The organism is Myxococcales bacterium, assembly GCA_016720545.1.
Classification (GTDB): domain Bacteria; phylum Myxococcota_A; class Polyangia; order Polyangiales; family Polyangiaceae; genus JAAFHV01.
This window is the reverse complement of the sequence record JADKKK010000003.1, coordinates 403701-518094: the sequence shown is the minus strand read 5'-3', so window position 1 is coordinate 518094 and position 114394 is coordinate 403701. Positions and strand designations below refer to the sequence as shown.

99 protein-coding genes, 2 tRNA genes, 1 other RNA gene and 3 pseudogenes (2 of these 105 only partly in view) are annotated in these 114394 nt (G+C 71.7%); 59 read left to right on the top strand and 46 right to left on the bottom strand.

Translation table 11 applies throughout. The annotated features are described in order from the left end of the window. Positions 1 to 1315, top strand: the 3' portion of a protein-coding gene (locus tag IPQ09_09345; GenBank protein ID MBL0194404.1) for a right-handed parallel beta-helix repeat-containing protein. It extends 776 nt beyond the left edge of the window; only the last 1315 of its 2091 coding nucleotides appear in the window; the start codon falls outside the window, past its left edge; its stop codon occupies positions 1313 to 1315. A gap of 84 nt (positions 1316 to 1399) precedes the next feature. Here the strand turns inward: IPQ09_09345 and IPQ09_09340 are convergent, their stop codons facing one another. Continuing rightward, a complete protein-coding gene (locus IPQ09_09340) occupies positions 1400 to 2500 on the bottom strand; it encodes a trypsin-like serine protease (GenBank protein ID MBL0194403.1) in 1101 nt (366 codons plus the stop codon). 109 nt (positions 2501 to 2609) lie between these two features. On the opposite strand from IPQ09_09340, the gene IPQ09_09335 reads away from it, so the two are divergent. From IPQ09_09335 to IPQ09_09320, 4 genes are all read left to right on the top strand, one after another. Continuing rightward, positions 2610 to 3281, top strand: a complete 672-nt coding sequence (locus tag IPQ09_09335) for a hypothetical protein (GenBank protein ID MBL0194402.1) — start codon at positions 2610 to 2612, stop codon at positions 3279 to 3281. 112 nt (positions 3282 to 3393) lie between these two features. Then, positions 3394 to 4131, top strand: a complete 738-nt coding sequence (locus tag IPQ09_09330) for a class II glutamine amidotransferase (protein ID MBL0194401.1) — start codon at positions 3394 to 3396, stop codon at positions 4129 to 4131. Positions 4132 to 4175: 44 nt separating this feature from the next. Next, on the top strand, positions 4176 to 6011 hold the full coding sequence (locus IPQ09_09325) for a hypothetical protein (protein ID MBL0194400.1): 1836 nt from the start codon (positions 4176 to 4178) through the stop codon (positions 6009 to 6011). Then, complete coding sequence (locus IPQ09_09320) at positions 6008 to 7759, top strand: hypothetical protein (GenBank protein MBL0194399.1); 1752 nt, start codon at positions 6008 to 6010, stop codon at positions 7757 to 7759. Before IPQ09_09325 ends, IPQ09_09320 begins: the two co-directional genes overlap by 4 nt. Positions 7760 to 7803: 44 nt before the next feature. On the opposite strand, the gene IPQ09_09315 is transcribed toward IPQ09_09320, so the two are convergent. Next, positions 7804 to 9816 carry a molybdopterin-dependent oxidoreductase gene (locus IPQ09_09315; GenBank protein MBL0194398.1) on the bottom strand — a complete coding sequence of 671 codons (2013 nt, stop codon included), beginning with the start codon at positions 9814 to 9816 and terminating at the stop codon, positions 7804 to 7806. Between the two features lie 80 nt (positions 9817 to 9896). Here IPQ09_09315 and IPQ09_09310 point away from each other — a divergent pair, with 80 nt between their 5' ends. Then, on the top strand, positions 9897 to 10109 hold the full coding sequence (locus tag IPQ09_09310; protein ID MBL0194397.1) for a hypothetical protein: 213 nt from the start codon (positions 9897 to 9899) through the stop codon (positions 10107 to 10109). A gap of 1070 nt (positions 10110 to 11179) precedes the next feature. Here IPQ09_09310 and IPQ09_09305 read toward each other — a convergent pair. Continuing rightward, entirely contained in the window at positions 11180 to 12427 is a 1248-nt protein-coding gene (locus tag IPQ09_09305) for a metallophosphoesterase (protein MBL0194396.1), read from the bottom strand. Between the two features lie 107 nt (positions 12428 to 12534). Between IPQ09_09305 and IPQ09_09300 the strand changes: the two genes are divergently transcribed. Further along, on the top strand, positions 12535 to 13119 hold the full coding sequence (locus IPQ09_09300; GenBank protein MBL0194395.1) for a DUF3575 domain-containing protein: 585 nt from the start codon (positions 12535 to 12537) through the stop codon (positions 13117 to 13119). A 62-nt stretch (positions 13120 to 13181) separates the two neighbouring features. Here the strand turns inward: IPQ09_09300 and IPQ09_09295 are convergent, their stop codons facing one another. After that, positions 13182 to 13523, bottom strand: coding sequence for a DUF3473 domain-containing protein (locus IPQ09_09295; GenBank protein ID MBL0194394.1), 342 nt, complete (start codon positions 13521 to 13523; stop codon positions 13182 to 13184). Beyond that, positions 13411 to 13887: pseudogene (locus IPQ09_09290) on the bottom strand (polysaccharide deacetylase family protein). Before IPQ09_09290 ends, IPQ09_09295 begins: the two are co-directional and overlap by 113 nt. Before the next feature lie 149 nt (positions 13888 to 14036). Here IPQ09_09290 and IPQ09_09285 point away from each other — a divergent pair. Further along, on the top strand, positions 14037 to 15203 hold the full coding sequence (locus IPQ09_09285; protein ID MBL0194393.1) for a glycosyltransferase family 4 protein: 1167 nt from the start codon (positions 14037 to 14039) through the stop codon (positions 15201 to 15203). A gap of 33 nt (positions 15204 to 15236) precedes the next feature. Here the strand turns inward: IPQ09_09285 and IPQ09_09280 are convergent, their stop codons facing one another. After that, complete coding sequence (locus tag IPQ09_09280; GenBank protein MBL0194392.1) at positions 15237 to 15962, bottom strand: hypothetical protein; 726 nt, start codon at positions 15960 to 15962, stop codon at positions 15237 to 15239. An 86-nt stretch (positions 15963 to 16048) separates the two neighbouring features. Between IPQ09_09280 and IPQ09_09275 the strand changes: the two genes are divergently transcribed. After that, positions 16049 to 17233, top strand: coding sequence for a glycosyltransferase family 2 protein (locus IPQ09_09275; protein ID MBL0194391.1), 1185 nt, complete (start codon positions 16049 to 16051; stop codon positions 17231 to 17233). A 63-nt stretch (positions 17234 to 17296) separates the two neighbouring features. On the opposite strand, the gene IPQ09_09270 is transcribed toward IPQ09_09275, so the two are convergent. Further along, entirely contained in the window at positions 17297 to 17986 is a 690-nt protein-coding gene (locus tag IPQ09_09270) for a class I SAM-dependent methyltransferase (GenBank protein ID MBL0194390.1), read from the bottom strand. Positions 17987 to 18149: 163 nt separating this feature from the next. On the opposite strand from IPQ09_09270, the gene IPQ09_09265 reads away from it, so the two are divergent. After that, on the top strand, positions 18150 to 19265 hold the full coding sequence (locus IPQ09_09265) for a DegT/DnrJ/EryC1/StrS family aminotransferase (protein ID MBL0194389.1): 1116 nt from the start codon (positions 18150 to 18152) through the stop codon (positions 19263 to 19265). A 190-nt stretch (positions 19266 to 19455) separates the two neighbouring features. Continuing rightward, on the top strand, positions 19456 to 19956 hold the full coding sequence (locus IPQ09_09260; protein MBL0194388.1) for a cupin domain-containing protein: 501 nt from the start codon (positions 19456 to 19458) through the stop codon (positions 19954 to 19956). Here IPQ09_09260 and IPQ09_09255 read toward each other — a convergent pair. After that, positions 19946 to 20917 (bottom strand): GNAT family N-acetyltransferase, encoded by a 972-nt coding sequence (locus tag IPQ09_09255; GenBank protein ID MBL0194387.1) that lies wholly within the window; start codon positions 20915 to 20917, stop codon positions 19946 to 19948. The genes IPQ09_09260 and IPQ09_09255 overlap by 11 nt on opposite strands. 75 nt (positions 20918 to 20992) lie before the next feature. Between IPQ09_09255 and IPQ09_09250 the strand changes: the two genes are divergently transcribed. The 5 genes from IPQ09_09250 to IPQ09_09230 all read left to right on the top strand — a co-directional run bounded on the left by IPQ09_09250 (position 20993) and on the right by IPQ09_09230 (position 24541). Next, positions 20993 to 21574, top strand: coding sequence for a helix-turn-helix transcriptional regulator (locus IPQ09_09250; protein ID MBL0194386.1), 582 nt, complete (start codon positions 20993 to 20995; stop codon positions 21572 to 21574). 108 nt (positions 21575 to 21682) lie between these two features. Further along, positions 21683 to 22495: an SDR family NAD(P)-dependent oxidoreductase gene (locus IPQ09_09245; GenBank protein MBL0194385.1), complete on the top strand. Its 813-nt coding sequence runs from the start codon at positions 21683 to 21685 to the stop codon at positions 22493 to 22495. Positions 22496 to 22505: 10 nt separating this feature from the next. Continuing rightward, the gene (locus tag IPQ09_09240; GenBank protein ID MBL0194384.1) at positions 22506 to 23348 is read left to right on the top strand and encodes an aldo/keto reductase; all 843 of its coding nucleotides are present in this window, start codon (positions 22506 to 22508) and stop codon (positions 23346 to 23348) included. Between the two features lie 35 nt (positions 23349 to 23383). Next, on the top strand, positions 23384 to 24088 hold the full coding sequence (locus IPQ09_09235; GenBank protein ID MBL0194383.1) for a YebC/PmpR family DNA-binding transcriptional regulator: 705 nt from the start codon (positions 23384 to 23386) through the stop codon (positions 24086 to 24088). 207 nt (positions 24089 to 24295) lie between these two features. After that, positions 24296 to 24541, top strand: coding sequence for a transposase (locus IPQ09_09230; GenBank protein ID MBL0194382.1), 246 nt, complete (start codon positions 24296 to 24298; stop codon positions 24539 to 24541). Between the two features lie 859 nt (positions 24542 to 25400). On the opposite strand, the gene IPQ09_09225 is transcribed toward IPQ09_09230, so the two are convergent. The 3 genes from IPQ09_09225 to IPQ09_09215 form a co-directional block, all read right to left on the bottom strand. Beyond that, positions 25401 to 25991: a GTPase domain-containing protein gene (locus IPQ09_09225; protein ID MBL0194381.1), complete on the bottom strand. Its 591-nt coding sequence runs from the start codon at positions 25989 to 25991 to the stop codon at positions 25401 to 25403. 18 nt (positions 25992 to 26009) lie between these two features. Then, positions 26010 to 26492, bottom strand: coding sequence for a roadblock/LC7 domain-containing protein (locus IPQ09_09220; protein MBL0194380.1), 483 nt, complete (start codon positions 26490 to 26492; stop codon positions 26010 to 26012). Positions 26493 to 26629: 137 nt separating this feature from the next. Next, on the bottom strand, positions 26630 to 27997 hold the full coding sequence (locus IPQ09_09215) for a M20/M25/M40 family metallo-hydrolase (GenBank protein ID MBL0194379.1): 1368 nt from the start codon (positions 27995 to 27997) through the stop codon (positions 26630 to 26632). Positions 27998 to 28097: 100 nt separating this feature from the next. Here IPQ09_09215 and IPQ09_09210 point away from each other — a divergent pair, with 100 nt between their 5' ends. Both IPQ09_09210 and IPQ09_09205 read left to right on the top strand, forming a co-directional pair. Further along, positions 28098 to 29069, top strand: coding sequence for a hypothetical protein (locus IPQ09_09210; GenBank protein MBL0194378.1), 972 nt, complete (start codon positions 28098 to 28100; stop codon positions 29067 to 29069). A 240-nt stretch (positions 29070 to 29309) separates the two neighbouring features. Further along, a complete protein-coding gene (locus tag IPQ09_09205; protein ID MBL0194377.1) occupies positions 29310 to 29864 on the top strand; it encodes a hypothetical protein in 555 nt (184 codons plus the stop codon). 95 nt (positions 29865 to 29959) lie between these two features. Here IPQ09_09205 and IPQ09_09200 read toward each other — a convergent pair whose 3' ends face one another. Continuing rightward, positions 29960 to 30805 (bottom strand): alpha/beta hydrolase, encoded by an 846-nt coding sequence (locus tag IPQ09_09200; protein ID MBL0194376.1) that lies wholly within the window; start codon positions 30803 to 30805, stop codon positions 29960 to 29962. A 179-nt stretch (positions 30806 to 30984) separates the two neighbouring features. Beyond that, positions 30985 to 31587 (bottom strand): TetR/AcrR family transcriptional regulator, encoded by a 603-nt coding sequence (locus tag IPQ09_09195; protein MBL0194375.1) that lies wholly within the window; start codon positions 31585 to 31587, stop codon positions 30985 to 30987. A gap of 217 nt (positions 31588 to 31804) precedes the next feature. Between IPQ09_09195 and IPQ09_09190 the strand changes: the two genes are divergently transcribed. Next, positions 31805 to 33133 carry a hypothetical protein gene (locus IPQ09_09190; GenBank protein MBL0194374.1) on the top strand — a complete coding sequence of 443 codons (1329 nt, stop codon included), beginning with the start codon at positions 31805 to 31807 and terminating at the stop codon, positions 33131 to 33133. A 283-nt stretch (positions 33134 to 33416) separates the two neighbouring features. Here IPQ09_09190 and IPQ09_09185 read toward each other — a convergent pair whose 3' ends face one another. Further along, positions 33417 to 34517 carry a hypothetical protein gene (locus IPQ09_09185; protein MBL0194373.1) on the bottom strand — a complete coding sequence of 367 codons (1101 nt, stop codon included), beginning with the start codon at positions 34515 to 34517 and terminating at the stop codon, positions 33417 to 33419. Positions 34518 to 34522: 5 nt separating this feature from the next. Between IPQ09_09185 and IPQ09_09180 the strand changes: the two genes are divergently transcribed. Next, positions 34523 to 34831, top strand: a complete 309-nt coding sequence (locus IPQ09_09180; GenBank protein MBL0194372.1) for a PilZ domain-containing protein — start codon at positions 34523 to 34525, stop codon at positions 34829 to 34831. 115 nt (positions 34832 to 34946) lie between these two features. Here the strand turns inward: IPQ09_09180 and IPQ09_09175 are convergent, their stop codons facing one another. The 4 genes from IPQ09_09175 to IPQ09_09160 form a co-directional block, all read right to left on the bottom strand. Then, a complete protein-coding gene (locus IPQ09_09175) occupies positions 34947 to 36290 on the bottom strand; it encodes a hypothetical protein (protein ID MBL0194371.1) in 1344 nt (447 codons plus the stop codon). A gap of 61 nt (positions 36291 to 36351) precedes the next feature. Continuing rightward, positions 36352 to 37131, bottom strand: coding sequence for an RNA polymerase sigma factor (locus IPQ09_09170; protein ID MBL0194370.1), 780 nt, complete (start codon positions 37129 to 37131; stop codon positions 36352 to 36354). 346 nt (positions 37132 to 37477) lie between these two features. Next, entirely contained in the window at positions 37478 to 37807 is a 330-nt protein-coding gene (locus IPQ09_09165; protein MBL0194369.1) for a hypothetical protein, read from the bottom strand. Positions 37808 to 37965: 158 nt separating this feature from the next. Beyond that, the gene (locus tag IPQ09_09160) at positions 37966 to 38517 is read right to left on the bottom strand and encodes a hypothetical protein (GenBank protein MBL0194368.1); all 552 of its coding nucleotides are present in this window, start codon (positions 38515 to 38517) and stop codon (positions 37966 to 37968) included. Positions 38518 to 38726: 209 nt separating this feature from the next. On the opposite strand from IPQ09_09160, the gene IPQ09_09155 reads away from it, so the two are divergent. From IPQ09_09155 to IPQ09_09145, 3 genes are all read left to right on the top strand, one after another. Then, positions 38727 to 39911 carry a thiolase family protein gene (locus tag IPQ09_09155; GenBank protein MBL0194367.1) on the top strand — a complete coding sequence of 395 codons (1185 nt, stop codon included), beginning with the start codon at positions 38727 to 38729 and terminating at the stop codon, positions 39909 to 39911. A 44-nt stretch (positions 39912 to 39955) separates the two neighbouring features. Continuing rightward, positions 39956 to 40813 (top strand): MBL fold metallo-hydrolase, encoded by an 858-nt coding sequence (locus IPQ09_09150; GenBank protein MBL0194366.1) that lies wholly within the window; start codon positions 39956 to 39958, stop codon positions 40811 to 40813. Positions 40814 to 40933: 120 nt separating this feature from the next. Further along, entirely contained in the window at positions 40934 to 41575 is a 642-nt protein-coding gene (locus IPQ09_09145) for a hypothetical protein (protein MBL0194365.1), read from the top strand. A 33-nt stretch (positions 41576 to 41608) separates the two neighbouring features. On the opposite strand, the gene IPQ09_09140 is transcribed toward IPQ09_09145, so the two are convergent. Beyond that, positions 41609 to 42109: an SRPBCC domain-containing protein gene (locus IPQ09_09140; GenBank protein MBL0194364.1), complete on the bottom strand. Its 501-nt coding sequence runs from the start codon at positions 42107 to 42109 to the stop codon at positions 41609 to 41611. A 139-nt stretch (positions 42110 to 42248) separates the two neighbouring features. On the opposite strand from IPQ09_09140, the gene IPQ09_09135 reads away from it, so the two are divergent. Then, on the top strand, positions 42249 to 43712 hold the full coding sequence (locus IPQ09_09135) for a hypothetical protein (GenBank protein MBL0194363.1): 1464 nt from the start codon (positions 42249 to 42251) through the stop codon (positions 43710 to 43712). 105 nt (positions 43713 to 43817) lie between these two features. Here IPQ09_09135 and IPQ09_09130 read toward each other — a convergent pair whose 3' ends face one another. From IPQ09_09130 to IPQ09_09100, 7 genes are all read right to left on the bottom strand, one after another. After that, positions 43818 to 44189: a hypothetical protein gene (locus IPQ09_09130; GenBank protein ID MBL0194362.1), complete on the bottom strand. Its 372-nt coding sequence runs from the start codon at positions 44187 to 44189 to the stop codon at positions 43818 to 43820. Next, a complete protein-coding gene (locus IPQ09_09125; protein ID MBL0194361.1) occupies positions 44186 to 44740 on the bottom strand; it encodes a molybdenum cofactor guanylyltransferase in 555 nt (184 codons plus the stop codon). The genes IPQ09_09130 and IPQ09_09125 overlap by 4 nt, the downstream gene beginning before the upstream one ends. 95 nt (positions 44741 to 44835) lie before the next feature. Then, on the bottom strand, positions 44836 to 45132 hold the full coding sequence (locus tag IPQ09_09120) for a hypothetical protein (protein ID MBL0194360.1): 297 nt from the start codon (positions 45130 to 45132) through the stop codon (positions 44836 to 44838). Positions 45133 to 45214: 82 nt separating this feature from the next. After that, a complete protein-coding gene (locus tag IPQ09_09115; protein MBL0194359.1) occupies positions 45215 to 45589 on the bottom strand; it encodes a thiol reductase thioredoxin in 375 nt (124 codons plus the stop codon). A gap of 133 nt (positions 45590 to 45722) precedes the next feature. Beyond that, entirely contained in the window at positions 45723 to 46976 is a 1254-nt protein-coding gene (locus IPQ09_09110; protein MBL0194358.1) for a hypothetical protein, read from the bottom strand. Positions 46977 to 47037: 61 nt separating this feature from the next. After that, entirely contained in the window at positions 47038 to 48315 is a 1278-nt protein-coding gene (locus IPQ09_09105) for a hypothetical protein (GenBank protein ID MBL0194357.1), read from the bottom strand. Between the two features lie 54 nt (positions 48316 to 48369). Continuing rightward, entirely contained in the window at positions 48370 to 50238 is a 1869-nt protein-coding gene (locus IPQ09_09100) for a glycoside hydrolase family 31 protein (GenBank protein ID MBL0194356.1), read from the bottom strand. A gap of 135 nt (positions 50239 to 50373) precedes the next feature. Here IPQ09_09100 and IPQ09_09095 point away from each other — a divergent pair, with 135 nt between their 5' ends. Next, positions 50374 to 51855, top strand: coding sequence for a YdiU family protein (locus tag IPQ09_09095; protein ID MBL0194355.1), 1482 nt, complete (start codon positions 50374 to 50376; stop codon positions 51853 to 51855). Positions 51856 to 51857: 2 nt separating this feature from the next. Here IPQ09_09095 and IPQ09_09090 read toward each other — a convergent pair whose 3' ends face one another. Together IPQ09_09090 and IPQ09_09085 are read right to left on the bottom strand one after the other, a co-directional pair. Beyond that, positions 51858 to 52112 carry a hypothetical protein gene (locus IPQ09_09090; protein ID MBL0194354.1) on the bottom strand — a complete coding sequence of 85 codons (255 nt, stop codon included), beginning with the start codon at positions 52110 to 52112 and terminating at the stop codon, positions 51858 to 51860. Between the two features lie 165 nt (positions 52113 to 52277). Then, positions 52278 to 52958, bottom strand: coding sequence for a TetR/AcrR family transcriptional regulator (locus tag IPQ09_09085; GenBank protein ID MBL0194353.1), 681 nt, complete (start codon positions 52956 to 52958; stop codon positions 52278 to 52280). A gap of 188 nt (positions 52959 to 53146) precedes the next feature. Here IPQ09_09085 and IPQ09_09080 point away from each other — a divergent pair, with 188 nt between their 5' ends. From IPQ09_09080 to IPQ09_09070, 3 genes are all read left to right on the top strand, one after another. Continuing rightward, positions 53147 to 53827, top strand: coding sequence for a hypothetical protein (locus tag IPQ09_09080; GenBank protein ID MBL0194352.1), 681 nt, complete (start codon positions 53147 to 53149; stop codon positions 53825 to 53827). Between the two features lie 121 nt (positions 53828 to 53948). Then, the gene (locus IPQ09_09075) at positions 53949 to 55016 is read left to right on the top strand and encodes a hypothetical protein (GenBank protein ID MBL0194351.1); all 1068 of its coding nucleotides are present in this window, start codon (positions 53949 to 53951) and stop codon (positions 55014 to 55016) included. Positions 55017 to 55154: 138 nt separating this feature from the next. Next, positions 55155 to 55550: a nuclear transport factor 2 family protein gene (locus tag IPQ09_09070; protein ID MBL0194350.1), complete on the top strand. Its 396-nt coding sequence runs from the start codon at positions 55155 to 55157 to the stop codon at positions 55548 to 55550. A gap of 61 nt (positions 55551 to 55611) precedes the next feature. Here the strand turns inward: IPQ09_09070 and IPQ09_09065 are convergent, their stop codons facing one another. Further along, the gene (locus IPQ09_09065) at positions 55612 to 56613 is read right to left on the bottom strand and encodes a hypothetical protein (protein ID MBL0194349.1); all 1002 of its coding nucleotides are present in this window, start codon (positions 56611 to 56613) and stop codon (positions 55612 to 55614) included. A 456-nt stretch (positions 56614 to 57069) separates the two neighbouring features. Here IPQ09_09065 and IPQ09_09060 point away from each other — a divergent pair, with 456 nt between their 5' ends. Beyond that, the gene (locus tag IPQ09_09060; protein MBL0194348.1) at positions 57070 to 58752 is read left to right on the top strand and encodes a hypothetical protein; all 1683 of its coding nucleotides are present in this window, start codon (positions 57070 to 57072) and stop codon (positions 58750 to 58752) included. Between the two features lie 23 nt (positions 58753 to 58775). Beyond that, positions 58776 to 59912, top strand: coding sequence for a hypothetical protein (locus IPQ09_09055; GenBank protein MBL0194347.1), 1137 nt, complete (start codon positions 58776 to 58778; stop codon positions 59910 to 59912). 57 nt (positions 59913 to 59969) lie between these two features. Here IPQ09_09055 and IPQ09_09050 read toward each other — a convergent pair whose 3' ends face one another. After that, positions 59970 to 60968, bottom strand: a complete 999-nt coding sequence (locus IPQ09_09050) for an aspartate-semialdehyde dehydrogenase (GenBank protein MBL0194346.1) — start codon at positions 60966 to 60968, stop codon at positions 59970 to 59972. A gap of 149 nt (positions 60969 to 61117) precedes the next feature. Between IPQ09_09050 and IPQ09_09045 the strand changes: the two genes are divergently transcribed. From IPQ09_09045 to IPQ09_09000, 10 genes are all read left to right on the top strand, one after another. After that, the gene (locus IPQ09_09045) at positions 61118 to 64333 is read left to right on the top strand and encodes a hypothetical protein (protein ID MBL0194345.1); all 3216 of its coding nucleotides are present in this window, start codon (positions 61118 to 61120) and stop codon (positions 64331 to 64333) included. Positions 64334 to 64470: 137 nt separating this feature from the next. Beyond that, entirely contained in the window at positions 64471 to 67461 is a 2991-nt protein-coding gene (locus IPQ09_09040) for a hypothetical protein (GenBank protein ID MBL0194344.1), read from the top strand. A gap of 256 nt (positions 67462 to 67717) precedes the next feature. Further along, positions 67718 to 69607 (top strand): polysaccharide biosynthesis protein, encoded by a 1890-nt coding sequence (locus IPQ09_09035; GenBank protein MBL0194343.1) that lies wholly within the window; start codon positions 67718 to 67720, stop codon positions 69605 to 69607. A 123-nt stretch (positions 69608 to 69730) separates the two neighbouring features. Continuing rightward, positions 69731 to 70687, top strand: a complete 957-nt coding sequence (locus IPQ09_09030) for an NAD-dependent epimerase/dehydratase family protein (protein ID MBL0194342.1) — start codon at positions 69731 to 69733, stop codon at positions 70685 to 70687. After that, on the top strand, positions 70684 to 71244 hold the full coding sequence (locus IPQ09_09025) for a sugar transferase (protein MBL0194341.1): 561 nt from the start codon (positions 70684 to 70686) through the stop codon (positions 71242 to 71244). The genes IPQ09_09030 and IPQ09_09025 overlap by 4 nt, the downstream gene beginning before the upstream one ends. A gap of 130 nt (positions 71245 to 71374) precedes the next feature. Then, a complete protein-coding gene (locus IPQ09_09020) occupies positions 71375 to 71560 on the top strand; it encodes a hypothetical protein (GenBank protein MBL0194340.1) in 186 nt (61 codons plus the stop codon). A gap of 566 nt (positions 71561 to 72126) precedes the next feature. Next, positions 72127 to 72197: transfer RNA gene (locus tag IPQ09_09015), tRNA-His, on the top strand. A gap of 39 nt (positions 72198 to 72236) precedes the next feature. Beyond that, positions 72237 to 72307: transfer RNA gene (locus IPQ09_09010), tRNA-Ala, on the top strand. Positions 72308 to 72579: 272 nt separating this feature from the next. Beyond that, entirely contained in the window at positions 72580 to 74169 is a 1590-nt protein-coding gene (locus IPQ09_09005; GenBank protein ID MBL0194339.1) for a TROVE domain-containing protein, read from the top strand. A gap of 970 nt (positions 74170 to 75139) precedes the next feature. Further along, positions 75140 to 78004 carry a hypothetical protein gene (locus tag IPQ09_09000; protein MBL0194338.1) on the top strand — a complete coding sequence of 955 codons (2865 nt, stop codon included), beginning with the start codon at positions 75140 to 75142 and terminating at the stop codon, positions 78002 to 78004. Between the two features lie 21 nt (positions 78005 to 78025). Here IPQ09_09000 and ligA read toward each other — a convergent pair whose 3' ends face one another. From ligA to IPQ09_08980, 4 genes are all read right to left on the bottom strand, one after another. Further along, positions 78026 to 80086: an NAD-dependent DNA ligase LigA gene (gene ligA, locus IPQ09_08995; protein MBL0194337.1), complete on the bottom strand. Its 2061-nt coding sequence runs from the start codon at positions 80084 to 80086 to the stop codon at positions 78026 to 78028. Positions 80087 to 80160: 74 nt separating this feature from the next. Then, positions 80161 to 80664: a hypothetical protein gene (locus IPQ09_08990; protein ID MBL0194336.1), complete on the bottom strand. Its 504-nt coding sequence runs from the start codon at positions 80662 to 80664 to the stop codon at positions 80161 to 80163. A 70-nt stretch (positions 80665 to 80734) separates the two neighbouring features. Next, a complete protein-coding gene (locus IPQ09_08985; protein ID MBL0194335.1) occupies positions 80735 to 83851 on the bottom strand; it encodes a hypothetical protein in 3117 nt (1038 codons plus the stop codon). Between the two features lie 129 nt (positions 83852 to 83980). Then, the gene (locus tag IPQ09_08980) at positions 83981 to 84421 is read right to left on the bottom strand and encodes a hypothetical protein (protein ID MBL0194334.1); all 441 of its coding nucleotides are present in this window, start codon (positions 84419 to 84421) and stop codon (positions 83981 to 83983) included. 229 nt (positions 84422 to 84650) lie between these two features. Here IPQ09_08980 and IPQ09_08975 point away from each other — a divergent pair, with 229 nt between their 5' ends. Continuing rightward, on the top strand, positions 84651 to 85604 hold the full coding sequence (locus tag IPQ09_08975; GenBank protein MBL0194333.1) for a Gfo/Idh/MocA family oxidoreductase: 954 nt from the start codon (positions 84651 to 84653) through the stop codon (positions 85602 to 85604). A 34-nt stretch (positions 85605 to 85638) separates the two neighbouring features. Here IPQ09_08975 and IPQ09_08970 read toward each other — a convergent pair whose 3' ends face one another. Beyond that, positions 85639 to 85878, bottom strand: coding sequence for a hypothetical protein (locus tag IPQ09_08970; GenBank protein ID MBL0194332.1), 240 nt, complete (start codon positions 85876 to 85878; stop codon positions 85639 to 85641). 42 nt (positions 85879 to 85920) lie between these two features. After that, positions 85921 to 86214, bottom strand: a complete 294-nt coding sequence (locus IPQ09_08965; protein MBL0194331.1) for a DUF2277 domain-containing protein — start codon at positions 86212 to 86214, stop codon at positions 85921 to 85923. A gap of 127 nt (positions 86215 to 86341) precedes the next feature. Between IPQ09_08965 and IPQ09_08960 the strand changes: the two genes are divergently transcribed. Further along, a complete protein-coding gene (locus tag IPQ09_08960; GenBank protein MBL0194330.1) occupies positions 86342 to 87202 on the top strand; it encodes an SAM-dependent methyltransferase in 861 nt (286 codons plus the stop codon). Positions 87203 to 87421: 219 nt separating this feature from the next. Here IPQ09_08960 and IPQ09_08955 read toward each other — a convergent pair whose 3' ends face one another. After that, complete coding sequence (locus IPQ09_08955) at positions 87422 to 88687, bottom strand: tryptophan 7-halogenase (protein MBL0194329.1); 1266 nt, start codon at positions 88685 to 88687, stop codon at positions 87422 to 87424. A 116-nt stretch (positions 88688 to 88803) separates the two neighbouring features. Here IPQ09_08955 and IPQ09_08950 point away from each other — a divergent pair, with 116 nt between their 5' ends. Continuing rightward, positions 88804 to 90045 carry a hypothetical protein gene (locus IPQ09_08950; protein ID MBL0194328.1) on the top strand — a complete coding sequence of 414 codons (1242 nt, stop codon included), beginning with the start codon at positions 88804 to 88806 and terminating at the stop codon, positions 90043 to 90045. Positions 90046 to 90190: 145 nt separating this feature from the next. Next, positions 90191 to 91219 (top strand): alpha/beta fold hydrolase, encoded by a 1029-nt coding sequence (locus IPQ09_08945; GenBank protein MBL0194327.1) that lies wholly within the window; start codon positions 90191 to 90193, stop codon positions 91217 to 91219. A gap of 21 nt (positions 91220 to 91240) precedes the next feature. On the opposite strand, the gene IPQ09_08940 is transcribed toward IPQ09_08945, so the two are convergent. Then, positions 91241 to 91963 (bottom strand): hypothetical protein, encoded by a 723-nt coding sequence (locus tag IPQ09_08940; GenBank protein MBL0194326.1) that lies wholly within the window; start codon positions 91961 to 91963, stop codon positions 91241 to 91243. A 105-nt stretch (positions 91964 to 92068) separates the two neighbouring features. Here IPQ09_08940 and IPQ09_08935 point away from each other — a divergent pair, with 105 nt between their 5' ends. From IPQ09_08935 to IPQ09_08905, 7 genes and pseudogenes are all read left to right on the top strand, one after another. Then, positions 92069 to 93745, top strand: a complete 1677-nt coding sequence (locus tag IPQ09_08935; GenBank protein MBL0194325.1) for an FAD-dependent oxidoreductase — start codon at positions 92069 to 92071, stop codon at positions 93743 to 93745. A gap of 61 nt (positions 93746 to 93806) precedes the next feature. Beyond that, positions 93807 to 94868: a hypothetical protein gene (locus IPQ09_08930; GenBank protein MBL0194324.1), complete on the top strand. Its 1062-nt coding sequence runs from the start codon at positions 93807 to 93809 to the stop codon at positions 94866 to 94868. 13 nt (positions 94869 to 94881) lie between these two features. Continuing rightward, positions 94882 to 95403, top strand: coding sequence for an HIT domain-containing protein (locus IPQ09_08925; protein ID MBL0194323.1), 522 nt, complete (start codon positions 94882 to 94884; stop codon positions 95401 to 95403). Between the two features lie 100 nt (positions 95404 to 95503). Further along, positions 95504 to 95862, top strand: a transfer-messenger RNA (tmRNA) gene (gene ssrA, locus IPQ09_08920). Between the two features lie 133 nt (positions 95863 to 95995). After that, on the top strand, positions 95996 to 96181 hold the full coding sequence (locus tag IPQ09_08915; GenBank protein ID MBL0194322.1) for a hypothetical protein: 186 nt from the start codon (positions 95996 to 95998) through the stop codon (positions 96179 to 96181). Continuing rightward, positions 96160 to 96450 (top strand): hypothetical protein, encoded by a 291-nt coding sequence (locus IPQ09_08910; protein ID MBL0194321.1) that lies wholly within the window; start codon positions 96160 to 96162, stop codon positions 96448 to 96450. Before IPQ09_08915 ends, IPQ09_08910 begins: the two co-directional genes overlap by 22 nt. A 477-nt stretch (positions 96451 to 96927) precedes the next feature. Next, positions 96928 to 97391, top strand: a pseudogene (locus IPQ09_08905) (hypothetical protein). A 72-nt stretch (positions 97392 to 97463) separates the two neighbouring features. Here the strand turns inward: IPQ09_08905 and IPQ09_08900 are convergent. Further along, positions 97464 to 98063, bottom strand: a complete 600-nt coding sequence (locus IPQ09_08900; GenBank protein ID MBL0194320.1) for a YdeI/OmpD-associated family protein — start codon at positions 98061 to 98063, stop codon at positions 97464 to 97466. Between the two features lie 335 nt (positions 98064 to 98398). On the opposite strand from IPQ09_08900, the gene arr reads away from it, so the two are divergent. Beyond that, a complete protein-coding gene (arr, locus tag IPQ09_08895; protein ID MBL0194319.1) occupies positions 98399 to 98842 on the top strand; it encodes an NAD(+)--rifampin ADP-ribosyltransferase in 444 nt (147 codons plus the stop codon). Positions 98843 to 99434: 592 nt separating this feature from the next. Here the strand turns inward: arr and IPQ09_08890 are convergent. Then, positions 99435 to 99620, bottom strand: coding sequence for a hypothetical protein (locus tag IPQ09_08890; GenBank protein ID MBL0194318.1), 186 nt, complete (start codon positions 99618 to 99620; stop codon positions 99435 to 99437). Between the two features lie 21 nt (positions 99621 to 99641). Next, on the bottom strand, positions 99642 to 99959 hold the full coding sequence (locus IPQ09_08885; GenBank protein ID MBL0194317.1) for a hypothetical protein: 318 nt from the start codon (positions 99957 to 99959) through the stop codon (positions 99642 to 99644). Positions 99960 to 100066: 107 nt separating this feature from the next. On the opposite strand from IPQ09_08885, the gene IPQ09_08880 reads away from it, so the two are divergent. The 5 genes from IPQ09_08880 to IPQ09_08860 all read left to right on the top strand — a co-directional run bounded on the left by IPQ09_08880 (position 100067) and on the right by IPQ09_08860 (position 106388). After that, positions 100067 to 100390: a hypothetical protein gene (locus tag IPQ09_08880; protein ID MBL0194316.1), complete on the top strand. Its 324-nt coding sequence runs from the start codon at positions 100067 to 100069 to the stop codon at positions 100388 to 100390. A 93-nt stretch (positions 100391 to 100483) separates the two neighbouring features. Further along, positions 100484 to 103846 (top strand): hypothetical protein, encoded by a 3363-nt coding sequence (locus IPQ09_08875; protein ID MBL0194315.1) that lies wholly within the window; start codon positions 100484 to 100486, stop codon positions 103844 to 103846. A 91-nt stretch (positions 103847 to 103937) separates the two neighbouring features. After that, the gene (locus IPQ09_08870; GenBank protein ID MBL0194314.1) at positions 103938 to 104324 is read left to right on the top strand and encodes a BlaI/MecI/CopY family transcriptional regulator; all 387 of its coding nucleotides are present in this window, start codon (positions 103938 to 103940) and stop codon (positions 104322 to 104324) included. Next, on the top strand, positions 104314 to 105135 hold the full coding sequence (locus IPQ09_08865; GenBank protein ID MBL0194313.1) for a M56 family metallopeptidase: 822 nt from the start codon (positions 104314 to 104316) through the stop codon (positions 105133 to 105135). The genes IPQ09_08870 and IPQ09_08865 overlap by 11 nt, the downstream gene beginning before the upstream one ends. Further along, the gene (locus tag IPQ09_08860; GenBank protein ID MBL0194312.1) at positions 105132 to 106388 is read left to right on the top strand and encodes a hypothetical protein; all 1257 of its coding nucleotides are present in this window, start codon (positions 105132 to 105134) and stop codon (positions 106386 to 106388) included. Before IPQ09_08865 ends, IPQ09_08860 begins: the two co-directional genes overlap by 4 nt. Before the next feature lie 107 nt (positions 106389 to 106495). Here IPQ09_08860 and IPQ09_08855 read toward each other — a convergent pair whose 3' ends face one another. The 4 genes and pseudogenes from IPQ09_08855 to IPQ09_08840 form a co-directional block, all read right to left on the bottom strand. Next, a complete protein-coding gene (locus IPQ09_08855) occupies positions 106496 to 107938 on the bottom strand; it encodes a protein kinase (GenBank protein MBL0194311.1) in 1443 nt (480 codons plus the stop codon). Between the two features lie 166 nt (positions 107939 to 108104). After that, a pseudogene (locus IPQ09_08850) lies at positions 108105 to 109102 on the bottom strand (ABC transporter substrate-binding protein). A gap of 27 nt (positions 109103 to 109129) precedes the next feature. Next, complete coding sequence (locus tag IPQ09_08845; GenBank protein MBL0194310.1) at positions 109130 to 109903, bottom strand: ABC transporter permease; 774 nt, start codon at positions 109901 to 109903, stop codon at positions 109130 to 109132. Beyond that, entirely contained in the window at positions 109900 to 110625 is a 726-nt protein-coding gene (locus tag IPQ09_08840; protein ID MBL0194309.1) for an ABC transporter ATP-binding protein, read from the bottom strand. The genes IPQ09_08845 and IPQ09_08840 overlap by 4 nt, the downstream gene beginning before the upstream one ends. Before the next feature lie 218 nt (positions 110626 to 110843). On the opposite strand from IPQ09_08840, the gene IPQ09_08835 reads away from it, so the two are divergent. Next, a complete protein-coding gene (locus IPQ09_08835; GenBank protein MBL0194308.1) occupies positions 110844 to 111758 on the top strand; it encodes a hypothetical protein in 915 nt (304 codons plus the stop codon). Positions 111759 to 112267: 509 nt separating this feature from the next. On the opposite strand, the gene IPQ09_08830 is transcribed toward IPQ09_08835, so the two are convergent. Beyond that, the gene (locus tag IPQ09_08830) at positions 112268 to 112882 is read right to left on the bottom strand and encodes a hypothetical protein (GenBank protein MBL0194307.1); all 615 of its coding nucleotides are present in this window, start codon (positions 112880 to 112882) and stop codon (positions 112268 to 112270) included. Positions 112883 to 113089: 207 nt separating this feature from the next. Here IPQ09_08830 and IPQ09_08825 point away from each other — a divergent pair, with 207 nt between their 5' ends. Beyond that, positions 113090 to 114394 carry the 5' portion of a rhodanese-like domain-containing protein gene (locus IPQ09_08825; protein ID MBL0194306.1) on the top strand. 84 nt of this gene lie beyond the right edge of the window, so only the first 1305 of its 1389 coding nucleotides appear in the window; its start codon is at positions 113090 to 113092; its stop codon lies beyond the right edge, outside the window.

Genomic DNA, 114394 nt, shown 5'->3' with positions numbered 1-114394 from the left:
CGAGCCCGACACCCCCGAGAACGCGCGCAAGGGTCGCGGCGCGGGCAACGGCTCGTACGGCATGCTGCTGCAGGGCGGCGGCGACGTCGAGGTGGTGGAGAACGTCGTGAACGGCGGTTCGGGCACCGGCGCCGACGCGACCACCGCGATCTCGGTCGCCTCGGCGGGCAAGCGCGAGATACGCAACAACTTCATCACGTGGGACAAGCCTCGCATGGAGGCGAGCGGCTACAACGGCGGCATCGGCGTGGCGGCGGTCGGCGACACCGAGCTCAACATCGTGGGCAACGTCATCAAGGGGGGTATCGCCTCCTGCTTCGAGACCTGCCTCATCTGGGGCATCCTCGCGGCCGAGACCGCGCGGATCCACGTCGAAGGAAACCGGGTGTACGGCGGCGACGCCGTGATGGACCCGCCCGACCCCGAGACCAACATGGACCGCAGCTTCGTGTTCGTCCGTGGCATTCGCGTCGACCACGCGGAGGACGCGCTCGTGGTCAATAATATGGTGTTCTCGGGTGGCCTCTACTCCGACACGGTGTCGCCCGCCTCGATGGCGGGCTTCAACGTCGAGGGCAAGAAGGGCTTCTACAACGAGCGCAACGCGACCGCGCTCATGTTCGACGATCGCGGCCACGGCGGGCGCGCCATCCACAACACGCTGTTTACGGTCGCGGGCGATCCGGTGTCGCCCCCCACCGAGAACTCCCAGAAGGGCGGGAAGGGTTGGGACGTCGTCCGACCGTTCTATATGGCCATCGGCTACACCGGCGCCGTCGTCCAGAACAACCTCGCGCTCACGGTGGGCGGCGCGGGAGCGGGGGAGTTCGCGTTCACCCTGGTGGAGGCCGACGAGGCGCTCGGCCTCGTGGAGAACAACGCATTCGTGAACTTTCGCGGGCCGGCGGTGTTGATGATCCACACCAACGCGAAGGACGGCGCTCCGCGGCCGAACGACGTGTACAACACCCTCGAGGAGATGATAGCGGCCAACTGGTACAAGCCCGAGCAAATACGAAATAACGTATTCATCCAGGCCGACTGCAAGACGATCCCGGCGGCGCTGTGCGTGAAGGAGGCCTCGGCGAACGGCAGCTTCGGCGCGCTCCTCCCCTACATGGAAGGCGCCACCGAGGCGGACTTCGGCACGAAGCGACTCCTCGAGACGGGCTGGAAGCTGACCTCCGGCGCGAGCTGTCGAGTCCGCGGGGGCGCGGGGGCGCACAACGACGCCAAGACCGATCTCTTCGGCACCGCGCGCTCGGCGCCCGTCGCGTACGGAGCGCACGAGGTCGACTCCGCCGGGTGCCCGTAGCAGCCTGGGCAGGGCTCATCGGTTCGCGCCTCGGCGGGTCGGGCGCGGACGACGACAGGTCTCGGTCCGCAGATCAACGGGCTGCTAGCGCCGTCGCCTCCGCGCCGCGGCTACGCAAGCGAGGACCGCGACCAGCGTGGCGGGGGCGGCGCCCGAGGGGCCTCGACCCGCCGAGCCGGTCGCGCAGGCCGCTCCCGGTGGGCTCGCGGCCTCCACCGTGGGGGGAGCCGCGGGCCCGCCCTCGGCCCCCGCGTCGGCGCTGCCCGCCCCGCCTGCCCACACGGGCAGCGGATAGCCGCCCTGTTCCGCGGCCTCGGTCGCGGCCGCGACGAGCAGGCCTGCGAACGCGTCGGTGCGGGTGAACACGGCATCGATGCACTTGAAGCCGGTCTCGCTGGCTCGCGAGAGCACGCCGAACGTGACGGGGCGCCCGCGCGTGAAGCTCTCTTGGTCGAACGCGCTGCCGCCGGAGTCGCCCGAGCACAGGCCGTCGCCGGCGACGAACTCGGTGGGGGTGATGTCGAAGTCCGAGAGGCGGCAGCTCTTCTCGGGATCGCCCGGCGTGCACTGGATGGGGACGTCCTCACGCAGCCTCCGCGTGCCGTCGTCGGTCTTCTTGGGGCCCGAAATGCCGTAGCCCAGCGTCGCCACCGTGGTGCCGTAGAGGGGGTGCGAGGTCATCGGCGGGTCGAGCGCCGGGGTGGCCGGCGTCGCCTCCGAGGCAGGAACGTTGTCGGTGAGCTGCAGCAGGGCGATGTCGTTGCCGCAGAACTTGGACTCCGAGGGCACGACGATCTTCGCCACGCGGTATCGCGCCGTGCTGCCGCGAACGACCTTCGCGGTGGTCACGGAGAAGCGGCTCGCCGGCGCGGGCGCGGAGAACCGGTCGCGCGCGCAGTCGACCTCGTCGCTGTTGCCGCTGTCGGCGACGCAGTGGCGCGCGGTGAGCACCAGGTTCGGCGCGATGAGCGTCCCCGAGCAGGTGGACTCCGGCATGATCACGGCCACCGCGAAGGTGTGGACCTCGTCCTCGGTGCCTCCCTGGATCGCGCTCGAGCCCTCGCCCGTGCTCGTGTGCTTGCGCGGGCCACCACACGCGACGAGCGCGACGAGCGTGGCGAGCGCGACGGACGCGACGGACGCGACGGGCAGGGTGGCGCACGCGACCAGCTTGGTGGACCTCACCGGAGGTCAGATAGCACGGGGGCGGGCCAGCGCACGCGCGCCGACCCGCCCGATCAGAGCGAGCGGTCGCGCGAATGATCGCCGCGGCCCGCGCACCAGATCCCTCACGATGAAGACGAAGAGCCTCCTCCGCGGGGTGCTGGTCGCCGCCGTGCTCGTGGGACACGGGGCGCTGGCGCTCGCGTCTCCGCCCGCGTCCGCCGCGCACGTCGCCACCACGCCTGCCCAGCCTGCCCCGCCTGCCCCGCCTGCCCCGCCTGCCCCGCCAAGCCCCGCGCCGCCGGCCGAGCCGGCTGCCCGGCCCACACCGCCGGCCACCGTCGCACCTCGCGCGCAGGCCGGGGAGGCGCCACCCGCGGTCACGGCCACAGCCGAGGCGGCGGACAAGAAGACACGCCTCACGCCGGAGGAGCAGCTCACCGAGTCGCAGCGTCGCCTCGACCGCATGCGAGCTCAGTCGACGCTCGTCCGCAGGCGCCTCCAGCGCGCCCGCGACCTCGTGGTCACCGCGTGCCTCACCGAGAAGCTCACGCAGCTCAACGTGGCGATCCGCGCCGCCGATGCGCGGGCGCCCGCGATCCGCGACGCCCTCGCGCGGCGAGACGCCGAGGCGGCGGATCGAGAGTACACCGCCCTCGGGAAGCTCGCGGACCACGCCGAGGGGGTCGGCGTGGAGGCCAAGCAGTGTGCCTCGATCGATCTCGCGCTCGCCGACTCGACGGTGAAGGTCACCCTCGATCCTCGCCTCGCGCCCGCGGCTCCGAGCTACCCGGCGCACTGACCCTCGCGGGCGGCGCGGGCGGCGGCTCGCACCGGAAAACGGCGCCACTTTCGTGCCCCGTCGAGGGGCACGAGGTAAACTGAACCACACGACAATGTGCAGGTTTCTCGCCATGGTCGCCGCTCAAGCGGTCGAGCTTCGGGCCTGTCTCCAGGCGGGGCCGCGGAGCCTCGCCGAGCTCTCCCGCGAGCACCCGGACGGCTGGGGGGTCGCGCTCTTCGAGCCGCGCGGACGCGCCTGGGAGGTCCACCGTGGGGTCGAGCGGGCGCTCGATTGCGTGCGCTTTCGGGCGCTGGCGGCGGCCACCCGCGCGTCGGTGCTCATCGGGCACATTCGCCAGAAGACCGTGGGCCCGACGTCGCTCGAGAACACGCACCCTTTCGCCTGCGCCCAAGGCCGGTGGGTCTTCGCGCACAACGGCACGGTGACCGACGTGGCTTATCTACGCGCGCACACCGCGCCCGAGCGCGCCGACGAGGTCCGGGGCGACACCGACAGCGAGCGCTTGTTCGCCTTCCTCCTCACCCGCCTCGACGAGGTGGGCCTCACCGGCGCCCCGGCGAGCGCCGCCACCGATCGCCTCGTCGCCGAGACCTGCGCCGAGCTCCGCGCCCGCCCGGGGATGGGCGCCTTCAACTTTCTCCTGTCCGACGGCGAGAGCACCTACGCCCACCGCTTCGGACGGAGCATGTTCCTGCTCGAGCGCCCGAACGGTGAGGCCATCGTGGCCTCCGAACAGCTCACGAGCGAGCCCTGGGCGCTCGTCGAGGAAGGCGCGCTGATCCGCATGGACCGCGCCCCCGAAACAAAGATCGAGCACGCGCCGCGCCACCTCCGCCGCGTCGCGTGAGTCGGCCTACACACACACACGCGCGAGGTGATACACGGGTCGGGGTGGGCGCTCGGAACGTCAAGACGCCAGGGTTCGTGGGCGCGTTCTTCGCGCTCCTGCTCGTCGTCTATGTCGGCGTGTTCCCGTACATCGGGGTCATCAACAACCCGAACGAGAACGTGCGCACCTACATGACCATGGCCCTGGTCGAGGAGGGCACGTTCAAGATCGACGCGATGGTCGACCGCCACGGCTGGACCAACGACATGGCGCGGGCGCCCGACAAGAAGACCGGCGTGTTCCACCTTTACTCGGTGAAGGCGCCCGCGGTGAGCTACGCCGGAGTGCCGGTCTACTGGGCCTTCACGAAGGTGATGCCACGGCTCGGCCGCCCGGTACCCACGCTCCGCTCGCCGCCCGAAGCGCGCGCGCGCTGGCTCGCCGACGCCACGTGGGCGCTGCGTCTCTTCAGCGTGCAGCTCCCGTGCTTGGCGTTCCTCGTGTGGCTCGAGCGCTATCTGCGCGCGACGACCCGCGATCCGGTGCTCCGCCTGGCCGCCGTGGCCGCGCTGGGGCTCGGCACGAACTACCTCGCGTACGCCCTCATGTTCGCGAGCCACGCGCTCTTCGCCGTCGCCGCCTTCGTGTCGTTCGCCGTCACGGCGCGCGCCCGCACCACGCCGTCGCGAGACCGCACCGCGCGTGACGCGTTCGTCGCCGGCTTCTGCGCCGGGTGGGTCACGCTGCTCGAGTACCACGCGCTGCCGGTGTCGGTGGTGCTCGCGCTCTACGCCGCGGTCACCTTCAGGCCGCTCTTCCGCCCGAGCCGGCTCGGGCCGTTCGCCGCGCTCGCAGGCGGCGGACTCCTCCACGTCGCGCTCATGGCGTTCTTCCAGTGGCGCGCGTTCGGCAGCCCCCTCACGCCGGGCCACCGCATGAGCGAAAACGGCGAGTTCGCGCGGCTGCTCAACCAGGGCTATTTCGGTATCCAGACGCCCGATCTCGGGCACGCGGGCAGCCTCCTCTTCAACCGCGGCTACGGGCTCTTCGGCACGAGCCCCTATCTGTGGCTCGGCCTCCTCGTCGTGCCGTTCGGCGTGCTCTCGGGGTTCGGCGGTCCGCGGAGCCGCGGGGCTCGCCGCGGCGCCACGCTCGTGTGGCTCGCCGCCTGCGGTGTGCTCGTGCTCACCGTGAGCGCCGCCATCAACTGGCGTGGCGGGTGGACCGTGGGCCCGAGGTACCTCGGGGCGTGCCCCGCCTTCCTCGTGCTCGGCGCCGTGACCGCCCAAGAGCAGCTCGCGCGGGGGCGCCGCTCACGTCGAGTGTGGGTGAGGGCCCTCGCGGCTGGCGCCGCCCTCGCGAGCGCCGCGCAGACCGGCCTCGTGTCGGTGCTGTGCAACACGCTCCCCGAGACCGTGGGGCGGCCGCTCCCGGAGGTCGCGCTGCCGCTGCTGCGCGCGGGCTTTGTGCCTCGCCATCTCCTTGATCTCGCAGGGGTTTCCTCGCCGACTTTTGGCTACCTCGTGGTGCTCGCGGGCGCGCTCGCCTGCGGCTCGCTGCTGGTCTTCGCGCCGCCCCCGCGCGAGACCTGGGCGCGCCGCGTGGGGCGCGCGGCGGGCGGCCTGGTCGTCGCGGGCCTCGCCCTCGTCCCCGCGTTCAGCGAGCCGGCCCCCGAGGAGGGCACCGACGGCGGGGTGGCCACGCGCCGGTACTTCGCCGAGGTGTGGGAGCCCGCGGGCCGCGACCGCATCGCCAAGCTGCGCGAGCGGGTCGGCAAGACGCACGCGCCCTGCGGCTACCTCCGGCTCGCGGCGCTCGAGAAGAGCATGGCGCTGGACGCCGAGGCCGCCCGGCACGCGGCGCTCGCCGGCGCCGTCGCCCCGGAGACCTGCAAGTGAAGATCGCCGAGCCCTCGCCGTCGCCCTCGCCCGCGTTCGGCCGCGCGCCGCTCCGCCGCGCCGTCGGAGTCACCCTGGTGGGCCTCGTGCTCGCGGTCTTCGCGTGGTGGCCCATGTTGGCCGCGTACCCGAACACCCAAGGCGGCGACGGCCCGCCGTACCACAAGACCCTCGAGGCCGCGCGCGTCAGCCTCGTGCGGTATCACGAGCTGCCTCTCTGGAATCCCTACGAGTGCGGCGGGCTGCCCCTGTGGGACAACCCCCAGGCGCCCGTGGGCGCGCCGCTCGTGTGGCCCATGTTCCTCATCGGCACCACCGCCGCCATGGTGCTCTGGTACCTGCTCCACTCGGCGATGGGCTTCGCGTCGATGTGGTTCTTCGCCCGCGACGAGGTGAAGCTTTCGCGCGCCGGCACCCTGGTGGCGAGCGTGGGCTGGGCGTTCTCGGGCTTTCACCAGCAGCACTACTCGGGTGGGCATTTCACGTTCGTCCCCTTCCTGTATTTCCCGCTCGCGTTCCTCTTGTGGCGGCGCGCCGAGCGCGATCTCCGCCACGCCGTGGCCCTCGGCTGGCTGGTGGCGTGGATGATGTACGAGGGCGCCGTCTACCCGCTGCCGCACCTGCTCGTGCTGCTCTTCGTCGAGACCCTCACCCGGCTGAACAAGCGCTCTCTCGTGCCCATCGCGCGGGCCGCCGCGGTCGTGCTCGTCGTGGGCTTCACCGTGGGCGCGTCGCGCTTTCTGCCCGTGATGGACCAGCTCCGGAGCCACGTGCGCCCCATCGGCGTCGAGAACGACCACATCCAGTGGGAGACCCTCCGCGACATGTTCCTCTCGCGCACCCACGCGCGCGGCGTGCCGGGGCAGAGCTACGTGTGGCCCGAGTACGGCACGTACCTGGGGCCGTTCCTGTTCGCGCTGGCGTGCGTGGGCCTGCTCTTCGCCGCGTTCGAGGCGCCGTGGCTCGTGCTCCTCTTCGGCGTGGCCTTCGTGCTGATGATGGGGCACTTCTCGCCGCTCGCGCCGTGGGCCGTGCTCAAGGGCCACGTGTTCCCGTTCAAGGAAATGCGTGTGCCTTCCAGGTTTCGCTGCGAGGTGTCGCTCTTCCTCGCCCTGTTCGCCGGGCTCGCGGTCGACAGGCTCCCGAAGCTCGCGGCGCTCCTGCCCGGGCACCCCACGCGCGCGGTGCGCACGGTCGCCCTCGGCCTCGCGCTCGTCGGCGCGGGCGACATGATCGCCGTCGGGATCGACTGGTTTCAGGTGTGCTTCGGCAACGCGCCCGAGCAGCGCGTGGCGCCCTCGGCGCGGCTCTACGTTCACGGCCCGAACCTCGCCGGCATGATCGATCAGCCCCGGCAGAACCGCATGCGCCTCGCCTGCTGGGACGAGTGGGGCTTCGGCGCCGGCGCCCCGATGTGGGACGGTGACGTGCCTCAGGCGAGGCCCGCGCCCGGCGCGGCGGCGCGGGTGGAGACCGTCCGCCGCACGCAGAACACCTTCACCCTCGACGTGGTGGCCGACCAGCCCTCGCGCGTGCTCGTGAACGGCACCTACGATCGCGGCTGGCGCACCGACGTGGGGACGCTCGCCGACGAGGGCAAGCTCCTCGTTCTCGACCTCCCGGCCGGTCGGCACCACGTCACGCTGCGCTACTGGCCCCACGGGCTCACGCTCGGCTTCGTGCTCACGGCGCTCGGGCTCGTCGGCTCCGCCGTCGCGATGCGGCGTCTGGGAAAGCGCGCGGCCTGAGCGCCGCGGTCTGACCGCCGCGACGACTGCCGATCAGGTGCAGCTCACGACGGCCGCCGGAGCCGCACCGGCTCGTCGTGCAGCGCGCCGCCCTCGCCCAGATCGGTCGTCCGGGCGGGGATGAGCGCGTTCGCGCAGCGCCCGTCCCTCAGGTGGCCGCCCTTCGGAAGCAGCAGCACGTCGCGGCGCTGCCTCGCGTCGCAGCGCACGTGCACGCGGAGTGAGCCGAGGCCCCCCTCGACCACGGCCTCCTCGCCGTCGCACAGCCCGGCCTTCGCCGCGGCGTCGGGGTGCACCGTGGCGACCGCGAGGCGCTCCTCTGCGCTCGCGCCCTCGCGCGGGGTCGAGCGTCCGCGTGCCCACTGCGAGGACTGCGAGCGCTCGGTGGACAGCGCGGTGAGCAAGAGCGGGTGCTCTTCCGTCACGCGGGGCGCGCCTCGCGTCGGCATCTCGTAAATAAGGTTGACCTTTCCGCTCGGCGTCGGGAACACCCGCCCCTCGAAAAGAGCCTTCGGCGCGAGCGGGTTCGGCACCGCGCCCTGGGCGAGGCGCTCCGGCGTGACCCCGTAGGGGGCGACCTTCGCGAGCATGCGCTCCTTCCACGCGCGCGCGTCGCCGGCGAGATCGCTCGCGAGGCCCACGCGCTCGGCGAGGGCCTGCACGATCCCGAGATCGCTCTTCACGCCCTCCGGGGGCGGCACCACCGGCACGGCGGCGCCGATGAAGGCGTGCCCGTAGGAGCCCAGGAGATCGTCGGCCTCGAGCAGGGTGGTGGTGGGCAGCACGAGGTGCGCGCAGCGGGCCGTGTCGGTGAGGAACGCGTCGACCACCACGACGAGCTCGCGCGTGCGGAGCGCCCGCTCGATCGTGCGCGACTCCGGGAGCATGGCCACCGGGTTGCCCGCGGTGATCCACACCGCGCGAATGGGCGGGTCGCTCATGCCCAGCACCTCGGCGCCGAAGCGCGGCTCGCAGACCGTGCGCGGCGGCGCCGCCCGCCCGATGAACGACAGGTCGAACGCCCCGCGCCGCTTGAAGTAGAACGACGCGCCGCCCCCGGGCACGCCGAGGTTCCCGGTGATGGCCACGAGCGCGTCGAGCGCGCGCACGATGGCCCCGCCGTTTTGCCTCCGCCCCATGCCCCAGCCGATGAACACCGTGGTGGGGCCGTCGCCGAGGCGCCGCGCGAGCGCGTCGATGGCCTCGAGCGGCACGTCGGCCTCTTCCCGCCAGGCCTCCAGGCTCCGGGAGAAGCAGAGGGCGCGCAGCTCCGCCAGGTGGTCGCAGTAGGTGGCGGCCTCGGGGTCGGTGAGGCCGAGCTCGAAGAGCCGCCGCCCGACCGCCATGGCGAGCGCGAAATCACCGCCAGGGCGGGGCTGGGCGACCAGGTCGCAGATCGACGCGGTCTTGTGGTGGACGGGGTCGATGAGCGCGAGGGTCGTCCCGCGCCGCCGCGCCTCGTTCAAGAGCGGGATGAGGTGTGGGCTCGAGACGAAGACGTTCTTCCCCCACAGAAGGATGTGCTTTGCATCTTTCAGCTCGGACAGATCGCGGCTGTCCTCCTCGCCGAAATCGAGCAGCTGCGCCGCGTCGCCCGCGCCCGAGCAGATGTCGCCGCGCTTCTGCGTCACCGGGCCGAAGCGCTCGAAGAAGTAGTCCGAGAGGTGCTTCAAGAGCCCCAGGGAGCCGCCGCTTCGGTAATGAAAAATGGCCGCGGGGCCGGATTCGGCGCGTATCCGAAGGAGCGACTCGGCGGCGCGGGTGAGCGCCTCTTCCCACGAAATGGGCTGAAATTCGTCGTCGAGCCGCGCGCGCCACAGCGGCGTGGTGAGCCGCGCGGGGTCGTACTGCGTCTCCAAGAAATGGCTCGTGCGGTGGCACAAGAAGCCGCGCGTGATGGGGTGCTCGGGATCGCCCCGGAGGCGCGTCACGCGACCGCCCTCCACAGTCGCGACGATGCCGCACACGTCGGGACAGTCGCGGTTGCAGAGGGTCTTGTGGTGCTCGACTGCGCCGAGTCCGGGGTCGCGCGCGCCGCGCGGCGCCGAGGTTGCCATGATCGCCACCGTAGCGCATGGTTTGGGGGTGAGCGATCCCGTGCCCGTGTCCCCAAGGCGTCCGCGCCCCCGCCTCCCTCTTGCCTTCGCGCTCGCGCTCGCGCTCGCGGCCCACGCTCGCGGGCGGGTGCAACTCGGTGTGCACCGCGGCCTGCGACAAGCAGTACAACGACTGTGTGCGGAAGGCGCCGTCGGGCACGAACTACAACGACTGCGGCGAGCAGCAGCAGCAGTGCGTGGCCCGGTGCACCACCGGACGAACGGCGGACGACCCCGAGGGCCAGCCGAACTGAGGGGGGCCCATCCCGGTTAGCCGCCACCGGGCTGAAAGCCCGCAGGGAAATCCGGGGATCAACCCGCTCAAAGCCCGCGGGGCGGGCTCGCCGTCAAGGTCGCGACGAGAGCCGAAACAGCCCGCCGCTGCGGCGGGCTTCGCGCAACGCCACCCGGAGCTTTCCCTGCCCCGGGCTTTCACGCCGCCGAAAACGGGACACCCCCTCGCTCCCTTGTGGCGAAAGGCCGAGCCGCGCGACTTCTGGAAGGGATCACGCTTCCAGGAGACTAGCTAGTCCCCTGGAGTCGTGGTTCGTATCAGAAGTCGGGTCTTCGGTGTCATTCCGAGGAGCGAGGGGGTGCCCCGTTTTCGGCGGCGGCGGGCCCGTCCTCAACTCGGACGTCGTTCCGCGCGGTGGAGGCGGCGCTTGCGCTCAGGGGACAGTGGTTTCGGGTGTGACCGCGCGAACGCCGACCCTCGAACATCCCCCCCCCCCCGCCGGAAACGGGACACCCCTCGCTCCCTTTGTGGCGAAAGGCCGAGCCGCGCGACTTCTGGAAGGGATCACGCTTCCAGGAGACTAGTCCCTGGAGTCGTGGTTCGTATCAGAGTCCGGTCTTCGGTGTCATTCCGAGGAGCGAGGGGGTGCCCGTTTTCGGCGGCGGCGGGCCGTCTCAACTCGGACGTCGTTCCGCGCGGTGGAGGCGGCGCTTTGCGCTCAGGGGACAGTGGTTTCGGGTGTGACCGCGCGAGAACGCCGACCCTCGAACATGAGTATCCTCCCACCGCCGCCGAAAACGGGACACCCCCTCGCTCCCTTGTGGCGAAAGGCCGAGCCGCGCGACTTCTGGAAGGGATCACGCTTCCAGGGGACTAGCCGCTCGTCACGCGGGGAGGTCTAGCTAGCAGCCTGTGGATTTACGGACCGAGGCCCGGCGTCGTCCGCGCCCGGCCCGCCAAGGCGCGATCCGAGGAGCGCGCGGAGCGTGTTCCAGGTGGGCGTTTCTAGGTGAGCACGCACCGCAGGATCGCAACGACCGCGGTCGGGATGCGGCGGCGACGGGCCGACGGGAGTCAATCAACGGGCTGCTAGCCCGGCGTGCGCTCGGCCGGCTCCGCCAGCGGTCGCCCCGCCGCCTCCGAGGTCGCCTGCGCGAGCTGTTCGACCACGAAGCCCCCGGCCGAGCGGTAGAGGTACACCTGGTCGCCCGCGAGGCGCCCGCCCACGAGGTGTCCCGTGCTGCGATCGCGTAGCCCGATCGGCCCACTGCGCTCCGCGAGCGAGAGCCTCGTCAGGGCGCGCGCCTCGTCGCCGCCGTCGAGCCGCGCGCTCCCCTCCATAGTGAGCTCGTCGCCGCGCACCACCACGCGGGGCCCGCGCTCCAGGCGCCCGTACGAGTTGTCGGCGCACACGAGCTCGAAGCGCTCGGCCTCCGCGCGCAGCACCACGGGCACGTCGCCGGTCGGCGTGTGCCCCACCACGAGCCGAGAGACGCCGCTCCGCCGCAGCGCCGCGCGCACGTCCGCCGGCGGCAGCTCGGGGTTGTTGTGCGCGTCGGCGAGGCGGCCATACACGACGCTCGCTTGGTGCCGTCGCGTGCCGGGAACGGGCGCCTGGTACGCGACGATAGGCTCGTAGGCGCCGCTCTCGAGGTCGCGCGCGCCCGCGTAGGCGTCGAGCTGCTCGGCGTACCAGCGGTTCAGGGCCTCGAGCCATTCGTCGACGCTCTCGCGTGCGCGCGAGCTCGCGCTCGAACGAAGACCGGGGACGTGACCCAGGCTCTCGGAGGTGACGCCGCCGTGCACGAACAGGGTCTCGTCGAACCGAACGCCGAGCTGGCATTGCGCGAGGTAACGGGTCGTCAGACCGTCGCGACCCACGTCGTCGAGGAACGAGCCCACGACCGCGTCGTCGGCGCCGGCGCCGGTGACGTCGAGCTCGATCGCCCGGTTGTCGAACGCTTCGCGCGCGCCCATCGTGTTCGTGAAGAGCCACCGGAGGAGCTCGGCCCGCGGCCCCTGGCGCACCTCCGTAGGCGCGCGCTCGGGCGGCCTGCCGCAGAGCTCGACTCGCAGGCGCAGCTTGTTCAGATCGCGATTCCCCGCGAGGAGCGCCACGCGGCTTGGGTGACGCATCTTGGCGTCCAGCAGCGCCCGCATCACGCGCCGCCCCGCGCTCCCGCGATCGGTCGCGTCGCCCCCAAAGACGAGGGTCGCGTCCTCGGCGACCTCGATGTGGTCCCCGCGCAGGCTGACCCCCACGTGACCGCTCAGCGCGTCCGCGAGCTTGTCCCAGCGCCCCTCGACGTCGGTCAGGTACACGATCTCGGTGGTCACGCCGCGAGCATACGCGCTCGCCGGTCTCGCGGCGCCCCCGCGCCACGAACCGCCGCGCGAGGGCGAAATTGCACGTATTTCGGAAACAAGTGTGCGACGACGGAGAAATGCGAAAGCGCGCTCCTCTCTTCGCCCTCGGCGCCGTGCTCCTGCCCCTCTTGGGCCTCGCCGCCCCAGCCGCGGCCGAGGAGGAGAAGAAGGCAGCCGAGCACGAGCCGGAGGACGCCAAGCCCGCGCTCCCGTCGAAGAAGAACGTCGTGTTCGCCGACCTCGGCCTGCACGTCATCGGTCTCGGCTTCCAACGCACAGTGGCGCCTCACGTGGCCGTCGCGGTCTCGGGCGGGCTCTACGATCCGTGGACCGTGACCGAGAAGGTCGGCGATATTCGCGGGTGGATGATCCGCGCGCGCCCCTACTTCTACGCGACGGAAGAGGCCCCGCGCGGCCTCTGGATCTCGCCGTTCATTCAGGGCGGGTCGGTGCACGGAACCCAGAACGGCGTGGAGAAGTCCGGCGGGACCGGCGCCCTCGGCGCGTCGATCGGGTATGCGCTGCTGCTCGGCAACATCGTCCACCTCTCGCTCGGGCTCGGCGGGCAGCTCCACTTCGCCAAGCTCGAGGGCAGCGCGGCGCCGCCGAGCTTCTACACGGCGGGCCTCCACCTCGACGCCACCCTCGGCTTCGCGTTCTAGCACCCCTGTCGAATGACGGAGCGTCGGGCGAGGCGCGGCGCCCTTGGGTGGAGGGCTACGAGCTACGACACCGGGTGGTCGCGCAGATAGCCCTCGAAGCTCGTCGACGGAAAGTCGCGCAAGAGCTGTCGCACCTTCGGCTCGGTGGACGCGAGGTTCACGTAGGCGCTGAACTTCGCGAGGGGCTTCATCGGCGAGCGCGGGTGGTGCGGATCGATCTCGCGCGGGTGAATGTAATATACAACCGGTCGCTCCTCGTCGAGGACGCACCTCGAAGAACCACGGCGAGCGCTGGTCGACGGAGAAGCCTGGCGCCCGGTAGCCCTTGACCGCCTTGCCCGCCGCGTCCTCGAGGACCTTCTTCGACTCCGCGATGTCCTTACGGAAGGCCTCGCGGGTGAGATCGTAAATGCAGCTGTGGAAGAACCCGTGCGACGCGATCTCGTGGCCCCGCGCCGCGGTCTCCTTCACGAGGTCGGGGAAGCGCCGGCCGACGTAGCCGAGGAAGAAGCACGTGGTCTTCGTGCCCGTCTCGTCGAACAGGTCGAGGAACCTTCGCAGGTTCTTCTCCACGTGCGAGGGGATCGTGTCCCAGTCCGAGGGCTTGGGCTCGTTCCGCACCGTGTTGAACCAGTCCTCCACGTCGACGGAGAAGATGCTGCGGCGCGGGCGACGACGAAGGCATAGGGTCTCCCGTTCGTTGGGGGCGGGCGCGGGGCGCGGGGCGCGCGGCACGGCTCGCCCGACACTACCCGCTGCCCGCGGCAGGGCACCTCAAACCCGTGCCCGAAAGCGCTCGGATTTACATTTCTTTTGCGTAAGCACGCTGATATCCGCTCTGGCATGCAGCTCGACGCCTCGGACATGTCGGCCCGCGCACCCGCAGAGCGCCGCCGCCGGAGGCCTGCGTGAGCGCCATGCCGGCGCCGCTCCGGGACGGACGGAGGCCGCGCCTTCTCTTCCTCGTCGCCTCCGACTGGTACTTCCTGTGCCATCGGCTCTCGCTCGGCCTCGCAGCGCAGGCCGCCGGATACGACGTGACGGTCGTCACGCCCACGGGGCCGTACACGACCCAGATCGAGGCAGCCGGCCTCCGCCACGTGCCGGTGGTGATGGATCGTCAGGGCCGAAACCCCCTCTCCGACCTCAACACCACCCGCCGGCTCGTCGAGCTCTACCGGCGCGAGCGCCCCGACGTCGTGCACCACGTGGCGATCAAGCCGATGATCTACGGCACCGTGGCCGCCAAGGCGGCCCGCGTGCCCGCGATCGTCAACGCCATGCCCGGCATGGGCTATGTCTTCCTGAACAAGGACCCGCTGTCGCGCGCCATCCGCGTCATGGTCGAGACCGCGTACAAGGCGCTGCTTACGTCCCCAAACACGCGCACCATCCTCCAGAACCCCGACGACCTCGAGAAGTGGATCGCGTGGGGAGTCATGCGCCGCGATCGCGTCGTGCTCATCCGCGGCGCCGGCGTCGACACCGCCCGCTTCGCGCCCGCCCCGGAGCCGGAAGGGCCCTGTTTCGTCGTGCTCCCCGCGCGCCTCTTGAGGGACAAGGGGGTTCGGGAGTTCGTCGAGGCCGCCCGTGCGCTCCGCGCCGAAGGCCTGGCCGCGCGCTTCGGGCTGGTCGGCGAGCCCGACCCTGGCAACCCTGCCTCCATCACGTCGGACGAGGTGGCCGCGTGGGCGCGCGAGGGTCTCGTCGAGACCCTCGGGTGGCGCGACGACATGGAGCGCGTGCATCGCGAATCGCACGTGACGTGCCTGCCCTCCTACGGAGAGGGGCTCCCGAAGGCGCTGCTCGAGGCGGCGGCGTCGGGGCGCGCGATCGTGTCGACCGACGTGCCGGGCTGCCGAGAGGTGGCGCGCCACGACGAGAACGCGCTGCTGGTGCCGCCTCGCGACGCGCGCGCGCTGACCGCCGCGCTCCGGCGGGTCATCGTGGACAAGGAGCTGCGGCTTCGGCTGGGCGCCCGCGGTCGCGAGATAGCGCTCGCCGACTTCGACCAAAGTCACGTCGCCCGCGCCACCCTCGACGTCTACGCCGAGCTGCTCGCTCTAGTAGCAGCCCGTCGATAAACGGACCGAGTCCGCGCGGCATCGGGCAAGAGGTCAGGGCGGGCAGGCGATGGTGAGGTGATGGGCTGGGGTGGCCTTGCACGTGGCCCCGGGGCACGAGGGCACGAGCGGCGCGACGCAGCCACACGTCCAGCTGTCGGAGCAGGCCGCTGGGTAGTCGACGCAGGTGTGGACGGTGCCGCCGACGTCGTCGCGCTCGAGGCAATACTGGCTACCGAGGCAGCGCTGCGTGCCGCAGGGCGTGGCGGCGCAAAAGAGGCAGAGGATACCGGAGGGGTAGCGCTCCCACATCCCCGCCGTGCAGCGGAACTTGTCCCCGCCATTGCAGCAGATGTCGACCTCGCCGCACGCGGTGGCGCCCGGCCCGCAGGGTTGGCCGGCGACCGGGTTCCGCGTGCACGCCGGGGGCGCGGCGTCGGGGGTGGCGTCCGGCGCGGCGTCGGGGGTCGCGTCGGGGGTCGCGTCGGGGGTGGCGTCCGGCGCGGCGTCGGGGGTCGCGTCGGGGCCGGCGTCCGGCGGCGGCGGGAGCGTGTCGGAGGTCGCGTCCGGCGGCGGCGGGAGCGTGTCGGGCGCGCCGACGTCCGCCGTGGGGGTCGCGTCGGCCCCCGGGGGCGGGAGCTGCGCGTCGGCCCCGCCGCCCGCGTCGCTCGGGTCGTCGATCTTCACGAAGCCGTCGCACGCGCCGACGAGCATGGCGGTCGCCGCCGCGAGGGTTGACGTGATGAGCGCCGCGCGAGCTCTTGCGGAATCGGTTCTCATGCGCTCAGCCTACCGCCTGCGCGGCGGTTCTCAAGGAAACCCGCCCCGAATTCCCCAGACTTCGTGCTAGGACCCCACTCGCCTCGATGAAGCGACCGACCCTCAGCCTCGTGCTCCCGATCTTCAACGAGGCCGAGGTCCTCCCGGAGCTCCGCGCGCGTCTCACAGAGTTCATGGGGCAGCTGCCCGCCGACACCGAGGTCATCTTCGTCGACGACGGTTCGAAGGACGACTCGCTCCGGCTCCTGCGCGACATGGCGCGCGCGCAGCCTCGCTACAAAGTGCTGAGCTTTGCTCGCAATTTCGGCCACCAGGTCGCCATCACCGCCGGAATCGACTACGCGCGCGGCGAGGCTGTCGTGGTCATGGACGCCGACCTCCAGGACCCCCCCGAGGTCGTGGCCGAAATGGTCGCGAAGTGGCGCGAAGGCTACGACGTCGTCTACGGCAAGCGCCGCAGTCGCGCGGGCGAGACGTGGTTCAAGCTGCTCACCGCGCGCTGGTTCTATCGGCTCTTCGCGGCGATGATCCCCATCGAGGTGCCGCTCGACACCGGCGACTTCCGCCTCATGAGCCGCCGCGTGGTGGTGGCCCTCCGCGAGCTCCGCGAGGTGCACAGGTTCGTGCGCGGCATGGTCTCCTGGGTCGGCTTCAAGCAGACCGCGGTGCTCTACGACCGCGCGGGACGCTTCGCGGGCGAGACCAAATACCCGCTGCGAAAGATGCTCAAGTTCGCGGCTGACGGCATCACGAGCTTCAGCGTCCTGCCGCTGCGCCTCGCCACCTATGCGGGCGCGATCATCGCGGTCGGCGCCGTGGGCGTGGCCGCGTGGGCGGTCCTCGCGAAGTTCGTCTTCGACGCGACCGTCCCGGGCTGGACCGCCGTCACCGTGCTCGTGTCGCTGCTCGCTGCCGTGCAGCTGCTGATGATTGGCATTCTCGGCGAGTACGTGGGTCGCATCTACGAGCAGGTGAAGGCGCGCCCGCTCTACGTGCTCCGCGAGACGCAGAACATGCCGCTCTCGCCCGACACGAGCGAGCTCGACGTGGCGAGCTCGATGTACCCGCCCGCCACCCGGGTCGTCACCGACGACACGGCCGACGGTGAAGATCACACCTACCTCGGCGAGCAGTCCGTCGAGTCGATCGACGATCCCGAGCCCTCGAAGGCGCGCGTCGTGACCGACGCGAACGCCGACGCAGAAGCCAAGACCGTCATGGGCGTGCCCGCGCCGGCCGGCCTCGCCGACCTGGCCAAGAAGAACCGCTGAGCGCGCGCGGCTCGCAGCCGCCCGGGATCCGCGGGGTCGCTCGAAGGTCACGCCGCCGATTCTTCAGCGCCGCTCGGCCCACGCGCACACCTGCGCGCCAACGGGGACGCGCGCGAGGAAGGGCTCGAGCGGGCGAAGCCTCGCGAGCTGGCGCGGGAAGAAGACGATGAAGTCGAGCTTGCGCTTCGTCAGCCCGGCGCCGTCGAGCAGGCGTGTCACCTCCCACGGGAAGAGGAGCACGGCGTCAGCGTCGAACGCGCAGGCCTGCACGGCGTTCACCGTGACGGGGTTCAGAGGGTTGTGCTCGAAGATCACGAGGCGCCCGCCCGGGGCGAGGAGCTTCGCGAGCTCGCCCACGAGATCGGCGCGGTCCGACGGCCGCACGTGGTGGAGCACGTTGGCGAGCACGATGGTGCCGTAGGTGTCTCGAGGGAGGCCCGCCTTGTCGTCGAAGAAGGTGGCCCCAGGCGCGCGCTCGCGGGCCATCTCGACGCTCTTCTTGGAGGGATCGAAGCCGTGTACGACAGGGAACGAGCGCTCGAGCAGGTGCGTGAGGTTGCCAATGCCGCACCCGAAGTCGAGCACCGGCCGCGGATCGGCGCTAAACATGCGCTCAAGCCACTTCTGCTTGTACTCCGAGAAGTACGCAGGGTCCTCGCCGCTCGCCTTCACGCTTGAGGCGTGAAGCTCGGCGTAGGTGCCCGCGTGGGCGTCGAACTCGGCCTCGTTCTGCGGATCGTACGACTCGCCCATGGCGCGAACTCGTAGCATAAGACGCTCTTTCTTGTGGCGCCCCATGGAGCGCTCGAACGCCGGTGGCCCCGGGAGCAACGAAGCCGCCGACCCCACCCTTTTTCAATGAAGCCGTGGGCGGCCACCTCGCGCGCCGCCGCCGCCCCATGCTAAGGAGCGCCTCGTGCAAGTACCCTTCATCGACCTCTCCCGCGTTACCCAGAAAGTCTCCGCCGACGTCCACGCCGCCTGGAAGGGCTGCCTCGATCGCTGCGAGTTCGTCGGTGGCCCCGGCGTCGCGCGCGTGGAGCAGAACCTCTCCAAGATCCTGGCGGTGCCGCGGACCGTGTCGTGCGCCAACGGCACCGACGCGCTCATCGTCGGGCTCCAGGCGCTCGGCGTGAAGGCGGGCACGAAGGTCGCCGTCCCGAACCTCACGTTCTGGGCCACGTACGAGGCGGTCGCCGTGCTGGGCGCCATCCCGGTGCTGGTCGACATCGACCCCGACGATCTCCAGCTCAGCTTCGACGAGCTGAAGAAGGCCCACGAGGCGCACCGCTTCGAGGCCGTGGCGCTCGTGCACCTCTACGGCTGGGCTTCGGCCCGCCTCGCCGACATCCGCGCGTTCTGCGCGGAGCGCAACATCGGCCTCCTCGAGGACGGCGCGCAGTGCTTCGGTGTCGAGGTCGCGGGCGAGCCGGTGCTCTCCAAGGCCACGGTAGGCACGCTGTCGTTCTACCCGGCGAAGGTCATCGGCGGCGCGATGGACGGCGGCGCCATCACCCTCCAGACGGCCGAGCAGGAGAAGCTCGTGCGCTCGCTCTGCAACCACGGCCGCGCCGACCACTACGCCTACGCTCACGTGGGCTGGAACTCGCGCATGGGCGGCGTGCAGGCGGCGTTCTTGAACGCCGTGCTCGAGCTCGCCCCCGAGATCGTGTCCACGCGCCGCGCTGCCGCCGAGCGTTACCGCGAGCGCCTCTCGAGCCACGGCAAGCTGCGAGTGTACGGCCCCCCGGCGGGCGTGGTCGAGAACGGCTACCTCAACGTGTTCACGGTGCAGGGCCGCGGCGGCCAGGAGATCGTCGACGCGCTCAAGGCGAAGGGCATCGGCGCCGCCCGCACCTACCCCGAGCCCATGGACGCGCAGCCGCCCACGAAGGGCGTGGCCATCCCGTTCGGCACGCTCGAGCACTCGCGCGCCCTCTGCAAGAGCGTGGTCAACCTGCCGCTCTTCTACGGAATCCGCGACGAAGAGATCAACGCGTCGGTGCAGGCGCTGCTCGAGATCCTCGGCTGACCAAGGCCGCCCAACAGGGGGTGAGAGCGCCTTCCTGCTACCGTCACGATGAGATTCGTGCGCGCCACCCGCGTGATCCAACCGCGCTTCTAGGCGTGGGAGCGCTGCCGCTCCCCGGCCGCCTCGCGCTGCGCGTCGGCCCGCCCGCCGTGGCGTGACGCACGCCTGCGATTCCGTGTACTCTTCACGTATGCTCCCCGCCCACCTGCTCGTCTCCGAGCTCGAGCTCGCGCCGCACCCCGAGGGTGGCTTCTACCGCGAGGTCTACCGCGCGACCGAGGGCGTCGCGCAGGGCGCGCTCCCTGGCCGCTTCCCCGCCGCTCGCAGCTTCTCGACCGCGATCTACTTCATGGTGCCGCACGGCACGTTCTCGTCGCTCCACACCATCGCGAGCGACGAGTGCTGGCACCACTACGACGGCGGCGCCCTCCGCGTCGTCACGATCGACGCGGCCGGTGAGCGTCGGGATCTGCTGCTCGGCAAGGACTACGCGCGCGGCGAGCGGCCCTTCCACGTGGTGCCGCACGGGCGCGTGTTCGGCAGCTACCCCGAGGGCGACGCGCCCTACGCCCTCGTGGGCTGCACGGTGTCGCCGGGCTTCGAGTTCGCCGACTTCGTGATGGACGACCGCGCGGCCCTCCTCGCGCGGTTCCCTCAGCACGCCGACATCATCGGGAAGCTCACCCGCTGAGATCGCCGCCGCGCGCGGCGACCCCGGCCGCTTCGAAGGCCGCGAGGGCCTCCCGCTCTCCGGGCAGGTCCTCGTGTACGATGCGCGTCACGCGGCTCCCCGAGGGCCCGAGGGTCAGGTGCTGGTGGGACGTATGGCGGTGCTCGCGCCCGCCGAGCCCGAGCACGTCGACGAAGCGCACGAGCGCGCCGACCTCGGTGTCCTCGACCGCGCTCGCGTAGGTCACGTGGTCGAACCTGCGCCGCCCCGCCCGCGAGGCCGCCGCGTACGAGCGAAGGATCGCGTCGCGCCCGACGAGCGTCTCGCCGCGCACCTCGTACACACACTCGGGCGCCAAGAGCGGCCTCACGACCTCGAACGCGTCGGCGTCGAGCGCGGCGGCGAACCGCGCGGCGACACCCTTCGCGCTGCGGTCGGGCTCGCTCGGCGGGCGAGGCTGACGCGCGAGGCGATAGACCACGTGGCGCCGTAGCCTGTGGCCCGGCGCCACGCGCGGGTGGTCGAAGTCCGAGGCCTCGTCGCGTTCCATGCCGAGCGCCTCCATCACCCGCAGGGAGCGGCGGTTCATGGGGGTGGTGAAGGCCACGAGCTGCGCGGCGTCGAGCGTCTCGAACGCGAAGGTGATGGCCGCGCCGGCCGCCTCGCGCGCGTAGCCGCGGCCCCAGAAGGGCACGGCGAGCCGCCACGCGAGCTCTATCCCGGGGATGAACCCGGGCACAGAGAGGCCCACGAGCCCCGCGAACGGCGTGACCTCGGGCACGACCACGGCCCACACGCCGAACCCTCGTTCTGTCATGCCCGCCTGGATCCTCCCGAGCAGGGCATCGCTCTCCGTCCGCGTGAGCGTCGCCGGGAAGTGTTCCATCACCGCCGGGTCGGAGCACATGGAGAAGAAGGCGTCGGCGTCGCCGGCGTCGGGGGGCCGGAGGACGAGGCGCGGGGTCTGGAGCTCGGGGGCCATCGCCTGAGGCTACCCCCGGATCACCGACCCGGGCCGCCTTGACAGGACTGACTGGAGAACTATATCAGTCACTCGTTGGACGCCGCCAAGAAAGACTGCATTCTGCTCCAGGCCGCCCGCGCTTTCTCGCGCTTCGGGTTCAAGAAGGCGTCCATCGACGACATCGCGCGCGAGGCAGGCGTGGGCAAGGGCACCGTCTACCTCGCCGCCGACTCGAAGGAGGACCTCTTCTACCAGGTGCTCCACCGCGAGGTCCGCGCGTGGCAGTCGGAGTGCGCGCGCACCATCGACCCCCGGGTGCCCGCCGACCAGCTCCTGGGTACGCTCCTCACCACGGCGATGCAGCACGTCGAGCGGCACCCGCTGGTGCTCGATTTGCTGCTCGGCGAGACCCTGCGCGCCCTGCCCGACTGGTCCGAGCGCCTCGAAGGCCTCCGCGAGGTCGGTCGCGCGAACGTGGTCGAGGTGCTCCGCATCGGCGTCCGCCAGGAGCTCTTTCGGGCCGACCTCGAGATCGACACCGTCGCCAGCCTCCTCCAAGACTTCCAGCTCGCCGCCTACCGCGGCCTCGAGGGGAGCCCTTCGCGCGCCCGGGAGGTCGAGGCGCGCGTCCGCGTCGGGCTCGACCTCGTCCTCCACGGCCTCTGCGCGCGCTAAGCCCGTCTTCTTCGCGCCGCGCACTTCGACTTCATCATGCGTCGCGCTGACCAAAAAACCAAAACAGTCACAACGCTCGAACCACGCACCTCCACCTCGGAGCCTCACATGCACATCGCCATCACTGGAGCCTCGTCTGGCATCGGAGCCTCTCTCGCCCGCGAGCTCGCGAAGCACGGCCACTCCCTCACGCTCGTCGCGCGGCGGGAGGACCGCCTCCGCGCCCTCGCCGCCGAGCTGGCCCAGGCCACGCCTGCGGGGAGCGCAGGCGCGCGCGTGCACGTGGCGCCGTGGGATCTCTCGGACGCGAAGAACGCCGCGGGGTGGCTCCCCGCCGCGGAGGAGGCGCTCGGACCTGTCGACGTGCTCGTGAACAACGCGGGCGTGCAGATCGTGGCGCCTACCGCCACGGTCGATCCCGACGAGGCCGACGCGCTCCTGGCCGTCGATCTCCTCGTGCCCCTGCGCCTCACGCGGGCCGTGCTGCCCGCGATGTTGGCCCGCGGGAGCGGCACGATCGTCGACGTTGCGTCGATGGCCGCCCTCGCGCCCACCCCGGGGATGACCCACTACAACGCGGCCAAGGCTGGCCTCGCCGCCGCCTCGGAGTCGCTGCGCGGCGAGCTGCGCGGCACGGGCGTGCACGTGGTCACCGTGTACCCCGGCATCATCGCCTCCACCGAGATGGCGCAGGCGGCGATGAACAAGTTCGAGGAGTCGAAGCTGCTCTCGGCGTTCCCCACGGGCACCGAGGCCGAGCTCTCGCGCCTCGTTCGGCTGGCGATCGAGCGCAAGACCGCCCGCGTGATCTACCCGCGCTCGGGCGCGCTCAGCCGGTGGTTCCCCGGGACCACGCGCTGGGTCATGGACCGGTTCACTCCGGCCCTGAAGGCGCTCCCCGCCTCGGATCGGGCCTCGTGAGGAGCACGCCATGACCTTCGAACGAGTGCCCTTCGGGGCGGGCGGGCCGCTCGTGAGCCGCGTGGCGATCGCCTCGAGCTACGGCGTCGGCGGTGAAGATCTCGAGCGCGCGTACGAGCGCGGGGTGAACTTCTTCTTCTGGGGGCTGCGGCGGCGCCGGTCGTTCGGCGCGGGCCTGCGGCGCCTCGCGGCGCGCGACCGCGGCTCGGTCGTGCTCGCCATCCAGAGCTACACGCGCCTCGGCTTCCTCATGCGGCCCTCAGTCCTGCTGGCGCTGCGCGCGCTCCGCACCGACTACGTCGACGTGCTCAGCCTCGGCTGGTGGAACGAGCTGCCGCCGCGCCGCATCCTCGACGCCGCCTTGGCGCTGCGCGAGCGCGGAATGGTCAAGCAGATTGTCATCTCGTCGCACGAGCGCACGCTCCTGCCGCGCATGGCGCAGCTCGACGGGGTCGACGGGGTGATGGTGCGCTACAACGCCGCGCACCCCGGCGCCGAGCGCGAGGTCTTCCCGAACCTCGACGCGTCGCCCGGCGTGCTCGCGTTCACCGCGACGCGGTGGGGCTCGCTGCTCAACCCGCGGCTCGTCCCGCCGGGCGAGCGCGTCCCCAGCGCGAGCGACTGCTACCGGTTCGCGCTCACGAGCCCCCACGTGCACGCCACGCTGGCGGGCCCGAAGGACGGCCGCGAGCTCGACGCCGCGCTCGACGCGCTCGACCGCGGCCCGCTCGACCCCGAAGAGCTCGCGTGGATGCGGCGGGTCGGCCTCGCGGTGCGCGACGACACGAAGGCGCACGCGGCCATGGGCATGATCGACCGCGCGCGCGCGAGGCTCTTCGGCGCGACCGCTTAGCGCGGCGGCTCCCTCGATGTGCTAGACGGCGCTCCGTGGGCGCACAGTGGAAGCAGAAGCATCGCGAGGCAGCCGCCAACGCGAAGGGGAAGATCTTCACCAAGCTGGCGAAGGAGATCGCCATCGCCGCGCGCGGCGGCGCCGATCCCGCGGCGAACGCGAGCCTGCGCATGGCGGTGGAGGCCGCGCGTAAGCAGTCGATGACCCGCGACACCATCGAGCGCGCCATCAAGAAGGGCGCCGGGCTCCTCGACGGAGCGGCCGTCTACGAGAGCGTCACGTACGAGGGGTTCGCCCCACACCAGGTGCCGGTCATCGTCGAGTGCCTGACCGACAACAAAAATCGAACGTCGGCGAACGTGCGGATGTTGTTCAAGAAAGGCCAGCTGGCGGCCTCGGGCGCCGTCTCGTGGGACTTCGCGCGCGTGGGCCACGTCGAGGCCACAGCGCCCGCCGGCGCCGACCCGGAGGAGGCCGCGCTCGAGGCCGGCGCGGACGATCTCGAGCCCGCCGAAGACGGCGCGACGAGCTTCTACACGAGCCCGGCCGAGGTCGACGCCGTGGCGAAGGCCCTCGCCGAGCGGGGCTTCTCCGTCGCCAAGTTCTCCCTCGTGTGGCGGCCGAAGAACCCGGTGAGCGCCGCCACGCTCGACGACGCCGCGCGCGCCGAGGTCGAGGCGTTCCTCGCGGCGCTCGACGACGACGACGACGTGCAGAACCTGTTTGTGGGGCTCGCGTAGCGGGCTGGGGGCGCGGGGGTGCGGTGCGGGGGGAGGTGCGCGCGGTGCGCGGGGACGGGTGGGGGAGCGCGCGGTGCCACCCGCGTGGGTGGGGCCCTCGTCCGCGGGAGGGCCCCTTGTATCTCGGTCCGGAGCTATCTTTGAAGCGTTGGAGGGCAGACCTCGGCAGTCCGCTGGCCCCTTGGTCTGAACCGCGACAGTGGGACGATGCGCGGCAAGCGCACCATCTGGGGAGGCCGCGCCAGTGTGAGAGCCGTCCTCTACATGACCGCGACTGTGGCGGCGCAGCACAACCCCACGATCAAGGCCTTCTACGCTCGCCTCCTCGCCGTAGGAAAGCCGAAGAAGGTCGCCCTCACCGCCTGCATGCACAAGGTGCTCATCATGGTGAACGCGATCCTTCGAACGGGTCGCGGTTGGCAGCCGGGCCTCGCGCTCGCCCACGCCCCCTGAGGGCTGCGACGAAGGAACGAACGCAGGTTCCCTCTCGCCCTCGGGCTCGGGCGGCGGGGTCCCGGGTCCGCCCGCAGGGCACCCCGACGACGAGCAAGCAAGCCGCCTACGCGCCGCCCCGCGCGAAGTCGCCCGTCGGCGCGGTAGCCGTCCCACGCCCCAAATCGCCCCCCGAAAAAAATCGTTCACCCCCGGCAGAAAGACAGTTGCTCCGCAACTCGGCGTCGTTCCGCGCGATGAGCGGGGCGTGATCGCGGTCCGGGGCTGGGTGGTCCGTGTGGCCGCGCGAGAACGACGACCTCGGACAGGCGGATCCTCCCACCCGCGGCCGAGGGCCCCACCCACGCTCGGTGCTCCCGCGCGAGAGGGAGAGGGAGAGGGAGAGGGAGAGGGAGACGGAGAGGGAGAGGGGTGAGGGACTGGGGAGAGGGGGAGGGGAGACGAAAACAGGGCGCCCGCCGGAGAGCGAGCACCCTGAAGTTCGACGCGGCGCCTTTGGCGGCGCGGAAGGCTACTCGCCCTGGTAGATGCGCGCGCGACGCCCGCGATCCTTCGCCTTCAGCTTGGCGCGAAAGCGCTTCGTCTTGGTGCGGTTGGTCTTACGGGGCTTCTTCGAGAGGACGAGATACATGGCAGGCTCCAAGGAGGAGAGGAAAGGGGGAGCAGGGAATAGACCAACCGCGCTGCCCGCGCAAGCGCCGCGGTGATCGGCTACTTCTTCTTCCGCGAGAACAGCACGGAGGCCAGCGCGACGACGGCGCCCGCGGCGATGAGCAGCATGAGGCCCAGCAGCGCGAAAATGACGGGGCCACCTACGGTCTGCATGAGGGTCTCGCCGCGCGCCGCGTGGGCGGAGGGCTCAGGTGCCGCCCTTGCGCAGCTCGGTGAGGACGAGCTTCGCGACGGCTTTCAGCGTGTCGAACACGCCCACGCCGGTGCGCGCCACGGCCTCGAAATCCGGCACGTTGGTGGGGTTGATGAGCTCGCGGAGCTCCTCCACGGTGCCGACGTTGGGGAGGTCGCGTTTGTTGTATTGTACAACATACGGGAGCTTATCGAGCGAGTAGCCCTGCTCGGCGAGGTTGGTGCGAAGGTTCTCGACCGACTCGAGGTTCGCCTCCGTGCGCTCGATCTGCGAGTCGGCGACGAAGATCACGCCGTCGACCCCCTTCAAGATGAGCTTCCGCGAGGCGTCGTAGAAGACCTGCCCGGGCACCGTGTAGAGGTGGAAGCGCGTCTTGAACCCGCGGATTTCGCCCAGCGAAAGCGGCAGGAAGTCGAAGAAGAGCGTGCGCTCCGTCTCCGTCGCGAGGCTTATCATCTTGCCCTTCGCGTCGGGGTTGGTGCGCTCGTAGATGTACTGGAGGTTCGTGGTCTTTCCGCACAGGCCCGGGCCGTAGTAGACCAACTTGCAGTTGATCTCGCGCGCCATGTAGTTGATGAAGCTCATTGGTCCTCTCCTCCGCGATCAGTCGTTGAAGAGGTTGTCGATGTCTTCGTCGGTGATCTCCGCGAAGGGCGAGTCTGCCCCGGGCTCCGCCACCTTCTTGAGGAGCGCTTCGAAGATGTGGTTGAGCTCCTCGCTCGCCTTCTTCACGCGGAGACGCACGAGCCCGAGGCTCGACCGCGAGTCGAAGATGACCACCAGGATCACCCGGTTGCCCACGAGCTGGATGTGGATGTTGGCCTTCTCCCCCTCGTGAAACTGAGTGGCGAACTCGTTCTCCTTCAGGAGCTTGGCCATGCCGCCGGTCGCCGCGATGTTGCCCGCCGTGAGCGAGGCGAGGCTCGTGGTGTCGAGGTTGTCGACGTCGCCGCTCGCCGCGATGAGCTGCCCGTTCTTGTCGACGATGAAGACGACCTTGGCGTTCGCGTCCTTGACCAGACGGTCCACGACCGCTTGGATCTGATTGAACTCCTCCTCGTACATCACCATCTGGGGATTAGCCATCCGAGTCCTCCGCGGGCACGCGCACGCGCATATGACCTCGAGCCGGTTCGTGTTCCCGCCGTGGGAGAGCCCGAAACGCACCCGCTGAAACGTGAGGCTTCGGTTTTATCGGGTTCCCACCAGCACGGCAAGACACGTCAGCGGCGAGGCGCGCAGAAGTCGCGGACGGTCTCGTAGAGCACCTCGAGACCCCACGCGAGGCCGTCCACCGGCACGCGCTCGTCGTGGCCGTGGTACATCTTCTGGAAGCTGATCTCGTGCGTGGGGTCGAATTTTACGGGCGCGAACCCGTAGCAATGGGTGCCCAATCGGGCGTAGGCCTTCGCGTCGGTGAACCCCACCACCATGTAGGGAAGTGGCTCACCTAGCGGGTCATGCTTCCGGAGCATGCGCTCGAGGTGGCCGTAAAGCGGCGTCGTCGGATCGGTCTCCACGGCGGGGAGCGATCGGAGCACCTCGACCTCGGCGTCGGGCCCGAGCAGCTCGCGGAGCTCTGCCAGGAAGGCGAGCTCGGACTGGCCTGGCAGCGTGCGACCGTCGATCTCCACGCTCGCGCGGCCCGGGATCACGTTCACCTTGTGGCCGGCGCGCACCACCGTGGGCGACGCGGTGCTGGAGAGCATCGCGCCGAAGCTCCGCCGCTGGTCGGGATCCTTCACGAGGTAGTCGAGGATGAGCCCGGCGATCTGGGGTGTGGTGAGGCGCTTCAGCGCCTGGCTCTGCGGGAACGGCAGCGACGCGGCGAGCCGCGTGACGAAGTCGGTCACGACGGGCACGGGGTGCATGGGCAGGCGCGTGCGCCCAAGCCTCGCGATGGCCTCGGCGAGCCGCACGACCGCGCTGTTCGGGTCCGGCATGGAGCCGTGGCCCGGAGCGCCCGTGTACGTGGCGCGCAGCCACACGGCGCCCTTCTCCGCGACCTGCACGGGGTAGAAGACCTTGCCGAGCAGGTTCAGCGAGAACGCGCCCACCTCGCCGAGCATGTACTCTGCACGTACTTCGTCGGGGTGGTCGTCCACGAGGTACGTGCTGCCGAGGCCGCACCCCGCCTCCTCGTCGGCGACGGCGGCGAAGATGACGTCGCGCTCGAGCGGCACGCCCTCTTCCTTCAGCCGCGCGAGCACGCAGGCGCTCATCGCCGCCATGTGCTTCATGTCGATGGCCCCGCGACCCCAGAGGTACCCGTCGTGGATCTCTCCGCCGAAGGGCGGGTGAGTCCAGCGGGCGGCGTCGGCCTCGACGACGTCGGTGTGGGCGTTGAGGAGCAGCGGCGGCTTCGCGCCCGAGCCGCGGAGCCTCACCACCAGGTTGTCGCGGTTCTTCACCTTCGCGAACGTCTTGGGCTCGAGCCCGGCGTCGCGCGCGAAGTCCGCGAGGCGCGAGGCGCAGAGGTGCTCGTGACCGTCGTCCTCCCCGCCCGTGCCGCGGTTCACGGTGGGCTGCCGGATGAGGTCCTGGAGGAGCCGTACGCAGGTGTCGCCGGAGCTCGACGCGAGCTTGGTCATGCCCCATCTTCGCCCATCGGGCGGCCGGTCGCCACGCTCGCGCGCGCTGGCGGGCGCGTCCAAGGCGCGCGACGCGACGGCCGAGTGCTAGAGGTGCGGCGTGAACGCTCCCTCGCGCGACGACGCCCACGACCCCACGCCCCACGCGCCCTCGCCGGCCGCGGTCGCGGCGTTCTCCCAGCGCGCCCTCGACGACGCCTCGGCCTCGCCTCGCCTCCTGGTGGCGTGGCCCGCGCGCGAGGCCCTGCTCCTCGGCGCGTTTCAGCCCGCGCCTCCACCGATGCAGCGTGAAGATCTGGGGCCGCTCGCGAGCGTGCCACGCTTCCGTCGCGCATCGGGCGGCGCGTCGGCCCGCCTCGGCCCCGGCGTCCTCTACGTAGGGCTCTCGCTCCCGCACCCGGGCGCGCTCATGCCGGCGACGTGCGACCAGCTGCTGAACCGCGCGGTACGCCCGATCCTCCGCGCGCTGACCCGCGTGGCCGTGCCCACCCATTACTTCGGGCGCGACTGGCTCTCCGCCGACAAGCGCCCGGTCGGCCTCGTCGCGTTCGGGCATGACGCGGGCACGCGACGCACCGTCGTCGAGGCCTTCGTGTCCCTCGCGTCGAGCGCCCTCCCGGACGCCGCGCGCCTCTCCTACGGTGGGCGCGCCCCCGCGACCTTCGCCGAGCTTCGCGGTGACCGTGGCGCCGTCGATCCCGCGCGCGTCGAGGCCGCGCTCGCGGAGGCGTTCGGGCTGCCCGTGGAGCGGCTCCCGGCCGCCGACGCGCCGCCCGTCGTGGAGACTGCGCCGTCGCCGTTGGCGCGCGTCGAGGAGGCCATTGGACCCGTTTTCTCTTGGAGAGACGAGAGGTTGCGCGTGCGACTCGGTGGCGAGCTCATGGCCTCGCGCGATCGCGTCGCGTGGCTCGAGGCCCGCGTGAGCGAGGGGCCGGACGTCGACGACGCGACGCTCGGCGCGTGGATCGACGAGGCCTTTCGTCCGTCCGCGCCGTCCGTGGCGCTCTTCGGGGTGCGGAGCCTCGTGTCGATCCGGGACGCGCTGCGGGCTGCGCTCGCGTCGTCGGGCTAGAGCGCGCCCTTCAGTCGTCCCCAAGGTGACCTCGACCGGTTGCCCTGCGCCGCGCGGTGATGGCGGTCGCGGCGAAGGCAGCGAAGAGCGGGACGATCGGCAGCAGCGAGCGAAGGGCGCAGCCTGGGGCGCACCGCAGCCTCGCGAGCGCGCCGGCGACCGCGCTCGGCGGCGTTCTCAGCGGCCGGAGAACGCTGTACGTAGAGGGGGGCGCGCCGTCGCGTCGAGAAGGAGCTTCACGTGCAGCATCCGCAAGGCCACGGTCAGCCGGTTCAACCAAAGAAGGGGATGAGCGGGTGCCTGATCGCCGTGATGGTGCTCGCGGCGCTCGTGGTCGTCGGCGTGATCCTCGTGGCGATCGGCGCGTGGCGCGTGATGTCGTCACCCGAGGGCAAGAAGATCGCGCGGGTCATCGGGGAGGGGTCGAAGATGGCCGAAGAGGCGCGCACGGCGCCCGGCACGAAGGAGCTCCGCAAGGCCGGCTGCCAGGAGGCGATGGTGTTCGACCCCGCCCGTATGGGCGATCTCATCCGCGAGATCGCCGACGCGGGGCCGCCGAAGGGCGATCCCTCGAAGGAGCCCCGCATGATCGTGTGCCAGGTCGGCCCGCTCGGCACCCCACCCACCTGCGACAGGCTCGCGGCCACGTACGTGGGGGCGGCGCAGCCAACCACGCCGTTCCACGTCACCGTGCAGACGCAGGGCGGTTCGAAGCCGAGGTGCGCGCAGGCCTACACGGCGACCGGCGCGCGAGCCGCCACGCCGAGCGCCGGCGACGAGCCCGACGAGCCGTAGCGAGGCGGCTCCCGCGTCGATTCCCGGGAACCTTTCGCGGCGCGCCGTCCGCTTGACCGTTCAATCGCGCCGGCGCCTGACACGCCGTCGGGCGCTCAGTGCAGACCGTCCCAGCGGCGCTCGCGGTGGAAGAGCTCTCCCTCGAGCTCGGCCTGCGGCCCCTCTGGCGCTCGCCCGGAGAGGAAGGCCACGACCTCGTCGGCGAGGCGCGGGCTGCGGAGGATCCGGCGGTGCCCGAGACCTCGCGTCTCCACGAGCCGGCCGCCCCAGGCGGAGGCCACCTCGCGACCGAGCTCCACGGGCACCTCGCGGTCGGTGGCGTCGTGGACGACGAGCAGGTCGACGGCGCCGAGAGGCCGCAGCACGCGCGCGTCGATGGTCTCGACGGGCACGCCGAGGCGCTCCACGAGGCCACGCCGGAACGCGCGCTCCACGCGCTCGGGCAGGCCGACGCGCCTCGCGAATCCGTCGGCCCAAGGCGCCGCGGCGAGAGGTGGCGCGACGAACACGGCCTTCCGAGCCAGGTCGGCGCGGGCGAGCGCGACCATCGTGGCCGCCGCGCCCAGAGAGTGCGCGACGATCGCCTCGACGTCCGGCGTCTGCGTCGCGACGAGCGTGAGGGCGCGCGCGAGCTCGATGACCGACGCGGTGCGACCCGGGGCGTCGCCGTGGCCCGGCGCGTCGAACGCGACGACCGAGCGCCCCCCGGCGACGAGCGTGTCGACCACCGCGCCGAGCTGGCTGCCACGACCCTCCCAGCCGTGCACGAGCACCACGCTCGGCCCTGCGCCCCAGGTCCAGGTCGGCAGCGAGCCCTCCGGCGCGCGCACGGCGCCCCGCCGCCCACTCGCGAGGACGGCGGCCTCCCACGCGGGCCGCCGCCGGCGCGCCGGCGAGAAGAACCTCGCTGCCGCCCAGGAGCCCACGAGTTTGGGTGCCATGGCGTCGCCGAGCGCAAGCAGTTCTCGAGCGATCAGAGTCCGACCGTTCGTTCTATTTTGCAGGTGTGGATGGGTCGACATGGGGCTCCTCCAAGAGGGGGGCTAGGGATTGGGGCTAGAGACGTGGGACGCGGGGCCGACCGTGGCAGCCGCAAGGCTGGCTACGACGAGGCGTGCGGTCAGCTGCGGGGCCTGGCACGTGCGTCGCACATCAAGCGCTCGAAGGCGGTGCGGGCGCGCGACTCGGCGCGAGGGTCGCGCATGAGGCGCTCGAGCTGGTGGAAGCCCTGCGCCATGGCGTACATCTCGAAGGCGAGCTGCTCGACGTCGAGGTCGCGGCGGAAGTGCCCCTCCTCCACCGCGATGCGCGCCGCGTTCGCGAGCACGTCGAGCCAGTCGCGCTGTGACGCCACCAGGCGATCGCGCGCGTGGCCGGGGCGGTCGTCGAGCTCGACGGCCGCCGCGAGGAAGATGCACCCGCCCGGCTGGAAGGGTTGACGTGCCCAGAGCAGCCAACGCTCGAAGAGCGCGCGGAACCGCGGCTCGCCCCGGGGCTCCTTCAAGGCGGGGGCCATCACGAATTCGACGAAGCGGTCGACGGCCTCGGCAAGGACGGCGAGCTGGAGCTCGTCCTTCGAGCCGAAGTGGGCGAAGAGCCCGCTCTTCGACATGTTGGCGCGCCCGGCCAGGCCGCCGATGCTGAGGCCCTCGAGCCCGCGCTCGCTCGCGTCGGCGAGGGCCATCTCGAGGATCGTCGCTCGGGTCTTTTCCCCTTTGCCCACCCCCCATTAATAGAACGATCGTTCGCACTGTCAAGGCCCGACCGAGACGTGAGCGACCGCGTCGCCGGTGACGCGGGCACGCGGGCGCTCCGGCGGTCCGCGCGACGGCGGCGACGCGGCCGAACCAAGAAACCTGCGCAAACCTGGGCGCTGCGCGGCGAGGGCGGTGGCACGCAGCGTGCGAAAGGAGGGTCGACCCCTCACCCAAAGGAACCCGATGCGCCCCTTCAAGCTTGCTCCCCATCGCTCAACGTCCGTCGCGGGAACCTCGCACGCCCCGCGCGTCTCGCGAGTCTGGTCGCTCGCGCCGCTCGCCGCGCTCACCCTCGCGTCGGCGTGTTCGATTCGCGTCGGCGGAGAGGTGGAGGAGAGCGGCGCGGCGCAGGGCGTTGGGAAGAGCGGCGGGCTCTCGTACGCGGCCCCGCCGAGGCCACGCCCTCCCGCGCTCACGACCCACTGCAGCCCGGCGCCTGCGCTGTTCGCGCAGGCCGCGGTGTGCGTGTGCGGCGCGATGTCGCACGCCGGCAAGCTCACGACCATCGCCCGACCCGGCGAGACCGCGGATGTCGGCGTCGTCGGTCGCCTCTCGTTCGCGTCCGGCACCCGCATCGACGGCAGCCTGCGCTCGGGGGCGGACGTGTCCTTCGCCGGCGACCTCGACGTGCGAGATCACGCGCTCGCCGGGGGCGATCTGTCGGGCGCGGGCGATCTCACGGTCGGCGCGGACCTCGCCGTCGGTGGGCGGCTCTCGGGCGCGGGCTCCCTCCGCGTAGGCGGCACGCTCCGCACTCCCGAGCCCACGTCGTTCGCCGGGCGCCAGGTCGCCGGAGCCCGCGGCGCGTACGTCGATCCGGGGGCGCCGCCGTGCGCGTGCGATCCCGGCGCTCTCTACGACGTGGCCGGCGCGGTGCGAGCCGCCCGCGGCGCGAACGACAACGCGCGCGCGGGGCTCGGCACCGACGCGCGCATCGTGGCGAAGGGCGCGCCACTCACGCTGCGCGACGGCCGCTACTACTTCTCAGGTGCGGGCGAGCTGCGCGGCACGAGCTTGCGGATCGAAGGCGCGGTGCAGCTCTACCTGGAGGGCGACCTGACCACGATCGGCGAGGGCCAGATCGTGCTCGGCGCGGGGGCGACGCTGGACATGTTCGTGGACGGTACGCTGACGACGGTCGGGCGGGCGTCGTTCGGCGATCCCACGCGGCCCGAGGCGCTCCGCCTCTACGTGGGCGGCAAGAACGCGAAGCTCACGCTCGCCGGAAGGGAGGCGTTCCATGGGCTCGTGTACGCGCCCGAGGCCGAGGTGTCCTTTGCGGGCAACGCGACGATCGACGGCGCGCTCTTCGCGCGCCAACTCTCCTACGCGGGCAGCCTCACGGTGCGCGGGGCGAGGGTCTCGACCCAGCCCGCCGCGTGCGAAGAGCGAGCCCCCGCCGACCCCACCGCGGTGCCCGCGCCGGCGCCTGCACCCGCGCCCGCGCCCGCGCCCGCGCCTCCGTCCACGTCCACGTCCACGCCGCCGTGCGACCCCCCCGAGGGCTCGTGAGCCACCGCCCGTCCAGGCTTGAACGGCTGGACCGCGTAACTGGCGGAGCCCGCGCGGCCCTGGACGCCCTTCAAGGTCGGGTGGACGACGGCCTCTCGCTCGGAGGAGACGAGGCGACCCTTTCTAGAGCGCCGAACCGCTTGATGACCGAGGATTTTCGCCGAGTTGCGAGCCGTGCGGGGCGCGACGACGAGTCCTACTGCTGCTAGGCGAGGAGGAGCAACGAAGTACGGCGACGTAAATCGGCGAAAGGCCGACCGAATCAAGCGGTTCGGCGCTCTAGCTAGGGCGACGAGTCGGCCACGATCGCCGCCTTGAGGTGGTTCTGCGCGCGCAGCGCGAGGGGGCCGGTCGGGTGCTCGCGCAGCCAGTCACGGAAGGCCTCCGCCGAGGCCGCGTATTTCCGCTGGCGATAGAGGCCAATCCCCAGCGCGAAGCTCGTGGGGTAGTCGGGGTCGAGCGTGCCAAGCTTGCGCACCTTTTCGAGTCGCCACTCTTCCGTGGCCGCGATCTCCGCGAGCCTCGCCTCCTCGCAGGCGGCCGCGGGGGAGCTCGCGGCGTGCGCGGCGGCCCACGCCGCGGCGAGGCCGGTGCGGCGCGCGTCGGACGGGTGCGGGTGAAGGATGTAAAATGCATGCACCGCGCGCTGCTCGTCGAGTGAGAGGTCGAGGGTCGCGTCCGCTGTGAGGTTGAGCGTCGCGCCCCACATGAGCTTGTAGAGGGCGGCGCGTACGGCGGCGTCGGGAAGTACGGTGCGCTCCTTGATCCAACCGACCGCGCGCAGGCGCGACACGAACGTTCCGCCGAGAGCGATGAGCTCGTCGCCCTCGACCCCAGTCGCCTCGAAGTCGGCGACCGCCCGAAGGAACAGGGTCACCTGCGCGGCGCGGAGCAGCTTGAGCTCGGCCGGCGAGCGCTCGAGCACGGCGGCGATCGCGTGGTTCAGCGCCGCCCGGCCCGCGATCATGGCGCTCTCGTCGGCCGAGCTGGCTTGAAGGTTGTTGAAGGCCCGGAGCTTCGTCCCCAGCACACGGGTGTCGTCGGAGAGGCCCCGCTCGGCCAAGCGCGCGTAGTCCGCGTCCCGCTCGGCCGTGGCCTCGAGGGCGCGGACGTCCACGCGCGGCAGGGGGAGCTCCTGAGGCGGCACGGCGCGAGGAAAAAGCAGCGCCGCGAGCGTGAGCATCACGACCACGGGCACGAGCGCGAGCGCGCGCCCACCCGTCGCCGAAGGGCGCCCCGTCGCGTCGGTGGATTTCGCCGCCGAGAGGGCAGCCACCACGGCCGGAGGGAGCGGCGCCGCGTCGCGCGCCTTCGGCCCGCGGGAAGATGTCCCTCTCTCTCTCTTTCGCTCCTCGGCCTCCACGGCGCAAATGGTAGCATCCACGAACCGTGGCAGAACACCGTCAATTCGGGCGCTCGAACATCGATGTGCCGCTCACGTTCATGGTGAGAGGCAAGCCCGAGCTGCACGAAGGTCGCGGTCGAGACCTGAGCATCGGCGGCATGTTCATCGAGACCTCGACGCCGGCGCCGTTCAACAGCGACCTCGACATCATGGTGGTGCTGCCCGGCGCCGCGGAGACGTCCACTCTACCCGCGCGCGTCCGCTGGGAGCGCGACGGTGGGATGGGCGTCCAGTTCGGCCTGCTCGGCGCTCGAGAGACCCACCTCATCGCCAAGCTCGCTCGCCCGAAGTGAGTCGCATGCGGGCGACCGGCTGGCCAGAGTGCCAAAGATCTCGAACGGCGAACGAGCGTCGCTCGAGGCGAAACCCGCCGTGGTCCAGGGGCGCGACCCGCTGTGGCCCGGCGCTCTAGAACTCGAACTTCACCGGGACGATGAGGGTGCGTGGCCCCTCGATGCGTCGCGCGAAGATCGCGCCGGACGCGCACTCCTGGATCGCCGGGGCGAGCGGCGGCGTGAAGCGGGTCCCGGCGACCGTGCCGTCAGCGCGCACCTCGATCGACAGTTCGCTGTCGATCGAGACCCGCACCGCGCCAGGGACCGCCGCCTGGGCCACACAACGCTTGAGGTCCACCTGGATCGCCGCGAGGGCGCGCCCTTCGGTGAGGGCGACCGGAGCCGGGACGCCGGGGCCGGCAGGCCGGGGCGGGCCGGGTCTCGTGGTGGTGGCGTCGGGGATGGCGCTGGCGTCGGGGCCGAGGTCGACAGGCGTGGACGGGCTCGTGGGCCCCGCCGGGGGCTGGCCGGCCGCGACGAGATCGAGCGTCCACGCGGGGCGCACCTCACGCGTGACCTGCGCGGCCGAGGGCGCGGACCCAGCCTCGAGCTCGAGGTGCGCCGGGGCGCGCAGCTCGAGGCCCGTGGTGCGGCTCGGGCCCGCTGCGCCCACCACGACGACCCCCTCCGAGAGATCGATCGTCACGTGGTCGCCCTTCCGAGCCACACGCAGGTGGGTGCCGTGAACGGCGACGCGCGTCGTGCCGGCGCCACCGGTGACGTCGACGGCGAACGCCTCGCCGTCGCGCTCGGGGGTCACGTCGGCCTCGAGCGCGCCGCGCTCGAGCGCGACGACGAGGGACGTCGCCGTGGCCTTCGTGAGGACCGCCTTCGCGCTCCCCTCGCCGGCAGGATCGAGCGCCCAGATCGCCCGCCTCGGGGTGACGATCGCCGAGCCCACGCCCGGGACCTCGAACGCCAGAGGGCCGCCGGTGACCTCGACCGGATCGCCCTGAAAGAAGCTATCGCCGCCGCCAGGGAGCGGGGTCGACAGGGCTGCGCCGCGCGGGCCGCCCTTCACGACGCTCGCGAGCGTGGGCACAGGCTCGGAGGGCGGTAACGGATCGGCCGGACGAATGAGGAAGATCGCGCCAGCCGCGAGCGCGAGGCTCGACGCCACGCCGACGACGAGCTGCGTGCGCCTCGAGCGGCGCGCGAGGGCCCGCTCGGTGGCGAGGCGCAGGACCAAGCGCTCCTCCATCGCTGCCCACGCCGCGTCGTCGGGCTCGACGGGGAGGAAGGCGCCCTTCGCCTCCTCGGTGAGCGCCGTGAGGGCGGCGAACGGCGCCGGACCGTCGAGGGCGTCGAGCTCGTCGGGCGCGAGCGACTCGTCCTCCTCTTCCACGTCCGCGACCGGCGTCGCCGGCGGGTCCACTGCGGTCGGAGGGTCGGTCGTGGTGGGGTCTTTGGTCTTCATACCGTGCTCCGCTCGGTCGCGTGGCATCGACACGCTGCTCGCCGGCTGCTCGCTCGCACGTTCATGAGTCCTCCTCTGCCGAGGCACGCGAGAACCCCCCGTCGAGCCCTTTCAAGGAGGGCTCGTCCTGCCACATCGCCTCGAGCTCGCGACGCGCATAGAAGAGGCGCGTCCGCACGGTCAGGACCGGCGCGCCGACAATCTCCGCGATCTCGGCCGGGGCCTTCCCTTCGAGCTCGTGCAGCACGAAGACGATTCGCTTCTTGTCGGCCAGCCGGTCGAGCAGGCGGCCGAAGGCCCGCATCCGCTCGTGACGGGCCGCGGCCTCATCGGGGAGCACCTGCTTCGCGTCGTGCGCGAGGTCGTCAGGCGCCTCCTCCGCATAGGTCGGGCGGCTCCGCGCAGCGCGGCGGTGCATCAGCACGACGTTCACCGTGACCCGGTGCAACCATGTCGAGAACTTCGACTGGCCGCGGAAGTCACGCAGGCTGCGGTACACCTGGATGAACACCTCCTGGACGATGTCGTCCAGGTCGGGCCGCGCGCCCACCATTCGAAACACGAGGCGCTGCACGTCGACGCGGTGCCGCGCGAAGAGCACGCGGAACGCGGCGGCGTCACCGTTCGCCGCGCGCTGGAGGCTCGCGGCCTCGTCGTCGCTCAACCGTCCACCCGCCCCAACCGAGCCTTCGGACCAGGGCACCACGACGGCGAGCCAGCGGCGCGCACGCGGGCTCTCGAGGAGCCGCGGCGGCGCACCCCGGACGCGACGCGGAAAGCGCGTCGCGACGCGTCGGGTCCCCTCGGCGGGGGCGGGCGCGAACTGAAGGGCCTGGACCATTCCCTGGGTAGGGTGCGGAGCGGTCGAGAGGCATTCAGCATGCGGGGCTCCGTGGGGTCCTGGCGGGAAACGGGTACGTCACCCCTCGTCGCGCCGCAGGCGCTTGCGGTTCGCGAGGTCGTGCAGGTCGAATACGACCACAAAAACAACGAGCAGCAACGCAAAGACGGCCATACGTGCAACCTGCACCCAACGCGCCCGGGTGGCCCAATTTGCGGCGAAGAAATTTCCTTCGACGCCGTAGGCCTACGGACTTGTAAGCGTTGGGCCAGCGTTGGCCTCGAGCGCCCTGGCCGCGCGAGGCTCCGTCCTATCGCTAGGAGGGGCCTCGCGCCCGTCGCGAGTCCTAGAACAGCGTCTTCAACTCGACCTTCTCGGTCTTCTTCTGCTCGAGCAGGGCGTTGACGGCGCGGAGGATGCGCTGCTTCTGCGGGCCGGTGAGGGGCTTGCCAGCGAGCGCAGCGGCCATCGCGCGGGGCGTCACGGGGCGGCCGGAGCGCGGCTTCGGGAAGGTCTTCTTCTCCGAGGGGGTGTCGCCCTGCTTCGCGCGCCACTTCTCGAGGCGGATGAGGCGGTCTTCGGGCCGGAGCGACTCGATCGTGTGCGACGCCGACAGAATGCGCGCCTGGTTGAGCTTCTTCTCGGTGATGAACGCGGCGAACTTGGACTCGGACATGGGATTCCTCGGAATGACGGCAGGGGACCCGCCAGCGGTGCGCGCTGCGCCGTGCGCGGTGAGTGGATGGGAAGCGACGCGCGAACGAGCGAACGAGCGAACGAACGAAGCCGCGTTTCCTAGCCCACGGGACCGGGGCCGCGCAAGTCGCGCGCGGCTCAACCGTCGCTCGGGGAGTCGGCCGCCGCATCCACCTCGCCGTCACCGCCCGAGTCCGCGGCGGCCGCGTCGCCGGGTCCGGCCTCACATTCGATGGCTCTCGTCGCAAAACGACCGCCGAAACAGGTGGAGATCGCGGGGGGCACCTGTGCGTCTGCGCAGGTGGGATCGCCATATGCGCACACCCCTCCATCGACGAAGCAGGGGCCGCAGGGGCTGCCCTCGGGCGGAGGCGAGGTGGGGCACAGGCTCGCGCGCGGGCTCGTGGCCCGCACGAACGCGCCGCGGGTGCACCGGGCGAAAGCGCCGCAGGGCCCGTAGGCGCATGTGGTCCCTTCGGGCAGCGCGCACCACACGCCCACCTCGGGGAGGGCCTCGGGGCAAACCGCCGGGGCGGCGCGGGCCGCGTCGTCCGCTGCGCCCGCCTCGCGGTCTGCGGAGCCACCCCCCGCGGTGCCGCAGTGGGCCGTCGCCAGCCCCGCCGCAAGCGACGCGACGAGCACGATCGCCACGGCGACGCGCGGGGGCAGTGGACCGGGGGTTGTCGGCACGGCGCGTCGACTCTACCAGGCTCTCTCGCCCGAGGAAGCCACCCTTCGGCGGTGCGCCGCGCGGAGTGCGCCGCGGGCCGACGCGGGGTATAACGGCGCCCGTCGGGTCACGCAGCGCCTGCCGTCGCGCGTCTCGTCTCGCTCGCCACCGCGACGGTCACGTCACGACCGCGCCGCCTTCGCGCCCCGCGCGCCTCCGAGGAGTTGTCATGCCCAGCTTGCCCCCCGTCTACATCGTCTCTGCGACCCGCACCCCGATCGGAGCGTTCCAGGGCGCCCTCTCCTCGGTGTCTGCCCCGAAGCTGGGCGCCGCCGCCATCCAGGGCGCCCTCGCGCAGGCGAAGGTCGACGCCGGCCTCATCGGCGAAGTGTTCATGGGCAACGTGCTCTCCGCCGGGTTGGGGCAAGCGCCCGCGCGTCAGGCGCTGATCTACGGGGGCCTCCCGAACAGCGTGCCCGCCACGACCGTCAGCAAGGTGTGCGGCTCCGGGCTCCAGGCCGTGGTGCTCGGCACCAAGACGCTGGCGGTCGGCGACGCCGAGCTCGTGGTCGTCGGCGGCATGGAGTCGATGTCCAACGTGCCGTATTACCTCGACAAAGCGCGCAGCGGTTACCGCATGGGGAACGGCACGCTGGTCGACGGCATGATCTTCGACGGCCTCTGGGACCCGTACGGCAACGTGCACATGGGCAACTGTGGCGACCTGTGCGCGAAGGAGTTCAACTACACGCGCGAGGCGCAGGACGAGTACGCCCGCGAGAGCTTCCGCAAGGCGCTCGCCGCCCAGAAAGAGGGCCTCTTCGACGCGGAGATCACGCCGGTCTCCGTGCCGCAGAAGAAGGGCGACGCGCTCGTCGTGAAGACTGACGAAGGCCCCGGCAAGGGCGATCCGTCCAAGTTCGCGTCGCTCCGCGCGGCCTTCTCGAAGGACGGGACGATCACCGCGGCGAACGCGTCGTCCATCAACGACGGCGCGAGCGCCCTCGTGCTCGCGAGCGAGGAGGCCGTGAAGAAGCACGGCCTCACCCCGCTCGCCCGCATCGTCGGGTACGCCGGCGCGGCCCAGGCGCCCGAGTGGTTCACGACGGCGCCCGCGAAGGCCATGGACAACGCGGCGGCGAAGCTCGGCCTCAAGCTCGCCGACATCGACCTGTTCGAGATCAACGAGGCCTTCGCCGTCGTCTCGATGGTGTGCGCCGATCAGTGCAAGATCGACCGCGAGCGCGTGAACGTGCGCGGCGGGGCCGTGGCCCTCGGTCACCCGATCGGCGCGAGCGGCGCGCGCATCCTCACCACCCTGGTCCACAGCATGATCCAGCGCGACAAGAAGCGCGGCCTCGCGACCCTCTGTATCGGCGGCGGCGAAGCGCTCGCCGTCGTCGTCGAGCGCTGAGAGGCAGGCGCGCGAGGCGAGGGAGAACGGGAGAGGCAGCCGCCATGCTCGGACCCACGGACGTCGCTCCCGGCGTCGCGCGCGTGGCGGCGCGCACGCCCACGCTCCCGCCCGCGACCCACACGAACAGCTACGCGCTGGGTACGCGCGAGGTGCTCTTGGTCGAGCCCGCGACGCCCGACGACGACGAGCTCGCCGAGTGGCTCGCCTGGGCGCGCGGTCTCGTCAGCGCAGGCCGGACGCTCGTGGGGCTCCTCGCGACTCACCACCACGTCGACCACGTCGGGGGCCTCGACGTGCTGGCGCGGGAGCTCGGCCTCGCCCTCTTCGTGCACGCCGACACCGCAGCCCGCGTCGCCTTCCGCGGGCCCGTGCGCACCCTCGACGACGGCGACGTGCTCACGTTGGAGGGGCCTCACCGGATGACGCTGCGGGTGCTCCACACTCCCGGGCACGCGCCGGGGCACCTGTGCCTGTTCGACGAAGCCAGCGGGACCCTCGTCGTGGGCGACATGGTGGCGAGCGAGGGGACCATCCTGATCGCGCCCGCCTCCGGGGGCGGGGACATGGCCGCCTACCTGTGCCAGCTGAGGCGCCTCGGCGCCCTCGACGCGGCGACCGCGTTGCCCGCCCACGGCGACCCGATCCACGGGCCGCGCGCCCACTTCGAGCGGTACGTGGCCCACCGGCTCGCGCGGGAGGAGCGCGTGCGCCAGGCGACGCGCGCCGCGGGAGACACCCTCGACGCGCTGGTTCGAGTCGCGTACGGCGACACACCCGCCGCGCTCCACCCGATCGCGAAGCTCAGCCTGGAGGCGCACCTCGAGAAGCTCGTGGCGGAGGGTCACGTGAAGCGCGATGGCGACGTCTTCTTCTCCGCGGGGAGCACCGGCGGGAAATAGTTACCTACCTTGTGATCCATTTCCCGCGATGCCCCCACGTTCCAAACAGGGGCAAGCGAACATGCAAGCGAGCCTCCGGCGAGCGGCGTGCCTATGCCACGCGACCGAAGGGAGTAAGGCATGAACCCCCACGCGGAGGTCGAAATGGGCGCGGCACACAACGTCAGCGAGGAGTCGGGTGTCTATCGAGCGGTCGCCGCGCCGCGCGCGGGCGAGAGCCTCGAGCACAGGCGCCTGGCGGCGGGCGGGAGGCTGCCTGTCGACGAGGTGCTGCGGATCGCGGACGTGCTGCTCTTTCACGTCGAGCGCGCGCACGCTGCGGGCGTGCGGCTCGGTCACGTGAACACGGAGAGCGTCGACCTGCTGGACGATGGCGGCCTCTCGGTCGCGGGCGCGGGGTACTCCCACGCCGATTTGCCGGCGCCTCACAGCCTGCGCGGCGGTCGCGTCTCGGACGAGGTCGCGCGCGAGCAGGACGACGTGTTCGTCGTGGGCGCCTTGCTCTACGTTCTGCTCACGGGCGAGGAGCCGCGGCTCGGCCCGCACGGCCCGGTCGGCGCGCGAGCGCTGTTCTCCTCGCCGGTCCCGTCGAAGGTCTCGCGCGCGGTGGCGAGGGCGCTGCACCCGCGGAGGTCCGTGCGATGGCGCGACGTGGCCGACCTCCGCGAGGCGCTCTTCGCGACCGAGGGGGCTCTCCCTACCCTGCCCGAGAGCCAGCGCGCGCCGGAGTGGCCCATCGTGCTCGTGCGACGCGTGAGCTGAGGGCTGGTTAACGTAGCTGACTCAACCCACTAACTAACTAGAGCCGCGGCCGAAGTGCGCGCGCATCAGCGAGAAGTAGTGCTCCTCCCAGCCTCGCCGGTATTTCGCGCCCTGACCGCGCGGAATGCCCGTGTGCACGAGGGTGAGCTCCGTGCCGATCGCGCTCGGCCGAAAGGACAGCTCGATTCGCGAGTCGGGGGCGGCCGCGGGGAACTCGCTCGTGCGCCAGGTCTGGACGATGCGGTCCGGACGCGCGACCTCGACGGTCGTCCCCTCGATGTAGCCGTCCCACGCCGTGTGCCGGCCGCCGACCCGCGCCTCGACGGTCGCTCCCGCCCCGGTGAACGCGGCGTGCCCTTCCCCGCTCATCCACGCGTCGAAGACGCGCACCGGCGGCGCCGCGAGCTCTGCCGTGAGTCGGAGCGCGACCCCCGGGGGTGCGGCGGGGGAGACCTTCTCTTTCGCCCGCGCGGGGCTCGCCTTGGGCGCCCTCGTCGCGCGGGTCGCCTTCGACGCCTTCTTCTTCGTTGCCATCTCGCCTCCTGTCCGTGCCTATCGGTCCCGCGTCTCACGCCTCGTCGGATCGCGGCTGCGCCCCACAGACTACGGAGCGAACCGCGGCGGGGGAAGCGTGGGCGCGGCTCCCGCGGGCGCGTTACACTTCGCCGCGCATATGACCGCCTACCGCGACTTTCAGGGCGTCTCGCTCGTCGACTACCTCCGCGACGCGCTCCTCGGCCTCGCCGACATCGAGCTGTTCCCGCAGCCGCCCCGCCTGGCAGAGGTGGCTGTGCGCGTGCGCTGGCCCGACAACGAGCTGCCGCTCTTCGTCCTCGACGACACGAACGGCGACGCCGAGCGCGGGTTCCTCGTCACCTCGGAGGCGCTCTACGTGCTGAGCGACGGTCGACGGTGCGCCCTCTCCGCCGTACAAGCCCCTCCGCAGCACCCCCAGGGCGAGACGCTGCCCGGCTTCCTGCCGACGGCGCATGGCCCGTTCGCGATCCCCCCGCTCGTCTCTTCCCACCGCCGGGTCTCGTTCCGGGACGCGATGTCCGCGATCGTCCGCTACAACCAGGGCGACCGCGAGCTCTCTCTCCAGTCGTTCGCGAAGGAGGGGGCGATAAGCCAGCTCGTGGTCAATTGCCTACTGCCCTATCGTCAGGTGCGCGGCGCCTACCGGCTCTCCGAGATCAAGCTCGCGGCCGCCCGGAGGACCTACCTGATGGGCCTCGATCACCTGGGCGGCGAGCGGCTGCTGGCGCTCGTGGACGGGGTCCTCGCGGACACCGGCGGCGAGACCGGGATGATCTTCACCGATCGCAGGCTGCTCGTGAACTCGGGTGTCCGCGCAGACCTGCCCTATGCCGCGATCTCACACGCCACGCACGCGAGCGGGATGATCTCGAGCGACCTGATCGTCACCGCCTGGGACAGGCCTCACACCGTCGCGCTCGGCCCCATGGTCGAGTCGCTGCAGGGGCTCCTCGGCTTCTTCCATGGCCTCGCGAGCATCCTGCCGCACTCCCGCTACCAGGAGCCCATGGCCGCCAACGTCGAGCCTCGCACGACGGTCACGGCGCGCAACGCCCTCCTCGCGGCGAGCCGCAAGCGCCTCGTCTCCGAAGACACCGCCTCGGACCTTCGAATACGCCTCGACCTCGTCGAGCAGACCCTCCGCTTCGGGCGCGGCGCGCGCGATGGCTGGTACGAGAGCCCGCTCGGGAAGGCCGATCTGCGCTACGCGCTCGGGGTGCTCTTCGGCGCTCCGCAGAACGGCGGCTCGGACGGGCGCATGGAGACCTTCGACTACGTGTTCCGGGGCCGCTCGCACGCGCACCTCCCTGGCGTCGGCGTCGCGTGGATGCTGATGCCCATGAGCGCGCCCTTCCAGATCTTGCGCGCCCACATCGTCGACTTTCCAGGCGGCACAGGCTTCGCGCTGAACGGCATGCGCGGCCAGACCTCGAGCCCTATCGCCTCGACGGTGATGCTCCTCAACTATCGCCTCGCCGAGATCGAGCGCGATGTCCTCTACCGGCGCATCCTCTTCGGTCCCGAAGTGGAGGCGGCGCGGCTCGCCGCCATCCCGGCGCACGCCGTGGGTCAGCGCGCAGCCGAGCTGGCAGCCGGCTGACGCTCGCCCCACGCGCGATCCACTGGGGTGGCGCCCCAGGCCACCCGCGCGGTGACAGCGATCCGTGGTCGCCAAAGGCGCCTCAGCGGCGCCCCACGCGCTAAGCTAGCAGGTCTCGTGTGGGTGAGGGTAGGTGTCGACGTCTTCGTCGCCCTCTCGCTTCGTGAGGCAGGTCCAGTCCTTCTCGACGAGGATCTTCAGCGCGCGGTCGCCGTCGAGCGGTTGCGTGCCTTCGAATCCGACCTGCTCGCTGCCGGCCCACTCGCGCAGGACCGACGGCGGCGCCTCCACGCGCACGTGGGCGCCCTCCAGCGTGGCCCGCACCTGCGACACGTCCGCGCGTGCGATCGAATAGCTGAGCGCCGCGCCTGCGCCGAACTCGACGCGATCGGTGATCTCACCGCCCTCGGCGAGTCGCGCGACCTCAGAGCGGGTCAGCCGCAGGCGCAGTGAGTTTCCACGGGTTCGTAGCTTCATGGGGGCGACTCCCTTCCAGCGTGCGTGTCGGCGTGCGTGTCGGCGGCGACGTCCGCCGGTGTATCCCAGTCGCGAAGCCTACCACGCTCTTCATCGGTCAACGACAGCTCGACCGTACTGGCGAGCGCCAGCAACCCCTGAAGATCGTGGCGCCCCTCGGCGAGCCGCGAGGTGAGCAGGGGGCGCAGGCTCGCCACGTCGTAGCGCGCGAAGAACGGCTCCCAGCGCCCGTCTCGCCGTGCGGCGACCGCCGGCGCCGGGCCGCGCGCGAGGAGCCGCGCGAGCAGCGCCTCGTCGACATACGGCATGTCGCAGGCCACGGCGACGGCGGCGGTGAACCCGCGCGCCTCCGCGTGCTCCAGCAGCGCGGAGAGGCCGCCGAGCGGTCCCACCCCCGCGGGGCTGTCGGCTAGCGTCGTCGCGGGGAGGTGCGCATATTCGGGTCGCGCGCCCACCAAGACGTAGGGCACACCGAGGCGCTCCAGCACGGCGAGCCATCGCTCCACGAGCGGGCGTCCACCGAGGGTGAGCAGCCCCTTGGGGGAGCCCATCCGCCGTGAAGCGCCGCCCACGAACACGCCCGCGATCGTCGCGCTCGCAGGCGGGGAAGAGGGCGGGAAAGAGGGCGGGGAAGAGGGCACGCGGGCTACTCCGCCTGTTGCGGGGCGCCTTTGAGAGAGAGCGTGCACGCGACCTTCGCGCAGGTCTCCTCGAGCTCGCGGCCGGAGAACAGCACGGCCATGTGCACGGCCGAAGCGTAGGCCCCTACCTCGTGGCAGGCGGCGAGGGCCACCTGGGCGATTTCCATGTCCACGTGGAGCTTGCCGAGCTCCACGCCTCGCCGGATCTTGGTCAGCGATACGGGCTCGGGCGCCTGCCGACCGTCCTTCGCTCGCACCCTCCAGACTCGCGCGTTCCACTCGTCTTCGGCTCGCTGCGCCATGGCATCAGGAGACCACCGCCGCGCGCGGCGGCACAAGGGACAAGCGGGCCTGCGGGCCGCCCGCGCGGGGCGGGATGACTCGTCAGGCGACCCGTTCGGCCTCGGAGGCGGCGATCTTGCGGCGCACCTCCGCCATGTCCAGCGCGCGGACCTGCGCGACGAGATCGTCGAGCCCGGCGGCAGGCACGAGACCCGGCTGCGAGAACAGGAGGATGCCGTCGCGGAAGATCATGAGCGTGGGGATCGAGCGGATGCGGAGCGCCCCCGCGAGCTCCTGCTCGGCCTCGGTGTCGATCTTGCCCCAGGTGAGGTCGCCGTGGCGCTCGGAGGCGGCCTCGAAGATGGGTCCGAACGTGCGGCACGGACCGCACCAGGCCGCCCAGAAGTCGAGGACGACGATCCCTTCCTTCTCAAGCGTCGCGGCGAAGTTCTCGGAGGTGATGGCGATCGTCGACATGGGGTCCCTTCTGCTCGTAGAGGCGTCGGCCTCTCCTCTCTCTCTTCGAGCCTGTGGAGGGCTCGATGGGTTCGGTGGAGCGAGTGACCGCGCGGTCCGAGCGCACTTTTCTTCGGCCGGGCCCTATCTCTAGCTACGGAGCGGCGACGTGCAGCGGCCGATAGAGGTCGTGTTTGCCCGCGAGCAGGACGGCCTCGTCGCTTGTCATGTCTTTGAAATCGCTAGCTATTTCAGCGTCGCCGGGTTCGGGCGCGAACTTCTCCCACGGCGCGTTTCGCCACAAGGCGACGTAGCCGAAGGAGCGGGTCTTCAGCGGGGCGAGCAGCGAGCGGGTGAACCAGGTAGGCGACCGCGGCATCCCCACGAGATCGCGCCCGACCTCCGCGACCGCCGCCACCTTGCCATGCGCGCGGGCGAAACCACCGACCGCGTCGAGGTCGTCGGCGAAGCCGGCGGCAAAGCTGCTGCTGTGGTCGTAGCGATCGAACGACACGACGTCGACGAACGCGTCGCCGGGGTAGTAGCGCTCGTAGCCCCCGAGGTGGCGCTCCGTGGGCGCGGCCGGGCAGAAGACCCAGAGCACGTTGTGGAGCCCGCGCCCCTCGCGCAGGTACGTGACCATGTGGCGCCACACCGCCGCGTAGGTCTCGGGGGTGTTCGAGCGGCCCCACCAGAACCACTCCCCGGTGAACTCGTGGAAGGGGCGGAGCAACACGGGCGCGAGCGCGCCGCGGTCGTCCTTGAGAGACCAGAGGAGCTCGGCGAGCTCGTCGAGCATGCCCTTCCACTCGTCGAAGTGCGCCCCACGCGAGCCGTCGGGCTTGCGCTCGAGCAGCTCGGCCATGGTGTAGTCGGCGGGGCAGTCGGCGGGCGCGTATTTGTCCGGGAGGGTGCTCCGCGCCTTGGGGCAGCGGAGGTGCCAGACGAGGCTCGTGAGGATGCCGCGGCGTCGTTTGTCGAGGATGAGCTCGCGGAGCGCGGGTCGGCCCGCGGCGAACCCGGCCCTGTCGAACACCGACGTGCTGCCGGGGTACGCGCTCGAGAGCTCGTAGCTCACGAGGCCGGGCTGCTTGCCCGACACCTGCTCCACGTCGGACGCGACCTTCCCGAGGCCGTGGGCGGCGCGGTTGGACGTGTCGTATTCCTGCTGGCCGAAGAGGACGCGCCGGTCCCAGGCGTTCGAGCTCTTCAGGTCGAAAGAGCGCAGGTTCGCGAGCACGGCGCGGGTGGCGAGCGTGGCGCTCGGATCGGCGGCCGCGACGCCGGCGATGGCCGCCTCGTCGGCCTCGTCTTGGGCCTCTTCCGGCGAGGGCGCCTCCGCGCTGCACCCGACGCCGGCGAGCGCGAGCACACCCCACAGCACGATCCCAGAGAGCTTGTAGGCCACGGCGCGAGCGTAGCAGCCCGCGTGGCGCCGCGCCGCGCTTCGTGGGGCGCCGCGCCGAAGATCACCGCCGGGTCGAATGGGCGTCCATGGACGCGGTGACCGCGCGACGGCCTACGCTCCCTCTGCGCGGTTCGACCGCCTCGAGCGCGTCGAGGGCGTCGGTGAGCTCTCCGAGATCGCCCGTCGCGACCCGCAGGGCCCTCGCTCGGGGGGCGTTGGGCGCGGTGTTGGCCAGCTCCGCGACGCGAACGCGGACCTCCGGATCGACGCGCGCGAGCACGCGCGCCGCCGCGACGCGGAGCTCCACGTCGAGGTCGGGGTCGCCCACGGCCACCCGAAGATCGTCCGCCTCGACCGCGCCGCCGCGGTAGCCGCCGCCTACCGCGATCCCCTCGAGCCGGGCCAGCCATGCGCCGAGGGGTGCATCTCCGCGCTCGAGGACCCGCAGCCGCTCACGCACATCGACCGCGAGCGGCCCCTCGCCGAGCGCGCGTCGCTTGGCAGAAGTGAGATGGCTCGCGATGAGCTCGATCTCTGCGGCGGGCAGCGTGCGGCTCCGCACGAGCACGAACGGCTCGTCGCCGACCTGGCACACGAGCGCGCCGTCGGCGGGATCGACCCGCCCGAGCTTCTCGTACTCGGCGAAGCAGTGGCCGGTCGGCGTGGGCAAGTACGCACCCTCGGGCCGGAGGGCCACGCGCCGCCCCATGCCGGGCTTGATCGCGGGCGACGCCGCCCACGTGAGCACCAGGCCGAAGAGGCCCGCGACTACCGACAGCACCGTGAAGACGCCGCCGGTCTCCTCTCCGACGTGGGTCGCGAAGAGCGCACCCACCGCAAAGATCGCGGTGGTCGTCCACGCGAGCAGGGTCGCGGTGCCGTCCCACTCGGTGCGCCAGTAGGTCTCGCCGCGCCCGCCGTGGCCGAGGCCGAGCGCGGCCCTGACCTCCTCGGCCTCCGAGTCGTTGGCGAACACGAGGGTGACGGGCATCCCACGGCGCGTGGAGAGTGAGAGCGTCAGCGCGCACGCCGCGCCGTGCCGGCTCACGGTGGCGCCCGTGATTTCCGGCGCGCGGATGTGGAACGAGCGCAGGCCCGCGCGCACGTGGAGGTCTCCCGTGCGCACATCGAGCAGCACGTCGCGCGGGCCAAACCGGAGCGGCGGTACGCGCGTCAGTGGGAGGACCGCGAGCGCGAGCAACGCGGTGGTCGCCGCGAGCGGAGAAGGCGCGTCGCCGAAGACCCAGGGCAGGGTGATCGCGAGCACGCCCGCGGCCGCGGCGGCGACGCCCCGGGTGAGCGTGCGAGGCCCATTCCGATCGTGGAGTCGCGCCCGCATGGCTCGTCAGCGTAGCCCCGAGGGGCACCCGCGTCGAATGCCTCCGGGCGACGGCTACGGCGACAGCACGACCGCTCGCGAGCCGGACGCGGCGGGTATACGCACCCACACGTTCCGCGCCGCGGCGTCGACGAAATACTGCCCCTCGCCCGCGTTGAAGGCTGCGCGCGTCGCCGCTTGGGCGAGCGGGGCACCGTCGAGGCTCGCGCCGCTCGGGGGCATGTCCGCGCGGACGCGCAGGGTCACCGGCTTCGGGCTCCGCGAGAGCGTGACGCGCGCCCCCGCGGCCGTCGACTCCGCTTCGATCGTGGTCTTCTGGTCGTCGTCGTCGTGGAGCACGAACGCTTGCCGGGTCGGGCCGGGATACACCAGCACGGTGAGCCGCCCCTTCGACGCCGCGTCCCCCGCGCCGGTGAGCTCGTTCTCGACGTGCATCGGGATGATCGCGCCCTGTCGCACGTAAAGGGGTATCCGCGCGCGGTCGGTCGCGTCGACTCCGGTCAGCGTCCGCCCGCCGGGAATGGCGTCGTCTTGCGGTCGCCAGAAGTCGTAATACGTGTCGCCGGCAGGGAGAGGCACGTCGCGCCTCCCCGAGCCGTCCAGGATGGGCGCCACGAACAGCGCCTTCCCTACGCGGAAGCGGAAGTCGCCCGCCCACCCCGGATCGTCGCCAATCGGCTCGAGCACGTTGGGCCCGCCCGCATAGGCCTCTTCGGCCAGGCTGTAGAAGAACGGTACGAGCTCGTGGTGGAGCCACGACCAATAACGGTAGAGCGTCACCGTCTCCTCGGGGCGCACGCTCACCGTCCACGGCGCGAGGTTCGCGCGACCGTGGAGCTGCATGAACGGGGTCAAGGCGCCCACCGCCGTCCACCGCGCGAAGTTGTCTTGATCGAAGGGGATCTCCTTCGTGAGATCCTTGTCGTCCCTGTCGAGGTATCCGCCGATGTCCGAGCCCACCACCACATAGCCCTTTCGTGCCGAACGAAATATGCTGTCGAGCGCGTCGGCGAGGCCGACCCAGTCGCGCCGGTTGTCGCCCACCCACGCCACGGGGGCGTCTTCGGGGCGCGCGAAGTAGCGGCCCGCGAACTGGTACGAGGCGTCCCACGGGCGCACCATCGTGGTGAACTCGGGCCCGCGCGAGGCCACGCCGAAGGCCAGAAAGTCTTTGTAGTATTCCTCGGAGTACTCCTGAAGAGGGACCTCGCCCTTGGCCGACTTCATGGGCGCAGGCAGGATGTAGTTCTCTCCGAAATCGAGCTTCCAGCCGTCGATCTTCTGGAGGATGGGCTTCTGCAGGCCGTGCCACCACGCGAGGGCTTCCGGGTTGAAGAAGTCGACGCCTGCGCCCCGGCCCTTCCACCAGAACGAGGTCTCGCCGTCGTTGACGTAGTACTTGCAGAGAATGCCCCGTTCGAAGTCGGGCGCGGGACCCGTATAGAGGTCGCCGCCTTGCTCGAGATCGAGGGAGCTCTCGTTCATGTTCGAGGTCATCCAGAGCACGAGCTTGATGCCCTGTCCGTGGAGCTCGTCGGTGAGGCCGTCGAACCCGCCGTAGCGCTTCGGGTTCGGAACGAACGAGTGGTAGCTCGTCTCCCAGGGGCTATCGAGCACCACGACGCCCACGGGGATGTCGCGCGACTTGAACCCGGCCACGAAGGCGCGCGTGTCGTCTGAGGTCGAGATGTCCTTCGAGATCCACGGCTCGAAGGCCCAGCGAGGCGTCCGTCGCTTGGGGCGGGGAAGGGCGAGCCCGGTCCCCTCGGGGGGCGGACACGGCGCGGTCGCGTCGGCGCCAGGCGTCGGCGAGGGCGCCGCGGTCGACGAGCACGCCGCGTGGAGCGAGAGCGACGCGAGCGACGCGAGCGACGTCAGCGCGAGGGCGCGCGTTCGACTTGGGCGAGCGAAAACAGGCGACATTCCGACAAGGTAGCGCAACGCGACTGCTGCGGCTCACGCGTGCCGAATGGATGAGCTAGGTGGTTTGCTCGCGTCCGCGCGGCGGGACCCAGCTCGTGGTGGATGTCTCGCGCCGGCACGACTAGACCTTCGTCGATGAAGCTCGCGTTCGACAACAGCTACGCCCGGCTCTTCGAGCGCATGTACGCCCGCGTCTCGCCCACGCCCGTGCGATCGCCCACGCTCCTCCGCGTGAACCGCGCGCTCGCGGAGCGCCTCGGCGTCGACGCGGGCGCGCTCGCTTCGGCCGAAGGGATCGCGATGCTCGCGGGCAGCGCCGTGCCGGAGGGCGCCGAGCCGATCGCGCTCGCCTACGCCGGGCACCAGTTCGGTTCGTTCGTGCGGCAGCTCGGGGATGGCCGCGCGGTGCTCCTCGGCGAGCTCGTCGCGCCCGACGGAGCACGCCATGACCTCCAGCTGAAGGGCGCAGGCCGCACGCCGTTCTCACGCGGGGGCGATGGACGCGCAGCGCTCGGGCCGGTGCTCCGCGAGTACCTCGTGAGCGAGGCCATGGCGGCGCTCGGCATCCCCACCACGCGCGCGCTCGCCGCCGTCGCCACGGGCGAGCTCGTGCACCGCGAAGAGGCGCTGCCTGGCGCGGTGCTCGCGCGGGTCGCTGCCAGCCACCTGCGAGTCGGGACGTTCGAGTACTTCGCGGCGCGCGAAGACACCGAGGCGCTGCGGGCGCTCACGAGCCACGCCCTCGCGCGCCACTACCCGGGCGCGCGTCCGAGCGCCGAGCCAGGCGGTGAGGCGCTCGCCCTCCTCGAGCGGGTGATCGAGGCCCAAGCGCGGCTCGTGGCCCGGTGGATGGGGGTCGGCTTCGTCCACGGCGTGATGAACACCGACAACACGTCGATCGCCGGCGAGACCATCGACTACGGGCCGTGCGCGTTCCTCGACACCTACGATCCTTCCCGCACCTTCAGCTCGATCGACCGCGGCGGCCGCTACGCGTTCGGCAACCAGCCCCGCATCGCGCTGTGGAACCTCACGCGGCTCGCCGAGGCGCTGCTGCCGCTCCTCGCCGCGGACGAGCGCGACGCGGTCAGACTCGCGGAGGGCGCGCTCGAAGGCTACGTGCCGCGCTTCGAGGCCGCCTATGGCGAAGTCCTGCGAGCGAAGCTCGGGCTCTCGCAGGTCGGCGGCGACGACCTGCTCCTCGCGCGCGATCTGCTCCAGCGCATGGCCGCGGGTCATGTCGACCACACGCGGCTCTTTCGGCGACTATGCGAGTCGGCGCGCACTCCCGACGCCGACGCGGAGGCCGCGGCGCTCTTCGACGAGCCCGGCGCGTTCCTCTCGTGGGCCGAGGAGTGGCGCCGCCGCCTCGCCGAGGAGCCGGGCACCGCGGAGGCCCGCGCCGAGGCGATGAGCCGCGCGAACCCGGCGTTCATCCCGCGAAACCACCGCGTCGAGGAGGCGCTGCTCGCCGCGCGCGAGGGCGACCTCGAGCCCTTCGAAACCCTGCACGCGGTGCTCGCGCGCCCGTTCGACGACCAGCCCGAGCACGCGCACCTCGCCGCGCCGCCGGGAGCGGAGTTTCAGGAAGAATACCGAACGTTCTGCGGTACTTAGCACTACTGTCTCGGGGCGCCCCGCTGCGGAAACGAGAGCCCCGCGGCGCTCACCTCGGGCCCCGTCGCTACGAGCGTCTTCGCGCTGGGGGCCCCGTCGCTCGACGCCACGCACGGCCCGAGCCCGTGCCGCGCGCGCACGAGCGCCTCGAGGGCCACCTCGAGGCGCGTCTCGAGGACGCGCGGCGCGAACGTCAGGATCGCGGGGGGGTCTACCCTCTCGATCTCGCCCGCGTCGCGCGCGAGGTGGCTCTCCAAGCACCCGGCGCCGACGGTGCAGCGCGCCTCGACCAACGCGGCCCGTGGGGTGGGTCGACACGACCGCCTTTTCCGGCGCGATCCCCACCAAGTTCTGGAAGGACCACGGGAGGCCCGGCGACGCCTGGGCCCTCGACTTCTCGGCGGGCTCCCCGCGCTCGTGGCCTATCGCGACGCTCGCCCCGGCGCGCCTGCCAGATAGGCGACCAGCATCTTGCGGAGCTCCTGGAATACCGCCCGGCGGCGCTCCTTCGAGGGCCGGGTGAGGCGCATTCGCTGGAGCAGCGGCGGGATCGCGTGCGTGAGGAGGAACGTCGTGGCGGCGAGGTCGAGGTCGGGGAGGTCGGCGGCGCGGGCCCGCAGGAACGCGAGGAGCGGGACGGCCAGCTTCTCCTCGCTGTACGCGATGATCTGGCCCATTTCGCCCACGCGGGGCAGCTGGTTCATGAGCACGAACCCGAGCTCGGGATCGGAGTCCTGCTGGGCCGACAGGACGTCGAGCACGGCGTCGACCACGGCCGGGATTGGGGCGTCCGCGACGCCGAGCAGCGCGCGCTGGAACGCGGCGTGCTGGTGGTCGGCGTGGCGCAGCAGCAGCGCGATCACCAGGGCGTCTTTCCCTGGAAAATACTGGTAGAGCGAGCCCACGCTCACCCCCGCCGCGGCGGCCACCTTGTTCGTCGTGAGGCCGTCGTAGCCGCTCTGGCAGAGCACGCGCGCGGTCGCGTCGAGGAGGGCCTCGACGGTCACGCGGGCGCGCTCTTGCCGAGGCGCCTTGCGTGGGGCGATGGTCGCGTCCCGCGGCTTCGCCTTCGCGCTGGGCGTGGTCTTCGGCTTCGTGGGCATGCCTGGCTTGGCGGCGTCCGACGCGGCGGCGTCGCCCGCGTACGGTACCTCATCCCGCCGATCTCGGGCGGCCAGCCGCGCGAGCGTGAACACGAGCCAGCGGGGGCGAGATCGCCGTCGCGCCCCGGTTTTTCCAGCCCAAGGGATGCGAGTAGCAGATGCGAGCAAACGTTCACATATTGAGGCTCATGCAGCTCCTACGCCTCGCCAAGCCGCTCTATCACTTCTTCCGGCTCGCCCGCGATCCGAGCCAGCTCGATCGGGTCTTCCAGATGAGAGACTCGGCGAACGATCCCGTGATGACCCGCGCCATTTACGAGCGCCTCGCCCGCGAGCCCGAGGCGAAGGTCGCGGTCGAGCGTCGCCCTCGTCTCGGCGTGGTCACCGAGGCGCTGCTCGCCGGCTGCCCCGAGGGCTCGCTCGGCCGCGCCTACGGCGACTTCATGCGCCGCCACCACCTGCGCCCGGACGCCATCCCGAGCGTGGTCGACGACGTCGGCCCCGACTACATGCGCGCGCACCTCTACGAGACCCACGACCTGTGGCACGTGGTCACGGGGTTCGCGCCCGATCCCGCGGGCGAGGCGGGCCTCCAGGCGGTGTACGCCGCGCAGCTGCCAGGCATGTTGCCGGCCGCGCTCGTGTCGGCGCTGCTGCTGAACGCCGCGATCGAGCGATCGAGCCAGAAGACCAAGGAGCGCTTCGACGCGGTCGCCCGCGGGTGGGAGCTGGGCCAGCGCGCGAGGCTGCTCTTTGGGTACCCGTGGCGCGAGCGCTTCGAGGCGCCGCTCGCCGACGTGAGGCGCGAGCTCGGCGTCGACGCTTCCTTGTCCGAGCCGCGGCCCCTTCGCGGCGTGCTGCCGTCCTGAGCGCGCGCGCAGGCCACGCACGGGCGTGCTGCCGCGCGGCACGCCGCTCCGCGCAATGAAATAACGCGTTGCGTTGACGCGTCGCGTTGCGGTGCTACTGTCCAGGGGCTGGAGGTGCCCCGTGGCCATCGCATCCGTGCTCGTCGCCGTGCTACTCGCGCTGGCGGTCCAAGGTCTCGTCGTCTGGCTCGCAGGGCGGCCCGCACACCCACCCCGCGAGAAGGAGCTTGAGCCGCACCGCGGCCGGCTCGAGGCCTCGGTCGAAGCCGCGCCCGAGCCGGAGGCCTCGCCCGCGCCGCGGGCCTCCCCGCCGGTGGAGCCTGCCGAAGCCGCGCCGGACGCCGCGCACTGGCGTGCGTGGCCGGCGCCTCGCGCCGCTCGCGTGGGTGGCGTCGCCCGCGTCGCCCGCGTCGGCGCGGAGCCGGACCGCGTCGTGTTCCTCCACGGCTTCGCGGGCTTCGACGAGGTCGGGGTCGGTCCCGTGTCGTCCGCGTACTTCCGGGGCGTCGCGGAGCGCCTCCGCGCGCGCGGCGTCGCGGCGGCGTTCATCCGGGTCTCGCCGTTCGCCTCGATCGGGATCCGCGCCGCGGAGCTGACGGCCGCCGTCCGGGCGCTTGGCTCGGGCCGCACCCACCTCGTCGCGCACAGCATGGGCGGCCTCGACGCGCGCTTCGCAGTGACGCACCTCGGCCTCGACGCGCAGGTAGCCTCGCTCGTGACGATCGCCACCCCGCACCGGGGCACCCCCCTCGCGGACGCGGGCGCTCGGCTCGTGCGCGGCTCCCGCGTGCTCTCCGCGAGCCTCGGCTCGGTGCTCGACCTCACCACCGAGCGAATGCGCGTGTTCGAGGCCGAGACCCCCGATGTGTGCACTGTGCAATACGCCAGCATCGCGGTCTCTCCCGGCCGCGGCGCGCGCGGCGTGGGGCCGTGGCTCCTACCCACGTACCGCTGGCTGCGTCGCTCGGCGGGCGACAACGACGGCGTCGTGCCGCTGGCGTCGCAGCGTCGCGGCCGGGTGCTCGGCCACCTGGACGCCGACCACTGGAGCGCCGTCGGCTGGGGCCGCTTCGACGCGCCCTCCTTCTACGAGCGGCTGGCCCTCGAGCTCCTCGCGGGCCGAGGCCTCCCGGAAGGGCCGGTGGCGGGCGCGCATCCGCTCCTCCTGGGCGCCCCCGAGGCCGCGTGAGCACCACCCGCGCGACGAGAACGCGCGACGCCGGCGCTTCTCGGCTGCGCGCCGGCCGCCGCGGTGCGAGTCTTGCGGAGCGGCGCTTCGCCGCGACCCTCGCCGGCCGTACTAGAGGCCGACGGAAAGCGATTCCTCATGAGCGCGCCCGCGGAGACTGCCCACTTGCCGAGCGTGGCGGAGCACGCTGAGCGGGTGCTCGCGGCGTGGAACCGCCACGACGTGGAGGCGGTCCTCGCGTGCTACGTCGAAGACTGCCAGTACCGAGACCCCAACACCCGCGGCGCGATGGAGGGCCACGCGGGCGTCCGCGCCTACCTCGTGAGGCTCTTCGCGACGTGGCGCATGGACTGGCGCGTGAAGGAAGTGCACGCCTTCGAGGAGGGGGAGGGGGGCGCGTTCCTCTGGCTCGCCGACTTCACGCCCATCGCGGGGGGCGACAAGAAGCGCCTTCACGGGATGGCCCTGCTCGGCCTGCGCGGCGACAAGATCGCGCGCACCGAGGTCTACTTCGATCGCACCGCGCTGCTCTGAGGGCGCCCGTCACGGCCGCTTGCCGAGGTCGCGCAGCCTGCCTCACGGACGCTCGTGGATCTCAGGACGCGCGGGGATCCGCCCCGCACGCGATGGATCCGTCGGCGCTCGAGGCGCTGACGTAGTTGAGGCCGCGGTCTTCGTTGAGCCAGAACGACGCGCGAATGACCTTCTCGGGCACGCCCGGGAGCACCTCGCGCATCTGAACGAAGCGAATCGGCGACCCGCTCCTGTCGCCCTGCGCGATGACGTTGTCGTCGCGCTCGCCGTCGAGGTGGGTCACGAACGTGACGGTGCCGCCGCCGGGCGCCGGGAGATCCGTCGCGATCGTGAGCTTGCCAAACGAATAGGTCACCGTGCAGTTCTTCCCCGCCGAGGGGCCACCGGCAGCGCCGGCGAGCTTCAGCCCGACCATGGAGCCCTTCACGGCGTCGGCGCCGCAGGTGTCGGCGTACCAGCCTTCCTTGCTGGAGGTTGGGGTCGCGCACGCCGAGAAGTCGACCGTCAGGTTCGCGTTGCCGAGCCGCACGAAGAGCGCGTAGCTCGAGAAGTGCGCGAGGCTGGCCGAGACGGCCGTCCCGCTGAGCTTCGAGTCGGCGAGCGGCACCCACGTGCGGGTCTTCTCGTCGAGATTCGCCAACACGAGCGTCGCGCCGTCGACCCCGGGCGGCACGTCGACGCTGAGCGTGGCCGGCTTCGCGAACGTGAGCCCCGACGGGCCGAAGTCGTACCCCTTGCCGCGGAGCGAGTCGCCGCCAGGATAGCTCGTCGCCGCGTTCACCTTCGCGGTGATGGCCGTGTCGGCCGACAGTGCGCCGGCCGGGATCGCGAGGGTCGCGCCCTCGAGGCGGATCGTGCCGCCCGAAGCGGCCGAGATTTTGTCGGTGGGGCCCGGGCCCGGGCCGGGGCCAGGAGCGCCGTCGATCGCGCCGCCGTCGACGCCGGCCTCGGTGGGCACGGCCGTCGCTCCGCTGGAGCAGCCGACGCTCGCGGTGGCGAGCAGCGAGGCGAGCGAGGCGAGCGAGGCGAGCGAGGCGAGCGTAGCGAGGCGAGCGTGGATCATGCTTCGTTTCTCCCGTGCGCGAGGCGGCGCGAGCACCGTAGGCGTACCATATTCCCCGCGCGGGTCGAAAAACTGGCCGCGCGCGCGACCGAGGGCGCCGAGTCGGCCCCACGCGCGGACGGACGCCGCCTCACGCGCGCGGCCGCACCGCGTCTCGCGCCAACGCGCCCAGGAAGCGCTCGAGCTCGCGCGCGAAGTCGCGCCGGAGCGAGCAGAGCGCGGGATCGGCGAGCGCTCGCGCGGCCGCCGCGGAGGGGTGCTGAACCGCGGTCCAGCCGGGACCCGCGGCGCCGCGAGCCCGCGGGCTCGGTCCGTGTGTGACCGCCCGTCCACATCCGTCCACGCCGTGGACCGGGAGGTGCGCGTCGCGGCGCGGAAAGCGCGCGCGTCGGCCATTTGGGGGGTTGGCATGCCACCTGCTTATTGCTCGAGTGGTTCAACCATTCAAGGAGTAATATGGTCCGCTGCCCACCACACCCCCGGCTCTCCGCGCCGATCGTGACCGCGCTCGCCGCGCTCGTCGCGACGTCGCTCACGAGCGCCGGGCGCGCTGTCGCCCAGCCGGGGCACCCCCCGCCCCGGGGTGCCGCCGCGCCTGCCGCTGCCGCGCACGCTGCTGCCGCGCCCGCGCCCGTCGAGCCCGCCGGTACGATCGTCGCCATCGACGCGGGCGAGCTCGTGATCGACTTCGGCGCGCGGAAGGGCGCGCGCGATGGCGACATCGTCGAGCTCTGGCGCCCGCTCCGGCTCAAGCACCCTGTGTCCGGGAAGCCGCTGAACGAGCGCTTCCGTATCGGCGCGCTGCGGCTCGTGCAGGTGCGGGGCACGCTGTCGCTGGCCACGCTGGAGGGCACCGCCACCCGGGCGCCCGCCACCGGCGACGAGGTGCTCGTACCCGGCGCGCACCTCGCGCAGGCCCCGGTGGTCGCGCCCTCCGCGCCCGCCGCGAGCGCCGCGCCCGCGCCGACCGACCCCGCGTCGCCCGCGGCCCCCGCCGTCGAAGCGCGCCCCAGCGACCCGGACGCGGAGGCCGTCACGGCCCTGCTGAAGAGCCTCGAAGGGCGCGCCCCTGGCGAGCGCGCGATCGCCTACGGCAAGTTCGCCGCGGCGAATGGAGCGAGCCCCTATGCACGGGTGCTCGTCGAGGAGGCGCGGGCCCTGATGGCCGCCCAAGAGCCCCCCGCGCCGGTCTACGCCGTGGCCGAGGGGGGCCTCCGACGTGCACGTGTGGGGGTCGCCCAGCGCTACACCCTGGAGATCGACGCTCGCTTCGTGGGCGCCGTGCTCCACGCGCGCCGCAAGGGGACGCCCACATACCGCTCTATCCCCATGGGCTCCGTGGGCGCGCGGTACTGGTCGGCGGCGCTCCCGGGCGACGCGCTCGCCGAGCCGGGCCTCGAGTACTTCGTCGAGGGGGTGCTCCCCACCGGCGTCGCCGTCGCGCTCGTGGGCTCGGCCGAGTCGCCGCGTGGGGCCGAGGTGGAGACGCTCCCCACCCGCGTGCGTGAGCCAGGGCAGCTCGCCCAGGTCACGCTGCAGAGCGAGATCGCGTCGTTCAACGTGAAGAAGGCGAACGACTACGTGTTCCAGACGGAGGGCTCGGTCGGGTGGCGCCTCCAAGACGTCGGCATCCGCGCCGTGCGCTCCGGCTTCGGCGTGCTCCGCGGCAAGGGCGGGAGCCTGCGCGACCTCGACGAGCTCGGCCTCGAACCCACCAGCGTGGGCCTCACCTACGGATACGTCGAGACGGAGCTCGCGCCGGCGCCAAACCTCGCCTTCGTGCTCCGCCCCGTCATCGGGCTCCGCGACGGCGGCGTCACCGGCGGCGCGCAGGGCTTCCTCCGGATAGGCCACGATCTCCACACGAACCTGTCGCTCGGCGGCGAAATTCTCGGCACCGTCGGTCAGCGAGGGATCGTGCAGCTCGAGTGGCGAACCATCCCACGCGTGCCCATCCTCCTGCGCACCGAGGTCACCACTCAGCCGTCGAGCTCGAGTGACGTGGGCGCTCGCGTGATTGGGCAAGTTGGGTATCAGTTCGTGCGCGATCTCACGGTTTCGGCGCGTTTCTCGTACCAAGGCAGAACAATCAACCACGCCGGCCCTGGCGCCGGACTCGCCGCGAGCTACCAATGGTAAACGAAAAGCAGTTGAAGCGCGGTGTGACTGGCCTCGCCTGCGCCCTCGCGCTCTCCTCTCCCGCCGTGGCGAACGCCGAGCCCGAGTCCGCGCCCGTCGCGGGCGCGCCGTCGACGAGCGCCGCTGGCCCCAGCGCCGAGCCGCCCGCCGCCGCTGCCAGCGCCGCTCGCCCCGCGGTGCACCACTCGCCGTGCCTCACCGCCAGCGAGGCACGCGACATCACGATCGAGGCGACGCTCGAGCGCCCCGACCTGGTCAAGCGCGCCGTGCTCGTCTACCGGGGCGGAGGCACCCACGGGGAGGTCGAGCTCGCGAGGGGCTCGAGCTCGTACGCAGCGGTGATCCCCGCCGCGGCCGTGCGGGGCTCGCTCACGTATGCGATCGAGCTCGAGACCACGGCGGGCGAGCGTCTACCGGCGTTCGCGACCCGCGCGCTCCCGCACCCCGTTACAGTGCTCGACGACGTGGACGACCGCGCGTCGGCGGCCACCCTCGCGCGCCTCGGCGGGCGCCGCTCGGTCGTCGAGACGTCAGCGGAGTACGCGAGCTTCGGCGACCAGACGACCACCCTGCGGACCCGCGGCGCCCCGGTGCGCACGTTCGACACTCCGGACCACTTCTACCGCTTCGAGGGGGCGTACACCTACCGGCTCCTCGGGGTCGTCTCGGAGTTCGGTATCCGCGCCGGCGCCGTTCGTGGCGAGTCCGTGGTGGAGGGGGAGACCGACCCCTCCAAATACCAAGTTGGACTCAACTACGGCGCGCCGCGCGTCCGCCTGCGGGCGACCGACTGGCTGCACGTCGAAGCGGAGCTCCTCACCAGCGTGACTGAGGTGGGATTCTCGGTGGGCGGCGGGGGCGCCGTCCTCGTTGGGGACCCTTACGGGACCAAGATCGTGTTCGGGGCCGAGGGCATCCAGGTGTTCGGCGTGAGGGGATACACTCGCCTCGACCTCGTCGCGAATCGCCGCTTGATGGTGTCGCCGATCGTGGAAGTGACCGGCATGCCTCACGCCGAGAGCGCGGGCGTCCGACTACTGGGCGAGGCGCGCGTCGATCTAGGCAAAGGGTTCGGGCTCGTCGGGCGGGGCGGGTACCAGGCGCGCACGTTCAACCGTGGCGGCCCCACCCTGGGCGCGGGGCTCTCCTACTCGTTCTGACGACGCGGCGGGACGCGGCGGGATAGGCGTGCAGTATGCACGTGAATCCCGTCGCGCTCAGGCGAGGCGCTCGGCGATCTGGACGGCGTTCAGCGCCGCGCCCTTGCGCAGGTTGTCGCTCACCACCCAGAGCTGCAGCGCGCCCGGCGTCGCCAGGTCGTCGCGCACACGGCCTACGTACACGGGGTCGGTGCCGGCGGCCGCGGCGGGGGTAGGGTGGTTGCCGGGCGCGTAGTCCTCCTCGTGGAGCACGACGCCTGGCGCTCCGCGGAGCAGGTCGCGCGCCTCCGCGGCCCGCAGGGGCCGGTGGAAGGTCGCGTAGATCGACTCGGAGTGTCCGTTCACGACCGGGACCCGCACGGTGGTGGGCGAGACCCCGATCGTGTCGTCCTCCATGATCTTGCGGGTCTCGTTCACCATCTTGAGCTCCTCTTCGCTGTAGCCGCCCTCGCCGGCCTTCCAGTCGCAGAGCAGGTTGAAGGCGATCTGTCCCGGGAAGACCGTGGGCGCGGCGGGCGCGCCTGCCAGCACGTCCCGCGACTGCTGGAGCAGATCGACCACGGCGGCCTGCCCCTTCCCGCTGGTCGCCTGGTAGGTCGACACCACGATGTGCTTCAGCCCGGCCGCGTCGTGGAGGGGCTTCAGCGCGACCACCATTTGGATGGTCGAGCAGTTCGGGTTGGCGATGATCCCCTTGGGGCGGCGCGCGGCCGCCTGCATGTTCACCTCGGGCACCACGAGCGGCACGTCGGGGTCCATCCGCCACGCGCTCGAGTTGTCGATGACGATCGCCCCGGCCCGCGCGGCGATCGGCGCGTACTCGCGTGAAACGCTCGCGCCCGCGCTGAAGAGCGCGAAGCGCACGCCCTCGAACGAGCTCGGCCCGAGGGCCTCGGTCACCACTTCGCCGCCCCGAAAGGGGAGACGGAGCCCCGCGCTGCGCGGGCTCGCGAGCGCCACGAGGCGTGACACGGGGAAGCTCCGCCGCTCGAGCGTCGCGAGCATCTCTCGGCCGACGGCCCCCGTGGCTCCTACGACGGCGACAACATGCGACATGGTCGACTCCTTGGTGAGAAACATGCCGAACCTGGAAGGTCGATGGCGAGCCCGAGCCCACGGCGAGGTGTCGCCATGAACGACGGCACCGTAGCCGCTTTTAGCGCCGAACCGGAAAAAGTGGTCCTCGGGTGGTACGGTGGAACCCGATGGTGCTCGCCGCCCCTCGCCCGACCCTGCGAACGCGCGAGGCGCGAGCGCTCCGGCGCGTCGCCTCGCGGGGCCTCTCGGCGCTTCTGCTCCTCGCCCTCGCCTCGGGCGCGGGCTGCCAACGCCCGGCCCCCGCCGTCGCCGTCGGGGCGCCCGTCGGCGAAGCGGCCGCCCGCGTTCGGCACGCCGGCGTGGGCGCCTTCGAGGACCCCACGGTGGGCAACCCGCGCCTCGTCCCCGAGCACATCGATCCCGGGGCCCTCTCCGACGCCGCGCCCGACGGCGCGCTCCGCGGCGTCGTCGCGGGCTACCGCGTGCTCGTGGCCAGTGACGGCGCCGTGCGCGTCTCCGAAGACCGACTCAGCGCCGTGCCCGCGTCTTCCTTGGCGATCCCGGCGCGGCTTGGCGGCGGCCACCTCTTCGTCGTGGGCACGACCGTGCTCCGCGCCGACTCGTGGTTGTCGGAGGCGCGGCCCGTCTACGCCGCGCGCGCGCCCATCCAGCGGGTGTTCGCCGGGCTCGACCGCGTATACCTCCGCACCGCGCGCGGGCATGTGGCCATCGACGCCGCGACCGGCGCGACGCGCGACCTCGGGCCGTATCCGCCCGGGCCCGAGCTGTTTGCGTACGGGGCGACCGACGGCTGGCGGGCCGCCGCGCTGAGCGATCTCTCGGGCCTCGTGGCCACGGGCGATGCGGGCGCGACCTGGCGCCGGGTCGAGGCGGGCTTTCAGGTGCGAGACGTCACGCTCACCCCCCTCGGCAAGCTCGTGGTCACCGGTGTCGAGCGAGGCCGCGCGGTCGCGGCCGAGCTGCGCGAGCACGACGAGCTCGTGCGCGTCGCGCCGGACGCGCCGAGCGGCGCGGCGCTCCGTCGAGGTTCCGCGCGCAGCGACTCCGGGGGGGGCCGCCCGTCCGCCCGCCCCGAGGTCCGTGTGTTCGGCCCCCGGCCGCTGCTCGCCGCCATCGAGGACGGCTGGCCCCTCACGGACGGGGTGGCCCTCGTCGCTCGCGACGGCGCGCTCGGTCGGGTGCGCCTCTCGGACGGGGCGCTGGTCGAGGCCGTGCCCGATGCCTTCCCGCTCTCGCCCGCTCGGTGCCGCGGCGTCTCGCTCACCCGCCCAGCGGCGAAGGGCGCGTTTGGCTTCGTGTGCGGCGAGCCTCGGGGTCGCACCGACCTGTACGCGTACGATCCGCTCGCCGGCCGGCTCGTGCTCCTCCGCCGCTTCGACTCGCCCCGCGTCGTGCTCTCCTCCGGCAACGGCGCGCTCGCCGTGCGGGGCGCCTGCGGGGTCGACGTGGTCGACCCGCCAAAACAACAGACCTATTGCATCCTCGACCACGGCGACCGCTTCCGCGAGGTGCGCGTGCGCGGTGACGTCGGCTCCGAGCGCGTGGCCGTCCTGGCGAACCGCAGCGTGGCGATCCTCTCGCCGCCCGTCGCGTCGGTCGCGTCGGGCGGCGAGCTCGGCACCGCGCGGCTCACCCTCCTCGACGCCCGCGGCGAAGCGAAGACCGTCGCGCTCTCGTTCCCTCGCCTCGACGCGAACGTGGCGCGCGCCCTCCGCTTCGGTGTGTGGCTCGATCCGGTCGAAGAGCGGCGCCCGGGCGTGCTCGGCGCGTGGGTCGACGCGGGCGGATCGGTGGTGGGCCTGGAGATCGGCGTCGACGGCGCGGTGAAGGTTGGCCAGCACGTGCGCGAGGCCGGCTTTCCCACGGTCTCCGGCCGCTACGGCCTCGGCTACACGAACGCCCGCCGGCTCTACGAGACCAGCGACGGCGGCATGACCTGGCGCTCCGAGGAGGTGCCGGAGCCGCTCGTTCCGCTGGCGAAGGTCGCGAGCCGCGCGGTGGGGCCGATCGGCGCCGCGGCGGCCGGGTGGCTCCGCGTCGGCTGGGGCGTGGGGTCGAATGCGACCGGTGAGTCGAAGTCACCGCATGTCGAGGAGGTCCCTGCGCGCGCGACCTCGCCGCTCAGCCTCGAGTGCGACGCCCTCGCGCCCAGCCCGAGCCTCCCCGCGGCCTCGGGCGCGCCCAAGCCGCGCGTGCCGCCCGCGCACTCGGGGCCGATGGTCCGCCCGCAGCCCCTCCACGGGCTGCTCTCCTCGTCGTACGGCGGCTCCACCGCGGCGGTCCGGGAGCTCACGCCGTTCTTCGCGACCGCGCCCCCGAAGGTCCGCGAGGGCGAGCACGCCGCGCTGAACACCGCGGTGTTCGAGAGCCTGAGCCAGCTGCCGCGCTCGCGCGCCCTCGCGCACGTCTACGTGTGGGGCCCCCAGACGCCCACGCGAGAGCCCGACGCCACCACGCGTCTGCTGGTGCGCTGGCTGAGCCCCTTCGATGGCTACGCGGACGTCCACTCGACCGCGCCCACGCCCCTGCCTGCGTCGCTGCTCGAGGCGATGCGCGCGCCCACCCCGAGCTTCAGCCACGCGTACACCCACTACTCCACGCAATGGAAGGTCGCCGTGAGCGACGACGGTCGACACGCGCTGCTCGCGTCGCGCTTAGGCGGTGTGGGGCTCCGCCTCTGGGAGCTCGAGTCTGGGCGAGGCCCGATCGAGGTGCGGTCCGCCGACGGCGCCGATGTCCCCGAGCTCGAGTCCGTCGTGCGCGTCGAGGGGCGCTGGGTGATCGCCGTCGCGCGCTCCGGCACGGCGGTCGACCCGGACGCCGGCAGCGACCTGCTGGTGATCGACGGCGGCGTCGCGCGCCGGCTCGCGCGCGTCCCCCGCGCGGGGACCGGCGCGCGCCGTGTCGGCCGCCTCGCCCGCCGCACCGACGGGCGCGCCGTGGGCTATGTGCTCGAAGCCTCCGGCGCCGCGTCGCGAGGGAGCCCGGAGCGGTGGGTCGTCGCCGTCGATCTCGAGACCGGCGCCGTGGGGGGCCCGACGCTGCTTGGAGACCCCGAGTACGCGGACGTCGCGCTCGGCGCGTGCGTCGGGGACGAGCCCGGCTACGTGCTCGAGGTGCCGCTCTCGGCGGGGCTGAGGATCCGGCTCGGCGGCGGCCGGCTCGCCACGCTCTCGAACGCCCTCGGTCGCGTGCGCATCTCGCCGGGCCGCGCCTGCGTCGAAGCGGCGGCGGGCAACGTCGTCGGCGACGGCGCGTTCGTCGTGCGCAAGGGGCCCGCGGTCGCGAAGCGCGGCGGCCTCCCGGTCGGGGCCGTGTGGGGCAACCTCCGCTACCCCCTGGCGTGCAGCGTCGTTCAGTGATCTCCGCCTTCGCCGCGCGGCCCGCCACCTCGCCTCACGAGAATACGTAAGTTTTTTCACTACCTGCGCACACGCCCGGCTGCGCACGGCACGGATTCCTGGGTGGCGGTGCCCAGGGGGCGGGGTATGGTTCCCCGGTGAAGTACAGGCCTCTCTCTTCGCTTTCGTCCCGCGCCTCGCTCGGCTTGCTCGTGGCCCTCGCGGCCTGCACCAGCTCCGAGCCACCCGGGCCCACCGCGCCGCCGCCGGCCGGCCCCACGCCGCTCGCGAAGGGCGAGATCTGCGAGCCAGACAACTCCGCGCCCCTCAAGCTGCGCTTCGACCCGGCGCGCGTCATCGTCGCTCCCGGCGCGAGCCGGCCGGTCACGCTCACGGTCGACCCTGACCTGTGCTCGCCGGTGAAGGTCACGTTCAAGGTCAAGACCGAGGGCGTGCGCGCCCCCGAGACGGCGATCATCGACCTCCGTAAGCCCTCGGCGACCTTCGATCTCCAGGCCGTCTCGGCCGGCGCGACCGCGCTCACCGCGGTCGTCGAGCGACCCAGCCCGTCGAGCGCGGGCCAGGTGGAGACCGCCACCGCCGAGCTCCCGATCGACGTACGCGACGGCACGCCGCCCACTTGCGCCCCGGGCGAAGGCGCGGGCCAGGGCACCCTCAGCGGCGCGAGCCCCAAGGTGACCGGCGCCGGCGCGCTCGCGAGCGCGGCCCTCTCGTCGCCCGCCACGGCCTTCGCGCGCACCGACGAGTTTGCCCTGCCTTCGTTCGGCGCGACCGTGGCTTGCGCCAAGACGCCGGACCTCACCGCCGGCTCGACGTACGGCGCCCTCGGTCCCGCCGTGTCGTTCGAAGGCACCGCGCCCGTCACCTCGTCCAACGTGCTCCGCCGCGAGGTCGACTTCGCCCTCCCCATCAACCCGGCCGCGCTGCCCAGCCAAGCCCGCATGCGCCACGTCGAGGTGCTCTACCAGGGGCCCCGCGCCAAGACGCCGCGGGCCGTCCCCGTCGCGAATCCCCGCGTCGAGGCCGAGGGCGCCGGCTACGTGCTTCGGTTCTCTGCGCCGTGGCTCGGCACCTACCAGGTGGTCGCGCGGAAGGGCGCGGGCGAGGGGAAGGTGAAGCGCCGCCTCACCCACCGGGCGGTCCTCGGCTTCTCGATGGGCGCCGGCGGCTCCGCGAGCTTCGGCCTCCGCCACCACGACAAGTTCGACGCCGTGGCGCCGCTGGGCGGCCTCGCCGACTACACCTGGCTCACCTGGTTCATCGACGCGTACGCCCTCGGTGGCTTCTGCCCCACGTCGAACCCCAACTGCACGAAGTACGAGCCCGGGCGCTACCCGTTCCACGAGCCCTTCGCGCACTCGATGGACTACAACCACTTTTGGTACGAAGAGGGCAATGGCAATGGGGGCTCGTTCCCTCGCCACGAGTATGCCCAGATCTTCGGTGATCTCGCCCTCGCGTTCGGGAACCTCGCCAGCGAAAATAGGGATCCGGCGCTCTCTCACATGGTCGCCGGCCCCACCAAGAACGACCCCTGGATCAAGGGCGATCTGTCGGGGGTCGCCGGGGCCCCGGCGGGCCTCGACTGCTCGTTCTCCGTCTCGCCCGTGAAGGGCGACAAGGACAACGCCCTGCAGCGAACGATCGCGCAGGCATGCGCCAAGTTCCGGTGCGATCCAAAGAATCAGTGGAAGGCCCCCGCGAACTACTTCGACGACGAGTACAACCCCGACGGCACGAAGCCGGTGATCACCTTCTGCGACGGCGGCCAAGAGGGGGTAAGCCCGTACAAGAACACCTTCATGGATGTGCCATCCCAGCACACGGAGCCGGTTAATTTCGCCGTCGCCGTCGACCTGAACGGCAACGGCCTGCGCGATAAGGATGAGCCCGTCATTCGCTCGGGCCACGAGCCGTGGGACGACTGCGGCGCGGACGGACTCTGCGACAAGGACGAGCCTGGCTACGATCCGGTCCAGAACCCCGACCCGAACCAAGACGACTACGACTACATGCTGTCGCCGGGCGGTGCCGAGCTCAATCACCACTACGACAAGGGCGAGAAGTTCCGCGACGACGGCCTCGACGGAGTGCCGAACACCAAAGATCGGCACGTCGCGGGCGACCCCGGCGAGGGTGACGGCGTCTACTCCGAGGCGTCTGGGCACAAAAACGTGCGGCGCTTCGACGCGCACTCGATCGTGGCCCGGTGGACCTCCGAGATCCCCGGTGGCGAGCTCACCGATCCCGCGCTGAAGCGCCTCGACATCATCACCGACGGCGGCGTGCGCGACCTCTTCAACTTCGCGTCGGTCGGCAACCACCTCGCGGGCGCCGTGGGCTCACGCAAGGACGGCCAAGGCCGACAGCTCAAGTCGGTCGCCTTCTACAACGGGTACGAGTACCTGCCGGGCCAGGACCCCGCCCGCCCGATCGACTTCGCGCCTTCGGAGCTCCGCTGGGCCGACATCGTCGACATGCCCAACGTGCGGTACGGCGCGGTCGACGCCACAAAGGCGCAGATCCTCCTCGGCGACGGGCAGCACGTCGGCACGGCCGCGCAGCTCTTGAACCGGCTCCTCTTCGGCTTCTACTATGTCGCGCAGCGCTGGCCCGACGCCGATCGAACCCGGAGCGAGGTCACGATCGACAAGCCCTCGCCGGAGGCCGCGGGGCCCTTCAGCGCCGAGTGCCTCCAACAAGGCCGCTGCGAGCACTTCTTCACAGGCCCGAAGACGAAGCGCACCGGCCCCATCGCCGTCACCCTGCCGCCCGGCTACGCCCACGCCGACAACAAGGCGCGCGACGTGCGCTACCCGGTCGTCTACGTGCTCCACGGGTACGGCCAAGATCCCCGCGATCTCGAGGCGGTCGCGCTCGTGACCAACAACTTCATGAACGATGGCACGCGCTCGTCGGCCAACCGCCTGCCGAAGTTCATCGTCGTGTACGTCGACGGGAGGTGCCGCTCGCAGGACGGTCGCCCGGAGTGCATCCAGGGCTCGTTCTACGTCGACTCGTCGAGGCCGGGCGGCCCGCAGTTCGACGCGTGGTTCGACGAGGTGATCGACCTGGTGGACGCGAGCTTCCGCACGATGAAGCCCTCCGAGGTCGAGATCCCCGACTGAGGCCCAGCCCGTCGCCTCCGGGGACTGGACATACGCTCACCTACATCTCCCTCGTGGTAGGTGTTCGGCCTTGCTTCCTCGGGCGCGGCAAGTATACCGAGGCTCCGCGGGAGGCCTGCCGCGACCGTGACCAGCGCTCTTCGGAGATGAACGCAGCGCCCGGGCTTGGCACCACACAAGGCACCCCTCACCGTCCGGAACCCCCATGAACCTCCTCGAGACCCTCTGGATCCGACCGTGGCTCCGACGCATCGGAATCATCGCGCTCCACACGAGCCTGTGGGCCGCGGGCTTCGTGCTCGCGCTCGCGATCCGGTTCGACGGAGGGGGCATCGAGCCCGAGATCGCTCAGCGCGTGCCGACGGCGCTCGCCGTGCTCATCGTCACGCGCATCGTGGTCTTCTACTCGATGAGGCAGTTTCACGGCCTGTGGCAGTACGCGGGCATCCCCGAGCTGCGCAGCCTCGTCTCGGCGACCACGGTCGGCACGGCGGGCTTCGCGGTGATAGGGCTGATGGTCCAATCGACCCGCATGCCGCGCTCCATTTACGTGGGCGAGTGGCTGACGTCGCTCGCGCTCATTGGCGGGTTCCGCTTCCTCTTTCGTCTGCTCCGTGAGCGCGTGAGCGGCCCCAAGATCGACGGCACGCGCACCCTCATCATCGGCGCCGGCGACGCGGGCGAGAGCCTCCTCCGTGACGTGCAGCGCATGCGCGAGGCCAAGTGGAGCATCGTCGGCTTCCTCGACGACGACCCGCGGAAGGCCGGCGCGCTCATCCGCAGCGTGCGCGTGCTCGGGCCCGCCGACCGCGAGGCCCTCCGCCGTTACGTGGGCATGTATGACGTGAAGCTCGTCGTGCTGGCGATGGGCAGCGACTCGAAGCGGATGCGCGAGATCGTGGGGTACTGTCGCGAGCTGAACGTGCCCACCAAGACCCTCCCGTCGGTCTCCGACCGCATCGAGGACATGGGCTTCCGCAACGTGCGCGAGGTCGCCATCGAAGACCTCCTCCAGCGCGAGGCCGTGAAGCTCGACGTCGGTCAGGTGGAGGCTTTCCTCGAAGGCAAGACGGTCCTCATCACGGGCGCCGGTGGGAGCATCGGGACCGAGCTCGCGCGGCAGGCGCTGCGCTTCAACCCCGCCGTGGTGCTCCTGTTCGATCACGACGAGAACGCGCTGTTCCACATCGAGCGAGAGCTCCGCGCGCTGCACCCGGCCGAGAAGATCAAGGCGCTGATGGGTGACATCACCGATCAGGGGCGCGTCGAGTGGGTGTTCAAGCACTACCAGCCGAACATCGTGCTCCACGCCGCGGCCCACAAACACGTCCCCATGATGGAGGGCAATCCGTGCGAGGCGGTGAAGAACAACGTGTTCGGCACCATCCAGATCGCCCGCGCGGCGCACGAGCACAAGGCCGAGGCGTTCGTCCTCATCTCGACCGACAAGGCCGTGAACCCCACCAACGTCATGGGCGCCACGAAGCGCATCGCCGAGATGGTGACCCAGCTCCGCGCGCAGGGCAGCCAGACCCGATTCGCGGCCGTGCGCTTCGGCAACGTGCTCGGCAGCGCCGGATCGGTCGTCCCCATCTTCCGCGAGCAGATCGCCAAGGGCGGACCGGTGGTGGTCACCCACCCCGACGTCACGCGCTACTTCATGACGATCCCCGAGGCCACGCAGCTCGTGCTGCAGGCGGGCGCGCTCGGCGGTACGGGCGAGATCTTCATCCTCGACATGGGCGAGCCCGTGAAGATCGTGAACCTCGCGCGCGACCTCATCGAGCTCTCGGGTCTCACCCCGGACGTCGACATCCAGATCGAGTTCAGCGGGCTTCGCCCCGGCGAGAAGCTCTTCGAGGAGCTGCTCCACAACGCTGAGTCGTTCGCCAAGACGCCTCACCCGAAGATCCAGGTCGGCCGCTTCCGTCCCGTGGGCCGCGAGCTCCTCACCCGCGGCCTCGACAGCCTCGAGGCGGCAGCGCACGAGCCGGACGCGCTCAAGGTCCGCACCATCCTCGCCGAGCTCGTGCCGGAGGCGAAGCTCGCGGGCGTGCCCCGCAAGAGCGAGCCGCGTGGCGTCGCCCTGGTGGACGAGTCGAAGGACCGCGCGAGCGGCCCGCTCCTCGTCGCCGTCAGCGGGTGAGGCTCGTTCCGGCTCGTTCCGGCTCGTTCCGGCTCGTTCCGCTTTCGCGTGGCGGCGACACGTGCGATCTTCCTTGGGAATGTGCCACTCCTACCGGTCCGAGAAGTCCCCAGGTGAACGCGCATGAGCACGGTGCGGACCGCGCTCGTCACTGGCGCTGAGGGGTTCGTCGGCGCGCGGCTCGTGCCTACGCTCGTCGCGCGCGGGTGGAAGGTTCGCGCGGGCGTGTGGAAGCCGCTCCCCGCGTCGGCGCCCCCGTTCCCTCCAGGAGTCGAAGTGCTTGTCACGGGCGACCTCGCCACCGCCGATCTGCAGGACGCGCTCGGCGACGCCACCGCCGTGGTCCACCTCGCGGGCCGCGCGCACCGCATGAACGAGGGCGGCGAGGAGCATGCGGACGACTACGAGCGCGACAACGCCGAGGTCACGGAGCTGGTGGGCCTCGCCGCCCTAGCGGCCGGTGTGCGCTCCTTCGTGTACGTGAGCTCCGTGAAGGCGATGGGTGAGCGCACGCAGCCGGGCACGGCGTTTCGTCCGAGCACGGTGTGCCGACCCGAAGACCCCTATGGCCGGTCCAAGCTGCACGCGGAAGAGCGCCTCCGCGCGATCCCCGGCCTCGGCGCGGTCGTGCTGCGACCGCCGCTCATGTACGGCCCCGGCGTGAAGGGCAACCTCCGTCTGCTGTGGCGCCTCGTGCGCTCGGGGCTCCCCATTCCCGTGGGGAGCATCAAGAACCAACGGAGCCTGCTCTTCGTGGGGAACTTCGCCGACGCCATCGCGACCTGCCTCGAGTGCGAGGCGGCGCGCGGCCAGACGTTCGTCGTGCGCGACGGTGAAGATCTCTCCACGCCCGAGCTCGTGCGCCGCATCGCCCGCTCCGACGGGCGCCGCCCGCGCGTGGTGCCGATGCCGAAGAGGCTCCTCCGCGCGGTCGCGCGGCTCGCGGGCAAGGGCGACGCCGCGTCGCGCCTCATCGAGAACCTGTCGCTCGACGATGAAGATCTCCGCCGGATCACCGGCTGGGCGCCCCCGTTCTCCATCGAAGAGGGTTTGGCTGAGTCGTCTCGAGGTATCCCATGAAGCGAGCCCTGGATCTCTTGCTCTGCGCGATCATCACCCCCCCGCTCACGCCCGTGCTGCTCGGAGTGGCCGCGCTGGTGAAGCTCACCTCGAAGGGGCCCGTGCTGTATTGGTCCGACCGGGTCGGTCGAGAGAACACCATCTTTCGAATGCCCAAGTTCCGCACCATGCGCGTGGGCACGCCCGCCGTGGCGACACACTTGTTGAAGGACGCCAACAGCCACCTCACGCCGGTGGGCGCCTTCCTCCGCAAGTCGAGCCTCGACGAGCTCCCGCAGCTCTACAACATCGTCCGCGGCGAAATCAGCTTCGTCGGCCCGCGACCGGCTCTCTTCAACCAAGACGACCTCGTCGCCCTGCGGACCGACCGAGGCATTCATCGCTTGGTGCCCGGCCTCACCGGGTGGGCGCAGATCAACGGTCGCGACGAGCTGCCGATCCCCGTGAAGGTGGAGTTCGACGACCACTACCGCCGGCACAGGTCCACGCTCTTCGATCTCAAGATCCTCGGGCTCACGGCGCTGAAGGTCCTCCGCGCCGACGGCGTCTCGCACTGAGTCGAGGCGCATCCCCGGAAGTAGCGCATTTGTTTTTTTAGCGTTGCCGCATTTTCTTTCTTGACCGTCCCCGTCCCCGGGGCTACACAAGAGAGACCGGCCCACCTGCGGCGCCGGATGGAGAACGCCGATGGTCCCCTCGTACTCACGTTTCCCGCGCACCTTCGAGTCGTCGCCGACGACCGTGGCCGCGTGCGGGCGCGGGCTGCGCGGCGATCACGCAGGCCTCGCCTTCGCCTCCTCGTTCCGGCGCACGAGCTTCCCCGTCGGCGCGGCCTTCGCGGGGCGATTCGCGAACGCGGCGGGGCACTTCTAGGGCGGAATCCAGTCGTCTCACGAGACACTGCGAGGCCGCCCGGGGATCCCCCAGGCGGCCTCTTCGTCGTCCCCGCGGCGGTCCGCGCTCTCCGCCGAGGCGGCCTCCTGGGGGCCCGCCTCCCGACCCGCCGACCGCCCGCCTCGCCTCGCCAAACCCCCGCGCCTTTGGCGGCGCCCGCCTCCCGCCCGTTTCGGGGGCAGCCCAGGCTCGGCGCCCGCAAACACTCCGAGCACAATCGACAACTCATTTGAGATACGTGCGCGTAAACAAACGCGCAACTTGCCGCCTGGGCGCGTGCGCGCCGCTCACGGACCGTGAGCTAGTCCAGTGATAGCGCTTGCCTGAAGAGCAAGAGAACCTGAAGTGAGCCCCGAAGGGGCGAACCAAGGTCGATCGCGAGCCCGAGCCGAAGGCGAGGTCTCGCCGTGCACGTGGTGCGACCCCACGACGGTCCACTCGTACCTCGAGGGAGGGGCGCTCCCCAAAGACCGCTTCGCCCTCGAGGTACTCGTTTCCTCTCGTCTCGTGGCTCGCCGCGCGACGGTCTGTCTTCTTTCGACACGGTGACGGTACTCGTCTGGGACGAGGGCAGCCCGTGAAGCTGCGGAGGCGGGTTCGATCCCCGTCCGTCACCCCGGCGCGCACCCGCGCCTCGTCACGCTCATTCACCCTCGGGGTTGTAGCTCAACGGGAGAGCTTCCGGCTTGCACCCGGACGATGCGAGTTCGACCCTCGCCGACTCCACTCTTCGTCACCGTCACGCACTGAAAAAAACCACTCCTCCGCAGCCAACGCGCGCCCCAACCCAACCCAACCCAACCCAACCCAACTCTGGGCGTCCTTCAAAAATCTCTCTGTCCCGACGGAATCGGGCATCGGTCTACGAAGCCGATCGTCGAGGTTCGACTCCTCGCAGAGAGGCCGCGCGCGCGCTTTTGCGACACATCACTGGCCACGCGCGCGATCGAGCCGCGCGCGTCGCACTCGACATCACCGCTCGGAAAGGAGCAGCAGACATGGCCCTCAAGTCTCTATTCAAGTTCGCCGGCAAGGCGCCCGCCGCAGGCACGCAGAACGAGGCAGGCGGCCTCGCCTACGCGCTCTCGCCCGAGCACGCGCTCGCGCAGTACGCCGTCACCGGCACGCTGCACGGCACGTTCTACGCGTCCGCGGGCGATCAGCTCGCGAGCGTGCTCGCGCTCGCCGACAAGGTGCCGGCGGAGTTCGTGGCCAAGACGGCCATCTACTGCCGTGAGCGCGGCTTCATGAAGGACGTCCCGGCGTTGCTCGTGGCGTACCTCGCGAAGCGCGACGTGGCGCTCATGAAGCGGGTCTTCCCGCGCGTCATCGACAACGCGAAGATGCTCCGCAACTTCGTGCAGATCGTGCGCTCTGGGCAGGTCGGGCGCAAATCGCTCGGCACCGCCCCGAAGCGCGCCGCGCAGGCCTGGTTCCGCGCGCGCACGCCGGAGGTGCTGTTCCGGTCGTCGCTCGGCTCCGCGCCGAGCATGGCGGACGTCATCAAGCTCGTGCGGCCTGCGCCGCGCGGCGCAGACGGCGCGCCCGACGCCGTGCGCGAGGCCCTCTACGGGTACCTCATCGGCCGCGAGGTCGACGTCGAGTCTCTGCCGTCCGCCGTGCGGGCGTTCGAGGCTTGGAAGAGGGCTCCCGGCACGACCTCGCTGCCCGACGTCCCCTTCGAGATGCTCACGGGCCTCGAGCTCACGAAGGATCACTGGAAGGGCATCGTGCGTACGATGACCTGGACGCAGACGCGCATGAACTTGAACACGCTCCTCCGAAAGGGCGTGTTCGAGGACGAGCGGCTCACGCGGCTCGTGGCGGACAGGCTCCGCGACGAGGCGCAGGTCCGGAAGGCTCGCGCGTTCCCCTATCAGCTCCTCGCGGCCTTCAAGGCCGCGGGGGACGCGATGCCGCAGGCGGTCACGAGCGCGCTCCAGGACGCGCTCGAGGTCGCCACGGAGAACGTGCCCGCGATTGAGGGCACGCTCTACGTCTGCCCCGACGTCTCGGGCTCGATGCAGAGCCCGGCCACGGGACAGCGCGGCAGCGCGACGAGCGCGGTCCGCTGTGTGGACATCGCCGGCCTCGTCGCGGCGTCGCTCATGCGGCGCAACCCGAACGCCGACGTGCTCCCCTTCAGCGACGACGTCGTGGCGATGCCCCGTCGCCTCAACCCGCGCGACTCGGTGATGACCAACGCCCAGTACCTCGCGTCCCTGCCTAGCGGGGGCACGGCGTGCGTGGCGCCCCTCCGTCACCTGAACGAGCGGCGCGCGAAGGCGGACCTCGTGCTCTACGTGTCCGACAACCAGTCGTGGGCCGACTTCCGGCTCGCGGGTGGCTCGGCGACGCGGGGCACGGTGATGGCCGAGGAGTGGGAGCGCTTTCGGGCGCGAAACCCCGCGGCCAAGCTGGTGCTGCTCGACATCCAGCCGTACGGCCACACGCAGGTCCAGGAGCGCCCCGACGTGCTCAACGTCGGTGGCTTCTCCGACTCGGTCTTCGAGGTGATCTCTCTCTTCGCTCGCGGAGAGAGCGCGCACCTCGTCGACACCATCGCTCGCGTCACGATCGCGAACTGACGAAACCTCCCACCGGACCGCGCGCGCCACCTGCCGAACAGGCGCGCCGCGCGGTCCACTGCCCCTTCCCACGGCTGGAAGCGCCCGCCCTAGCAGCTAGCTAGCTAGCTAGCGGGCGCGGCTCGGTTCGACTCCGAGAGGGGGCTCCGTCGCCCGGGCTCGCCCGGGCGACGCGCGAGAGCGCGGCGAATGCCGTGAGGACTACACATTACCAATGTCGCTGTCGCGGGTTCGAATCCCGCCGACTCCACTCTACGGGGTCGTAGCTCAGGGGTAGAGCACGAATGTCCTCGCAAACCTCGTCGTCGCGCCCTCGTGTCTATTCTAGCAACCTCGCGATTCTGCTCCGCACAGCGCGGATCGCACTCCGTGCGCTGTCGTCGGGCCCGCAGGAGAGCCGACGAGCCATCACCTCGGCCAAATCAGAGGCTTGGCGTTGTCGGGGCTCATGCAGGAGGGGGCGCACCGGGTAGGCCGACCTTGCTGCACTCGAAGACACAGAGATTCTCGTGGCGGCCGCGTCGAGGTCGATGACGGTGGTGATGGACTGATCGCCAGGCTCGCGAGCCGATCGACTCCGCGGTGTCGAGCCTGAGGCGCGACCGACGTTTCCCCATGCAACGCTCACCGCGCGCGCGGTCGGTGATGGCACCGAGGACCGTGCCATGACACGGCCTGCGCGTTCCATCCCCATCCCCATCGCGTGCCCCCCAGCGCCATCCCGCTCGACTACCGTTGCCGCGACGCGCGGCAGCGCTTCCGTCAACCTGCAGGATGTCCCCGTCTGCCATCGCGCACAGGTCATCCGCGACCGTCAACACTTCTTCCTCCTCGCGAGGAGGCGCGTAAGCCAGCGCACGAAGCACGCAGGAAGACACCCGCCGAAGAGAAAAAGTAACAAAGACCCTGGTCGGGCTGACGGGGAAGCCCCACGCTCGACGGGGCCGGGGGCGCTCGATAGCCTCGCGGTGTGGAGGAGAGAACCATGGAGCGCACGAGCCGGAAGATTCCCGTCACCGAGAGGCAATTTCTGTGGGTGCAGGACGACGACAAGGGCGAGGTGACCCTGCACGTCGGCCCCACGATGGTCTCGCCCACCGCGGCCGACCGGGTCGTGATCGACGACGGCGACGGGGGCCTCCGCGAGGACGTGAGCGGCAAGCCGCAGAAGATCATCGAGCTCGGCGACAACCAGTACGCCATGCTCTTCAACCCATTGGTGGACACCGAGGCCGCGCCGAATGGCAAGTTCCGGCCCGGTCGCAACGAGCCGCGCCCCCTGCGCACGGGCACCCGCTCCATGATCCCCGGGCCGTGCAGCTTCTATCTGCGGCCCGGCCAGCGCGCCGACGTGCGCGACGCGCACGAGCTCGCCTCGAACCAATACCTCGTCGTGAAGGTGTATGGCGAGGTCGACAAGGCCGCTCCCTACTACGAGGTGACCGCCCGCTCGGCGGGGATCACGCGCGCCACGGCGGGGATGCTCGTGGCCGAGCGAGACGACGGTGATCTCGAGCACGTCGTCTTGCGCCGCGGTCAGCTCATCGTCATTCGTGGCCTCGACACCCAGTTCTACATCCCGCCGTCAGGCGTCGACATCGTGCCCGACACGTCGGTCGACGCCTCGGGCGCCGCCATCACCGCGGCGGCCGCGCGCCAGCTGCTGAGACTGCCCGAGCAGTTCCAGCCCGAGCCCGCCCCGGTCGACGCCCTCCGCGAGGAGGGCGCGGCGGAGCTCGATCTCGGCGCGTCCCTCGACGACGAGGCGGAGGCCAAGGGCGGCGCGCCGCGCCAGCAGGTCCCGAACGCGGTGATAAACCAGTCGGCCCGCTCACGGCATCGAAAGGCCAGCGCGGTGGCGGGCGGCGGCTTCAACATCCCGAGCCCCGCGCCTCAGCAGGCCGGCTCGCCGCTCGTCGATCTCCTCGGCTCCCCGGCGGTCCGGCGCGCGCTCGAGCGCGAGGCGCGGCAGACCCGCCTCATCCGCAGCGCCGTCGTGCTCGGCGAGAAGGAGTACTGCGTCATCGTCGACGCGGACGGCAAGCGCGAGATCAAGCTCGGGCCCGCGCGCGTGTTCCCGGGCCCCTACGACACCTTCATGACGGTGGGCTCGCGGGCGCGCGTATACGACGCGTACGAGCTCTTGCCGCAGCGCGCGCTGTGGCTCCGGGTCATCTCCTCGATAGGCAAGGAGGAGCTGCTGCGCAAGCTCCCGAGAGGCTTCGTGTTCGAGCACGACACCGTCAAGGAGCACTATTTCCCGGGCGACGAGATCTTGCTCTCTGGCGTGTCCACCTTCTTCTTCCCCTTCAACGAGATCGAGGTGCTCTCGCCGGAGACCGGCCAAGCGGTCGTGGGGAATGACCACGAGCGCGTGTTCATCGAGGCCATCGGGATCGACCAGAAGAGCGGCATTTACGTGCGCGACCTCGCCACCGGAGAGGTGCGCCTCGTGCGCGGCAAGCAGTCGTACCTGGTCGACCCGCGGAAAGAGGTGCAGATTACACGCACTGTCCCGCCGAGCGACTGGAACCTGTGGGTCGCCGCGAACGAGCCGCACAAGGCGACCGCCCAGCCCATCACCACGCCGTGGGCGATCTCGATCGTGGTGCCCAACAACACGGCGGTGATGATCACGATGGCGCAGTCGCGTCGCGTGGTGGAGGGGCCCTGCGTCACGCTCCTCGGCTACGAGGAGTCGCTCTGCGGCATGTCGCTCTCCACGGGCACCCCCAAGACCGACGCGAGCCCGCTGCGCACCTGCTTTCTGCGGACGGTGGGCAACCGCGTCTCCGACGTCGTCACCGTGGAGACCTCCGACTTCGTGCGGATCGCCGTCCACGTCTCCTACTCGGTCACCTTCGTGAGCGACGGCGAGAGCGGCCCTGGGGGGAAGGAGCGGTGGTTCAACCACGAGAACTACATCCAGGTCATGGTCGACCACCTGCGCTCGATCATCCGCGGTCGCTGCCGATCGATGTCGCTGTCGGCCATCTGGCCGCAGATCCACACGCTCGTGCGCGACACCGTGCTCGGCGAGCGGAAAGAGGGCGGGCGCCCGGGTCGGGCGTTCGCCGAGAACGGCACGGTGGTCACCGAGGTCGAGGTGCTCACGGCGAGCATCGAGGCGCGCGAGGTGGCCGAGCTCATGGAGCGCGTGCAGACCCAGTCGGTCACGCTCCAGATTGGCGATCGTCAGGCCCAGGAGTCGCTCGTCTCGGCGAAGCTGCGCGCCGAGATCGACGCCGACGGCCAGACCCTCGCGGAGGAGGCGCGGCGCCGCGCGGCCCGCCTCCAGGGGCTGACGCGCACGCTGGAGCACGAGCGCGCGCTCGCCGAGGTGAAAGAGCTCGAGATCGTGGCGCGCGAGCGGCAGACCCTCTCGGACGCGCGGCTCGACGCGGCGCAGAAGGCCGAGCTCGCGCGCGACTCGGAGGCGAAGGCGGCGGCGCTGAGGCTCCAGCTCGAGGACGCGAACACCCGCGCGGCGGCGACGCGCGCGCTGTCCATCGTGGAGCTCGAGACCCTCGTCGCCCGCCGGGAGCAAGAGCTTCGGCTCATCGCCGCGCAGTCGTCCGCGACTGTGGCCGAGCGGCAGGCGGTGCAGCAGGGGCTCGTCGAGGCGATGACGGCCCTCGGCGACAAGATCATGCTCGGCGAGGTCGCGAGCAACATGAACCTCGTGAGCCTCTTCAAGGGCAAAGACGTGGGCACCATCCTCGCCGAGGTGCTCGGGGGCACGCGCGTCGTGCCCACCCTGGACGCGCTGCGGGAGCGCTATGCCGTGGGCGCCGACGCGCCGGGCTCGTCGGAGCCCAGCGCGCAAGAGGGATAGCTCGCCGAGCCGCTGACTCAGCTACCCGTCCGCCGGGGCGAGGGGCTCTCCGCGCAGGAGGGCCTCGAGCTCCGGCTCGGTGATCACGCGAGTGCCGAATTTCTTCGCCTGGTCGCGCTTCGACTGACCGGTCTTGTCGCCGGCGACGAGGAACGTGGTGGTCTTCTTCACGCCGTCGTGGACCTCGCCGCCCGCCGCCCGGATGCTCGCGTGCACGTCGTCGCGCTTGCGTGAGAGCACGCCCGTGACGCAGAACGACTGCCCCGAGACCGGCCCTGTCGTGGCGACCGCTTCTTTCACCACCGGGCGCCCCACGCCGCGCGCGACGAGGCGCTCCATGAGCGCGCGCTCGCGCGGATCGCCGAGGTGCGCCACGACGCTCTCGACCATCTTCGGGCCGAACCCGCGGATCTGGCCTACGCGCTCGGCCAGGGCCTCGGGCGAGAGCGCGAGGAGGGCCTCCAGCGTGCCCACCTCCTCGGCGAGCTGCCGGGCGGCGACCTGGCCTATCTGGGGAATGCCAAGCCCGCAGAGGAGCCTGTCGAGGGGGCGCTCCTTCGAGGCGGTCACACCCGCGAGGACGTTCTGGGCGCTCTTCGTGCCCATGCGATCGAGGCGCGCGAGGGACTCCACGCTCACGCGCTCGGGGTCGTAGAGGTCGGCCACGTCACGCACGAGGCCCTCGCTCACGAGCTGCTCCACGAGCACCTCGCCCAGGTTCTCGAGGTCCATCGCGAAGCGTCGCGTGAAGTGATAGATCTGACCTTTGACCTGCGCCGGGCACCCGCGGTTCACGCAGCGGAGGGCGGCCTCTTGCCCGAGCTCGGGGCGGTCCTCCTCGCGGAGGCGGGAGGTGACCGCGGCGCCGCAGGCTGGGCAGGTCGTGGGCGGGGCGAACGGCTCGGCCGAGGCGGGGCGCGCCTCGAGCACGACCGACACCACCTGGGGGATGATCTCGCCGGCCTTCTCGATGAGCACGAGATCGCCGCGGCGCACGTCGAGCTTCGCGAGGTGCTCCGGGTTGTGGAGCGACGCGCGCGAGACCGTGGTGCCGGAGAGCTCGACGGGGTCGAGCTCGGCGACGGGCGTAAGCGCGCCGGTGCGCCCCACTTGAATCACGATGTCGCGCACGCGCGTGCTCGCGCGCTCGGCCGCGAACTTGTAGGCGACTGCCCATTTGGGAAACTTGCTCGTCGCGCCCAACATGTCTTGCTGTCGATAGGCGTCGACCTTCACCACCGCGCCGTCGGTCTCGAAGGGGTAGCTCGCGCGCGCGGCGTCGATCTCCGCGATCGCGTCTGCGATGCCGTCGGCGGAGACCCGCGCCTGCTTGCGGTGCGTCGGCAGCCCCAGCGCGGCGAGCCAGTCGAGGGTGTCGGCGTGGCTCGCGCGCTGCTCGGGGCCCTCGACGGCCTGGTAGAACACTGCGCGGAGCGGGCGCTTCGCGACCTCGCGAGGGTCGAGCATGCGGATCGCGCCCGCGGCGGCGTTGCGGGGGTTCGCGTAGGGCTCGAGCCCCTCGGCGAGGCGGGCCTCGTTCAGGAGGTCGAGGTCTTTGCGGTAAATCACGATCTCGCCGCGCAGCGTGAGCGTGCCGGGGTGCGCGATGCCGAGCGGGACGTTGCGCAGGGTGCGGAGGTTCGGGGTGATGTCCTCGCCGATCTCGCCGTCGCCGCGCGTGGTGGCCATCGCGAGCGCGCCGCCCTCGTACACGACCTCCACGCTCGCGCCGTCGAGCTTCGGCTCGACGGTGAACGTCGGCACTTGACCCTCCGGGAGGCCGTCGCGCACGCGCCGCAGGAACTCCCCCAGATCGGCCTGGGAGTACGCGTTGTCGAGCGAGAACATCTTGGTCTTGCGCTTGACCTTCGCCACCTGCGAGCGCGCCTCGCCGCCCACGCGCTGCGTGGGCGACGAAGGGCTCACGAGCTCGGGGTGCGCCGCCTCGAGCGCGCGCAGGTCGCGCAGCAGCGCGTCGAACGCGGCGTCGGTCACCGCGGGGTCGTCGAGCACGTAGTAGCGGTAGTTGTGCGCGGCGAGCTCGCGGACGAGCTTCGCGTGGGCGTCGCGTGCGGTGGACATGCGCGCGATGTTACCAGGGCGGGGCGCCGGCGAGGTCGCCGTGGGGGGCCGCTTTTGGACGCCGCGCCGGGGGATCAGCGGACCTTGCACCTCACGACGCGCTCCGCCCGGCGCTCGGTGCCGAGGCAGCGCGCCTCCCAGTTGAGGTCGGACCCGGGCACGGGCTCGAGCAGCCACCGCTCGACGCGGAGCGCGGGGTGCCGCGCGCGGACGGCCGCCGCGAAGTCCGCGGTGACGGCGCGGTGGGCCTCCTCCATGTTGGCCTCGTACCCGGGGTGGAAATGCCGGTAGGCGCCGCACTGGAGATGATCGACCACGACCACGGTGGTGATGCGGGTGTGCAGGCTGAGGGCGACGGCGACCTGATCCCAGAAGGCCTCGCCCCACGACGGTCGCTCGGTCTGCATGACGCCCATGCTCGCGCCGGGGAGCGCGATGAGATCGTAGCGATCCCAGGCGTTCTTTCGGTCGTCGATGATGTCTGGAATGACCGAGACGAGGTCGTCGGTGCAGCGGTGATCGATGCACGAGAGCACGAGGTGGGTCGCCTGAACCTGGTCGCTGCCGCCGGGGGCCATGAAACACTCCGTTCGTGGGGGTCGCTGCAGATCCGGGCAGCTGGGAGGCGCGACTGTACACGACTTTGGCCTACGGCCCTCCCGCGTCGCGGCAGCAGCGCACGCCGGTGGAGTAGTCGGCATAGCTCAGCGGGTGGGCTGACACCGTGGCCCCGCAGCCCGCACGCGTCGAGCGCGAGTAGAAGCCGCCGACGAAGGCGCCGCGCGGATCGGCGACCCACTCGTCCAGGTTCCCCACGAGATCGTACACCGCGTCGGCGCCCCACACGCTGCGGCACGCGGGGGTTCCACCGGTCTCGCGGAGCAGCGGATCACCCCCGGTCGCGAGGCGGTTCAGCCTCGGATCGAGGTGCCCTATCGACGCGTTCCCGTGCAGCCTCGCGGCCGGGTGCTCGGGGCGGAAGACGTTGCACGTGCCCGCCACGTAGTGAGCACCATAAGGGAAGTTCGAGTCGGCTTCGCCGCGGCACGCCACCCGGTGTTCTTCGCGGCTGCAGAGGCGCTTGCCCGCCGCGGCGCACGCCGCCGCGGCGACGTGGCCGCTCACGTACCCGCTCGGCCGCGAGCCGCGCTCGCTCCGCGCCAGCGGCTCGGCGCGCCCGCTCGCGTGGAGGGCGGGCAGGAAGGGGAGCGACAGGGCCTGCGCGTGCACGTCGCCCACACGTCGGCGCGCGGTCGTCCACTCGAGGGCCCGCGCGAGGTGCGCCGGCGAGAGGGGGTAGTCGGGGGAGAGCGGCGCGAGGGTGCGCGCGTCGACGAGGTGCGCCTCGAAGCGGTCGATGCAGAAGCGCTCGGCGATCGGGACCATGTCGCCCGGACACCGAGCGCGCGGAGGTGCGGGCGGCGCGTCGGGCGAAGGTGCGGGCGGTGCGTCGGGCGAAGGTGCGGGCGAGTGAGCTGCCGCCGCGGCGACCTCGTCCGGCAAGCGCGCCACGCCGAGCTCGGGGATCGCGTCGAGATCGCGCGTCGCGCTCCCGATCCAGCGGGCCACGTGGCCGCCCTCGGTCCATCCCACGTCCCCGACGACGCACGCGTCGGACGCGTCCAGCCCTGGAGGGAGCGCGAGCCTCCCTGGCGTCGGCGAGGGGACGCGCGCGACGCGCCGGCCGTCGAGGCAGGGAGCGTGCGCGGGCTCCCCGGCGATGGGAAGCTCAGCGTCGGCCTCGGGGCGTCCGTCGTCGTCGAGCCACATGACTCGCGCTGTCCCGCGCGCCGTCTCGCGTGCTGTCCCGCGCTCGGTCTCGCGCCGATCGCCTTCGAGAAACAGCCAGGCGCCGCCGCCGGGGCGCGGGGCGAGGTGCACGCGGAGGGCGCTCGCTCCCGGCGCGATGGGCAGCGCGGTCGCGCGCGAGCTTCTCCCGGCGGCGTCGACGGTGAACACGACGACGCGCGCGGGAGCGTGCGGGAGCTCGGCCGCGCTCACGCCCACCACCAGCGCCCCTCCCTGGCCGCGTTCACAGGCGTCGAAGCCCGCGCGCACCGCCGAGCGCCCCTCGCCGAGCGGCGCCACGACGCCCTCGGGGTCGAGCGTCGAGGCGCGGAGCAGCCCGCCGGAGAGCTCGAGGAGCAGGCCGCGCTCGCGTCCGCCGACGAGCGCGGACCCGTCGCGGATCGCGCGACCGCGGAGGTGGGGCGGAGAGCGAACGGTCGGGAGCAGCCGGAGCACGTCGCCGTCGGCGGTCCACCACGAGCCGCCAATGCGCGCTGCGCGTCGCCGGTTCGCGCCCACCTGCGGCGCCAGCGCCGTGATCGCGCTGCGCGTGACGTGCCCGTCGAGCGCCACGTGGACGAGGTGGTCGCCCGCGTACGCGAGGCCCTCGCCGTCGGACGCGAACGACGCCCACGCGACGCGCGCCCTCCGGCCCACGAGGGGCGCGGGCTCGTCGCGGCTCTCTCCGCGCCCACGGTCGGCGGAGCGGAGGCGCTGCCCGCCCGCCAGGTAGTACGCGCGGTCGCCCGCCCACGCCGCGAGGCCGAGGTCGGTCGCCGGCTGAGCCGGGGAGAGGCGCGGCGCCTCCGCGAGGATGCGCGCGATCGCGTCGGGCGTGGCGGCCCGGGACGACGCGGAGCCGGGCGGCGCGGAGCCCTCGCCGAGGTGGTCGGGGTCCACCGCGCAGGCCGCCCGCGAGGCCGTGAGTGACGTCGTGAGTGACGTCGTGAGTGACGTCGTGAGTGACGTCGCGGGGAGCGCTCGACTGGCCTCGCACGCCCCCTTCGCGTCGAGGCCCAGCGCCAGCGGGAGCGCGTCGCCCGCGAGGCGCACGTCGCGGTGGTCGCGCAGCCCCCCGTACGTGACCTCGCCCTCCAGGACTGTCGCGCGCGAGGTCGGAATGAACATTCCGGTTGGCGCCAGCGAACCGGCGACCAGCCGAGCCCACCCGAGCTTGCCCGGCTGCGCCGACGGGGGTGGCGGAGCCCGGTCGTACCAGAGCAGGTGTGCGCCTCCGGAGGTCGCCTGCGGCCTCGCGCCGACCAGCGTGAGCCCGGGGAGAGGCTCGTCGAGGACGAGGCCCGTCGCGAGCGCGCCCCCGTCGATCACGCGCGCCGTGGCCCAGCGGACGCGCACCTCGCGGGGCCGCGATCCTGGGACGAACCCCCGCGCCGAGGCCTCGGCAGGGGCCCCGAGCTCGAGCAGGGCGAGGCGCGCTCCGAGCCGCACCACGGCGTGCGGCGCGACCCGCGCGCACGCGCGCGTCGCCGGCGCCGACGGGGCGTCGAGGTCGCTGAACACGCAGAGGAGTCCCTCGGACGAGGTGACCCAGAGCGGCGCGTCCGCCGCGTCGTGGCCGTCGAAGACGCCCAGCAGCTCGGCCCCCTCGAGCGGAACGATCCTTCCGAGGCGCCCGGTCGCGCCGTCGAGCCGCCGCGCCCACCCGCCGCGCTCCCCCGCGTGCTTCGAGAGGAACACCACGGAGCGACCCCCGGGTGACGGCACGAGCTCGTACGGGAGCGCCACCTCGTCGACCTGGGCGAGCGGCGTGCGCCCCGCAGGTCCACCCGGGGCGCGGGGGTCCAGAGCGCCCGCGTCGGCCGCGCCCCCCGTGGTAGGCTGGGTGCCCGCGTCCACCGCGCTGCCGCGCGTGGGGATCGGGGTCGGCGGGGCCGCTGCGCACGCCCCGAGCAACCCGGCGAGCACGACCGCGCGACGCTGGCGCGGCGTGGACGAGCGGCGCCCCCCCGCGCTCACGTCACTGCGACTTCTTCAAGCGGTAAATGCCCACGCTCCGCGGCGCGCCGAAGGGGCCGTGGTCGTCGAAGTAGACGTAGTTGTCTGTCATCGCGAGGCTCCAGGCGCTCCTGTTCGCGACGAGCGAGGTCACAGCACCGCCGGGCGCCCAGCGAGCGAGGCCCTGGCCGTCCGGGAAGCCGAGGTGCCGTCGTAGGCCTTGGTGCCCCTCTGCTCGAGCCAGTAGAGATGGACCCCGTCGGTGGCGACGCCAAAGATGAACGGGCCCTCGCCGCCGTTGCCGGCGTCGCCCGAAGGCACGGTGTAGAGCTGCTCGACCTGGCACCCCGCGCAGGCGTCGGCGGTGCCTTTCAACCCGTGGTTGCAGGCGTCGGCGTCGGCGGCCGGCGCGTCGGTGGGCGCGGCCTCCGCGGGCGCGGCGTCCAACAGCGCGGCCCCGTCGCCGGGCTCCGAGGGCGCCGACGCGTCGTCTCCCACCCCGAACGATGTGCACGCGCTCGTGGCCGCCGCGGACACAGCCGCGGACACAGCCAGGCTCGCCCAGCGCCGCACCTCAAGCCCACGCAGCATGGCGGCAACCTACCACGCGGGAAGCCTGGCGCCACGGGTCGGCCTCGAATGGCGCGGAGCGTGCGCGCACCCCAGCTGAGCATGCCCCGCATGCCCCGCGCCACCGGAGCATGCGCCGCCGTCGACCCCTGGCGGCCCCCCTTTGTTCCACCCAGCCCCATCGATCTCTGCTAACCCGACCCGCCCACGCTGCTCCCACTCCGCTCCTAGAAGCACCGAGGAAATGAAGATGAAAGAGAATCTCAAGGTTGGTCTGCTCGGGCTCGGAAACATGGGCCGCAACCACCTGCGCGTCCTCTCGATGTTGAAGGGCGTCGACCTCGTTTCCATCTACGACGTCGACCAGGAGGCCACGAAGCGCCTCGCGCAAGCGAGCGGCGCCCGTGCCCTCACGAACGTGGAGGAGGGGCTTGGCGACGTGGACGCGGTCGTCATCGCGACGCCGACCTCTACCCATGCAGAGTACATGCTTCAGGTGGCCTCGAAGGTGAAGAACATCTTCGTCGAGAAGCCCATCGCGCAGAGCCTCGCCGAGGCCCAGCGGCTCGCGGACTTCGCCACCAAGGAGCAGCTCAACGTCCAGGTCGGCTTCATCGAGCGGTACAACCCCGCCGTGCAAGGCCTGAAGAACATCATCGACAAGTCGGCCGGGGTCATCAGCATCGACTTCACGCGCACGAACAAGCTCAGCGCGCGCATCACCGACGTCGACGTCGTGACCGATCTGATGATCCACGACATCGATCTCGCGCTCTACCTGAACGGGCCCGCGCGCCTCGTGTCGGCGCACGGCTACGGCACCGAGAAGATGATCGACTTCGCGTCCGCGCTCATCACCCACGAGAACGGCCGCTTCTCGCGCATCCAGGCGAGCCGCATCACCGAGAAGAAGATCCGCCTCATCGAGGCGACGTGCGTCGACATGTTCGTCGACTGCGAGCTCTTCCGTAAGGAGATCATCATCAGTCGCCAGTCCGAGATCGTGCAGGTGCCCGGCGAGGCCTACAAGATCGCGGGAATCCAGGAGAGCGTGGAGGTGCGTCCCCAGGAGGCCCTCCTCAGCGAGCTCCAGGCGTTCGTGGCGAGCTGCCACGGCGAGCGCGCCGCGTCGCACCCGGGCGTCGAGGCGGGCCTCGCCGCGATGCGCGTGTGCGACGAGATCCAGCGCGCCGTGAAGAAGTAGGGTTCGCGCCCTTCAGGGGCTCGCCCGAACGCGGCTACACCGCGCGGACGAGGTTCTTCCCGGCCTCGGTCACGAAGTTCTGGCGGGCCACGAGGCCCGCCGAGCTCTCCTCGCGCGGATCGCCGAGCTGCACGAACGTCACCTCCACGCGAGCGCGAAGCCCATAGGCGTCCGGATCGGCGTACCCGAGGAGATGCCCGCCCTGACGTACTCGACGCCCACGGGCTCCGCGCCGGGCGCAAGACATCGACGTGCTTGCCGTACGTCGCTTCATGCGCCGGAGAGGTTTCCTCGGCGCCTGGCGACGCGCCAACGCTCACGTCGCCGTGGCGCGGGCCCGCTTGCTCCAGCGCTCGCGCGCCTTCTCGCGCTCGCCTTCGCGGGTGCGCGGCGGCGAGCGGGTCGGGAGGGCGTCGAGGGCGTCGAGCAGCCGCTCCGTCGACGCGGCGATCTCGTCGACCGCCGCCGCGAACGCCACCTCGCCGCCTCGCTGGGGTGCGGGTCCGCTCGTGCCGCTCACCTTGCGCACGAACTGGAGCGCCGCCGCGCGGATCTCCTCGGGTGTCGAGGGGGGCGCCATGTGGTGGAGCACGCGGATGTTGCGGCACATCGGGCGAGGATACCTCGTCGCCCGACGCGAGCGCGGCGCGCCGCATATAACTCAGATCTATTCAAGTTGCTGCGGCTCGGCGCGACGTCGTGCGGCCGGAGGGTGGACGCGGTGGTATGGAGCGCGGATGCGGCCCGGGTTCCCCAGCGTCACCGCCACGCTCGTCGCGTTCGCGCGCGGCGCGGCCTCGAGCCCGGGCATGGGCTCGCCACCGTTTCACGACGACCACGCTCGCGCGCTGCTGCCTTTCCCCGTGGGCGCCCTCGTCCCGCGCGTGGGAGCGCTCGGCGCGCGGGTGGCGCAGGGGTTTCTGCGGGCCGCCTCCCTCGGCCTCGTCGATCACCTGGCCATGCGCTCGCACGCGATCGACGCGGAGATCGCCGAGGCCATCGACGCCGGCGCCGAGCAGCTCGTGCTGCTTGGTGCGGGGCTCGACGCCCGCGCGCACCGCCTCCACGCCGTCCGCGACGTGCGGGTCTTCGAGGTCGATCACCCGGCGTCGCAGGCGTACAAGCGGAGCCGCGCCGCGGGGCTTCCGGTGAACGCGCGCGACCTCGTCTACGTGCCGCAGGACTTCGCGACCGACACGCTCGAGGCTGCGCTTGGGGGCGCCGGGCACGATCGCGCGCGGGTGACTGCGTGGGTGTGCGAGGGCGTCACGATGTACCTCGCGCCGGCCGAGACCCGCGCGCTGCTCGCGGCCGTGCGCGACCTGTCCGCGCCCGGCAGCCGGCTCGCGCTCACGTACATGGAGTCGGACAAGCACCCGCTGCCTCGCCCGCTGCGGGGCCTGGTCGATCTCCCGCTAAGGGCCTTCGGAGAGCCGTTCCGCGGCACGTGGAGCCGCCCCGAGATCGCGGCGCTCGCGGCGCGCGAGGGCTTCCGCGCGCTCTCCGACACGAGCTCTTTGGAGTGGGCGCGGCGCTTCGAGGGGCGCTCGGCCGCGCTCTTGCGGAGCGAGCGCTTGCTGGTCGCCGAGCGGGCGTAGCGGCCGACGCTCTCACCCGCTGCGCCGGAGCGGCGAGGGGCCCGCTCGTTGCGCACCCGTGCCGCGCGCGGGTCACGTCGAACGGGATCACGTTGAGGACCCCAAGTGAGCACGCGCAAGAAGAAGTGAGCACGCGCGCAAGACGAAGAGCCCACGCCCCCGACTCTCCTCACGCATCGCACCGGCGTACCGCGGCCTCGGGCGCCGCCGCGCCCAAGCTCACGCCCCGCCCTGCTTTGCTCCGCCACCTCGCACGCGCGCGAGCAGCCGGTCGAGCTCCGCGCGCGTGTCGCCGCGGACCAGTGGATTGTGTGTATTTTGCACGTTCCCGCCCAGCACCGACGTGATGTTGCGCACGGCACTGTCGGGCTTCGGGTCGTGGAAGAACAGCTCGGCGAGCTCGCCCGCGTACCACGCGCCCACGAAGGTGCGGAACACGCCCACCGCGCGCTGGAGGGGCGCCTCGTACTCGCCGGGCCAGTCGACGCGCTCGCCCGCGAGCTCGCGCGCCGCGAGGGCGGCCGCGAGGCTGCCGGACTCCATGGCGAACATGACGCCGCTCGAGAACACCGGATCGAGGAAGTCGCCCGCGTTGCCGGCGATGGCGAACCCCCGCCCCGCCAGCCGTGTAGTCCGCCGCGACCAGCCGCGCAGCACTCGCGTGGGCATGGCGGGTCGCGCCTGGGCGAGCCGCCTCGCCGCCACGGGCTCGGTGGCGATGAGCGACCAGACCTTCGCCGAGTCGGTGTCGCCCGAGGTCGCGAAGAGAGACTCTTCGGCCACCACGCCCACCGACGTGCGCCCGTTGGAGAAGGGGATGACCCACAGCCACGCGCCGCTCGGGTGGATGGTCACCCAGATGTCGCCGGCGGCCTCGCCTTCGGGCCGCAGATCGCCCTCCACGTGGAGGTAGCGCGCCGTGCGCGTGGGCAGGTCGGCCGGGGCGTCGAGCGACAGCGCCTTCGCGAGCACGCGCCCAGGCCCGCTCGCGTCGAGGACGAAGCGCGCCCGCACCTCGAGCTCGCGGCCCGTGAGGGCGTCGTGGAGCGAGAGCCTGGAGCGCCCTCGATCGCCACCGAGCTCGACCCCGGTCACCGAGACGCCGAAGCGCACGTCGGCGCCGAGCGCGAGCGCGCCCGTCGCGAGGGTCTGGTCGAAGTCGTCGCGTGGCACCTGGTAGGCGAAGGCGTAGTCACCGGGCAAGCTGCGCTCGAACGCGAAGCGCTGCACTTCGCCCCGGCGGAAGAACGTCGCGCCGCGCTTCACCTCGTACCCGCGCGCCTCGACCCGCTCGAGCAGCCCCGCGTCGCGCAGCAAGTCGAGGCACCTCGGGAGGAGCGACTCGCCCACCACGTGGCGGGGGAATGTGGCCTGCTCGAGCATCAGCACGGAGTGGCCCTGGCGCGCGAGCCGCGCCGCGGCCAAGCTGCCGGCGGGTCCGGCGCCGATGATCACGACGTCGACCTCGGTGGGGTAGGGGAGCACGCGCCGAGTATGGTCGGGGTCGTCGGCCCTTTCCACTGGCATCGCCGCCGCATCGCCTCGCGCGTGTGTCGTGGGCCGTCGTTGACGATCGCGTCGCGCGGCGCGACGCTCGAGGTATGTCCCACGCGCGCTCCGCTCGCCCGTTCGCTCTCGTCGCCGCGCTCGCGTGCGGGCCGACCACGCCGCCCGCTGCATCGGTCGCGCCCGCGGCGCCTCCGACCGCGTCGCGAGCCCCGTCGCGCGCGCGTTTCGCAGATGACGTGGCGCTGCTCCAGCGCCACGGCGAGGTCGTCGTGCTCGAGAGCCCCTCCGGTGGGCGAGTCGCCGTGTCGCCCACCTACCAGGCGCGGGTGATGACGAGCGCCGTCGGGCCCGACGACGAGAGCCTCGGCTTCGTGCACCGCGCGTTCATCGAGGCGGGCAAGGCCGGGACACAGTTCGACAACTACGGCGGCGAGGACCGCTTCTGGCTCGGGCCCGAGGGGGGCCAGTACGCGCTCTACTTCGCAAAGGGCGCGCCCTTCGGGTTCGGCTCGTGGCAGACGCCCGCGGCCTTCCAAGAGGGCGCGTGGGCGGCGTCGAGCCGCACGCCGAGCTCGCTCACGTTCAACCGAAAATTCTCGGTAGAGAGCCGCCTGGGGACCCGCTTCGACCTCGACGTCGCGCGGGAGCTCCGCGTGCTCGCCGCGGCCGACGTACAGCGCCACCTCGGCGTCGCGCCGGCGCCCTCCGTGCGGTGGGTGGCGTTCGAGTCGCGCAACGCCGTGACCAACGCGGGGCGCGCCGCGTGGACCGAGGCGACCGGCCTGATAAGCGTGTGGATCTTAGGCATGTTCGCGCCCGCACACGACGCGAAGGTGATCGTGCCCTTCAACGCCGCCGCGCAGGGCCCCCTCGTCAACGACGCCTACTTCGGCAAGGTGCCGCCGGAGCGGCTCTCGGCGCGGGGCGCGGCGCTGGTCTTCACCTGCGATGGCGAGTACCGGAGCAAGATCGGCCTCGGGCCCGCCCGCGCGCGCAGCGTGGCGGGCAGCTACAGCCCCGGCGCTCGCCTGCTCACGATCGTGCACTACGACAAGCCCGAGGGCGAGAAGCGATACGTGAACAGCATGTGGGAGGAGCAGCGCGAGCCCTTCGCCGGCGATGTGCTGAACAGCTACAACGACGGCCCACCCGCGCCCGGAAAGCCCGCGCTCGGCGGCTTCTACGAGCTCGAGACCAGCTCGCCCGCGGCCGCCCTCCGGCCGGGCGAGACCCTCACCCACACGCACCGCACCTTCCACTTCGTGGGCGAGGCCGCCGACCTCGAACCGATCGCCAAGGCGGTGCTCGGGGTGTCGCTCGCGGAGGTCCGATGAGCGCGGCGCGGGCGCGCGGGATCGCGATCGCCGCAGCAGCCCTCGTCACGCTCGTGGTCGCGCTCGGGCTCGCCGCGTGCGCCTCGCCGCCCGTCGCGCCCGCCGCCCCCGTCGCGCCCGCCGCGCCCGCCGCGGCGCCGGGGCAGTGTGCGCGGTCGGCCTCCGACCCTCCGCAGCAAGCCACCTCCCCAAGGCCGCCGCCGCGGCGCCGCCCGGCCAACGCCTCGCGAACCTCGGCGCGTGCCGGCTCGAGAGCGGCGAGACCCTCCGTGATTGTGTCGTGGGCTATCGCACCTACGGCACGCTCGACGCCACGCGCTCCAACGTGATCGTGTGGCCTACGTGGTTCTCCGGGCGCTCGGCGGCCGTGGGCGCGTTCGCGCGGGACAAGCTCATCGATACGGGGAAATACCACCTCATCGTGGTCGACGCGCTCGCCGACGGCGTGTCCACCTCGCCGTCGAATAGCCCCTCTCAGGCGCGCCTATCGTATCCGAAGATCGGCATACGCGACATGGTGGAGAGCCAGCACCGCCTGCTCGTCGAGCACCTCGGAATACGGCACGTGCGGGCCGTGGCGGGCGTCTCGATGGGCGGGATGTTGGCCTTCCAGTGGGCGGTGTCGCACCCCGACTTCATGGACGCCATCGTGCCCATCGTGGGCAGTCCGCGGCTCACGTCGCACGACCTGCTCTTGTGGAGCGCAGAGCTCCACGCCCTCGAGGCCGACACCGCCTACGCCCAGGGAAACTACCCGGGAGCGCCCATTCTGCGCGCGGTGCTCGACATCCACCAGCTCGCCCTCACGACCCCGGCTTACCGCTCGCGCGAGACGAGCCGCGAGCGCTTCCCGGTGTGGCTCGCCGAGGCCGAGGCCGATCCCGGCTTCGACTGGAACGACTGGCGGCGGCAGCTCGAGGCGATGCTCGCGCACGACGTCACGGCGCCGCTCGGCGGCTCGATGGACGAGGTGGCCAAGCGCGTGCGCGCGCGCGCCCTCGTCGTCGTCGCGGAGAACGACCATGCGGTGAACCCGGGGCCGGCGCTCGAGCTCGCCGGAAAGCTCGGCGCCGCGACCTTCGTGCTGAAGAGCCCGTGCGCGCACCTCGCGCCGGGCTGCGAGGAGGCCCCGGCGCTCCGCGCGGCGATCGACGCGTTCCTCTCGGCGCGCTAACTTGACGCGAGCGTCCCGCGCTCACCGCAGGAAGCGTGGCGGCCCGAGGAGCGTGAGCGAGCCGCGCGCGAACCGCTCGGCGTAGGCCGCGATGCGCTCCTTCTGCGCTTCGCTGAGAAACACCGCGCCCGAGCCGCGGCTGTAGCTCATGAGGTTGTCCTGCTCGGTCGTGTGCGGGTTGCCGAAGAAGTGCCCGAGCTCGTGCGCGAGCACGCTGGGCTTCGCGATGGCCGAGAGCGCGATGTACCGCCGGCGCGTGACCCGGTGCGTCCAGCACACGCCCATACGCATACGCATACGCAAGCCGTTCACCCCGGGCGGCTCGTCCACGTCGCGCAGCGACGCGACCAGGAACACGTGGATGAGGCGGGGCTCGCCGGGCGCCTCCACGATCGCGTCGCCGAGCGCGTCGCGATCCTCGCGGGTCTCGAGCGCCTCCTGCGCGATCGGGCCGCGGCGCCGCTCGGTCCAGCGAAAGTGAACGCCGACCCCAGGTTGAAGCGCGCCGAAGAGGGCCTCCGCCGAGGCGATCTGGGCGTCGATCCACGCGTCGTCGCGCACCGGCTCGCCGTTCGGCTCGGCGACGTGGAGCGCGAGACCAAACGTGCGGTCCTCGGCCCGCGCCGGGGTCGCGCCGAGCGTGACCGCCGCGACCGCCGCGGCCGCCGTGACCGCGCGCGCGCGACGGAGCGCCGTCGCCGCTGTCCCCGCCGTACTCTGCCGGTCTGCGACGCCGCGCGACATTCCGGCAGCGTAGCACCCGTCGCCAAAGGCCCGCCGCCCGGGCGTCGCCCGGCGATCAGCACTTGTTCGCCCGCGCGCTTGGCACTATTCCCACAACGGGTCTTCATGCCGTCCCTTCGAAAGAGCAACTTCGCGCGCCTCGACGGCGAGGTCTTCGACGTGCTCGTGATCGGCGGCGGCATCAACGGCGCCGTGGCGGCCTCGTGCCTCACCGTGCGCGGCGCCGAGGTCGCGTTCATCGACCGCGGCGACTTCGCGGGCTTCACCAGCCAGCAGTCGTCGAACCTCGCGTGGGGTGGCATCAAGTACATGGAAACGTTCGAGTTTGGGCTCGTGCTCAAGCTCTGCGCTTCCCGCAACCAGCTCATCCGCGCCTACCCCTCGACGGTGCAGGAGATCCGCTTCTACACGACCCACAAGAAGGGCTTTCGTCACGGCCTGTGGAAGCTGGTCGCGGGCACGTGGCTCTACTGGCTCATCGGGCGGTTCTTCACGAAGACCCCGCGCCTGCTCTCGCGCGAGCGCATCGCCGCCGAGGAGCCCATCGTGAACCTCGACGGCACCGACGGCGGCTTCGAGTACTCCGACGCCTACCTGCACGACAACGACGCGCGCTTCGTGTGGAACTTCGTGCGCACCGCGCTCGATCACGGCTGCGCCGCGGCGAACTACGTCGAGGCCGTAGGGAGCGAGCGCGTGGGCGACCTGTGGGAGACCCGGGTGCGCGACCTCGAGACCGGCGCCGAGAAGGTCGTGCGCTCGCGGGTGGTGGTGAACGCGTGCGGCCCCTTCGTCGACGAGGTCAACGCGAAGAACGGCGTCACGACCGGGCACCGCCACGTGTTCTCGAAGGGCATCCACCTCATCGTGCGGAAGCTCACGCACGGGGGCCGCGTGCTCACGTTCTTCGCCGACGACGGGCGCCTCTTCTTCGTCATCCCCATGGGCGTGCGCACGTGCATCGGCACGACCGACACGCGCGTCACCTCGCCGCACGCCCACGTGACGGCGGAGGACCGCGCGTTCGTGCTCTCGAACATCAACAAGCGCCTGAACCTCCCTGAGCCGCTCACGGAGGCCGACATCGTGGCCGAGCGCTGCGGGGTGCGCCCGCTCGTGGTCGAGAGCGCCGGCGGCGACACCACAGACTGGCTCCAGCTCTCGCGCAAGCACGCGATCGAGATCGACAGCGCCAAGCGGCACATCTCGATCTACGGGGGCAAGCTCACCGACTGCTTGAACGTGGGCGAGGAAATCGCGGCCGCGTGCCAGCAGCTCGGCGTCACGCTCCGCTACCCCGAGCACGTCTGGTACGGCGAGCCCAGCGGTGAGGTGCGCGACACCTTCTTCCACCAGGCGGAGCTGATGGAGCTCGACGAGCTCACGTCGCCGTCGTCGTCCGAGAAGCTCACCACGCGCCTGTGGCGGCGCTACGGGGCCGCCGCGCTCCCCATGCTCGAGGACATTCGCCGCGATCCGCGCATGGCCGAGGTGCTCATCGAGAACGCCGAGTACCTCCGCTGCGAGATCGAGCACGCCGCGAGGCGCGAGATGATCGTGCGCCTCGAGGACTTCCTCCGGCGCCGCTCGAAGATCTCGCTCGTCGTCAGTCACGAGACCCTCCGCGAGGCCGCGGGCCTGAAGGAGGCGTGCGAGATCCTCTTCGGCGCCGCGGCGGGCGCGCGCATCGACGAGTATTTCGCGAGCGTCGAATCCACGAGAGCGCGCGACGAGGCCGAGGACTCCGCGCCCGCGCCCGCGCCCGCGAGCGCGCCCGCGTAACGTCAAGCAGGTTGACCAGCGGCCCCGTTGCGGCCCGGGGAGGGATCGCGCATCGTGGGGCATGCGCAGGATCGGCCGTCGCCCTTTTCTCCTCTCGGGGCTCGCCCTCGCGGCGTGCGGCGGGTCGGTCGCGAACACGCCCGACGCCTCGACCTTCGACGCCGGGGCGCCCGCGCCGCCACCCACGCCCTCCTCGCCGCCCAGCTTCCCGCCGAGCGGCCTCGACGCGGCCCCGCCGCCGCCGCCCGAGGAGTGCGGCGACAAGAACCCCTCGGCCGGCCTCGCGGCGCTCACCGGCCTCGCGCAGGCAGAGCCCACGCTCCCGCGCCTCTACTCGTTCACCACGAAGGCGCAGGCCGACGGGCTGCGGCGCGGCGATCCGTTGTTTTCGAAGACCACGACCGACTCGGGCCACCGCGGCTACTTGTTCGACGTGCTCGAGGCGCGCGCGAAGACCGGCGACTCGGTGGCCTCGCTGCTCGCGGGGCCGCGCTTCGAGACCGGGCGCTTCGCGTGGCCCTTCCTCGCGGGCACCCGCGTGTCGCCCGAGCGCTACGGCGACGAGATCGTCGCCTTCACGTTCAAGCCCGACGCCCTGTTCGTGACGGTGTCGGCCCAGCAGCGGGCCTATGCCTTCTATGACGCGCGCGGCGCGAGGGTGCCGGACGCCACGGCGCTCGCGGCGCCCGAGCGGCTCGCGGCGTTCCTGTTCATGAACGACTCGATGGCCGTCATGGACTCCGTCGGGAATCCGTTCAGCTGCGGCGGAACGATCGACGTGGGGCTCGTTTATCGCGAGTTTTACCTGGGAAACCTCGGGATGATCGCCGAGTGGAGCCTCGGCACGCAGGCCATCGTGGATCGCCTCGCGGCCGAGGTGAGCGATCTGCGGTCCCTCGCGCGGGATCTCGACTGCTCCAAGGGGGCACTCGGGCCGAGCTGCGTCACCGTGCTTCGGAAGTGGATGCGCGTCGGCACCACGCGCGCCGACAAGCTCATCGCGTCGATGGCCTTCGCCACGCCCTTCGGCCGCAGCGGCCTGCGCCCCGCCGACCTCACCCGGCTCGCCGACGATCTCGACAAGCTCCGCTTCCTCCCGAGCCCGCTCGTCGTCACTCCGTGAAGAGGACCCGGGCGTGAGGACCCTCACGAAGGACGAGGCGCTCGCGGCGCTCGCCGAGGGGCGCGCTACGCTGGCGGCGCGGTTCGGCGGGTGCGTGATGTGCGCCCTCGCGGCCCGCGCGCTCACCCCCGGCCTCTTCGTGCGCGAGAGCGAGCACGCGGTCTGCGTGCTCGACGCGTACGCCGCGCGCCCGCGCCACCTGCTCGTGGTGGCGAAGCGCCACCTGACGACCCTCCGCGAGGTGCCGTGGGAGGTGCACGCCGACCTGTCGCGCCTCGCGTGGGAGGGCGCGCGCGTGCTCGAGGCGCGGGGCGCCAAACGCGTGTACATTGCACAGTTGGGCTCGCCGGTGGATCTGCCCACGAGCTACGCGCACGCGCACGTCCACGTGGTGCCGGTCGACGAGGTCGACGAGCGCGCGCGGCCGGCTGTGGTGTTCTCGTGGTCCTCCGGCGTGGTCGTGTACGAGCCGGGGGAGGGCGAGCGCCTCGCGGCCGAGCTGGGCGCGGCGCTCGAGGCCGAGGCCGAACGCTGAGGTGCCGCACGCGGGAGCGCGAAGAGCCACCCGCTCGCCGCGGTCGTCCTTGCGGGCGAGGCCTCGGGGCCCTACACTCGTGGCTCACTTCAAGTTCGACGGGGGCGATCGGTTTCGACGGAGATGACGACTTCCTAGCTGCGTGCCGTGGGTCTCGTGAACCACGTAAATCCTCATGGGGACGTTAATTGCGAACGACAACGCAATCGCTCTCGCCGCCTAAAAAACGGTAGAGCCGTCCGACCCGAAGCCCGTCAGAGCTTCGGCGAGGGCGTCATCGATCTGACTAGCCAAAGCCCGGGTTGCCGGGGCCTACGGCGAAAATAAGCAGGCAAATTGGCTCGGAGAAAGGCTGCTGGCCGTCGCGCTCCGGGGTGAAATTAAACGACCAGATACGCACGTAGAAGCAGCAAGCGCGTGATTTTTCGGACCCGGGTTCGATTCCCGGCGCCTCCACAATGATTCCGGGCACTTGAGCCCCACTTGGGCCGGAAGGTGGCCAAGCGGGGCAATCTGCGACCTGGTTCCGCGCACTTGCGAGCGGTGCGGGAAGGCGCCCCTCGCGCCGGAGGCGCCCGCATGGCCTCGCGGTATGGGTCCCGCCCTCAAAGCCGCGCCGCTCGTCGCCTCACGTGAGACGGCCGAAGAGATCCGCGAAGACGAAGTGTCGGCACCGACCACGGCGGCGGCGGGCGTCGAGGCGGCGGGCATCGACGTGTCCGCGGAAGACCTTCGACGCTGGGCGGAGACCGGCGAATGGCCCGAATCGTTCGCCTGACGCTTCGCTTCCGGGAGCGAATGACGCCGTGCGGCGTCCGGTCCGGTTCGCCAGAGTCCGCGGCCATCGGCGCCACCCTCGCGCACCTCTCGGACGCGGCCACGCTCCCGGGCATGCTCGACGCGATCGCCGTCGTTCCGCCGACGGGTCAAGCGCTCGTGCGGCGCGTGCCCGGGCGGAACCTGTGGCCGTGGTTCCAGGTCGACGGCGACGACGAAGTGGTGCGCGTCGTCAATCTCACCCGGACGCCTCCGGTCCCGCGCGCGTAGGCCGGCCGGAGACGCGTCGAGGGAGACCGGGCGCCCAACCAACCCCAGGGGCACGCCAGCGGAGGCCCGTACGGGGCAACGTCGCGCGGTTCACTTGCCGCCCCGCTTCCCGATCGGCGTCACGTTGCCGCCGCTATCGCCCTGGGGGCTGGCGACGCTTGCGTCTTCCACGCGTGGTCGATCCACCGAGCCACGTATCGACGCACGCCACTACGACGCACGCTCGACTCTCTCTACGCGTTTGGCGGTCTGCCGATCCGGCACTGGACGGTGCCGAACGGGTGAGGTCGGAGGTCGGATTCCCGGCGCCTGGCCGCCTGAAGCTCAGGCCGTCCGACGAGGCGCGTCCCTCGTACTTGAGGACCAGCGTGTCCTCCGCGAGCTGCCGGCTGTCGCGCGCGAACGAGGTCGTCAGCGATTCGGGGTCAGGCCTGCTCGCCTTGGAGGCGCGCCAACGAGCGGGTGATCACGAGCGCCATCGCACCGAGGCTGCCGCATCATCGCCTGCTCGCCAGGTGGGCCGCAGCCTGCGCGGAGCACGTCCTCCCGCTCTTCGCCGCCAGGGCCCCGGACGACGACCGGCCCCGCCGCGCCATCGAGGTCGTCCGGGCGTGGGCGAGGGGCGAGGCCACGGTGGGCATGGCGCGGGAGGCTTCGCCGCACACGCAGCGGCCAGGAGCGCATCCGACGCCACCGCCCGCGAGGTGGCCCGCGCGGCAGGCCACGCCGCCGCCACGGCGCACATGGCGGATCACGAGCTGGGCGCTGCCCGCTTCGCCATCCTCGCGGTGCGCCTCGCGTCTCCCGCTCCGGAGGCCGCGGCGGCGGGCGTGCGCGAGTGCCAGTGGCAGCGCGCCAACCTCCCGGCCGAGATCCGGGAGCTGGTCCTCTCGGATCAGGGGCTTCGCGACAAGCGACTCGGCTCGGTCTTCACCGGCTGATCCGCGGTACGCGGCGCGGGGCTCTGCGTAGAGGACCCGGCGCGCCCTCGGAGGGCCGCCGACCTGAAGCGTCTACTGCGCCTTTTGCGGATAGATGGTCTCGCCGCGCGCCAGCATCGCCACGAAGGTTTGGATCTTCACGGCGCGCGCCGACGCGGTCTTCACGCTGCGCGTGCGATACGCGAGCGCGTACACGTTCTGCTTCGTGAGTTGCTCGAACGTCGCGAGCGCCTCCGGCACGGCCTTGATGGCCGCCGCGAGGTCCTCGGGGATGGTCATCTGACTGCTCGGGGCATAAGCCGAATCCCAGCGCCCGTCCGCCTTGGCGGCCTCGACGTGTCGCTGGCCGTGCTCCGTCATCCGCCCGGCGGTGATGAGGCGCGCGACGTGGGCGCGGTTGACTTGGCTCCACACGCTCCGCGGCTTGCGAGGGGTAAAGCGCTGCAGGAACGAGGCCTCGTCGAACGACTTCTTCAGGCCGTCGATCCAGCCCCAACACAGCGCGACGTCCAGCGCCTCCGCGTAGGTCACCGTGGGGAGCCCAGAGCCCTTCTTGTGGATCTTCAGCCACAGCTCGCGCTCGCTCGCGTGGTGCGTGGCGAGCCACGCCTCGAACGCGGGCCCGTCCTCGAAGCTGCGGACGCGTTGGGGATCGGGAATGACCGGCGCCATCGAAGCCCTTCTTACCATTCGCGAAGGTCGCGCGGGGGCTCGCGGCGCGCAGGGCTGTCGCCGCGCGCTCGGTGGGGCCGCCGGCGCTACCAGCGCGAGGACGCCGCGCCCCAGCCGCCGTGCGTGGTCACTCGACCCGCGATCCACGTGTAGACGGCGCCGTCCAGGCGCGCCCAGAAGTCCTTGTTGGTCGTCGGGTTGAAGCGCGTCTCGGTGCCCACGAGCTTGTGGGTCCCTTCGATGAAGAGCGGCCCGCCGGAGTCGCCGCCGTCGGTGACATGCTTGGTCTTGAGATCGAGCGCGCGGCCCCGGCGACTCGCGTAACGTCGCGGCCAATGACGACGCTGCCACCAGAGCCGTTCCAGGTGTGGACGGATAGCCTCGGCGCGCCGGGGTACCTCCACGGCACGAAGGCCGCCTTGACGCCGGGCGACCTGATCCGGCCCGGTCACGCCTCGAACTACGGCGAGAGGAAGAACGCGGCCTTCGTGTACCTGACCGCCACCCTGGACGCCGCGACGTGGGGCGCAGAGCTCGCCGTCGGAGGCGAACCGGGCCGGATCTACATCGTCGAGCCGACCGGGCCGATCGAGGACGATCCCAACCTCACGGACAGGAAGTTCCCAGGCAACCCGACGAGGTCGTACCGCACGCGGGCCCCGCTCCGAGTCATCGGCGAGCTCGCCGAGTGGAAGGGACACGCGCCCGCGCAGCTGCAGGCCATGAAGGACGGCCTGGCGCGTCTGGCGGAGCAGGGCATCGAAGCCATCGAGGAGTGAGCGACCCCGCGCGATGCGCGATGGCATGGCGCCTTGTCTCTGTCTCGCCCCCACGCTTCGCCGGTCGATAAGTCAGCTCGGCGAGCGGGTTCGCCGCGGCGCGTGATTCCGCGCGTGCCGGCAGATCCGAAGTGCCGCATACTGCGCGGATGCAAAGACGCGCGGTGTCGACGGTCATTCGTGGGGTGGCGCTGGCTGTCCTCGGCGCGGGGTGTGGGTCGGTCGGATCAACGTCCGACGGCGGCACCTCCGACGGCGGTACGTCCGAGGGCGGAACACCCGGCGGCCCCTGCCGGCCCCCCGCCACCTTCGAAGACGTGCGCCTCCCCGTCGCGGTCGACTACATCGGCGCGAGGAGGGAGGCCATTGACGCGACGACGCCCCAAGGCGACGGCGGCCCACTCCCGGACGCGGGCCTCGTGGCGCAATGGAAAGCGAGCCAGAGCGAGGGTGCGGGCACACCGTGCGGAACGGCGACGGACCCCGCGAAGTGCCAAGCCGCCCTCGCGGCGCTGCGCATCTTGCCCGAGCCCGCCGATCCCGCGTCGTGTCGCCAGAATCAGGCTGGGCCGCCGGAGGGGTGTCTGACGTCCTACATCGTGTTCACGCGGGGAGACACGGTCGGCAAGGCGTCGACGCTCGCCGAGGCGAAGGCGCTCTTTGGACCGATCGACACCCCGGGCGAGGCGTGGCTCATGTCTCGCTTCTTCGGAGGCGGCAGTCCGCTCTGCAGCACCAAGTACCCGAACCTCGTGCCGCGCGCGACCGCGACGGCCACGGGCTACGACCTGTCGTTCCCTTACGCGAACTGCTTCGTCGAGGAGGAGGTCTCGGTGAAGGTCGCCACGGACGGCACCGTGACCCCGGTCGCGCGAAAATCGCTGCCCGCGGATCCGTGCGCGATCGGCCGGCGCCCCGAGGGGCTCGTCGCCCAGCCGGACGCCGCGGGCGCGCCCTCCGTGGGGCGCTTCTTCGCGCGCGCGGCCGAGCTCGAGGGCGCGAGCGTCGTCTCCTTCCGGAGGCTCGCGGGGGAGCTCGCGCGCGCCGGGGCGCCGCAGCGCCTCGTTCGTCGCGCGAAGCGCGCCGCTCGGGACGAGGTGCGGCACGCACGCGTCACCGCGCGGCTCGCGCGCCGCCACGGGGTCTCGCCTCTCCGTCCCCGCGTCGAGGGCGTCGGGGCTCGCGGTCTCGAGGCCCTCGCGCGAGAACGCGGTCGAGGGGTGCGTGCGCGAGACCTACGGCGCCGTCGTCGCGCATGTGCAGGCGACGCGTGCGCAGGACCCCACGATCCGCGCCGCGATGTCCGCGATCGCCGCGGACGAGACCCGCCACGCGGAGCTGTCGTGGCGCCTGCACCGGTGGTCGCTCCGGAACCTCACCGGGACCCAGCGCGACGACGTCCGTCGGGCGATGACCGAGGCCGTGTCGGCGCTTCGGGCGGAGCTTCGTGTCGCGCCGGAGGCCGAGCTCGCGAAGCGAGCGGGGGTGCCGTCTCCCGCGCTCGCCGCGTCCCTCATGGACGAGCTCGAGCGCACGATCTGGGCCTAAGTTTGCGCGCGTCCAAGCGTTCGCCTCGGCTCGGCGGTGCGCGCCGCCGCGCCGCGAGCTGCGATGACTCGCGTCTTCGCGGTAGAGTGGGCCATGGTCGACACGCCTTCGGACGACGGCGCCGAGCGGCGAGGGGGGCCCACGCAGGCGGCTACGGCGCGGGCCGTCGTCGCGGACGCGAGGCTCGTGCGCCGCGTGGTGAAGCGCTATCGGGGAATCACGGGCATGGGCCTCCAGGTCCCGCACGGGCACGTGATCGTCCTGCCGCGCGCCGCCCTCGAGGGCCTCGTCCGTCTCGAGGACCTCGGCGTCGCCGAGCTCCCGGAGAGCGTGATCCTCGTCGCCCGGCCAGACCTCCCGGAGCTCGATCGAGCCCCTGCCGTTTGGCGGGCGGCGTTCCATGGCCACGTGCACGCCGAGCTCGAGAGCCGCGTGCGAAGCGGCGCGCTGGGGAGCGCGGAGCTCAAGGCGAAGATTGACCAAATCGGTCAGACCGAGTTCGACGAAATACGCGCCGTCCTCGAGGGCGAGCACCTCCTGTTTTCGCCAGGGGACGACGCGGAGGCCTATATCGAGTTTGCCGCCTTCTTCCTCGAGCTGCGGCACTTCGCGGCCCAAGACCTCGCGAAGTATTTCCCCACCCTCGAGGACACGGCGCGTGTCGAAGCTGCGCTCGCCCTCGAGCTCGACGCGGCCGCGCTGCTCGCCCGCTCGCGTCCCGCGGGGGCGCCGCCCGCACCGCGCGATGAGCGCGACGGCGAGCCTCGTCGGCAGAGCGGCCGGGTGCTCGCCGGGGACGCTCGCGCGGCGGCCCAAGCCGGGGCGCGCGTCGGGGTGCTCCGGGCGCTCGCCGAACGCGTCAGGAGCGACGGGAACCACGCACGCGCCGCGATCTTGCAGCTCCAGCTGGATACTCCCGAAGCGCGCGCGGGCGCGACCGCCGACCTCTCGACCCTCGCGGCTCGCCTCGTGGCCGCGCTCCGACCCGAGCACGACGACCCGGCGGAGCAGGCGGGCCCGGCGGGCCCCATAGCGGCGGAGTGGGAGCGCACCCTCGCGCCGCTCGCCGAGCGGGCGGCGGGCGCATGGTCACCGCGGTCGCTCGAGGCGAGGGTCCTCTTCGACCTCCAGAAGGCCTGCGTGGAGCATGAGCGCGAGCGCCGCGCGGTCGACGTGATCACCTGGGTGACGTCCGGCTTTCGACGCCGGATCGTGCGTCCGCTGCCGATGGCCACGCGCGTCAGGATCGCGCGCCGCCTCCATCACGCGTTCGTGACCTCGCACCGCGCCGAGATCGGGGCGGGCGACAGGCGCGACCTGGAGACGACCTTTCGCTCGGCCGTCTCCCGCGCTCGAACGAACGTGGAGCGCTCGGTCCTCCCTGTCCTCACAGCGGTGCTCGACGAGGTCGGCTTGCGCCCCTCCAACGTGCCGGAGGAGGTCGCGCGAGAGAAGCTCTGCGCGGAGATCTTGGACCAGATCTTGGAACGGGGATTCCTGGGGCTGTCAGAGCTTCGCGACGCGCTCTCTCGGAGCAACCTCAAGATGGGGAATCTCACCCTCGCCGCCTTGACCGGCGGGGACGCGCTGCTCCGCGCGGATCGGCAGCTGTCGCTTCGCCTCGATGGCGTGTACCGACCCGGCGAGGTCTATCTTCGGGGGCTGCAGAAGGCGAGCGGAGTGGCCTTTGGTACCTCTCTTGGCCGCAAGATCACGTTGCACGCCGTCATCCCCCTGCTCGCGGCGTTCGTCTTCCTCGAAGCTCTCCAGCACCTGGCCCACGGGATAGGCAAGAAAGTCGGTCATCCGCACGTTCCGATTCGCACCACCCTCTCAATGGCCGTGGTGGCGCTCATCGTCTATGGACTGCTTCACAGTCTCCCCTTTCGGCGGGCCGCGCTCGGCGCGCTGTCCTCTGCGGGCTCCGCGGTGCGGACCGTCTTCGTGGGCATTCCCTCGTGGGTCCTCAGCCGCCCCGTCGTGAAGGCCTTCCTTCGCAGCGCGCCCTTCGCGCTCTTCTCGCGGTTGGTGCTGAAGCCGCTCGTCCTCGGGGCGCCCGGTTTCCTGTTCGCCCGGCGTCACGGTCTCGCCGCTCCGGGCAGCGCGGCGGCGGCCGGTGGCGTCTTCGTCGTCGCGGCGCTCTTCTTCGGGACCCCGTTCGGCGCGCGGATGGAGGAGTCGGCGAGCGACCTCGTCCTGCGCGGCATTGGTAACCTTCGGCGCCACGTGATCCCAGGGCTCGTCGCGCTCGCGCTCGATGTCTCTCGGCGCGCCGTCGAGCGCGTGGAGCGGGGCATCTACACGGTCGACGAGTGGCTCACCTTCCGGGACGGGCAGGGCACCCTCGCCGTCGTCATGAAGGGCGCGTTCGGGCTCGTGTGGTTCTTCGTGACCTACCTCGTGCGTGTGTACGTGAACCTGCTCATCGAGCCGCAGGTGAACCCGATCAAACATTTTCCGGTCGTCACGGTCTCGCACAAGATCTTGCTCCCGATGGCCCCGACCCTCCTCGAGGCGATGCGGACGCCCCTCGTCCCTCTCGGGGCCGTCGTGGCGAACACCGTCGCGGGCACCACGGTGTTCCTGCTGCCCGGCGTCTTCGGCTTCTTGGTGTGGGAGCTCAAAGAGAACTGGAAGCTCTACGCACACAATCGCGCCGAGTCGCTCGAGCCTGTTCGGATTGGCCATCACGGCGAGACGATGAACGGCTTGCTCGTGGTCGGCTTTCACTCGGGCACGGTCCCGAAGCTCTTCGCGAAGCTGAGGCTCGCGGCGCGACGTGGGGCGCGCTCGGTGAACGCGCACCGAGAGGGAGTCCGCGAGGTCGAGCGCGGTCTCACGACGTTCGTCGAGCGTGAGCTCGCGGGGCTCCTGCGTCGTGTCCGGCGGTGGACCTCGGGCGAGGTCCTCGTGCACGCGGTGAGGGTCGGATCGAACCGAATCCGCGTCGGCCTCGAGCTGCGCGCGTCGCCCCATGAACAGGGTGAGCGGGAAGCCAGCGACGTGGCGTGGCTTCACTTCGAGGAGCAGTCGGGCTGGCTCGTCGCGAGCGTGGGCGAGCCGGGCTTCTTCGCGGTCCTTTCGCCCGAACAGCGGGCGATCATGGAGACGGTCTTGTCTGGGCTCTACAAGCTCGCGGCGGTCGATCTCGTGCGCGAGCAGATCGAGGCGCTCATCGGAGAGGGGGCCCGCTATGACATCGCGGACGAGGGGCTCATCGTCTGGCCCGAGGAGGGCTTTCGGACGGAGCTCGTCTACGATCTCCGTGGCACCGGCTCTCTCGCGCCGGTCGTGAGGGGGGGCCGCGCGGAGGGCGAGCACCCGAGCGTGACCGCGGAGGAGCTCGTCTTCGCACGCCAGCCCATTCGCTGGGAGGCCTGGGTGAGGGCGATCGAGGGAGACAGCGAGCGCGTGCTGCAGGGACCCTCCGTGCTCTCGGCCCGACCTCGAGCCTGAGCGGGCGATGGCCTGCGCGCTGGATGGCGCCCACCTTCTACACGTGTAGTTGACTCATTCTACAGATGTAGTAGTAGACGCTGAACCCAACATGACGTCGACGCTGGGTGAGCAAGAGCACGAGATCCTCTCCGCCGTTTGGCAGCTTGGCACGTGCACCGTGCGCGAGGTGCACGAGCGAGTCGGCGTGCCACGAGGGCTCGCCTACACGACCATCTCGACCGTCCTCGATCGGCTCCACAAGAAGGGGTTCGTGACCCGCGAGCGGGACGGCAGGGCGCTCGTGTTTCGACCTGCGAGGCCGGAACGCGCCGTGGAGCGCTCACGCGTTCGCGACCTGGTGAGCCGCATCTTCGGAGGCGATCCCGAGCCCGCGGTGGCCAGGCTCGTCGACGCGGTCGAGACGTACGATCCCGCCCTGCTCGACCGTCTCGCCGAGGAGATCGCCGCCCGCCGGAGGAGTCGTCGTGGATCGTGACGAAGTCGCGGAGCTGCTCATCGTCCTCCTGAGCGGCGCGCTCATATGGCTCTTCGGGGCGCTCGTGCCCACTCCGCCGGATGCGGGGGAGCGAGTCGCGTGGCGCCGTCTCTGGCTTCCAGCGCTGCCCGCGTCGCTGCCGTTGTTCGTCCTGCTCGGCTTTGCGGTCGCCGATCCCGAGGGCCCGCAGGGATTGAACGTCACGCGCCTCATCGCCGCGGTGCCTTTTGGACTCGTATGGCTACGCGCGGGCGTGCGGGCCGTCCTCGCGGTGTTCGCCGAGGTCGAGGGGCCGGCGCTGACCGTCGGTCTGTTCCGTCCCACGGTCAAGCTCAGCGCGGAGCTGCTCGCGATGCTGCGCCCCGGCGAGCTCCGTGCCGTGATGGCTCACGAGGAGGCGCACGTCCGTCACTGCGATCCGCGCTGGATCTGGATCGTGCAGCTCCTGACGGATCTCCAATGGCCCTTCTCTCGCCCACGACTCCGACAGCGCGCCTGGCTCGCGGCGCTCGAGCTCGCGCGCGATGACGAGGCCGTCCAGGACCCGAACGTCGACGCGGCCGACCTCGCGAGCGCCCTCGTCAAGGCGGCGAGCCTTGCCCAGGGGCGGACCAGGGCGGGGGCGGCCCTGGCAGACGACGCGACGCTCCTCGAGATCCGTGTCCGCCGGTTGCTCTCCCCACCGGCGCCGCACCCCGAGGGGCGCCGTTCGTTCCTGGCGCCCTTCGCGGTGAGCCTCGCGATCGCCGCGTTCGTCTTCGGGGTCGTCGCGTCCGCGCCGTACGTCGCGATCCTCGCGGGAAGCCCATGAAGCGTCCACTCCTCCTCGCGTGTGGACTCGCCTCGCTGATGTACGCGACCCCCGCGGGGGCTGACCTCGACCCGTCCGCCACCTACGCGATCGAGACCCTGCGGAGCGAAGGTCTGGAGAAGACCGAGCCAGAGACGATCAGCGAGCTGCTGCCGAGGCCGCTGCCTTCGTCGTTCACTGGCGCCGAGCTCGTCGAGCTGCGGCGACGTATCAAGAACCTCGCGCTCTTCGACCAGGTCGAGGTCGACCACACGGGCACGACGCTGCTCGTCCGCGTCCGCAGGAAGTTCACCCTCTCACCGATCTTCGATCTCTCCACGGGCAAGACGCTGGCCGACTCGAAGCTCACGCTCGGTGCGATTCAGCATGACGTGGACGGCCACGGGACGCGCCTGGGTGGAAAGGCGAGCTACAGTGAGCGAGGCCTCAACTTCATCCTCTGGCTCCACGAGCACCCGTACCGCCCGCGCAGCTGGGCGCGCGAGCAGGAGATCTACTACGCAGGCTCCGGCTTCCGTTTCGAGGGTGCGGACGCGCAACACACGTGGCAGCGAAACCGCCTGGGCGCGGAGGTGGAGTTTCTCTCGCCCTCGTTCTACACGACGAAGTGGCGATACGAGTTTCAGCTGAACGCCTATCAAGAGACCCTCACCGGCGCGTCCGGGCCCTCGCAGCCACGCGACGGCACCTACCTCGGTACGACGAGCGAGCTTGTCTATGACCGGTATACCTGGAACGACCTCACTCCCCGGGGCTTCCGCGCGGCGCTCGAGCTGCGGCCCGGCATCTTCGTCGGACCGGCCGAACCTCGGCATGAGCTCAGGGCCAAGGCGATCGCGGGGCTGCCGCTGGGGAACAAGACCGTTCTCATGCTCAATGCGAGCGCGAGCGCGGTGAACGGCGGGAACCCGAACCACAGCGCCCTGCTCGGCAGCCAGGCGGGCGTGCGAGGTCTGCCCGACTCGCTCTACCGGAATCGGTCGCAGGCGTATGCCAACCTGGAGGTTCGACACGCCATCGAGATCGCGCGCCGCTGGTACGTGCAAGGCGTGCTGTTTACGGACGCGGCGGTGTTCGAGCCGATGGACGCGCGCGGAGCCTCCACCCCGGCGATGACGGCGTGGTCGACCGGCGCCGGCCTGCGCCTCCTCCCGACAGCGCTCGTCGACACCCTGCTGCGCGTCGACGTCGCACGGATCCATCACCCGATCGCGACCTGGTTCGCGCAGTTCGGGATCACCCAGCACTTCTAACTAATTCAGTCTCATAGATGGGCGCGATAGGTCTTCACGACCGTCTCCGACGCTGAGCCGCGCCGATCTTCGCTCGGCGGGGCGCAACGGCGCCGTGACGGTGAGCTTCACTCGCCGTGGCGCGACAGCCCGGGCCCGCGCGGCGCGGAGGCCGAGGGGGCGGGCGCCGTAGGGCCGGGAGCGGAAGACGCCGCGTGGGGCGGCGCCGAAGCCGAGGGGGCCGGCTTCGCGGTCGTTGCGTGCGAGGGGACGAGCGCGCGCCCCGCGCTCCCCGGTGTTGTCGCGACGCTCACAGGCGCCGACGCGGTCGCCGGTGGCGGCGTGGCGGTCAGGGGCGCCAAGCTGGGTGGAGGGGACGGGAGGCTCACCGCCGCGGTCGCCGCGCCTGTCCCCGCGGCGTGCGGATCGGGGCCTGCGCCGCCGGGTGCCTGCCGCGACGAATGAAACGCCCAGGCCGAGAACGCCGCCGCGCCAAAGGAGACGACCAGCAGGCCAAGCGCGACCCGGCTCAAGGTCCGCCGAGAGGAGAACCCGGTGCTGCGTCCTGGCACGGAGCGCTCGGTCGCCGCTTCCCCGAGCGGGTCCACTTTCGCGAGGGAAACTTGGGCGAACAGCGCGCCCCCGGTCGTGCCGAGGATCTGCGCGACGGTCGCGGCGCGCGCTTCGGAGCCCGGGGGCCCGTAAGGGGCGAGCGCAGCCGCGAGGGCGCTCACGTCAGGCCATCGACGGCCGGGCTCCTTCTCGAAGCAGCGCGCGACGACGTCGGCGAGGCCGCGCGGGGCGTCGGGGCGGAGCGCCTGAAGGTCGTGGGGAGCGCCCGAGAGAATGAGCGACGCGACCTCGAAGACCGACGCGCTCTCGAAGGGCACGCGGCGTGTCAGGAGCTCGAAGAACACGACGCCGAGCGACCACACGTCGGAGCGGGGATCGACGTTCTTCGCCGCGCGCACCTGCTCCGGCGACATGTACTCGGGTGAGCCGAAGCTCTCGGCCGTCGCCGTCATCGGGCTCGCGCCGCCGATCTCCTTGGCGATCCCGAAATCGAGGACCTTGAGGCAGGGCGCGCCGTCGGCCTTCGTGGTGAGGAACAGGTTCGCGGGCTTCAGGTCGCGATGAACGATGCCCGCGGCGTGCGCGTGGGCGACACCCTCGCAGGCCTGGAGCAGCAGGTCGACCGCCGTCGGGATGTCGAGCGAGGTGCCGCGATGGAGGACCTCGTGCAGGCTCTTCCCCTGCAGGTACTCCATGACGAGGAACGGGAAGCCCGCGGGGTGGCGGCCCGCGTCGAAGACCCTCGCCACGTGCTCGCTCGTGAGGCGGGCGGTCGCCCTGCCTTCGCGCAGGAAGCGCTCCACGAGCCGCTCGTCCTCCGCGAGCTCGGGCAACATCACCTTCAGCGCGAACTGCTTCCCCAGCTGCGGGTGCTTCACGAGGATGACCGCGCCCATGCCTCCGCGCCCCAGCTCGCGCTCCACGATGTACCGATCGGCGAACGTCGACCCCGGCTCGATGAAGTCGCTGATCGACAGCTTCGAAAGCGCGGCAAGCATGACGGGGGGAAGGATGGCACGCGCGAGCCGGCACCGCCCAGGCTTTGTTGTGCCGCGCAGGCCCTCCACGGGGTCCGTTCGCTCACATTCGTCGCGCGCGCCGGCGCCACGTTTGCGCGCTCAGCGCGGTCGCACGACGCGCAGCGGCGTGCCTCTCGACGGGCTGCTACGGCGCGGCGACGATCGCGAAGTATTCGGCGGCCGGGAGCGCCTTCGGGACGACGCCGAGGTCGGCGAGCTGAGACGCGAGCGTGGCCCAGCGGGCCTCGGTCATGACGCCGAGGCCGGCCTTCGCGGTCTCCGCGGTCTCGATGAGCGGGCGCTGCGCGGCCGCGGCCGCGGCGAACGTCTCGGCGTCCATCGCGGTGTTCAGGCGCTGCATCACCGCGTTCGCCGGGGCCGGGTCCTTCAAGTAGGCGCGCCAGCCCTCGGCGGAGGCGGCGACGAAGGCCCGGACGAGCGGCAGCTTCTCCTTCAGCATCGCGCCCCGCGTGACGAGGATGTTCGTGTACGGGTTGAAGCCGGCGTCGGCTCCGAGGAACACCTGCGGGGTCTCGCCCTTCTTCTTCACCGCGAGCGGCTCCGAGGTCACGTAGCACTGCTGCGCATAGGTCGGATCAGCCAGGAACTTGGCGATGCCCCCGTCGTACGGCACGAGCTTCGCTCCGGCGAACCCGAACTTCTTCTTCAGGTACATCCCGAAGGGGAGCCCGGCTCGAGCACGAGGGTGCCGGACTTGAGGTCGGCCAGCGACGCGAGGTACTTGCCCGCGTGCACCATGATGCCCTGCGGCGAGGTCTGGAACGTGCCGAAGACGGCGACGAGGTCCGCGCCTCGCGAGCGCGCGAGGACCACGTCGTCGGCGCCCGCCACCGCGAAGTCGGCCTGGCCGCTCGCGACGAGCTGCACGACCGGCGAGCCAGGCCCGCCGCCGAGGATGTCGACGTCGAGTCCGGCACGCGCGTAGGCGCCGCTCTCTCTCGCGGCGTAGAGCCCACCGAATTCGGGCTCGGGGACCCAGTTCAGCTGGACCTTTACCCTCGTCACCCGCGCGGCGTCGGAGCCCGCGGCGTGTCCCTGAGGGTCCGGCTTCGAGCCGCCCTTGCAGCCGAGCAGGACGAGCGGCATGGCGGCGAGGAGCCCGAGGGCGAGGCGGCGGCGCATACCCACCTACATACCCGATCAGCGCGCTCAGCGCGCGGGCGCGCACCAGCGACGCAGGAGGCCATGCGACACCAGCGAGACCGCCCCGAGCATCGCCATGCCGAGCAGCGAGGAGCAGCCCACCGCCGCGAACAGGAGGTCGGTGCGGAGCTGTCGGTACGAGGTCATGACGAGGATGCCGAGCCCTGGGCTCCCCTCGGAGAAGCCGGCGACGAACTCGCCGACGATCGCGCCGATCACCGCGAGGCCGCACGCGACGCGGAGACCCGTGGCGATCTGTGGGGCTGCCCCGGGCAGCTCGAGCTTCACGAGCACTTGAAAGCGAGAGGCCCGATAGAGCGCGAACAGCGCGCGGAGCGAGGGGTCCACAGCTCGTACGCCTGCGAGCGAGCTCGTGATCACGGGGAAGACCGAGACGATGAACGCCGAGGCCGCGACGGCGCGCGAGCCCACGCCGCACCAGAGCACGAGCAGCGGGGCGATCGCGACGATCGGGACGGTCTGGAGGATCACGGCGTAGGGGTAGAGGCCGCGCTCGATCGTGCGCGAGGAGGCGAGGAGGAAGCCGAACGCGACGCCGAGCACGGCGCTCGCGACGAAGCCGGCCAGCGCGGCCGCCGCTGTGGTGGCCGTCGCCGCCGCGAGCACCGAGGCCTCGCTGACCAGCGCGCGCGCCACGGCGCTCGGCGGCGGGAGGAGGTACGCGGGGATCGCGAGCCCGCGCGCCGCGCCCTCCCACAGCGCGAGGCCCACCGCCGCGGCGAGGAGCGGTGGGAGCACGACGCGCGTCGCTCGCGTCACGCGCCCTCGTCGAGCGCGGCGAGGAGCCTCGCGGCCTCGCGCGCGAAGGCGGGCTCGCCGCGGAGGGCGGCCGTACGCTCTGGCGGTAGGTCGATCGCGGCGTCGTGGAGCACCCGCGCGGGTCGACCGGAGAGCACGACGGCGCGCTCCGCGAGGAACGTCGCCTCGAAGATCGCGTGCGTCACGAACAGGGCCGTGAAGCGGTGCTCGCGCCAGAGCGCGAGGAGGCGCTCGTCGAGGCGCTGGCGGGTGAGCTCATCGAGCGCCGCGAACGGCTCGTCCATGAGCAACAGGCGAGGCCGCGTGACGAGCGCCCGCGCGATCGACGCGCGCATGCGCATGCCGCCCGAGAGCGCGGCCGGGTAGCGCGTCGCCGCGTCCGCGAGCTCCACCTGCTCCAGCGCGGCTGCCACCGCCGCCTCGCGCTCGGAGCGCGGCACACCGCGCAGCTCGAGCGGCAGCCCCACGTTCTCGGCCACCGTGCGCCACGGCATGAGGTGCGCGTCCTGGAACACGTAGGCGATGGCGCGCGCGTGGTCCGGGTCGAGCCGTACGGTCCCTTCGTCGGGCGCGTCGAGCCCGGCGATGATGCGGAGCAAGGTCGACTTGCCGCAGCCGGAGGGGCCGATGAGCGCCACGAAGCTGCCCTCCTCGATGGCGAGGTCGACGCCGTCGAGAGCGGTGACCGTCGCGCGCGTGGCGAGAGTGCCCCCGCCCGTCACGAAGCGCCGGTGCACCCCGCGTATGTCGATGGCCGTGGGCAACCCCGGACCTCGTAGCGCCGCGCGAGGCGTGGCGCAATCTCCAAGCTCGCCGCGCCCGGCCCGCCTCGCATCGCTGCGTTCGCCGCTCCTCGCGGGCGCTCGATGTTCGGTTGCCTCTCCGCCTCGGCCGCGTATGCTTGTACCCACCTTCACTCGCCCCCCCCTAGCTAGGCCTCATGCACAACTTCACCCTGAAGCGTCCGCTGCTCGCCCTCCTCGCCGTCGGCGCGATCGCGCCCCTCGCGCCCCTCGGCGCCTGCAGCAGCGATCCGGCCGCGACCGACGCGGGCCCCGCGCCGACCACGACGACCACGACGACGGCGACGACGACGACCACCACGCCGACCCCCGACGCGTCAGCGACGGCGACGGACGCTGCCACGCCCGATGCACCCCCGCCAGTCGACGCCTCGCCCGACGCTCCTACGGAGGCCGGCGCGTGCACCGACAAGGGCGCGACCGATGTGAAGCTCAACCCCGCGAACAGCGGGACCGACCCCAGCGGCAAGACCTCGATCCAGCTCGTGGACGCGTGCCAGGGGACGAGCGCGCCCCTCCCCTACGCCGGCTCGCGCGTGCGCTTCACTCCGACCACTGGCGTGAACCACTACCTGCTCGTGACGTCCACGAACCCCGCGGATTTCTACAAGAGCGCGAGCGTCGTCTACAACTTCCCCCCCGGCGTGCGGACCGACACCGACGTCTCCGTGTTCGCGAAGACGACCATGGGGTCCTTCGACGCCACCTACAACGCCGCGAAGGCCCATTTCTACCTGGTGATCAACAGGGCCGAGCCCACCTGCGACGCGAGCGGCTTCGTCGTGACGATCCCGGGCCACCCGGAGGCCGTGGTTCAGTACGCCGACTCGGGCTCCTTCAACCCGAACCTCGCGCTCACCGCCAGCGCCGGCGATCGCGGCGCCAACGTGTTCATCTCCAATGTCACGCCCGGCACCGGGCTGGTAGAGTTCGCCGGCGCGAAGGCCGGCTGCAAGCTCACCGGGGTGGCGTTCCCGGTGCCCTTGAGCGCGAACAAGTACCCCCTCGTGGCCGACACCGTCACGCGCGCGGTGATGAACACGTCGCTCTAGCTAGGAGTGTGTCGGGAAAAGACCAACGCCACCCGACCGCGACCCCGACCCGCGACCCCCGACCGCGACCCCGACCCCCGACCGCGACCGCGACCCGAAGCCGCGGGCGGCGAGCGCGAACCCTCAGCGGCGGATGAGGCCCGTGAGGAGCGCCACCAACCGATCCCCGAGGACGACGCATCGGTCGGCCGCTTCTTGGGTGGCGTCCCCCGCGTGGGCGGCGATCTCCACCGCGGCGACCGCTTCAACCGCTTCACCACGGGCGATGGCGAACCTGGAAGTGAGGCCCGCCCGCGGAGGCCATCGCAAAGCGCGCGGAGCGGGAGCGAGAGGCGGCCGAGAAAGGGAAAAAAGTGACCGGCCCCAAGCCTGAGGTGCCGGACCCGGAGCAAGCGGTCCCGGAGCCGAAAGCGCAGCGACTAGCTTAGCTAGCTAGAGCGCTACCCGGACCGGGTCGCGGTCGCTCGCCTCACGCGAAGACGCGAAAGGTCTCGACCGCGGGCGCGCGCTCAGTTCACTTCCCAGCCGACTCCCAGCTTCACGAGGAGGAAGCCGTCGACCTCGTTGCCCTTGACGAGATAGTTGAAGTACGTCGCGCCCTGGAGGCCTAAGCTCAAGATGAGCCCGTTGCCCTCGGGCCGGTGGCGCGCCGGGACCGACGTGAGGATACCGACCTCGCCGTACGGGCTCACGTTGCCGAAGCTGAACTTGCCATTGATCTCGTCGAAGTGGAGCGACGTGCCGCCGAGCAGGTAGCCGGAGATTGGCCGCGGCGAGCCGTAGTACGCGAGCCCCGTGCCCCAGCCGAACACCTTGCGATCCGGCGCGAGGATCGCCGTGCCTGACGTGTGCACCGCGAACGGCAGCGGCCCCCCGTCGATCCACTTGACGGTCTTGGCGTCCACCCCGATCGCGGTGTCGACCGAGAACACCTGCCCCGAGTGGCCGTCGCGCGCGGCGAGGTTGTACGCGGCGCCGGTCTCCGCGCGCGTGAAGCCGCGAATGCAGCCCGTGAGCAGCATGGGCGCGATGGCGCCGAGGAGCAGGTGGGCGCTCGCGCGCGGCGTAGCCGGACGCGCCGCGCGTGACCGTGACGAACCCGGGAGGGCAGGCGAGAGACCCATCGAGCCGTCTCTATAGGCCACAATCCGGCCGAGCGTGAGGAGGAACGCCCGCGCGAGGCGGCCCCGGTGGCAGGCGTGCGCGGACGGTGGGCACGTGCCCAGGTCCCCGGCGGTCGTGTCCGCGGCGGCGCCCCGGCGCCCCGGCGATCGGGCTGCGAAGCCCGCAATTCTCGCGGGGGCCCGCGCGGGGCGGCGTACTCTTTGCGGATGGATACGTCCCTCGTGCCAGAGATAGGCTCGGTCCCGCCGTCTCTCCGGAGCTTCCGCCTCACCTGGGCGGAGTCCATCGTGCGCAGCGCGAGCCAGGAGCCGGCGCTGACGGCCGCGTTCGCCGCGAAGCACGCCCGCCTCCTTCACTTCGTCGACGTGCGCGACGCGGCCGAGCTCTCGGGGCCGATGGGCCGGGTCCCTGGCTCTTTCTCGGTGTGCCCCGAGGACCTCGGACAGGTCGTCGAGGCGCTCGATCGCGACGACCCGGTGCTCCTGGTCGACCGCGCCAACGAGCGCGCCCCCGCGCTCGCGAAGGCCCTCGAGGGGCGCGGAATGCGCTTCGTCGCCTACATGTGGGGCGGCATCTCGGAGTGGCGCTCTCGGGGCTACGCGACGACCCGCGCGCTCCCCCTCCGCCTCGGCAAGATCGCCCGCATCGCTCCCCACTTCGAGGCCGAGCGTCGACGGCTCTCCCTGGAAGACATTCGCGAACACCTCGGCGATCCGCGGGCGATCCACCGGCAGAAGCTCGGCGCCCTGCTCATGGGCGGGCACCTCTCGTGTGTCGACGGGCGTGACCACGGGGCCCTCTGGGGCACGCCCGGCGGCGACGGCGGCGAGATCCTCCTCGCGCTCTCGGCGCTCGAGAGCCTCCGCAAGCGCGCGATGACCGAGGCCGAGGTGGGCGCCGTGCTGGAGGCACGCCTCGACGACTTCGGGGCGTGTGGCCTGCACACGGACACGACCGCAGGGAATAGGACCATCGCGGCGGCACGCGCCCACCCAGACCTCGCGCGGCACGTCGAGGGCATCTCCGAGACCTGGGAGTGGCGGAGGTTCTTCACGGCCCCCCCTCCCGAGGCGGTGCCGCATCTGCTCGACATGCTGTCGACCCCCGAGCTCCTTGGCTGTGGCCATCTCAAGTTGTCGATGCTCCACGCGGACGACTACGGCACCCGGCGAGATCTCGTGCGCGCCTTCCTGCGGACGTTCTTCAGCGCACGCTGGAGCGGGTCGACGGAGGCCCTCTACGCGGCGCTCCCGGGGGGGCACGTGGAGGGGGCCGTGCTTCGCGTGAGGCTCGACGACGCGCTCGGACCCTTCTCGCAAGTGCCGCTGATCTCACCCCTCGCCTACGGGACGCAGATGTTCGTGGCCCACCCCGAGGTCGCCGTCGCGACGCGCGGCTTCACCGTGAAGCTGTTGATACGCCTGGGCCTCGTGGAGGCGAAGCTAGCGGCGGCGCTCACCGAAGAGATCAGTCAGCTCGCGTCCGTGCAACTTGCACGTACATTGTTCGTC

Bases quoted from the DNA above. Each gene is read 5' to 3' on its own strand.
- IPQ09_08930 (MBL0194324.1), top strand. From the start codon at position 93,807: ATGCGCAGGATCGGCCGTCGCCCTTTTCTCCTCTCGGGGCTCGCCCTC.
- IPQ09_09225 (MBL0194381.1), bottom strand. From the start codon at position 25,991: ATGAGCTTCATCAACTACATGGCGCGCGAGATCAACTGCAAGTTGGTC.
- IPQ09_09065 (MBL0194349.1), bottom strand. From the start codon at position 56,613: ATGATCCACGCTCGCCTCGCTACGCTCGCCTCGCTCGCCTCGCTCGCC.
- IPQ09_08975 (MBL0194333.1), top strand. From the start codon at position 84,651: ATGAAAGAGAATCTCAAGGTTGGTCTGCTCGGGCTCGGAAACATGGGC.
- IPQ09_08870 (MBL0194314.1), top strand. From the start codon at position 103,938: ATGACGTCGACGCTGGGTGAGCAAGAGCACGAGATCCTCTCCGCCGTT.
- IPQ09_08960 (MBL0194330.1), top strand. From the start codon at position 86,342: ATGCGGCCCGGGTTCCCCAGCGTCACCGCCACGCTCGTCGCGTTCGCG.
- IPQ09_09080 (MBL0194352.1), top strand. From the start codon at position 53,147: ATGCAGCTCCTACGCCTCGCCAAGCCGCTCTATCACTTCTTCCGGCTC.
- IPQ09_09085 (MBL0194353.1), bottom strand. From the start codon at position 52,958: ATGCCCACGAAGCCGAAGACCACGCCCAGCGCGAAGGCGAAGCCGCGG.
- IPQ09_09190 (MBL0194374.1), top strand. From the start codon at position 31,805: ATGCGCCCCTTCAAGCTTGCTCCCCATCGCTCAACGTCCGTCGCGGGA.
- IPQ09_09045 (MBL0194345.1), top strand. From the start codon at position 61,118: ATGGTGCTCGCCGCCCCTCGCCCGACCCTGCGAACGCGCGAGGCGCGA.
- IPQ09_09155 (MBL0194367.1), top strand. From the start codon at position 38,727: ATGCCCAGCTTGCCCCCCGTCTACATCGTCTCTGCGACCCGCACCCCG.
- IPQ09_09270 (MBL0194390.1), bottom strand. From the start codon at position 17,986: ATGGGCGAGTCGTACGATCCGCAGAACGAGGCCGAGTTCGACGCCCAC.
- IPQ09_08980 (MBL0194334.1), bottom strand. From the start codon at position 84,421: ATGCTGCGTGGGCTTGAGGTGCGGCGCTGGGCGAGCCTGGCTGTGTCC.
- IPQ09_09335 (MBL0194402.1), top strand. From the start codon at position 2,610: ATGAAGACGAAGAGCCTCCTCCGCGGGGTGCTGGTCGCCGCCGTGCTC.
- ligA (MBL0194337.1), bottom strand. From the start codon at position 80,086: ATGTCCACCGCACGCGACGCCCACGCGAAGCTCGTCCGCGAGCTCGCC.
- IPQ09_09070 (MBL0194350.1), top strand. From the start codon at position 55,155: ATGAGCGCGCCCGCGGAGACTGCCCACTTGCCGAGCGTGGCGGAGCAC.
- IPQ09_09255 (MBL0194387.1), bottom strand. From the start codon at position 20,917: ATGGCCCCCGAGCTCCAGACCCCGCGCCTCGTCCTCCGGCCCCCCGAC.
- IPQ09_09025 (MBL0194341.1), top strand. From the start codon at position 70,684: ATGAAGCGAGCCCTGGATCTCTTGCTCTGCGCGATCATCACCCCCCCG.
- IPQ09_08970 (MBL0194332.1), bottom strand. From the start codon at position 85,878: ATGAAGCGACGTACGGCAAGCACGTCGATGTCTTGCGCCCGGCGCGGA.
- IPQ09_09030 (MBL0194342.1), top strand. From the start codon at position 69,731: ATGAGCACGGTGCGGACCGCGCTCGTCACTGGCGCTGAGGGGTTCGTC.
- IPQ09_08830 (MBL0194307.1), bottom strand. From the start codon at position 112,882: ATGGGTCTCTCGCCTGCCCTCCCGGGTTCGTCACGGTCACGCGCGGCG.
- IPQ09_09230 (MBL0194382.1), top strand. From the start codon at position 24,296: ATGCGCGGCAAGCGCACCATCTGGGGAGGCCGCGCCAGTGTGAGAGCC.
- IPQ09_09165 (MBL0194369.1), bottom strand. From the start codon at position 37,807: ATGTCCGAGTCCAAGTTCGCCGCGTTCATCACCGAGAAGAAGCTCAAC.
- IPQ09_09300 (MBL0194395.1), top strand. From the start codon at position 12,535: ATGCGAAAGCGCGCTCCTCTCTTCGCCCTCGGCGCCGTGCTCCTGCCC.
- IPQ09_08910 (MBL0194321.1), top strand. From the start codon at position 96,160: ATGGCCCGAATCGTTCGCCTGACGCTTCGCTTCCGGGAGCGAATGACG.
- IPQ09_09275 (MBL0194391.1), top strand. From the start codon at position 16,049: ATGAAGCGACCGACCCTCAGCCTCGTGCTCCCGATCTTCAACGAGGCC.
- IPQ09_08915 (MBL0194322.1), top strand. From the start codon at position 95,996: ATGGGTCCCGCCCTCAAAGCCGCGCCGCTCGTCGCCTCACGTGAGACG.
- IPQ09_09240 (MBL0194384.1), top strand. From the start codon at position 22,506: ATGACCTTCGAACGAGTGCCCTTCGGGGCGGGCGGGCCGCTCGTGAGC.
- IPQ09_09135 (MBL0194363.1), top strand. From the start codon at position 42,249: ATGACCGCCTACCGCGACTTTCAGGGCGTCTCGCTCGTCGACTACCTC.
- IPQ09_08935 (MBL0194325.1), top strand. From the start codon at position 92,069: ATGCCGTCCCTTCGAAAGAGCAACTTCGCGCGCCTCGACGGCGAGGTC.
- IPQ09_09315 (MBL0194398.1), bottom strand. From the start codon at position 9,816: ATGGCAACCTCGGCGCCGCGCGGCGCGCGCGACCCCGGACTCGGCGCA.
- IPQ09_09280 (MBL0194392.1), bottom strand. From the start codon at position 15,962: ATGAGAACCGATTCCGCAAGAGCTCGCGCGGCGCTCATCACGTCAACC.
- IPQ09_09125 (MBL0194361.1), bottom strand. From the start codon at position 44,740: ATGGGCTCCCCCAAGGGGCTGCTCACCCTCGGTGGACGCCCGCTCGTG.
- IPQ09_09150 (MBL0194366.1), top strand. From the start codon at position 39,956: ATGCTCGGACCCACGGACGTCGCTCCCGGCGTCGCGCGCGTGGCGGCG.
- IPQ09_09120 (MBL0194360.1), bottom strand. From the start codon at position 45,132: ATGGCGCAGCGAGCCGAAGACGAGTGGAACGCGCGAGTCTGGAGGGTG.
- IPQ09_09170 (MBL0194370.1), bottom strand. From the start codon at position 37,131: ATGGTCCAGGCCCTTCAGTTCGCGCCCGCCCCCGCCGAGGGGACCCGA.
- IPQ09_09095 (MBL0194355.1), top strand. From the start codon at position 50,374: ATGAAGCTCGCGTTCGACAACAGCTACGCCCGGCTCTTCGAGCGCATG.
- IPQ09_09105 (MBL0194357.1), bottom strand. From the start codon at position 48,315: ATGCGGGCGCGACTCCACGATCGGAATGGGCCTCGCACGCTCACCCGG.
- IPQ09_09330 (MBL0194401.1), top strand. From the start codon at position 3,394: ATGGTCGCCGCTCAAGCGGTCGAGCTTCGGGCCTGTCTCCAGGCGGGG.
- IPQ09_08965 (MBL0194331.1), bottom strand. From the start codon at position 86,214: ATGTGCCGCAACATCCGCGTGCTCCACCACATGGCGCCCCCCTCGACA.
- IPQ09_09060 (MBL0194348.1), top strand. From the start codon at position 57,070: ATGGTCCGCTGCCCACCACACCCCCGGCTCTCCGCGCCGATCGTGACC.
- IPQ09_08855 (MBL0194311.1), bottom strand. From the start codon at position 107,938: ATGCTTGCCGCGCTTTCGAAGCTGTCGATCAGCGACTTCATCGAGCCG.
- IPQ09_09130 (MBL0194362.1), bottom strand. From the start codon at position 44,189: ATGAAGCTACGAACCCGTGGAAACTCACTGCGCCTGCGGCTGACCCGC.
- IPQ09_09260 (MBL0194388.1), top strand. From the start codon at position 19,456: ATGCTCCCCGCCCACCTGCTCGTCTCCGAGCTCGAGCTCGCGCCGCAC.
- IPQ09_09215 (MBL0194379.1), bottom strand. From the start codon at position 27,997: ATGACCAAGCTCGCGTCGAGCTCCGGCGACACCTGCGTACGGCTCCTC.
- IPQ09_09050 (MBL0194346.1), bottom strand. From the start codon at position 60,968: ATGTCGCATGTTGTCGCCGTCGTAGGAGCCACGGGGGCCGTCGGCCGA.
- IPQ09_09285 (MBL0194393.1), top strand. From the start codon at position 14,037: ATGCCGGCGCCGCTCCGGGACGGACGGAGGCCGCGCCTTCTCTTCCTC.
- IPQ09_09200 (MBL0194376.1), bottom strand. From the start codon at position 30,805: ATGGCACCCAAACTCGTGGGCTCCTGGGCGGCAGCGAGGTTCTTCTCG.
- IPQ09_09140 (MBL0194364.1), bottom strand. From the start codon at position 42,109: ATGGCAACGAAGAAGAAGGCGTCGAAGGCGACCCGCGCGACGAGGGCG.
- IPQ09_08835 (MBL0194308.1), top strand. From the start codon at position 110,844: ATGCACAACTTCACCCTGAAGCGTCCGCTGCTCGCCCTCCTCGCCGTC.
- IPQ09_08940 (MBL0194326.1), bottom strand. From the start codon at position 91,963: ATGTCGCGCGGCGTCGCAGACCGGCAGAGTACGGCGGGGACAGCGGCG.
- arr (MBL0194319.1), top strand. From the start codon at position 98,399: ATGACGACGCTGCCACCAGAGCCGTTCCAGGTGTGGACGGATAGCCTC.
- IPQ09_09100 (MBL0194356.1), bottom strand. From the start codon at position 50,238: ATGTCGCCTGTTTTCGCTCGCCCAAGTCGAACGCGCGCCCTCGCGCTG.
- IPQ09_09145 (MBL0194365.1), top strand. From the start codon at position 40,934: ATGAACCCCCACGCGGAGGTCGAAATGGGCGCGGCACACAACGTCAGC.
- IPQ09_08900 (MBL0194320.1), bottom strand. From the start codon at position 98,063: ATGGCGCCGGTCATTCCCGATCCCCAACGCGTCCGCAGCTTCGAGGAC.
- IPQ09_09245 (MBL0194385.1), top strand. From the start codon at position 21,683: ATGCACATCGCCATCACTGGAGCCTCGTCTGGCATCGGAGCCTCTCTC.
- IPQ09_09115 (MBL0194359.1), bottom strand. From the start codon at position 45,589: ATGTCGACGATCGCCATCACCTCCGAGAACTTCGCCGCGACGCTTGAG.
- IPQ09_09005 (MBL0194339.1), top strand. From the start codon at position 72,580: ATGGCCCTCAAGTCTCTATTCAAGTTCGCCGGCAAGGCGCCCGCCGCA.
- IPQ09_08875 (MBL0194315.1), top strand. From the start codon at position 100,484: ATGGTCGACACGCCTTCGGACGACGGCGCCGAGCGGCGAGGGGGGCCC.
- IPQ09_09220 (MBL0194380.1), bottom strand. From the start codon at position 26,492: ATGGCTAATCCCCAGATGGTGATGTACGAGGAGGAGTTCAATCAGATC.
- IPQ09_08950 (MBL0194328.1), top strand. From the start codon at position 88,804: ATGTCCCACGCGCGCTCCGCTCGCCCGTTCGCTCTCGTCGCCGCGCTC.
- IPQ09_09175 (MBL0194371.1), bottom strand. From the start codon at position 36,290: ATGAAGACCAAAGACCCCACCACGACCGACCCTCCGACCGCAGTGGAC.
- IPQ09_09020 (MBL0194340.1), top strand. From the start codon at position 71,375: ATGGTCCCCTCGTACTCACGTTTCCCGCGCACCTTCGAGTCGTCGCCG.
- IPQ09_08990 (MBL0194336.1), bottom strand. From the start codon at position 80,664: ATGGCCCCCGGCGGCAGCGACCAGGTTCAGGCGACCCACCTCGTGCTC.
- IPQ09_08860 (MBL0194312.1), top strand. From the start codon at position 105,132: ATGAAGCGTCCACTCCTCCTCGCGTGTGGACTCGCCTCGCTGATGTAC.